The 115,343-nt window shown below is 67.0% G+C and carries 86 protein-coding genes and 1 tRNA gene (2 of these 87 only partly in view); 47 read left to right on the top strand and 40 right to left on the bottom strand.

Translation table 11 applies throughout. The annotated features are described in order from the left end of the window. Window positions 1-406, bottom strand: partial view of a hypothetical protein gene (locus tag LJ737_RS05865; RefSeq protein WP_227763663.1) — the 5' portion only. It extends 290 nt beyond the left edge of the window; 406 of the gene's 696 nt are visible here — the first part of the coding sequence; it begins with the start codon at window positions 404-406; its stop codon lies beyond the left edge, outside the window. Window positions 407-743: 337 nt separating this feature from the next. Next, window positions 744-2,654 carry a glycoside hydrolase family 13 protein gene (locus LJ737_RS05860; RefSeq protein WP_227763662.1) on the bottom strand — a complete coding sequence of 637 codons (1,911 nt, stop codon included), beginning with the start codon at window positions 2,652-2,654 and terminating at the stop codon, window positions 744-746. Between the two features lie 425 nt (window positions 2,655-3,079). Between LJ737_RS05860 and LJ737_RS05855 the strand changes: the two genes are divergently transcribed. The 3 genes from LJ737_RS05855 to LJ737_RS05845 all read left to right on the top strand — a co-directional run bounded on the left by LJ737_RS05855 (window position 3,080) and on the right by LJ737_RS05845 (window position 5,469). After that, entirely contained in the window at window positions 3,080-4,096 is a 1,017-nt protein-coding gene (locus LJ737_RS05855) for a glycosylasparaginase (RefSeq protein WP_227763661.1), read from the top strand. Further along, window positions 4,093-4,806 (top strand): copper homeostasis protein CutC, encoded by a 714-nt coding sequence (locus tag LJ737_RS05850; RefSeq protein WP_227763660.1) that lies wholly within the window; start codon window positions 4,093-4,095, stop codon window positions 4,804-4,806. The genes LJ737_RS05855 and LJ737_RS05850 overlap by 4 nt, the downstream gene beginning before the upstream one ends. Before the next feature lie 96 nt (window positions 4,807-4,902). Then, window positions 4,903-5,469 carry a GNAT family N-acetyltransferase gene (locus LJ737_RS05845; protein ID WP_227763657.1) on the top strand — a complete coding sequence of 189 codons (567 nt, stop codon included), beginning with the start codon at window positions 4,903-4,905 and terminating at the stop codon, window positions 5,467-5,469. A gap of 468 nt (window positions 5,470-5,937) precedes the next feature. Here LJ737_RS05845 and LJ737_RS05840 read toward each other — a convergent pair whose 3' ends face one another. Continuing rightward, complete coding sequence (locus LJ737_RS05840; RefSeq protein WP_227763655.1) at window positions 5,938-6,918, bottom strand: GlxA family transcriptional regulator; 981 nt, start codon at window positions 6,916-6,918, stop codon at window positions 5,938-5,940. Between the two features lie 135 nt (window positions 6,919-7,053). Between LJ737_RS05840 and LJ737_RS05835 the strand changes: the two genes are divergently transcribed. The 3 genes from LJ737_RS05835 to LJ737_RS05825 all read left to right on the top strand — a co-directional run bounded on the left by LJ737_RS05835 (window position 7,054) and on the right by LJ737_RS05825 (window position 8,997). Further along, a complete protein-coding gene (locus tag LJ737_RS05835; RefSeq protein WP_227763653.1) occupies window positions 7,054-7,482 on the top strand; it encodes a DoxX family protein in 429 nt (142 codons plus the stop codon). Between the two features lie 258 nt (window positions 7,483-7,740). Then, complete coding sequence (locus tag LJ737_RS05830; protein WP_227763652.1) at window positions 7,741-8,121, top strand: hypothetical protein; 381 nt, start codon at window positions 7,741-7,743, stop codon at window positions 8,119-8,121. Between the two features lie 177 nt (window positions 8,122-8,298). Next, on the top strand, window positions 8,299-8,997 hold the full coding sequence (locus LJ737_RS05825) for an START domain-containing protein (RefSeq protein WP_227763650.1): 699 nt from the start codon (window positions 8,299-8,301) through the stop codon (window positions 8,995-8,997). A 107-nt stretch (window positions 8,998-9,104) separates the two neighbouring features. On the opposite strand, the gene LJ737_RS05820 is transcribed toward LJ737_RS05825, so the two are convergent. After that, window positions 9,105-9,413 carry a hypothetical protein gene (locus LJ737_RS05820; RefSeq protein WP_227763648.1) on the bottom strand — a complete coding sequence of 103 codons (309 nt, stop codon included), beginning with the start codon at window positions 9,411-9,413 and terminating at the stop codon, window positions 9,105-9,107. Window positions 9,414-9,523: 110 nt separating this feature from the next. Continuing rightward, window positions 9,524-10,225: a DsbA family oxidoreductase gene (locus LJ737_RS05815; protein ID WP_227763646.1), complete on the bottom strand. Its 702-nt coding sequence runs from the start codon at window positions 10,223-10,225 to the stop codon at window positions 9,524-9,526. A 210-nt stretch (window positions 10,226-10,435) separates the two neighbouring features. On the opposite strand from LJ737_RS05815, the gene LJ737_RS05810 reads away from it, so the two are divergent. Next, window positions 10,436-11,041 (top strand): hypothetical protein, encoded by a 606-nt coding sequence (locus LJ737_RS05810; protein WP_227763645.1) that lies wholly within the window; start codon window positions 10,436-10,438, stop codon window positions 11,039-11,041. 2 nt (window positions 11,042-11,043) lie between these two features. Then, complete coding sequence (locus tag LJ737_RS05805) at window positions 11,044-11,547, top strand: YdeI/OmpD-associated family protein (RefSeq protein WP_227763644.1); 504 nt, start codon at window positions 11,044-11,046, stop codon at window positions 11,545-11,547. A 102-nt stretch (window positions 11,548-11,649) separates the two neighbouring features. Here the strand turns inward: LJ737_RS05805 and LJ737_RS05800 are convergent, their stop codons facing one another. After that, window positions 11,650-12,078: a helix-hairpin-helix domain-containing protein gene (locus LJ737_RS05800; RefSeq protein WP_227763643.1), complete on the bottom strand. Its 429-nt coding sequence runs from the start codon at window positions 12,076-12,078 to the stop codon at window positions 11,650-11,652. A 220-nt stretch (window positions 12,079-12,298) separates the two neighbouring features. Here LJ737_RS05800 and LJ737_RS05795 point away from each other — a divergent pair, with 220 nt between their 5' ends. After that, entirely contained in the window at window positions 12,299-13,099 is an 801-nt protein-coding gene (locus LJ737_RS05795; RefSeq protein ID WP_227763642.1) for an SDR family NAD(P)-dependent oxidoreductase, read from the top strand. Between the two features lie 96 nt (window positions 13,100-13,195). On the opposite strand, the gene LJ737_RS05790 is transcribed toward LJ737_RS05795, so the two are convergent. Then, on the bottom strand, window positions 13,196-13,648 hold the full coding sequence (locus LJ737_RS05790; protein ID WP_227763641.1) for a DUF2141 domain-containing protein: 453 nt from the start codon (window positions 13,646-13,648) through the stop codon (window positions 13,196-13,198). 353 nt (window positions 13,649-14,001) lie between these two features. Here LJ737_RS05790 and LJ737_RS05785 point away from each other — a divergent pair, with 353 nt between their 5' ends. After that, window positions 14,002-15,336, top strand: a complete 1,335-nt coding sequence (locus tag LJ737_RS05785) for a Gfo/Idh/MocA family protein (protein ID WP_227763640.1) — start codon at window positions 14,002-14,004, stop codon at window positions 15,334-15,336. A gap of 121 nt (window positions 15,337-15,457) precedes the next feature. Here the strand turns inward: LJ737_RS05785 and LJ737_RS05780 are convergent, their stop codons facing one another. Then, the gene (locus tag LJ737_RS05780; protein WP_227763638.1) at window positions 15,458-16,264 is read right to left on the bottom strand and encodes an alpha/beta fold hydrolase; all 807 of its coding nucleotides are present in this window, start codon (window positions 16,262-16,264) and stop codon (window positions 15,458-15,460) included. Next, entirely contained in the window at window positions 16,261-16,674 is a 414-nt protein-coding gene (locus LJ737_RS05775) for a hypothetical protein (protein WP_227763636.1), read from the bottom strand. The genes LJ737_RS05780 and LJ737_RS05775 overlap by 4 nt, the downstream gene beginning before the upstream one ends. 209 nt (window positions 16,675-16,883) lie before the next feature. Between LJ737_RS05775 and LJ737_RS05770 the strand changes: the two genes are divergently transcribed. Together LJ737_RS05770 and LJ737_RS05765 are read left to right on the top strand one after the other, a co-directional pair. Beyond that, complete coding sequence (locus LJ737_RS05770; protein ID WP_227763634.1) at window positions 16,884-17,882, top strand: aldo/keto reductase; 999 nt, start codon at window positions 16,884-16,886, stop codon at window positions 17,880-17,882. Window positions 17,883-18,099: 217 nt separating this feature from the next. Further along, window positions 18,100-19,158, top strand: a complete 1,059-nt coding sequence (locus tag LJ737_RS05765; RefSeq protein WP_227763633.1) for a ferredoxin--NADP reductase — start codon at window positions 18,100-18,102, stop codon at window positions 19,156-19,158. A gap of 78 nt (window positions 19,159-19,236) precedes the next feature. Here LJ737_RS05765 and LJ737_RS05760 read toward each other — a convergent pair whose 3' ends face one another. After that, window positions 19,237-19,470 carry a hypothetical protein gene (locus tag LJ737_RS05760; protein ID WP_227763632.1) on the bottom strand — a complete coding sequence of 78 codons (234 nt, stop codon included), beginning with the start codon at window positions 19,468-19,470 and terminating at the stop codon, window positions 19,237-19,239. 229 nt (window positions 19,471-19,699) lie between these two features. On the opposite strand from LJ737_RS05760, the gene LJ737_RS05755 reads away from it, so the two are divergent. Then, the gene (locus LJ737_RS05755) at window positions 19,700-21,019 is read left to right on the top strand and encodes an MFS transporter (protein WP_227763631.1); all 1,320 of its coding nucleotides are present in this window, start codon (window positions 19,700-19,702) and stop codon (window positions 21,017-21,019) included. 135 nt (window positions 21,020-21,154) lie between these two features. Here LJ737_RS05755 and LJ737_RS05750 read toward each other — a convergent pair whose 3' ends face one another. Both LJ737_RS05750 and LJ737_RS05745 read right to left on the bottom strand, forming a co-directional pair. Further along, on the bottom strand, window positions 21,155-21,550 hold the full coding sequence (locus LJ737_RS05750; RefSeq protein WP_227763630.1) for a hypothetical protein: 396 nt from the start codon (window positions 21,548-21,550) through the stop codon (window positions 21,155-21,157). A 131-nt stretch (window positions 21,551-21,681) separates the two neighbouring features. Beyond that, the gene (locus tag LJ737_RS05745) at window positions 21,682-22,278 is read right to left on the bottom strand and encodes a DUF4136 domain-containing protein (RefSeq protein ID WP_227763629.1); all 597 of its coding nucleotides are present in this window, start codon (window positions 22,276-22,278) and stop codon (window positions 21,682-21,684) included. Between the two features lie 157 nt (window positions 22,279-22,435). Here LJ737_RS05745 and msrA point away from each other — a divergent pair, with 157 nt between their 5' ends. Next, a complete protein-coding gene (gene msrA, locus LJ737_RS05740; protein WP_227763628.1) occupies window positions 22,436-23,104 on the top strand; it encodes a peptide-methionine (S)-S-oxide reductase MsrA in 669 nt (222 codons plus the stop codon). Window positions 23,105-23,299: 195 nt separating this feature from the next. Here msrA and LJ737_RS05735 read toward each other — a convergent pair whose 3' ends face one another. The 4 genes from LJ737_RS05735 to LJ737_RS05720 form a co-directional block, all read right to left on the bottom strand. Next, window positions 23,300-23,875 carry a fasciclin domain-containing protein gene (locus LJ737_RS05735; RefSeq protein ID WP_227763626.1) on the bottom strand — a complete coding sequence of 192 codons (576 nt, stop codon included), beginning with the start codon at window positions 23,873-23,875 and terminating at the stop codon, window positions 23,300-23,302. 173 nt (window positions 23,876-24,048) lie between these two features. Then, window positions 24,049-26,913 carry a hypothetical protein gene (locus LJ737_RS05730; protein WP_227763624.1) on the bottom strand — a complete coding sequence of 955 codons (2,865 nt, stop codon included), beginning with the start codon at window positions 26,911-26,913 and terminating at the stop codon, window positions 24,049-24,051. Window positions 26,914-27,053: 140 nt separating this feature from the next. Next, window positions 27,054-27,452, bottom strand: coding sequence for a hypothetical protein (locus LJ737_RS05725; RefSeq protein ID WP_227763623.1), 399 nt, complete (start codon window positions 27,450-27,452; stop codon window positions 27,054-27,056). Window positions 27,453-27,506: 54 nt separating this feature from the next. Next, the gene (locus tag LJ737_RS05720) at window positions 27,507-27,902 is read right to left on the bottom strand and encodes a hypothetical protein (RefSeq protein WP_227763622.1); all 396 of its coding nucleotides are present in this window, start codon (window positions 27,900-27,902) and stop codon (window positions 27,507-27,509) included. Window positions 27,903-28,076: 174 nt separating this feature from the next. Between LJ737_RS05720 and LJ737_RS05715 the strand changes: the two genes are divergently transcribed. The 4 genes from LJ737_RS05715 to LJ737_RS05700 all read left to right on the top strand — a co-directional run bounded on the left by LJ737_RS05715 (window position 28,077) and on the right by LJ737_RS05700 (window position 33,740). Continuing rightward, the gene (locus LJ737_RS05715) at window positions 28,077-31,118 is read left to right on the top strand and encodes a PAS domain S-box protein (protein WP_227763621.1); all 3,042 of its coding nucleotides are present in this window, start codon (window positions 28,077-28,079) and stop codon (window positions 31,116-31,118) included. Window positions 31,119-31,206: 88 nt separating this feature from the next. Beyond that, the gene (locus LJ737_RS05710) at window positions 31,207-31,548 is read left to right on the top strand and encodes a hypothetical protein (protein ID WP_227763620.1); all 342 of its coding nucleotides are present in this window, start codon (window positions 31,207-31,209) and stop codon (window positions 31,546-31,548) included. An 84-nt stretch (window positions 31,549-31,632) separates the two neighbouring features. Next, entirely contained in the window at window positions 31,633-32,790 is a 1,158-nt protein-coding gene (locus LJ737_RS05705) for a methionine aminotransferase (protein ID WP_227763619.1), read from the top strand. Between the two features lie 146 nt (window positions 32,791-32,936). After that, entirely contained in the window at window positions 32,937-33,740 is an 804-nt protein-coding gene (locus tag LJ737_RS05700) for an amidohydrolase (protein ID WP_227763618.1), read from the top strand. A 153-nt stretch (window positions 33,741-33,893) separates the two neighbouring features. Here the strand turns inward: LJ737_RS05700 and LJ737_RS05695 are convergent, their stop codons facing one another. Then, window positions 33,894-36,185 (bottom strand): FG-GAP-like repeat-containing protein, encoded by a 2,292-nt coding sequence (locus tag LJ737_RS05695; RefSeq protein WP_227763617.1) that lies wholly within the window; start codon window positions 36,183-36,185, stop codon window positions 33,894-33,896. Window positions 36,186-36,300: 115 nt separating this feature from the next. Here LJ737_RS05695 and LJ737_RS05690 point away from each other — a divergent pair, with 115 nt between their 5' ends. Beyond that, window positions 36,301-37,602 carry a UDP-N-acetylmuramoyl-tripeptide--D-alanyl-D-alanine ligase gene (locus LJ737_RS05690; RefSeq protein WP_227763616.1) on the top strand — a complete coding sequence of 434 codons (1,302 nt, stop codon included), beginning with the start codon at window positions 36,301-36,303 and terminating at the stop codon, window positions 37,600-37,602. A gap of 69 nt (window positions 37,603-37,671) precedes the next feature. Here LJ737_RS05690 and rfbC read toward each other — a convergent pair whose 3' ends face one another. Both rfbC and LJ737_RS05680 read right to left on the bottom strand, forming a co-directional pair. Continuing rightward, on the bottom strand, window positions 37,672-38,217 hold the full coding sequence (gene rfbC, locus LJ737_RS05685; RefSeq protein ID WP_227763614.1) for a dTDP-4-dehydrorhamnose 3,5-epimerase: 546 nt from the start codon (window positions 38,215-38,217) through the stop codon (window positions 37,672-37,674). A gap of 67 nt (window positions 38,218-38,284) precedes the next feature. After that, on the bottom strand, window positions 38,285-39,403 hold the full coding sequence (locus tag LJ737_RS05680) for a glycosyltransferase family 4 protein (RefSeq protein WP_227763613.1): 1,119 nt from the start codon (window positions 39,401-39,403) through the stop codon (window positions 38,285-38,287). 183 nt (window positions 39,404-39,586) lie between these two features. Between LJ737_RS05680 and LJ737_RS05675 the strand changes: the two genes are divergently transcribed. The 7 genes from LJ737_RS05675 (at window position 39,587) to ppk1 (ending at window position 51,025) form a co-directional block, all read left to right on the top strand. After that, on the top strand, window positions 39,587-42,178 hold the full coding sequence (locus LJ737_RS05675; RefSeq protein WP_227763612.1) for a cellulase family glycosylhydrolase: 2,592 nt from the start codon (window positions 39,587-39,589) through the stop codon (window positions 42,176-42,178). A gap of 81 nt (window positions 42,179-42,259) precedes the next feature. Beyond that, window positions 42,260-43,135, top strand: a complete 876-nt coding sequence (locus tag LJ737_RS05670) for a GNAT family N-acetyltransferase (RefSeq protein WP_227763611.1) — start codon at window positions 42,260-42,262, stop codon at window positions 43,133-43,135. 190 nt (window positions 43,136-43,325) lie between these two features. Continuing rightward, window positions 43,326-44,690, top strand: a complete 1,365-nt coding sequence (gene hflX / locus LJ737_RS05665) for a GTPase HflX (protein ID WP_227763610.1) — start codon at window positions 43,326-43,328, stop codon at window positions 44,688-44,690. Between the two features lie 222 nt (window positions 44,691-44,912). Then, window positions 44,913-46,178: a M43 family zinc metalloprotease gene (locus LJ737_RS05660; protein ID WP_227763609.1), complete on the top strand. Its 1,266-nt coding sequence runs from the start codon at window positions 44,913-44,915 to the stop codon at window positions 46,176-46,178. 284 nt (window positions 46,179-46,462) lie between these two features. Beyond that, window positions 46,463-48,175 carry a GEVED domain-containing protein gene (locus tag LJ737_RS05655; RefSeq protein WP_227763608.1) on the top strand — a complete coding sequence of 571 codons (1,713 nt, stop codon included), beginning with the start codon at window positions 46,463-46,465 and terminating at the stop codon, window positions 48,173-48,175. Between the two features lie 168 nt (window positions 48,176-48,343). After that, window positions 48,344-48,841: a SixA phosphatase family protein gene (locus LJ737_RS05650; protein ID WP_227763607.1), complete on the top strand. Its 498-nt coding sequence runs from the start codon at window positions 48,344-48,346 to the stop codon at window positions 48,839-48,841. Window positions 48,842-48,931: 90 nt separating this feature from the next. Beyond that, complete coding sequence (gene ppk1, locus LJ737_RS05645) at window positions 48,932-51,025, top strand: polyphosphate kinase 1 (RefSeq protein WP_227763606.1); 2,094 nt, start codon at window positions 48,932-48,934, stop codon at window positions 51,023-51,025. Between the two features lie 260 nt (window positions 51,026-51,285). Here the strand turns inward: ppk1 and LJ737_RS05640 are convergent, their stop codons facing one another. The 3 genes from LJ737_RS05640 to LJ737_RS05630 all read right to left on the bottom strand — a co-directional run bounded on the left by LJ737_RS05640 (window position 51,286) and on the right by LJ737_RS05630 (window position 65,878). After that, window positions 51,286-52,446, bottom strand: coding sequence for a DUF6268 family outer membrane beta-barrel protein (locus tag LJ737_RS05640; protein WP_227763605.1), 1,161 nt, complete (start codon window positions 52,444-52,446; stop codon window positions 51,286-51,288). Window positions 52,447-52,612: 166 nt separating this feature from the next. Then, the gene (locus tag LJ737_RS05635) at window positions 52,613-61,369 is read right to left on the bottom strand and encodes a T9SS type A sorting domain-containing protein (protein ID WP_227763604.1); all 8,757 of its coding nucleotides are present in this window, start codon (window positions 61,367-61,369) and stop codon (window positions 52,613-52,615) included. 585 nt (window positions 61,370-61,954) lie between these two features. Then, window positions 61,955-65,878 carry a metallophosphoesterase gene (locus tag LJ737_RS05630; protein ID WP_227763603.1) on the bottom strand — a complete coding sequence of 1,308 codons (3,924 nt, stop codon included), beginning with the start codon at window positions 65,876-65,878 and terminating at the stop codon, window positions 61,955-61,957. Between the two features lie 228 nt (window positions 65,879-66,106). Here LJ737_RS05630 and LJ737_RS05625 point away from each other — a divergent pair, with 228 nt between their 5' ends. Continuing rightward, window positions 66,107-67,330: a Pycsar system effector family protein gene (locus tag LJ737_RS05625; protein ID WP_227763602.1), complete on the top strand. Its 1,224-nt coding sequence runs from the start codon at window positions 66,107-66,109 to the stop codon at window positions 67,328-67,330. A gap of 75 nt (window positions 67,331-67,405) precedes the next feature. Here the strand turns inward: LJ737_RS05625 and LJ737_RS05620 are convergent, their stop codons facing one another. Next, window positions 67,406-68,560: a DUF2652 domain-containing protein gene (locus LJ737_RS05620; protein ID WP_227763601.1), complete on the bottom strand. Its 1,155-nt coding sequence runs from the start codon at window positions 68,558-68,560 to the stop codon at window positions 67,406-67,408. 141 nt (window positions 68,561-68,701) lie between these two features. Here LJ737_RS05620 and LJ737_RS05615 point away from each other — a divergent pair. Next, a tRNA-Arg gene (locus LJ737_RS05615) sits at window positions 68,702-68,773 on the top strand. Window positions 68,774-69,042: 269 nt separating this feature from the next. Here the strand turns inward: LJ737_RS05615 and LJ737_RS05610 are convergent. From LJ737_RS05610 to LJ737_RS05570, 9 genes are all read right to left on the bottom strand, one after another. After that, on the bottom strand, window positions 69,043-69,549 hold the full coding sequence (locus tag LJ737_RS05610) for a DinB family protein (RefSeq protein WP_227763600.1): 507 nt from the start codon (window positions 69,547-69,549) through the stop codon (window positions 69,043-69,045). A gap of 28 nt (window positions 69,550-69,577) precedes the next feature. Next, entirely contained in the window at window positions 69,578-70,126 is a 549-nt protein-coding gene (locus tag LJ737_RS05605) for a GNAT family N-acetyltransferase (RefSeq protein ID WP_227763598.1), read from the bottom strand. Between the two features lie 85 nt (window positions 70,127-70,211). Further along, window positions 70,212-70,793 (bottom strand): DUF1572 domain-containing protein, encoded by a 582-nt coding sequence (locus LJ737_RS05600; RefSeq protein WP_227763596.1) that lies wholly within the window; start codon window positions 70,791-70,793, stop codon window positions 70,212-70,214. Window positions 70,794-71,047: 254 nt separating this feature from the next. Continuing rightward, window positions 71,048-72,604, bottom strand: a complete 1,557-nt coding sequence (locus LJ737_RS05595; protein WP_227763594.1) for an amino acid permease — start codon at window positions 72,602-72,604, stop codon at window positions 71,048-71,050. Continuing rightward, window positions 72,601-73,167, bottom strand: a complete 567-nt coding sequence (locus LJ737_RS05590) for a DinB family protein (RefSeq protein WP_227763593.1) — start codon at window positions 73,165-73,167, stop codon at window positions 72,601-72,603. Before LJ737_RS05590 ends, LJ737_RS05595 begins: the two co-directional genes overlap by 4 nt. Before the next feature lie 47 nt (window positions 73,168-73,214). Continuing rightward, window positions 73,215-74,672, bottom strand: coding sequence for an aminotransferase-like domain-containing protein (locus LJ737_RS05585; RefSeq protein WP_227763591.1), 1,458 nt, complete (start codon window positions 74,670-74,672; stop codon window positions 73,215-73,217). A gap of 43 nt (window positions 74,673-74,715) precedes the next feature. Then, complete coding sequence (locus tag LJ737_RS05580; protein WP_227763589.1) at window positions 74,716-75,087, bottom strand: nuclear transport factor 2 family protein; 372 nt, start codon at window positions 75,085-75,087, stop codon at window positions 74,716-74,718. A gap of 206 nt (window positions 75,088-75,293) precedes the next feature. Next, complete coding sequence (locus tag LJ737_RS05575; protein WP_227763586.1) at window positions 75,294-75,830, bottom strand: YbhB/YbcL family Raf kinase inhibitor-like protein; 537 nt, start codon at window positions 75,828-75,830, stop codon at window positions 75,294-75,296. An 82-nt stretch (window positions 75,831-75,912) separates the two neighbouring features. After that, window positions 75,913-76,794 (bottom strand): helix-turn-helix domain-containing protein, encoded by an 882-nt coding sequence (locus LJ737_RS05570; RefSeq protein WP_227763585.1) that lies wholly within the window; start codon window positions 76,792-76,794, stop codon window positions 75,913-75,915. Between the two features lie 361 nt (window positions 76,795-77,155). On the opposite strand from LJ737_RS05570, the gene LJ737_RS05565 reads away from it, so the two are divergent. From LJ737_RS05565 to LJ737_RS05505, 13 genes are all read left to right on the top strand, one after another. Further along, window positions 77,156-80,002 (top strand): substrate-binding domain-containing protein, encoded by a 2,847-nt coding sequence (locus tag LJ737_RS05565; RefSeq protein ID WP_227763584.1) that lies wholly within the window; start codon window positions 77,156-77,158, stop codon window positions 80,000-80,002. Window positions 80,003-80,311: 309 nt separating this feature from the next. Beyond that, window positions 80,312-83,518 (top strand): SusC/RagA family TonB-linked outer membrane protein, encoded by a 3,207-nt coding sequence (locus LJ737_RS05560; protein ID WP_227763583.1) that lies wholly within the window; start codon window positions 80,312-80,314, stop codon window positions 83,516-83,518. Between the two features lie 25 nt (window positions 83,519-83,543). Next, the gene (locus LJ737_RS05555; protein WP_227763582.1) at window positions 83,544-85,034 is read left to right on the top strand and encodes a RagB/SusD family nutrient uptake outer membrane protein; all 1,491 of its coding nucleotides are present in this window, start codon (window positions 83,544-83,546) and stop codon (window positions 85,032-85,034) included. 223 nt (window positions 85,035-85,257) lie between these two features. Further along, entirely contained in the window at window positions 85,258-86,697 is a 1,440-nt protein-coding gene (locus LJ737_RS05550; RefSeq protein WP_227763581.1) for a glycoside hydrolase family 30 protein, read from the top strand. Between the two features lie 231 nt (window positions 86,698-86,928). Beyond that, window positions 86,929-88,431, top strand: coding sequence for a glycoside hydrolase family 30 protein (locus LJ737_RS05545; RefSeq protein WP_227763580.1), 1,503 nt, complete (start codon window positions 86,929-86,931; stop codon window positions 88,429-88,431). A 129-nt stretch (window positions 88,432-88,560) separates the two neighbouring features. Continuing rightward, window positions 88,561-90,036 (top strand): glycoside hydrolase family 30 protein, encoded by a 1,476-nt coding sequence (locus tag LJ737_RS05540; protein WP_227763578.1) that lies wholly within the window; start codon window positions 88,561-88,563, stop codon window positions 90,034-90,036. 299 nt (window positions 90,037-90,335) lie between these two features. After that, window positions 90,336-91,877: an MBL fold metallo-hydrolase RNA specificity domain-containing protein gene (locus tag LJ737_RS05535; protein WP_227763576.1), complete on the top strand. Its 1,542-nt coding sequence runs from the start codon at window positions 90,336-90,338 to the stop codon at window positions 91,875-91,877. A gap of 247 nt (window positions 91,878-92,124) precedes the next feature. Continuing rightward, window positions 92,125-93,141 (top strand): 2-hydroxyacid dehydrogenase, encoded by a 1,017-nt coding sequence (locus LJ737_RS05530; RefSeq protein WP_227763575.1) that lies wholly within the window; start codon window positions 92,125-92,127, stop codon window positions 93,139-93,141. A 4-nt stretch (window positions 93,142-93,145) separates the two neighbouring features. Continuing rightward, window positions 93,146-94,636 (top strand): L,D-transpeptidase scaffold domain-containing protein, encoded by a 1,491-nt coding sequence (locus LJ737_RS05525; RefSeq protein WP_227763574.1) that lies wholly within the window; start codon window positions 93,146-93,148, stop codon window positions 94,634-94,636. A gap of 99 nt (window positions 94,637-94,735) precedes the next feature. Next, the gene (locus LJ737_RS05520; protein WP_227763573.1) at window positions 94,736-95,602 is read left to right on the top strand and encodes a universal stress protein; all 867 of its coding nucleotides are present in this window, start codon (window positions 94,736-94,738) and stop codon (window positions 95,600-95,602) included. A 605-nt stretch (window positions 95,603-96,207) separates the two neighbouring features. After that, window positions 96,208-97,029, top strand: a complete 822-nt coding sequence (locus LJ737_RS05515) for a universal stress protein (RefSeq protein ID WP_227763572.1) — start codon at window positions 96,208-96,210, stop codon at window positions 97,027-97,029. 74 nt (window positions 97,030-97,103) lie between these two features. Beyond that, on the top strand, window positions 97,104-97,988 hold the full coding sequence (locus tag LJ737_RS05510; protein ID WP_227763571.1) for a universal stress protein: 885 nt from the start codon (window positions 97,104-97,106) through the stop codon (window positions 97,986-97,988). Between the two features lie 167 nt (window positions 97,989-98,155). Then, window positions 98,156-100,831 carry a cation-translocating P-type ATPase gene (locus tag LJ737_RS05505; RefSeq protein WP_227763570.1) on the top strand — a complete coding sequence of 892 codons (2,676 nt, stop codon included), beginning with the start codon at window positions 98,156-98,158 and terminating at the stop codon, window positions 100,829-100,831. A gap of 71 nt (window positions 100,832-100,902) precedes the next feature. Here LJ737_RS05505 and LJ737_RS05500 read toward each other — a convergent pair whose 3' ends face one another. Continuing rightward, entirely contained in the window at window positions 100,903-102,327 is a 1,425-nt protein-coding gene (locus LJ737_RS05500; RefSeq protein WP_227763569.1) for an amidohydrolase family protein, read from the bottom strand. Between the two features lie 53 nt (window positions 102,328-102,380). Then, on the bottom strand, window positions 102,381-103,232 hold the full coding sequence (locus LJ737_RS05495; protein WP_227763567.1) for a CPBP family intramembrane glutamic endopeptidase: 852 nt from the start codon (window positions 103,230-103,232) through the stop codon (window positions 102,381-102,383). Window positions 103,233-103,389: 157 nt separating this feature from the next. Here LJ737_RS05495 and LJ737_RS05490 point away from each other — a divergent pair, with 157 nt between their 5' ends. From LJ737_RS05490 to LJ737_RS05470, 5 genes are all read left to right on the top strand, one after another. Then, entirely contained in the window at window positions 103,390-104,445 is a 1,056-nt protein-coding gene (locus LJ737_RS05490; protein ID WP_227763566.1) for a BON domain-containing protein, read from the top strand. Between the two features lie 37 nt (window positions 104,446-104,482). Continuing rightward, complete coding sequence (locus tag LJ737_RS05485) at window positions 104,483-104,701, top strand: YgaP family membrane protein (protein WP_227763565.1); 219 nt, start codon at window positions 104,483-104,485, stop codon at window positions 104,699-104,701. A gap of 84 nt (window positions 104,702-104,785) precedes the next feature. Then, window positions 104,786-105,610, top strand: a complete 825-nt coding sequence (locus LJ737_RS05480; RefSeq protein WP_227763564.1) for a universal stress protein — start codon at window positions 104,786-104,788, stop codon at window positions 105,608-105,610. Window positions 105,611-105,766: 156 nt separating this feature from the next. Further along, on the top strand, window positions 105,767-107,161 hold the full coding sequence (locus LJ737_RS05475; protein WP_227763563.1) for a BON domain-containing protein: 1,395 nt from the start codon (window positions 105,767-105,769) through the stop codon (window positions 107,159-107,161). 102 nt (window positions 107,162-107,263) lie between these two features. Next, complete coding sequence (locus LJ737_RS05470) at window positions 107,264-108,082, top strand: universal stress protein (RefSeq protein ID WP_227763562.1); 819 nt, start codon at window positions 107,264-107,266, stop codon at window positions 108,080-108,082. 21 nt (window positions 108,083-108,103) lie between these two features. On the opposite strand, the gene LJ737_RS05465 is transcribed toward LJ737_RS05470, so the two are convergent. From LJ737_RS05465 to LJ737_RS05440, 6 genes are all read right to left on the bottom strand, one after another. After that, window positions 108,104-109,096, bottom strand: a complete 993-nt coding sequence (locus LJ737_RS05465) for an MlaD family protein (protein WP_227763561.1) — start codon at window positions 109,094-109,096, stop codon at window positions 108,104-108,106. Between the two features lie 14 nt (window positions 109,097-109,110). Next, window positions 109,111-109,824, bottom strand: coding sequence for an ABC transporter ATP-binding protein (locus tag LJ737_RS05460; RefSeq protein ID WP_227763680.1), 714 nt, complete (start codon window positions 109,822-109,824; stop codon window positions 109,111-109,113). 91 nt (window positions 109,825-109,915) lie between these two features. Then, window positions 109,916-110,674 (bottom strand): MlaE family ABC transporter permease, encoded by a 759-nt coding sequence (locus LJ737_RS05455; protein WP_227763559.1) that lies wholly within the window; start codon window positions 110,672-110,674, stop codon window positions 109,916-109,918. 60 nt (window positions 110,675-110,734) lie between these two features. Further along, a complete protein-coding gene (locus LJ737_RS05450) occupies window positions 110,735-111,619 on the bottom strand; it encodes a universal stress protein (RefSeq protein WP_227763558.1) in 885 nt (294 codons plus the stop codon). Between the two features lie 45 nt (window positions 111,620-111,664). Next, on the bottom strand, window positions 111,665-113,116 hold the full coding sequence (locus LJ737_RS05445) for a BON domain-containing protein (protein WP_227763557.1): 1,452 nt from the start codon (window positions 113,114-113,116) through the stop codon (window positions 111,665-111,667). A gap of 208 nt (window positions 113,117-113,324) precedes the next feature. Then, window positions 113,325-114,353 (bottom strand): LacI family DNA-binding transcriptional regulator, encoded by a 1,029-nt coding sequence (locus LJ737_RS05440; RefSeq protein WP_227763556.1) that lies wholly within the window; start codon window positions 114,351-114,353, stop codon window positions 113,325-113,327. Window positions 114,354-114,945: 592 nt separating this feature from the next. Between LJ737_RS05440 and LJ737_RS05435 the strand changes: the two genes are divergently transcribed. Next, a protein-coding gene (locus LJ737_RS05435; RefSeq protein ID WP_227763555.1) for a SusC/RagA family TonB-linked outer membrane protein crosses the window boundary here: on the top strand, window positions 114,946-115,343 show its beginning. 2,803 nt of this gene lie beyond the right edge of the window; 398 of the gene's 3,201 nt are visible here — the first part of the coding sequence; its start codon is at window positions 114,946-114,948; its stop codon lies off the right edge, out of view.

Below are 115,343 nucleotides of genomic sequence, written 5' to 3'. Positions count from 1 at the left end.
TACCCAGCTCGTCGATGTAGAAATCTAATCCGCCCACTCCTTGTAAGCGCCGGATTGGCTGCTGCCGGCTGCGCAAGGAGACGTTCAGCAGGGTGCTATAGGCCCGGGCCGCCGGCGCATTACCCAGCGAGTCAACTGCCCGAGATGCCAGAATATCCTGATTGTAGTAATCAGCGAGCTGGGCCACGGTAATGTCGCCCGTTACGTCCTCTACGGCCTGTTTATACCGGGTTTTGCCCTGCACGTGAAACACGTTGGGCTGCAGACTGTCGCGCTGCACCCGCGTCAGGATCAATGAGAGGCGGTAATGATCGGCCCCGTAAAAGCCCTCCATCGGCCGGATTTCGGTATTATCCGGGTAGAACTCGTACAGCAACAGCGGCGCGAGGTCCGTCTGCCGCAACATTGTCAGCACCTCGGGACTAAGCGTGACGGGCAGCGCGGACGTCGTTGGCTTAACGACTACAGCCGTTGAGGCGGCCGGCGCTTGCGGCGCCGCTGCTACGGTAGCAAGGGGTGGAGTTTGCTGCTGACAGGCGGCACCGAACAACACCAGCGTCAAGAGGTAGTACGGATTCTTCACGTCCGGAAATTACGCCGAAAATGCGGACGCTTTTAGCCGATTAATCCGGACCAGCTACGCCGCAAATAAGCAACGAGGAACCCGGGGCAGTACCCCACACCTTGATTTTCAGATTGGCTTCGCCTTTGGGTCCTCGCTCCGCTCGGAATGACAGTGCTAGCTATTTCTGCAGCTCCAGCACCACGGCGGTTTTGGCGGGCAGCTGCAGGGTTTTCAGGTCGCTCAGCGTTTCGCCGGTCAGCACGTTGCGGGCCTTTGAGAAGCCGCTCATGCGCTCCGCGAAACGGGCCGTGGGCAGGGTAGCCGGCTTGTCGGTGGTGTTGGTGGCCACCATCACCGTGCCCGCGTTGTCGTAGCGAAAGTAGGCGTAGAGGCCGTTTTCAGGCAGATACTGCATCAACTGGCCCGAGTGCAGCGCCGGGTGCGTGCGGCGGTACTGGGCCAGGGTCTTGACGAAGTTGAACGCGTCGTTTTCGGCGGCGGAGCGGCCGGCGGCGGTGAACTTGTTGTCCTGGTCGCCGGGGAAGCCGCCGGGAAAGTCGCGGCGCACCTCGGCGTCGGAAGGGTTCTTGAAGTTCTTCATCAGGATTTCCGTGCCGTAGTACATCGACGGGATGCCGCGCGTGGTCAGCAGCCAGGTCAGTCCGATTTTGTACTTGGCCACGTCTTCGCCCATTTCCGAAAGGAAGCGGTTGTGGTCGTGGTTGTCGAGGAAGGTGACGAGCTTGGTGGGGTCCTCGTAGAGCGCATCCTGGGCCAAGGCTTGGTACACGCGCTGCGGGCCGTTGTCCCAGCCGGTGGCGTCCTTGCCGCCCACTTCCTTTAGTCCGGCCAGCATGCCGCCTTCGAGCACGAAATCGAGCCCGCCCGGCTGGTTAGACTTAAAGGGGAAAGCCACCTTGTTGCGCACGTAGTAGGCCTGGTCCACCACGCTCGTCACCGCCGACTCGCCGAAGATGTGAATCTTGGGGTACTCCGTGAGCAGCGCCGCGTTGCAGCGGTTCATGAAGGGCTGGTCGTTGTACATGTAGGTGTCGATGCGCCAGGCGTCGACGCCGAACATTTCCACCGACCAGAGCGCGTGCTGAATCAGAAAATTGGCTACGTAAGGGTTCTGCTGGTTCAGGTCGGGCAGGAAGGGCACAAACCAGCCGTCGAGCATCACCTTCTTATCAATGGCCGCCGCGTGCGGGTCGGTAATGGGCTGCTGCTTGTAGCTGGTGTTGGTGTAGGTAGGCCACTGGTGCAGCCAGCTTTTCATGGGCAGATCCTTCACCGTCCAGTGGTTGATGCCCACGTGGTTGTACACCGCGTCCTGCACCACTTTCAAGCCCTGGGCGTGGGCTTTTTCCACAAAAGCCTTGTAGGCCGCGTTGCCGCCCAGGCGCCGGTCCACGTTGTAGTGGTCGGTGAAGCCGTAGCCGTGGTAGGCCGAGCGCATGGCCCCGCCCTCGTCGGTGAGCGGCTGGTCGTTTTCGATGACGGGCGTAAACCACACGGCCGTCACCCCTAGCTCCTTGAAGTAGTCGAGGTGCTGGGCGGCGCCCTGCAGGTCGCCGCCGTGGCGGTAAAAGGGGTTGGCGCGGTCCGCGTTGGGGTCGGCCATGTCGGCGAACTTGTCGTTGGCCGGGTCGCCGTTGGCAAAGCGGTCGGGCATGGCCAGGTAGATGAGGTCGGCCTGGGTGACGCCCTGGCCTTTGGGGGCGTTGTCGCGGGCGCGCAATTCCCAGTTGCGCGTGACGGTCTGGTCTCCCTTTTTGCCCACCAGCTTCACCTGCCCGGGCTTGGCCGTGGGGCTGATGCTCAGGTCGAGGAAGATGTAATTGGGGTTTTCGACGGGGTTGGCCTTCACCAGCTTCACGCCGGGGTAGTCGACGGTGTAGCTGAGCGTGCCGGCCTGCGGGCCGTAGACGAGCAGCTGCACGTCGTGGTGCTTCATGCCCACCCACCAGTTGGTCGGGTTCAGGCGCTGAATGGTGGGCGTGGTTTGGGCGGCTGCGAGCCACGGCAGCAGCAGGGTGCCGAGCACGGCCGCGCCGCGGCGGCAGCGGGCAAGCAGGGGGTGGGACATCGGGTAGCGTGCGGGGTTGGGAACGGAAAAGCGGCCGGGCCGCCGGGGCAGGCAAGTTAGAATGAATCCGGCAAGAATACTTGCGCCGTTCTTTTATGGATAAAAGCAGCCGAAAACCTCAGCGGCGTGGCCGTTTCAGCGCCGCACGTTGCCGCCGGCCCGGCACGCGGGCCGCCGCCCGGCGGCACTAGACGTGTCAGCTTGCCAGGTTGCGGGGCAGGCCGCGGGCGGCCGTTTGGCTTCGCTGGCTTCTTCGGATGGCGCGCAGAAGAAGCAAGGGCCCTGCGTACGCCTTAAGGCCTCGTCGGAGCCAGGAGCTGGAGCGTCCTGCCGCCGGGTTTCGGGTGAAAATAGCGGCGGCCGGCTCGGCCGTGCTGCCGGGCCAAAACCTTACCTTTCGTCCTCTTGCCATTTGCCCCCGCCTTATGCCAAACCGCAGAAAATTCCTGCAGACCTCGGCCGCCGGCCTGGCTGCGCTGGCCACCGGCCAGGTTGCCGCCGGCCCCGCCGCACGCCCCGCCGCCGTGGGCAAGCCCGTGGTCATTTCCACCTGGGACGCCGGCCTCAACGCCAACCTCGGCGCCTGGAAAGTGCTCAAGCCCGGCGGCCGCGCCCTCGACGCGGTGGAGGCCGGCGTGATGGTGACGGAAAACGAAATCGGCTGCTGCGTGGGCCTCGGCGGCCGCCCCGACCGCGACGGGCACGTCACGCTCGACGCCTGTATCATGGACGAGCAGTTCAACTGCGGCGGCGTGGCGGCGCTGGAGCGCATCAAGCACCCCATCAGCGTGGCCCGCCGGGTGATGGAGCGCACCCCGCACGTGTTGCTGGTGGGCGAGGGCGCCCAGCAGTTTGCCCTGGCCCAGGGCTTCCCGCTGGAGCCCGACAAGCTCAGCGCCGACGCCGAAAAAGACTACCGCGAATGGCTGAAAACCAGTCAGTACAAGCCCGTTGTCAACGTTGAAAACTCCGGCCGGCGGGTGGGGCCGGTGGGCGGCAAGCAAAACCACGACACCATTGCCATGCTGGCCCAGGACGCCCGCGGCAACCTCAGCGGCAGCTGCACCACCAGCGGCATGGCCTACAAAATGCGCGGCCGCGTGGGCGACTCCCCGCTCATCGGCTCGGGCCTGTACGTCGACAACGCAGTGGGCGCCGCCGCGGCCACCGGGCAGGGCGAAGACGTGATTCGCATTGCCGGGGCCAGCCTCATCGTGGAGCTGATGCGCCAGGGCCTAAGCCCGAAAGCGGCCTGCAAAGCGGCCATTGAGCGGGTAGCGCGCATCAAAGGCGCCAAAGCCCGCGACATTCAGGTGTGCTTCATTGCCTTGAACAACCGCGGCGAATACGGCGCCTACGCCCTGCAAAAAGGCTTCAACTACGCCGTGCAAACCGCCGACGGCAACAACACGCTGCTCGACTGCGAGTACCTGCTACCGTGAGCCGGCAACTGGAAATCTGCGCCGCTTCGCTGCACTCGGCGCGGGCGGCGCAGGCCGGCGGGGCCCACCGTATCGAGCTGTGCCAGAACCTGGCGCAGGGCGGCATCACGCCCAGCTACGGCCTGCTGCGGCAGGTAGTGCGCGAGCTGACGATTCCAGTGTTTGTGCTCATCCGCCCCCGGCCGGGCCATTTCGTGTACGACGCGGGTGAGCTGGCCATCATGCAGGCCGACATCGAGCTGAGCCGCGAGCTGGACGCCGCCGGCGTGGTGCTGGGTGCCCTCACCCCCGAGGGCCGGGTAGATGCCGCCGCCTGCCGCCCGCTCATCGAGGCCGCCGGGCCGCTGTCCGTCACCTTCCACCGCGCCTTCGACGACTGCCCCGACCCCGCCCAGGCCCTGGAAGACGTCATTGCCCTGGGCTGCGCGCGGGTGCTGACCTCGGGCGGGGCCGCCACGGCCGAAGCCGGGCAGGCCCGGCTGGCGGCGCTGGTGCGGCAAGCAGCCGGGCGCATCGTCATCATGCCCGGCGCGGGCATTACCGCGGCCAACGCGCAGGCCATTGCCGAAGCTACCGGCGCCCCGGAGCTGCACGCCAGCGCCAAACGCCGCCTGACCGCCCCGCAGCCCGCCAGCGCCTTCGCCGCGGAGCAGTGGGAAACCGACGCCGCGCTGGTGGCAGAGTTGGTGCGGCGGCTGGCCGGTGTGTAGCGCGTAGTTGCTGCACCAGCTGCTCTTATTTGCTGGTCCGCTCGGGCTGCACATCCGGCCGGTCCATGCACAACAACGCCCACGACTTGCCCTGCCATGACGCCCATTCCCGCTTTCCGCGCCCTGCACTCCGACGGCATCACCCTGCACCTCATCAGCGAGGACAACCTGGCCCACATCAGCACGGCGTTTCAAGGCTATCCGGATTCGCACGCCATGCTCGACGAGCTGTTTCGCAGTTACCTGCCGCACTACGACCGGCAGGGCCGCCGCACCAACTTCGGCTTCTACTCCACCCTCGGCGCGGAGCTAGCCGGCATGACCTTGCTCACCGTCGACAGCTGGGAGGAGCGCAGCGGTAGCACCGGCGCCGACGTGTTTGAGCACATGCGCGGCCGGGGCGTCACGCCCCGCAGCAAGCCGCACCTGTTCTACCTGGCCTTCGAGTTGCTGGGGCTCAACCGCGTGGCCACCGGCTTCCGCGTTTCCAACCACGCCTCGCGCCGCTCCATCGAAAAGACCCCGGGCTTTCAGTACGAGGGCCGCATGCGCGAGTCGGGCCTGAACGATGCGGGCGAGTTCGAGGACGAGCTGCTCTACGCCATCCTGCGCCGCGACTGGCAGCAGCTCTACGACTCCGCCGCCGTGCGGGTATTGGTCTAGGCGGCGGGTTCGATAAGCCCGGCTACCTCCGCCGACCTTGCTCCTTTTTTCCTGCCCGCCTGCTTCGCCCATTTTCCTCGCGCAACGAGAGCTGCGACCCGTCTTGCTTTGGTCTCAGGGCGTAGTTGCTTCACAGTTTTGCCTCGCCGGCTCATCAGCCGTTCGAGGCCGGCTGTCGGCTAGGGCAGCGTTCATTTCTTCCACGTTGATGCGGCCCCAGGCAAAGCGCGCCAGCAGGTGCCGCTCGTAAGAAGTGGGTGGGTACCCGCTGCTCGTCATGAAGCGCACGGCGCCAACCACGAGCCGCCGCCGCCGAGTGGGGGCAAGTGCGTAACAAACCATGCCCCAAAAAGCGCTGAAACGCGGGGGCAAGCAACCGCATTAGTACAGATTTGCGCGCCACCGCGTACGGATTTTGTGGCTCCGTATCCGTCCCTTCGCGGCTCACCCGCAGGAGCGTGCCCAGCCTCAGGCCGGTACTCGCTCCCGCCCGTACTTCTCGCGGTACTGTTTGGGCGACAGACCGGTAATGCGCTTAAACGCCACCCGAAAAGCCTTGGGGTCGGCGTAGCCCACGTGGTACATGACCTCGTTTACGTTGTCGGGCGAGGTTTCCAAGCGGTTTTTGGCCGCTTCGATTTTGACGCGCTGAATGTACTCTACCACCGAGTTGGCGGTGGCTTTCTTGAAGCGGCGCTCCAGGTTGCGCCGCCCCAGGGCCAGCCGGTCGGCCAGCTGATCCACCGTCAGCTTTTCCTGGTAATTGTCCTCGATGTACGTCTGAATGCGCTTGATGGGCTCGTCGCCGTGCTCTTTCTGCCCCTGAAAGATGATGAAAGCCGATTGGCTGACGCGCTCAATGTCAATCTGGAAGACCTTGGCGCAGGTCACGGCCATATCACGGCCCACGTATTTTTCGATCAGGTAAAGCACCAGGTTCAGGTACGAAAAGGCACCGCCGCTGGAATAGATGCCGTGCTCGTCGGTGATGAGGCGGTCCTCCACCAGCTGCACCTGCGGAAACATGGCCCGGAAGTAGTGCGCCGCCGCCCAGTGCGTGGTGCACTGCTGCCCGTCGATCAGGCCGGTGGCAGCCAGCAAAAACGCGCCCAGGCATAGGCTGGCCACTTCGGCGCCCTGCCGGTACTGCCGGATAATCCAGGGCAGAAAGTCGCGGTTCACCTCCAGCGCCCGGCCCAGGTCGCCGTCGACGGCCGGGATGATGACCAGGTCGGTGCGGTCCACGTCGCCGATGAGCTGTTCGGTGCGGATGCTGTAAAGCCCGCCGCACACCGGCGTTTCGGGCGTGAGCCCCACCAGCTGCACCCGAAACAGGGGCGGCTTGCCCAAGCGCTGCAGCAGCTGATTAACCTCCGAAAACACCAGCCGCGGCCCCTCGATGCTGCCGAGCACGGCGCCGTGCGGCACTAGAATCGTTATTTGCTTCATGGCTTTGCTTTTTGCGTAGCACAATGTCGGAATACACCCGCAACCGGACGCATTTGCCCCCGGCAACACGCGCAAATTGCTAATATTTTTGGAATACAAATCAACCCCAACTTTATTAGCAAACCACGCTGCGCCATGAAACCGAAAACCATAGCCACCCTGCACTGGAGCTTTGCTCTGCCTTTCGCCGCCTTTATGCTGTTCGGCGGCATTTCTGAAGTTATTCACCATCCTTCAGGCCAGGAAATCATGCGCCACCTGGGCTACCCCGAGCACGTGCTCACGGTGCTGGGCATCGGCAAGCTGCTGGGCGCCGCGGCGCTGCTGCAGCCCTGGCACCGCACGCTCAAGGAATGGGCGTACGCCGGCTTCACCTTCAACTTGCTCGGCGCCAGCGTGGCCCGCTCGGCCGCCCACGACGGCTTTTGGCTGGTGGCCTCACCCCTGCTGTTTCTCGGCTTCATGCTGATTTCTTACGCGCTGTGGCGGCGCTTGCTCGCCCAACAGCACCAGCAAGAAGCGGAAAATCAGTACTCTCAATGCCTTATCACCGTCTCGGCGTAGGCCTTACGGCCCCGGCGAGTGGCGGGCACTGGCCGAAATGAGCCCGCCCGCCGGGCACCAGGCTTGCGCGTAGCCATTAGTATCGAAAACAACGATAGTCAACGGCTCATCGATAGTCCTTGTGGCGGCGCCCTTACCGTCGAGCTCGAAAATTGGTCTTAACCAATTGCAATTGGACTACTGGTAAAATTCCTTATTTATGTAACTTAATATATAATTTATTTACCTATATTCATACAAACTTCCACCAAGTCAATCATGATGCACACTTCTACTTCCTCCGCCGCTGAATCGATCCGCTTTATAATGCAGGCCACCTGCGCCTCGGCCACCGCTCCGGCCCATACCGCCGGCACCACGGCTACCATTCAGCCGGCTTCGTTGGCGGCGCGCGAAGAATTCTTGTCGTTTTTGGCCCTGAATGCCCACTTCAGCGCCGACGACCTCAACGCCTTGCGCGAACTGCTGAGCCGTTATTCGGCCGCAGCCGTGTACAACGCCGTGCAGCGCGCCTGCCGCGCCTACTTCGAAGAGCACCGCAGCAACGGCTACGCCATGCGCGAAGTGCAGCTCAGCAAGTTGCTGCTCTCGCCGCTCTTTCATTTTGCCTGCCGTACGCACCTGCCGGCCGCCGCGTGAGGAGCACTGCGGGTGGCCGTTTCTAGGCCGAAGACTAGCTTGGCGGCGCGGGGAAACCGCGGAACTCACATAAAGTTGTGAGTTCCGGCATGAAAACTGTTTTATTCAGTTTCAAGGTTGTATTTTCACAATCCGTTTTGCTGCTCGTTTCCCTACTACGCCCCACCTGACCTCCTCATGCGTACCCTCCGCGCGTTGTGTATAGCCAGCCTCGCCGCGGTGCTGAGCTTGCTTGGCCCCGCCCTAACGGCGCCGCTTGCCACGCAGGCAGCGGCGCTGGAGTCGTGGCGGTTGGAAACCAACAAGAACGGCATTCAGGTGTACTCGCGGCACTCGCCCGATAGCCGCTTTAAGGAAATCCGGGTGCATTGCGAGATGCCCGGCACCCTGGCTCAGCTGGTAGCACTGTACACCGACGTGGACAACTACACGGAGGTCATCAGCAATACCAAGCGCGCGCGCCTGCTGCGCCGCGTCAGTGAAACGGAGCTGTATTACTACCTCGAAAGCCAAATGCCCCGCCCCGTGGCCAACCGCGACGTGGTGATGCACCTTCAGTTTCAGTACGCCCCGGCCGAGCGGCAGCTCATCATCCACACCAACTCGGTCAACGGCATGGTGGCTCCGCAGAACGACATCGTGCGCGTGCCCTCCTGGACGGGCCAGTGGACGGTGCGCCAGATTACCGACAGCCGCCTGCAGATTGCCTACACCTTTCGCGTCGATCCGGGCGGAGAATTGCCGACCTGGCTGATCAACATGATTGCGCCGGTGGCTCCGTACAACTCGTTTATGAAGCTCCGCAACGGCCTGCAGCTGCCGCGCTACCAAAACCGCTCGTTCGGGTTCCTAAGCCCCGAAACCGCCCAACGCTAACCACTCTCAGCCACGGCCGACGCCCGCCGCGCAAGTTCCCGCAACCGGAGCCGCGGCGGGCGTCGGCCGTAGGTGGCTGCCCCGGGTGCTGCCCCCATCGGGCGCACCTACTGTTCGCGCACGTACTGCTGCGCCGCGGCGGCCAATGCCGGCCACCGTGCCTGGTACTCGGCGGGCACCTGCACCCACTCCTTCATGGCGCGCCCCTTGCCGGCCGGGTCGAACAACAGGGAGCCGTCGAGGGCCAAGGCCTCGCGGTGGGCCTCGGCGGTGAGCTTGAACACCATGGCTTCCTGAAAGAAGCACACGAAGGCTTTGCCGTTGATTTTGTAGCACGGCTTGCCGAACAGCTGACCAGCTTCGGCCTGGGGTAAAGCGGCGCCAATGGCGCGGAATTCGGTTTCGGCAGCGGACATTACAACGGGCAAAAGCCGAAGATAACCACGCCCCGCTCCGCCGCCGGCATCAGCAAAAACGGCGCCCTTTGCAGGGCGCCGTTTCCGGATTGGTCAACTTCCAGCTGCCCTTAGCAGTCGGCGCCGTCGATGCCGCAGGCGGGGCCGTCGGCCAGGGTAACGGGCGCAGGCGCGGGGTTGAACTCGTCCCACACCTTGGTCAGCACCTCCTGGAACAGCTCGGCCGGCTGGGCGCCCGATACGGCGTACTTGTCGTTGAACACGAAGTAAGGCACGCCGCGCACGCCAATCTGCCGGGCGTGGTATTCGTCGACGCGCACTTCCTGGGCATACGCCTCGGAAGCCAGCATGTGGGGCACGGCGTCGGCGGGCAGGCCCAGGTCGGCGCCCAGCGCGGCCAAGGTGGCGTCGTCGTCGAGGTTGCGGCCCTCGGTAAAGTAGGCAGCGAACAGGCGCTCCTCGGCTGCATCTTGCTGGCCGTGGGCGGCGGCCAGGTGCGCAAAGCGGTGGGCCTTAAAGGTGTTGACCGGCTGCATGCGCTCAAAATCGAAGCGCAGGCCCACTTCTTGGGCCACGCCGGCCATGTGCTCGTTCATGCGCCGGCCCTCGGCTTCCGAGACGCCTTTGCGTTCGGCCAGCAACTGGTGAATGGTCTGGCCGGGGCGCGTCTGCATGTTCGGGTCCAGCTCGAAGCTGCGCCAAGTCACTTCCACCTTGTCGGCGTGGGCAAACTGCTGCAGCGCGGCTTCGAAGCGCCGCTTGCCGATGTAGCAGAACGGGCACATGATATCGGACCAGATTTCAACTTTCATATCGTCGGGGCAAAAGGAGTACGGCGGCTATAAGCGGCGCAGCAAGCGAAAGGTTTCCGGGCGGCGGTTCCCCGGCGGAAAGCGGCGGTGGCAAGCCTGTGCCAGCGGCGGCAAAAGGGCTTTTTCGGGCGGGGCTTGCGGCGGGCGCGGCTTTTATGCTTATCCTTACCTACCGAAAACCCCTCCGTTGGTCCTTCTCTTCCCCGTTTGATGAAACGCTACGCTCTTACCCTGCTGGCCGCCACCCTGCTGCTCGGCAGCTGCAACCAAAACCCGCCCGCCACCGAGCAGTCGGCCCCCGCCGGCGACGTGAAAGCCCCTGAAGCCGGGGCCGCCGATGCCAGCGAAGCCGCCCCGGGCGTGTCCGGCTCTACCAACGAAGAAGCCCCCGCCGCGGCCGCCAAAGCCGCCCAGCCGGTGGACATGGCCTTTCGCTTCGAGCCGATGAAGAGCACCGACGGCGGCCCAGCCCGCACCATGGCCTATCTGGTGCTGAGCGGCGGCGAGGCGCGCGAAATTGACCTGGGCCCTTTCGCCGGCAAGCCCGACCAAGTGGATGCGGCCGAAGCCAAGCGCGCCAATTTCCCCGGCAGCATGCTGCTCGGTTTCCGCAGCTACGACCCCAACTCCGGCACCAGCAACGACCTAGCCGTGCTGCCGAGCACCGGCGGCCACGTGCGCATCGTGCAGCGCCGCCTGGAGGAAGGCGCCGACAAGCAGCCCGAATTCCAGACCTCGCGCGAAATTTCGGTGCCCGCCGGCGCGGAGCTGCGCGCCGCAGCGCCCGCCAAGGCCGAGCCGGCCAAGAAAAAGTAAGCATGTCCGCCGCCGCCTCGTTCACGTTTGAAGGCCAGTTGCAGCCCAACGGCCTGGGCTTTATGCCCATGGCCATCATCATCGTGCCCGAGGACGTGGTGGAGGCGCTGGGCGGCAACAGCGTGAAGCGCGTGGTGGGCACGCTCAACGGCCACCCCATCCGCCGCGGCCTGCTGCCGATGAGCACCGGGCAACGGTTTCTGCTCGTGAGCAAAGCCCTGCGCCGGGAGCTGCGCCTCAGCGCCGATACCCCAGTAACCGTGACGCTGGCCCCCGACCCCAACCCGAATCAGGTGGACCTGCCCGAAGAACTGGCCGACGGATTGGAAGAATGGCCGGAAGCCGCTGCGGCCTTTGTGCGCCTCACGCCGGGCCGGCAGCGCAACCTCGTGCACTACATCGACGCGGCCAAGCGGCCCGAAACCCGCGCCCAGCGCGTGGTAAAGCTGCTGCACCAGCTGGCCAACGGGGCCGTCCCGTTTCGGCCGCCCAAGGACGCTTCGTAAGCCGCTCACCGAACCGCGGCCGCCCGCCACCCTCCGCACCTACCGCGGACTGGCGGGCGGCCGCGGTGTTAGCGGGCGGTGGGCCAGCAGCTAAGGCACTGGCTAGCCCAGGGCCTCGCGTACCCAGTCCTTGGCCTCGTCCAGCGTCGGCAATGAGGCGGCGTCCAGGGTGTAGTGCGTTTGGGCCACGGTGTTGGCAATGTATACCTGGGTGGCAATGCGCCCGAAGATGTTTTCGGCCGTGGCAATGCCGATGTGGCGCAGCCCGGCGGCATAGGCGCGGGCATTCCAGTCGGTTTCCAGCCAAATTTGGTCGGCCGGGGTGATGGCGCTCATCTGGCGTGCGTCCATAAGCCAGCCCAGCGGCCAGTACTGCTGCGCCTGGTCGGCAAAGGCCTCCAACGACTGGTTCATCAGGCCGCGGAACTGCTGCGAGTTGGCAAAGGCGTGCCATTGCACCACAATGCAGGGCACTTCCGGGGCAAACAGCAGGGAACCGTACGATTCAGCTTGCAGAACAACGTCAGACATGGGCGGCGGAAAACGCGGGCATCAAGGCAAAGCTACAAACCGCTGCCAATCCGCCCGAGTTTCATGCCCCAAACGGCGCAAAGCCTCTGCGGGTTACGCCCCGCCCAAGCCCGACCGTAAGCCCGCGCAAGCTCAACCGCCGCTTCAGTTTTGCGCAACGGGAAGCATAACCGGGTCGTTAGAAAGCTCTTCCGACCATCACCAACGAGTTACGCAACCAATGGCATCTACTTCCAACTACGCCCTCATCACGGGCGCCACCAGCGGCATCGGCTACGAGCTGGCCAAGCTGTTTGCTAAGGACCACTACAACCTCGTCATTGTGGCCCGCGACCAGCAGGCGCTGGACCGCGTGGCCGCCGACTTCCGCCAGCAGTTCGGCGTGGAGGTCGTCACCATCGCCAAGGACCTGTTTCAGCGCGAGGCGCCGTTTGAAGTCTACGAAACCGTGAAAGCCCAGGGCCTGCGGGTAGAAGCGCTGGTCAACGACGCCGGGCAGGGCCAGTACGGCGAGTTTATCGACACGGACATCAACCGCGAGCTGGACATCATTCAGCTCAACATCGGCGCCTACGTGGTACTTACCAAGTGCTTCCTGCAAGAAATGGTGGCCCGCGGCTCGGGCAAGATCCTGCAGGTGTCGTCCATCGGCGGGGAGCTGCCGGGGCCGCTGCAGTCGGTGTACCACGGCACCAAGGCCTTCGTGACGTCCTTTACCGAGGCCATCCGCGAGGAAACTAAAGACAAGGGCGTCACCATTACCGCGCTGCTGCCGGGCGTGACGGACACCGACTTCTTCCGCAAGGCCGACATGGAGCGCTCCAAGCTCGTGGCCGAGGGCAGCAAAGCCGACCCGGCCGACGTGGCCAAGGACGGCTACGAGGCGCTGCTGGCCGGCAAGGACAAAGTCGTGTCCGGCTTCATGAACAAAGTGCAGGTAGCCGTCAGCCACGTCATTCCCGACAACCTGGTAGCGGCCAACCTGCACCAGCAGGGCAAGCCGGTGGACGAGGGTAAATAAGGTGCGCCTTCGGCCCTTTCCACAACAAAAGAGCCCATTCCCGCGCGGGAATGGGCTCTTTTGTTGTGGAAAGGGCTGCTCGAACAGCCGCTTACCTCAGGGTTTCAGCACGATGCTCACCACCTTGCCCGGGCCGTTGACGGTGAACTTGCAGTCGTCGAATTCGGGCGGGGCGAAGCGCGGGCGCACGTTGTTGGAAAAGGCGAAGGGCTCGGTCGGGATGCCCATCATGTTCTTGTCCAGCTTGTCGTTGTTGTTGGTGTCCTGGGTAATAGCCACGGCCCAGTCGCCGTTGGGCAGTTCGATGGGCAGTGTAATGCGGTCTTGCCCACCCGGCCGCACCGCCTTCACGAAGGCGTATTGCTTGGGCTTCAAAAACGACTCGCGCAGGTTGTAGAAGTACAGTTTCACGGTCGATTCCGTCGAGGCGAGCTGCGACACCACTACCGTGACAGACGACGTGGCCACCGGATTACCGGCCAGGCAGGGCGCGGCGGCCCCGAAGAGGCTGCCGCCGAGGGCGACGAAAGCAAGCTGCAAGGACTTCATAATTGCGTTCGGCTGGTGGGGTACTGGGTAGGGAATCGTTAAGATAGGCAAAATAGTTGCCTCCCAACAAGATAATCGGACGTAACACAGCACGTTTAGGTTGTTAAGCCCGGCCGTTGGCGGCCGTCCCGCGCGGCTCGTACGCACTCCGCAGCTTGCGCGGGGCGGGCCTGGGAAAAGCGGCGTTACGACGCCCAAACAACCGTTTGGTAGCCTCGATTGGCAACGTTCCCGATAACGTTTGCGCAAAAAATCAGCCGGCAAGCGGGTGACTTTCAGAAGAATTCCCCCAACATTCAACCTCGCAACCCGCTCACCGAATCGTTCCCACCCGTTTTCCTCCCACCCACGCCATGCAACGCCGCACCTTTTTGCAGCACTCTGGCACTGTCGCCGCCGGCGCCCTGCTCGCTCCCGAGCTGCTGGCCGGAGGCTTCGCGGCGGGCAAGAAAACGCGCGTGGCCATGGTGGGCACCGGGCACCGCGGCCTGGGCATGTGGGGCGTGGACGTGCTCAAGGAGCACGGCGAGCGGGTAGAGTTTGTGGGCCTCTGCGACATCAACCCCGGCCGGGTGGAAACCGGCAAGAAAATGCTGGGCGTGAGCTGCCCCACCTTCACCGACTTCGACAAGATGATGAAGCAGGTGAAGCCGGACGTGCTCATCGTCACCACCGTCGACGCGACCCACGACCAGTTCATCGTGAAAGGGCTGGAGTACGGGGCCGACATTGTGACGGAGAAGCCCATGACCACCGACGAGAAGAAGGCCCAGGCCATCATCGACGCGGAACGGCGCACGGGCAAGAAGGTGAAAGTGACCTTCAACTACCGCTACTCCCCGCACCGCCAGAAGATTTACGAGCTGCTGCGAGCCGGCGCCATCGGGCAGGTCACCTCGGCCGATTTTCACTGGTACCTCGACGTGCACCACGGCGCCGACTACTTCCGCCGCTGGCACCGCCTGCGTCAGAACAGCGGCTCCCTGCTCGTGCACAAAGCCACGCACCACTTCGATTTGCTGAACTGGTGGCTGGAGTCGGACCCGGAGGAGGTGTTTGCCTTCGGGCAGCTGAACTTCTACGGCAAAAACAACTCGTTTCGGCACACCCACTGCCGCCCCTGCCCGCACAAGGACAAGTGCGCGTTCTACTGGGACATGACCAAGGACGAGCGGCTGATGAAAATCTACGCCGCCAACGAGCAGTACGACGGCTACCACCGCGACGGCTGCGTGTGGCGCGAGGACATCGACATCTTCGACAAGATGGCGGTGCAGATCAAGTACGCCAACCAGGTGCAGGTGAGCTACTCGCTGACCACTTACTCGCCCTACGAAGGCTACCGCATTGCCTTCAACGGCACGAAAGGGCGCCTGGAAGCCTGGATCAAGGAAAAGCAAACCTGGGACGAAGAGCCCGTCGACGAAATTCAGCTGACGACCAACTTCGGCAAGCGCGAAATCATCCGCCTGCCGAACAACGAACCCGGGCACGGCGGGGGCGACGTACGGCTGCGCAAACAAATTTTTAATCCCGATGGCCAGGACCCGTACCGCCAGGCCGCCGGTACCCGCGACGGGGCCATGTCCATCTTGGTGGGCATTGCCGCCCGCCACAGCATCGACTCGGGCAAGCCGGTGCGCATCGGGGAGTTAACTACACTGAAGCCGCAAGTCAACCGGACGTAGCCAGGGGTTGGGAGAATGCACCAAAACTACTCCGGCTGGCAAGGGCATTGGGGAATGGACCCGACGCGAGCTTCAGAAGGGGCGTGAGCAGCAGCTCGCGCCCCCTTTTTTTGCCCCTACCCTAAGCGCACGCGCGGCGCACGAAGTCCACGGCCAGGCGCAGCGTTTCGTGCGGGGCTTCCTTGTGCGGGCTGTGGGCGGCGCCGGGCAGCAGCACGGCCTCGGCCGGGCCGCCGACCTGGCGGGCAATGGCCTCGACCTGCGCTGCGGTGCCGTATTCGTCGGCTGCGCCCTGCAGCACCAGCACCGGGCACCCGATGCGCGGCAGGTGGCTTTCGATGTTCCAATCCCGGAATTCGGGCAACAGCCAGGTATCGGCCCAGGCGCGGAAGACGGCGTCGGTTTTGTCGCCGTGGTAGCGGGCGAGGCGCTCGGGCAGGTTGGTGGTGAGGTACTGCGCTTGGGCAGCGCGGATGCCGGCCAGGGTGAGGTCCTCGACGAAGACGTGGGCGCCTTCCGTCACCACGGCGGCCACGCGAGTGGGGAACCGGGCGGCGGCCAGCAAAGCGATGCTGCCGCCGTCGGAGTGCCCGAAGAGGACAGCCCGGTCGACTTGGCAGGCGTCGAGCAGCTGGTGCAGCACGGGCGCTTCGGCGGCCAGGTAATCAAGCCCGCGGGGCTCACCGCTGAAGGGAGTAGACTGCCCGTAGCCGCGGCGGTCGTAGACGAGGGCGTGGCAGCCGGTGGCCAGGGCGAGGCGGGCGGGAAAGTCGCGCCAGAGGCGGATGCAGCCCAGCGAATCGTGCAGAAACACCAGCCAGGGCCGGGCGTCGGCGGCCTTGTCGGGCACCCGGAGGGTTTGCACCCGCAGGCAGTAGCCGCCGAGGCGGACGTCGGTTTCGCGGACGGTGCACGCGGCGCTGCTCATGCCTCCACGCTGCGCAGCCACTGCTTGGCTTCTTCCAGGTCGCCGAACATGCGCAGGTCGAACACGCCTTCGATGCGCTGGTGCAGGTCTTCGATGGACAGTTGCCCGAAGAGGCCGGGCGAGAGGACGTGGGCAAAGTAGCGCAGGCCGGCCTGCAGGATGAGCGGCGTCCAGACGTTGGCAATCCACTCGTTGGCCTCGGTGAAGCGGCCGATGAGCTCGGAATGGTCGTTGAGCAGCTTGGGGCAGGGCTCTTCGCGCAGCATCTGCACGTAGGCCATGCCGCCTTCCATCACGGTTTCCTGCGTTTGCACGCCCGACCAGCGGGCGTGGATCCAGCCTTCTTCGCGGTTACGCTCGGCGGTGAGGTAAACGTGGCCGTCGGCGCGGCGAAATTTGGTAATTGACATGGGAAAAACTAGCGGCGCGGCAAGCGCAGCAAAACTACTACGGCCCGCCTCGGTATACGGCTCAAGCATAACCTTCGGCGGCCCGCGGCGGTTAATGCAGCCGACTTAAACCGAACGGCCCCCGGCCGTTTCCGGGCGAAAGTCAACGAACGGTCTTTTCATCGTCCAAGCCACTCGCCGGAGTGGCCCTGGGCATCACGTTTTCCGCTATGGAATATCAACAACTGGGCGACTCGGGCGTGACCGTGTCGCGAATTACGTTTGGCAGCTGGGCTGCGGGCGGCTGGATGTGGGGCGGCACCGAGCAAAACGACGCCGTGGGCGCCATTCGCCGCTCCTACGAGCTGGGCGTAACCAGCATCGACACGGCCCCGATCTACGGGCAGGGCCTGAGCGAGGAAATCGTGGGCGAGGCCATCAAAGGCCTGCCGCGCGACAAGGTGCAGCTGCTGACCAAGTTTGGCATGCGCTGGGATTTGCCCGCGCCCCAGGGCGACTTCGGCTTCAAAACCAAGGACAACAACGGCCAGGACCTGGACGTGTACAAGCTGGCCACGCCCGCGAGCATCGTGAAGGAGTGCGAAGATTCCTTGCGCCGCCTCGGCACCGACTACATCGACCTCTACCAGATTCACTGGCCCGACGTGACCACGCCCATTCACGACACGATGGAAGCCGTGCAGCGCCTCATCGAGCAGGGCAAAGTGCGGGCCGCGGGCGTGAGCAACTACTCGGTGGCGCAGATGCAGGAAGCCGAGCAGGTGCTCCAGCTGGCCTCGAACCAAGTGCCTTACAGCATGGTGCGCCGCGACATCGAGGCCGACGTGCTGCCCTACTGCCGGGAACACCACAAGGCTGTGCTGGCCTACAGCCCCTTGCAGCTGGGTTTGCTGACCGGCAAGATCAAGCCCGGCCAGGACTTCGGGCCCGGCGACCTGCGCGCCACGCACCGCCTCTTCACCCCCGACAACGTAACCCGCGTCAACGCCTTCTTGGACCGGCTGCGGCCGCTGGCCGACGCCAAAAACGCCACGTTGGGCCAGCTGGTGATTCGCTGGACGCTGGCGCAGCCGGGCCTGACCGTGGCCCTGGTGGGCGCCCGCAACGCCGCGCAGGCCGAGCAGAACGCCCGCGCCATCGACGTGCAGCTCTCGACCGAAGACCTGGCGTTTATCGACGGGGAGCTGGCCCGGCTGCAGCTGAGCTAGCCGCTTTTTTTCGCGGTTGCGGACAAAAAATTCACCGAAAGCCAAAACTTAATTCCGCGAAAGGCCAACTAAATGGCTTAGCCTGCGTAAGTTGGCATCCGTCCTTTTTCCGCAACCCCAACACCCGGCGCCCGGCCGCCCTGCCTTTCTGCAGGGTAGCCGGGCGCCGCCGATTGCGCGCCAGTCGCGAATTTGCTGCCGACTCCGTTTTCCGCTTATGCCCTCCGCCGACTCGCCCTACCGCCCGCTGCGCGTCCTGGCCGTGCACCCCGAAACCGCCGACACCCGCACGCTGCTGCTGGCCCCCGCCGACGAGCAGCCCCTCGCTTACCGCGCCGGCCAGTACCTCACGCTGGTGCAGCACGCCCACGGGCGGGAAACGCGGCGCTCCTACTCGCTTAGCTCCAGCCCGGCCCTGGACGAGCCGCTGGCCCTTACCGTCAAGCGCATCGACAACGGGCTGTTTTCGCGCCAGCTCGTCGACCGCGCCCGGCCCGGCGACGTGCTGCTGACTACCGGCGCGGCGGGCCTGTTTACCCTGCCCGAAGACCTGAGCGCGGTGCAGCAGGTGTGGTTCTTGGCGGCCGGCTCGGGCATCACGCCCGTTTATTCCTTGCTGAAAACGCTGCTGGCTACGCAGCCCGGGCTGCCGGTGGTGCTGGTGTACTCCAACCACGCGCCGGCTACCACCATTTTCCGGACCGAACTGGAAGCCCTGGCCGCCCGGCACCCGCAGCAGCTGCGCATCGAGTGGCTGTACAGCAACGCGCCCGATTTGGCCCGGGCCCACCTCTACAAAGAGCTGCTGGAGCAGCTGGTGCGGCAGTACGCCCCAGCCCCGCCGAGCGCACTACTAGCCTACGTGTGCGGACCGCTGAATTACATGCGCATGTGCACCTACGCCTTGCGCGAGCTGCACGTGCCCACCGACCACATTCGGCGCGAAAACTTCGTGACCGAACCGGCCTACGTGCCCCCGCTGCTCCCGCCCGACACCGACGCGCACGCCGTGACAGTGCACTGGGCTGGGCGCGCCTACACGTTCGAGGCCCAGCACCCGGCTACCATCCTGCAAGCGGCCCGTCGCCACGACCTGCGCCTGCCCTACAGCTGCGAGGCCGGCCGCTGCGGCAACTGCGTAGCCCGCTGCACCCAGGGCCGGGTGTGGATGAGCTACAACGAGGTATTGACCGAGCGCGACCTGGCCCGCGGCTTGGTGCTGACCTGCACTGGCTACGCCGTGGGCGGCCCGGTGCAGCTCGATATCGAAGGCTGAACGGCGTAGCGGTTGGGAGAAGCAGAGTTGCGCAGCTGCCGTTGGGGTGATGCTGGTAGCTGTGGGGGTTGACCGCGGTTAATCGTTCCAGTCGTCGAGGTCTTCCAGCTGCGACACGTGGCGGATTTCGTCGAGCAGCCGTTCGGCTTGGTGCAGGTCGGTGTTGGGGTCTTCGGCCCATTGGCACAGCGCCCGGCAGTACACCTTCAAAGCCGTTTCGTGGCCCGACGCTTCCTGCAGCTGGTGGTGAAAGCTCTTCACGCTTTCAACGAGCAAGGCTCTTTTCTTGAGGTAATCACGCGTGGCAGGCATAGGTGTATCGGAAACAAGGGGAATGGGGAACGGACGGTATCCGAATAATACGAGCATTATCGGAGAATTGTCGGCGTGCCTACAATTTTTGCCAGGAATAATTACAAATACCGCCGGGTGGCTGGTATTCTGACCGGCGGCAGGTAATGCCGACGTTCCGAGCGCGGCCGGTGAGCACCGCCGCGTGGTCGGCCCGCGGTTCGGCGGCGAGGTGCCATCTTGCGGTCCTATGAGTTTGCCCCCCGCTTCTGCCCCGCGCACCGCCGGCGCCCGCATCCGGTCCATCATCAGCGGCTCCATCGGCAACCTGGTGGAGTGGTACGACTGGTACGTGTACTCCGCCTTTGCCCTGTACTTCGCCCCGGTGTTCTTTCCCAGCGGCAACCTCACCCTGCAGCTGCTCAACTCGGCCGCGGTGTTTGCGGTGGGCTTTCTGATGCGGCCCCTGGGCGGCTGGCTGATGGGCACCTACGCCGACCGCCACGGACGCAAAGCGGCCCTGCTGCTCTCGGTGCTGCTGATGTGCGGCGGCTCCCTGCTCATTGCCCTCACGCCGGGGTTCGAGCAAATCGGGTGGGCGGCGCCGGTGCTGCTGGTGCTGGCGCGGCTGCTGCAGGGCCTGAGCGTGGGCGGGGAGTACGGTACCTCGGCCACGTACCTGAGCGAAATGGCCGACGAGCGGCACCGCGGCTTCTACTCCAGCTTTCAGTACGTGACCTTGCTGGCCGGGCAGCTGCTGGCCTTGCTAGTGCAGCTGGGCCTGCAGCAGGGGCTCACGCCGGCCGAGCTGCAGCGCTGGGGCTGGCGCGTGCCCTTCGTCATTGGGGCGGCGGCGGCGCTGGTGGCGCTGTACCTGCGCCGCCACATGGCCGAAACCGAGTCGTTCAGCCAGCAGGCCGCGGCACCCGAGGCGGCCCCGGAAAGCAAGCTGCGCGTGCTGTTGCGCCACCCGCGCGAGGTGCTGACGGTGGTGGGCCTCACGCTGGGCGGCACCATCGTGTTCTATACCTTCACCACCTACGCGCAGAAGTTTCTGGTCAACACCGCCGGCTTCAGCAAGGAACAAGCGGCGCAGGTGTCGTTCTGGACGCTGGCCGTGGCCCTGGTGCTGCAGCCGCTGATGGGCGCCCTCTCCGACCGGGTGGGCCGCCGGCCGCTGCTACTCTTCTTTGGCGTGGGCGCCACCCTGGGCACTGTGCCCCTGCTTACGCTGCTGGCCCGCGCCAGCAGTACCTGGGCCGCCTTTGGCCTGCTGGTGGTGGCCATCGTCATCATGAGCGGCTACACGGCCATCAACGCCGTGGTGAAGGCCGAGCTGTTTCCGACCCACATCCGCGCCCTGGGCGTGGGCCTGCCCTACGCCCTGACGGTGGCCGTTTTCGGTGGCTCGGCCGAGTACGCGGCCCTGCAAGCCAAGCAATGGGGCGTGGAGTCGGCCTACTACTGGTACGTGACGCTGTGCGCGGCCGTCTCGCTGCTGGTCTACTGGCGCATGGCCGACACCAAGCACACCTCGCGGATTGACGAGCGGCCCCTAGAAAACAGCTAAGCCGCCCGGGCGGCGGCTCCGACGGGCGTTGAAGCTAGTTGAATACAGACTGCGCAGAGCGAACCGACGGTCGGCGTAGCCCAGGTTGACAACGGGTTACGGTTCTGTGTGCTTCCGAAAACCCGTTCCGGCCCGTTACATCTGCCGCAGCCAGGCCTGGGCAATGGCCGCGTCGTTGAAGGCCAGCACCAGCGGGCGGGTGGTGTGGCTCAGCATCAGGTCGGTGCTCAGGCGGCTGTAGTGGTTGGGCGAGTACACCCAGGCGAAGTACTCCAGCCCGGCGTCGGCCATGAGCGGAAACCACACCGTGCCGCCCCACTCCGCCGCTTCCGACCACATGCTGGTGACTTCACGGTTGTCGTTGAGCACTTTGTGGCAGCGCTCCTGCTTCAGCACCTCCAGCATGTGCAGGCAGCCCGCGTGCACCGAGTCGTAGTCCTGCTCGCCGGTCCAGTTGGCGTAAAGCCAGTCGTTGGCGTAGTCGTAGGCAATGGTCAGGTAGGCGCTTGCGAAGAGGGTATTGAGGGCCATGCGGCAGCCGGGTAGCGGGTGGGAGGAGGACGTAGCGCCGGGACCAAGCGCCAAGCGGCCCGGCCCAAACTCCGCGTAGTACGGAATTCAGGCCGGGCCGTTGGCTGCCGCGTCAAAAGCAGCGCCGAAGTTTACTTGCGCTCCTTCACCGGGAATTTGTCGAGGATGTCGCGGGCCGATTCGGCAAACCGTTCCCCGGCCCGGGCGGGGTTGTTGACGGCGTCGGACACGGAGCCGCGCCAAATCATGTTGTTGGTCTTGGCGTCGATGAAATCGAGCACCAGCATGCCTTCCTGGTAGGTTTCGGTGCGGTAGCCGCTAGGGGCCTGGTACCAATAGGTGTAGTTGACGGGGACCAGAGCGCCGCGGAAGCGCACCAGGTAGGGGTAGCTCACGGGCACGGCGGGGTTGGGCGGGTTGGCCACGGTACGCTCGGCCTGCTCCACGTAGAGGTGGTAGGTCAGGTAGAGGTCGGGGCGGCCGGAGGTAGCTTGCGTCAGGCCCCGCTTGGCCAGCTCGGCGTCGATGGCGGGGCGCAGCACGCCGTCCTGCAGCTGGCTGCGCAGGGCCGGGCCCTGGGTGTTGTCGGTTTTCACCTCGGTATCGGCCCAGGCGTAGGTGCGGTACTGCGAGTAATCCACGTTGGCTTTTTCCTGCACGTTGACGGACGAGCAGGCGCTCAGCCAGCCCAGCAACAGGAGCAGCACCGTTATCGGTCGGAAGTTCATCTTGGTCGGTGTTGGTTGGGGTTGGTAGGTTTTCCTCCTACCCCGCTTGCAGCCAATTGGTTTTGCCCGAGCTTGCCAACGCCCGCCCCGCCGCGTTTTGCCGGGGCCGCATCCGAATCAATCTGCCCGCTCGTATGTTGAAGCAGATATGCTCCGAATGAAACAACTGCTTGTATTACTGCTGGCGGCGCTGGGCGCGGTCAGCTGCGAAGCCCGCTCCGGCGCGGGCGCCACGCCGCCCCAGGAAGACCACCGCTTTGCCGAGCTGCCCAAGCCCCTGCCGGGCGAGGCCGTGGCCACGTTTGCCAGCGGCTGCTACTGGTGCGCCGAGCACGTGTTCGAAAGCCTGAAGGGCGTGCGCACCGTCATTTCGGGCCACGCGGGGGGCACCGTGCCCAACCCCACCTACGAACAGGTGGGCCGCGGCGGCACCGGCCACGCCGAGGCCATTCAGGTCTACTACGACCCTAAGGTCATCAGCTTCCCGACGCTGCTGAAGGTGTTCTTCGTGCAGCACGACCCCACCACGCTCAACCGCCAGGGCCCCGACGCGGGCGAGGAGTACCGCTCCATTGCCTTCTACCGCACCCCGCAGGAAAAGCAGCAGATTGAGGCGGAAATCAAGCGCGTCACCGCTGCCAAGCTCTACTCGAACCCCATCGTGACGCAGGTGGTGCCGTTCAAGGCTTTCTACCCGGCCGAGCGTTACCACCAGGATTACTTCGTCAACCACCCCGACAACCCCTACATCCGCAACGTGTCGACGCCGCGCTACAACCACTTCGCGCAGGCCTTTCCGGAGCTGATCAAGAAGCCCGGCACCTAAGCCGCGTCTTGCTGCCCGTCTTTACTGCCCCGCCGGTTTCACCTCCCGGCGGGGCTTTTTTGTTGGCCCGGGCGGGCGGCCGGTCGGCTACTGCCGCGGCCGGAGCACAACTATCCACAGTACAATTCCTGACAAAACACCAAGCCCCGTCAACTGCGGGCAGTTGACGGGGCTGTAAGGGGTAGGGCCGGCAGCTTATTTCGGCAGCAGCACTTTGTCGATGACGTGAATCACGCCGTTGCTCTGCAGCACGTCGTAGGTCGAGATGCTGGCCACGTTGCCGCCCTCGTCGACGAGCACCACGTTGTGCGGGCCGTTCATCATGGCGGTCAGCGTGCCGCCGCTCACGGTCTTGAGCGTGGCCTTGCCCTTGCCGGCTTTGATGGCGGCCATCAGCTTGTCGGCGGTCATGTTGCCGGCCACCACATGGTAGGTCAACACCTTGGTCAGCGCGGCCTTGCTTTCGGGCTTCAACAGGCTTTCTACGGTACCAGCGGGCAGATTTTCGAAAGCGTCGTTGACCGGAGCGAAGACGGTGAAGGGGCCTTTGCCCTGCAGCGTCTCCACCAGGCCGGCGGCTTTCACGGCGGCTACCAGCGTGGTGTGGTCCTTGGAGTTCACGGCGTTTTCAACAATGTTTTTGCTCGGCAGCATGGCCATGCCGCCCACCATCACGCTGTTAGGCGAAAGTTGAGCCGACTGCGCCGAAGCCGAGTACGAAACGCCACCGAGCAGGGCAATCAGAGCCAGGGAAAACAGGTTCTTTTTCATCGAGAGGAGTGAGTGACTGAATGTGCGGCGACCTACGCCGCCCAGCCCGGCAGCGGATTTAGCAAGCCCGACATTTTTCGCTCACCCTCTCGGCACCATCCTATTTTACAGCGCGTTTATTTTTCTGTTTCGACGCGCGAACTGACTCAGGCCGCCGGCCCGCATCAAGCCCGTTAGATGCCGATATCGAGCACCAGCGGATCAAGGCGCCACTGCCCCCGGTAGGTATCGTAGGCGTAGCGCAGGCCAGTTTCGAGCGGGGTGCGCAGCCGCAGGAAGTTGAACACCACCGACACCGAGCCGCCCACGTCGCGGTAGTCGCGGCCGACGGTGGGGCCGGAGCGCCCCCGCCCCACGTCGACGAAGGCCGTGCCCTTGAAGCGCTGCACGTACAGCCAGCGGCCGGCGGCCCAGTGCGTATCGAAGAGCGGCAGGCGGTACTCGGCGCTGCCCACGGCCAGCCGGTCGAAGCCCACGTAGCTGGAGGCGCGGGGAAAGAACACGGCCGGGGCAAACTGGTACTCGCGCTGCTGCAGGCGCTGGTAGCCGGCGCGCAGGCGCAGGGAGTGGTGCTTGCCCAGCCCGGGGAAGTACAGGCTGCCGATGGCGCCCCACTGCCGCGCGTCGAGGCCGCGGCCGAAGGGCGTGAGGCGGCCGGTCAGCAGCAGGGCCTGGCCCCAGCGCGGCCCCACGTCGCGGGCGCTTTGCTTGAGCTGCCGGGCGTAGCTGAGCGTGGTTTCGACGGCGTTGAGCGGGTTGTTCGGGCCCACGTCGCGCAGGTAGCGCCGGGGCAGGTCGTAGCCGCGCACTTCCTCGTGCAGGTAGTAGGCGCCCAGCGTGAGGGCTTGCAGGTATTTCGAGCGGGTGAGCGTGAGCGGCAGGCGCAGGCCGGTGCGCAGGCGGGTGTAGCGCCACTGGTCGCGGTACTCGGTGCCGCCCACCACGATGCCCGCGTCGCGGCCGCCGTGGGTCAGGTCGAGGTCGAAGACCGGGTAGCGGCCCTGGTAGCTCAGGCCCGCAAACACGGCGCCGGTGCGCTCGGTCTGGTCGAAGGAGACGCCGGCAATGGCCTGGGTGGTGCTCAGGTAGTCCTGGGAGCGGATGCCCAGGCTCAGGCCCGTGCCCTCGGGGCTCTGCACCAGCCCGTAGCTGAACACGTGGAAAGCGTGGGCCAACGGCGAGTACCGCTGCACCGGAAAGCGCCCGGCCGAATCGGCGGCCGTGAGCTGCGGGCGCAGGCGCGGGGCGCCCGGGTCGGTGGCGGTGAGCTGGGCGGAGTACAACCGCTCGGGGTCGGCGGCCGGGGCCGGCGCGGGCGTCCAGGTGGCCGGGTCCAGGGGCATTTCCACGATGCGGCTGCCCTGGGCGCGGAAGTCGTGGAAGGCGAGGTGGCGTCCGTCGGGGGCCACGGCGGCGTGGTAGGCGCCCAGCGGCCGGCTTGTCACCTGGTAGGTATGCCCGGTGCTCAGGCTGACGGCGTGGATGTTATCGGCGCCCGACTGCGGGGAGTTGTAGAGCACGTAGTCCCGCCAGGGTTGCGGATTCGAGAGGTTCACGTTGGCCGTGGGCAGCAGAGCCCGGGCCGCGCCGGTGCCCGAGTCGAGCACTTCGATGGTTTTGCCAGCCTTGTCGAGCACCACGGCCACCACGCGCTGGCCGTCGGGCAGAAAACGAGGCTGCAGGTACAGGCGGTTCTGGGGGTTGGGCCAGGACTGGAGCACGGCGCCGGTGCGCGCGTCGAGCACGACGAGGTGGTGGCGGTAGCTGGCGTCGGTTTCGGTGGCCACCAGGCGCGTGCCGTCGGGCGAGAGGGCGGCGCTGGTGTAGCGCGTGCGGCGGGTCAGGCGGGTGAGCCGGCCGCTGGCCAGGTCGAGCACGCGCAGCTCGGAGTAGGTGCGCTGCCCCCAGCGCGCGTCGGGCTGGTACTCGGGCCACACGGCCTTGCCGGCGGCCACGCTCAGGGCCTCGGGCAGGTGCAACAGCCCCGGCACGAACACCTTCTCCTCGCGGCCGTGGCGGCCCAGTCGCACCCACTGCGCAATGTCGCCCAGGCCCGATTTCAGGGCCAGCACGGTGCTGTCGGTGAGGTACTGCGGAAACTCGTAGTTGGTGTACACCTTTTCCCCAGCCTGCCCGCTGAAGTCGCGGGCCGCGGTCAGGGCCCGCTCCGGCTGCTGCCGGCGCCACACCGAGTCGGCCTCCTGCATGGCGCGCTGGTACACCTGCTCCACCTTCAGCTCGGTGACGTGGCGGATGCCGGCCGAAAACGAGAACGGGTAGAACGGAAAGCGGTAGTAGTGGTCGAGCACCCGGTCCCAGGCGTCGGGGCCGTAGTGGCTTTTCACGTACGAAGTCAGGAAGTAGCCCAGCGTGTACCAGTTGGGCACTTGGTGGCGGTAGGAGCCGCCCACGGCCTCCTGGTAGGAGTAGCGGCGGCCGGCCAGCAGGTTGGCGCGCAGGCCCACGTCGAAATTGGGAATGCGCCCGCGGCCGCTGCGCGTCAGGGCCGTTTCGGTGCCCACGGCGTCGCCCTCGAAAAACCACGGCGGCACCCCCACCGCCATCACGCCCAGCGCTCCGTCGCCGAGCAGGGGCACCAGCACCCGGCCCAGCCCCTGCCGGGCCTTGTCGAACTGCCCCACGTGCCGAAACTCGTGCACCACCAGCTGGTCAAGCCAGTCGACGGTGCCCAGGCTCATGTCCTGCGGGGGCACCACGAAGAACTCGGCCCGGCGCGGCAAAAACGTCACGAAGCCGTTGCTGACGGTGGTTTGCGTTTGCAGCACCACCGTCAGGGGCCGCGCCCGCACGCCCAAAGACTGCGTGCCGGCGGCGTGGGCCTGCTCCAGGCGCCGGGCCGTGTGCTGGGCGGCCGAGTCGAAGCCGGCGGGGTAGAGCACCCGAAAGTGCGGGGTGCGCACGCGCTGCCAGCGCAGCTCGGGCGGGTTTTGGTCGAGGATGGGCAGGCTCTGGGCGGCCGCCGAAACGGCGCCCAAGCCCAGCACGAGCAGCGGAGCAAGCAAAGTGGGACGGAGCATCAGCGGTAAAGCTGCCCAGCCCGGCCCGCATTTCCAACCCGCTGCGGGCGGGAGGCGGGGCGGCGGGGCCGGCGTTTACGAATCCGCGTTCCGGCGGCCCGGCGGCTCCCTCCGCCAACCCGCAAACACCCCACCCAGCTTTACCCGGCGCAGCTGTCGAGCCAGGCGGCGGCGGCCTCCACGTCGTCGAAGGCGCGGATGGTGGGCTGCTGGGCGTAGGCCAGGGCTTGGTTGATGCTCAAGCGGCCGTAGATGCTTTGGGCGTACACCCAGGCAATGTACTGCACCCCGGATTCGCTTAGTTCGCGCAGAAAGTCAGTACCGACCCATTCCGCGGCGTCGGCCCACAAGCTGCACACCAAACGATTATCGTTGAGCACTTTGTGGCAGCCGTGCTCCCGGGCGTAATGCAGCAGGGTGGCGCAGCCGAGCTGCACCTTGCGCACGTCTTGGCGGGGCTGCCAGTCGGCGTAGAGCCAGCGGTGGTCGGGGTCGTAGTCGAGGCGCACGGCCTCGTCGTGGTATAGGTGGCGGAGCATGGATAGGCAGCTAACGGTGGCGCGCAGCCCCGCCGGCCGCCGCTCCGGCCGGGCTTACACCTGCCGCAGCCACGCACTGGCCGTATCGAGACTGTCAAAGGTCAGTACGACGGGCTTGCTCGTGTGTTGCAGCGTGAGGTCGGTGCTTAGGCGGCTGTACACGTTGGGCGAATACACCCAGGCGAAGTACTCCAGCCCGGCCTCGGCCATGAGCGGAAACCACACCTTGCCGCCCCATTCCGCCGCATCGGCCCAGATGGTTTGCACCCGGCGGTTGTCGTTGAGCACCTTGCGGGCCCCTTCTTGCCGCAGTAGGTCCAGCATTTTCAGCGCCCCGGCCTGCACCGAAAACGAGTCTTGCTCGGCCTGCCACTCGGCCAGCAGCCAGTCGTTGGCGGTGTCGTAGGCAATATGAATGACTGCATCCTGGTGAAGTAAGCGTAGCGCCATGCGGGTGGGAAAGAGCAATCGGCCGTAAACGGCAACCCGGGCGCCCGGGTTGCGCTTCCAGGGGCGTTTCGGGCAGAAATTTTCGGATTACCGGCTGGGGGGCGCCCGGCGGCCGGGCCCACCTACGTATCTTTGACTACGCTGCCCCACCGTTTAGCCCGCTTCCGCGCCGTCATGCTCTCGTCTCCAGCCCCCGATTTCGGGCTCCTGTTCGACGCCTTACCGACGCCTCACCTGGCCCTGACGGCCGACCACACCGTGGCGGCCGCCAACGCGGCTATGTGCCAGTGGCTCGGACGCCCGGTGGCGGCACTGGTGGGCACCGACGCCGCTACCGCCCTGCCCCTGGCCGGCCCCGGGCCCGACTGGCAGGAGCTGTTGCGCGCCCTCGGGCAGCACCGCCGGGAACTCACCGTGCAGCTGCACACCCCCGCGGGCCTGCAGGCGCTGCTGCTGCGCCCCGTGCCCGCCGAGGCCGCAGCCGAGCTGCGCTACGTCTTGGCGCTGCCCGCCCCGCCGCCCACCGCCGCCGCCGGCGTGCGCCGCCAGCAGGAGCAGTTCCGGTTTCTGAGCGAGTTTATTCCGCAGCTCGTTTGGACCACCAACGCCCAGGGCCAGCCCGACTACTTCAACCAGCGCTGGCTCGACTACACCGGCCTGCCCGGCCTGAGCGCCCCCGACCCAGCCTGGACCACCGCCCTGCACCCAACCGACGCGCCCGCCGCGGCCCAGCGCTGGCAGCTGGCCCTGGCCGGGGCCGAGCCCTACCGCGCCGAGCTGCGCCTGCGCGCCCACGACGGCCGCTACCGCTGGTTTCTGGTGCAGGCCCTGCCCCTGCGCAGCGCCCAGGGCCGCGTGAGCCAGTGGCTGGGCACCTGCACCGACATCGACGACGCCAAGCGCGTGCAGCAGCGCCTGCTGGCCAAGGACCGGCAGCTGCAGCAGATTTTGGGCGAGGTGCCGGCCTACGTGGCCACCCTGTTCGGCACCGAGCACATCTGCTCCTTTGTCACGCCCAATTTTCAGGCCCTGCTCGGCGGCCGCCTGCGGGTGGGCTGGTCGGTGCGCGAAACCGTGGCCGAGTTTCAGGAGCAGGGGTTGCTGGACCTGCTCGACGAGGCCTACCGCAGCGGCCGGACCCTTACCCAACCCGCCCGCCTGCTCGACTGGCTGAACGCCGTGACTGGCCAGCACACCCGCCGCTACTACGACCTGACACTGCAGCCCCTGCTGACCGAGCAAGGGCTGGTGCAGGGTGTGCTCTTTTTTGCCATCGACGCCACCGAGCGCGTGCAGGCCCAGCAGCGCAGCGAGCGGCTGGCCGCCGCCGGCCGCCGCCGCAACGAGCAGGTGCGGTCCATGACGGAGGCGCTGCCGCTCATCAGCTTCAGCCAAGCCCCTAGCGGCCGCATCGTGTACGTGAGCCCGCAGTGGGGCCACTACACCGGCGTGCCCACCCTGGCCGGCCGCGGCCGCGACTGGCGCAGCTTCGTGCACCCGGACGACCTGGCGCCGGTGGCCACCTCGTTTGCCCGCGCCCGCCGCGCCCGCACGCCCTGGACCACCCAGCTGCGCCTGCGCCGCCACGACGGGCACTACTGCTGGCACCTGGTCCGCTCCTTGCCCGTATTCGACGCCCAGGACCGCCTCAGCCGCTGGTACGGTTCGCTCACCGACGTGCACGAGCAGCAGGAGCTGCACGAGCGGCTGCGGCGCTCGGAGGAGCGCTTCCGCTTCCTCACCCAAAGCGTGCCGCACATCATCTGGACGGCCGACGCCGCGGGCCGGCTCGACTACCTGAGCCCGCAGTGGTTTCGCCTCACGGGCCAGAACCCGCAGGACCCGGCGGTGCTCGGGCCCGAAGCCGGCTGGCAGCTGGCCCTGCACCCCAGCGACGCGGCCGCCACCCGCGCCCGCCTGCTGACCGCCTTGCAAACGCGCCGCTCTTTCATGATGGAAGCGCGCCTGCGCCGCCGCGATGGGCAGTACCGCTGGCACCTGGTGCACGGCGTGCCCGAGCTGGGGCCCGACGGCGAGGTGCTGCGCTTTTTCGGCTCCAACACCGACATCCACGAGCAGTACGAGCTGCAGGCCGAGCTGCGCCGCTCCGAGGTGGAGTTTCGCTTCTTGGCCGACAGCATTCCGCAGCTGGTGTGGACGCTGGAGCCCGACGGCACGCCCAGCTTCCTGAACGAGGAATGGCAGAAGTACACCGGCCTGACCCTGCCCGAGGTGCAGCAGCACGGCTGGGGCACGCTGGTTCCCGAGCCCGAGCGCGCCCTGGCCGAACGCACGCTCGGCGACAACGTGCGCCTGGGCCGCGTGCACGAGCACGAAAACCGCCTGCGCCGCGCTGCCGACGGGCAGTACCGCTGGCACCTGCACCGGGCCCGCCCCATGCGCGACGCCGACGGGCGCATCGTGCGCTGGTTTGGCACCAGCACCGATATCGACGACTACAAGCGCTTTCAGCACGAGGTGGAAGCCCGCAACGCCGAGCTGGTGCGCATCAACCAGGACCTGGACAACTTCGTCTACACCGCCTCCCACGATTTACGCCAGCCCATCGACAACATGGGCGGCATCTTCCACGAGCTGGTGCGCTCGGCCCGCTTCGACGACCCCGAGGCGCCGGCCCTGGTGACAATGTTCGAACACTCGCTGGAGCAGATTTACACCACCATTCAGGAGCTGTCGGCGCTGGTGCAGGCGCAAAAGCACAACCTAACTGCGGCCCCCGAGCAGGTGCGCCTGGAGCGCCTCACCCAGGAGGTGCTGCACAGCATTGGGGAGCAGATCCGCAACACGGGCGCCGTGGTCGAAACGGACTTTGCCGAGGTGCCGGCCGTGGAGTTTATCCGACCCAACCTGCAGAGCGTGCTCTACAACCTGCTCAGCAACGCCGTGAAGTACCGCGCCCCCGACCGGCCGCCCCGCATCCGCGTCTGGACCCAGCGCCTGCCCGCCGGCGGCACCCAGCTCACCGTGCAAGACAACGGCCTGGGCATTGATTTGGCGCGCCACGGCAAGGACCTGTTCCAGCTGTTTCGCCGCTTCCACGACCACGTGCCCGGCTCGGGCACTGGCCTGTATCTGGTGCAGCGCCTGGTGCAGGCCCACGGCGGGCAGCTGGAGGTGGAAAGCCAGGTAGGCGAGGGCACCACGTTCCGGGTGAAGCTGCCCAACGCGGAAAACGGGGCGGCGCGGGCCGAATAACCACAGCCGCTCGAGCGCAGCGCAAGGCTGGATGTTGACCACACTAAACCGCCAGACTACCATCCTGCTGGAAACCGTCGGCTTGCCGATGCTGGCCTACCAGTTTCGCCAGGCCGGCTCGCCGGAATCCGTGCTGGCGCAGGTGCTGCTCCAGGGCCAGCAGATCCGTTCGGTGCACCAGCCCGGGGCCGCAGCCTACGGCTTTTGTCTTTGGCTGGACAGCCCGTTGTGGAACCATGCAAACCAAACCCAGCTGCTGCGTTTTCTGAACCTGGTTGGCGAGCGGCTGGCTGCGGATGCGGCCTTCCGCCAACGCGTTGCGCACGAGCTGCTATTGCCTCCGTTGTACCAGTCCACCTCTTTGCGGCCCGCCGGTGACGACGAAGGGCGGCTGTTCCCCTTGCTCAGCTTGGCGCTGGCGCTGCGCTGATGCCGGCGCGGGGCCGGCACCGTTTGCCGCGTTGATTGCGCCTGCGTTACTTGCCTGGAATTCCCACTATTACCTGCGCGCTCTGTGCTTACCTCCAAACTCCCCGACGTCGGCACCAGCATTTTCGCGGTGATGACCCAGCTGGCCACCGAGCACGGCGCCATCAACCTCGCCCAGGGCTTCCCCGACTTTAACCCGCCCGCGGCCCTTACCGAAGCCCTCGTGCGCCACGCCCAAGGCAGCCAGCACCAGTACGCGCCCATGCCCGGCCTGCCGCGCCTGCGCGAGCTGATTGCCGCCAAAACCGCCCGCGTCTACGGCGTGGCGGCGCCCGACCCGGCCACCGACATTACCGTGTGCAGCGGCGCCACCGAGGCCCTGTTTGCCGTCATCACGGCCGTGGTGCGCCCCGGCGACGAAGTACTGGTACTCGAGCCGGCCTACGACTCCTACGCCCCGGCCATCCGGCTGGCGGGCGGGCGGCCCGTGTACGTGCCGCTCAGCCTGCCCAGCTTCCGACCCGACTGGGACCGGGTGCAAGCTGCCCTGAGCCCGCGCACCCGCCTGGTGATGGTGAACACCCCGCATAACCCCACCGGCACGGTGTGGACCGAGGCCGACTGGCAGCAACTAGCCGAGCTGCTGCGCGGCACCGAGGCCCTGCTGCTCTCCGACGAAGTGTACGAGCACATGACCTTCGACGGGCGCCCGCACCGCTCGGCCCTGCAGCACGCGGAGCTTCGTGCGCGGGCCTTCGTGGTGTCGTCGTTTGGCAAAACCTACCACGCCACCGGCTGGAAAGTGGGCTACTGCGTGGCCCCGCCCGCACTCAGCGCCGAAGTGCGCCGCGTGCACCAGTTCGTGACCTTCGCCGTGAGCACGCCCTTTCAGCTGGCCATTGCCGACGTGCTCGGCGACGCCGGCAGCTACGACTACCTGCCCGCCTTCATGCAGCAGAAACGCGACCTGTTCGGGCAGCTCATGCAAGGCACCGGCTTCGAGCTGCTGCCCTCCGAGGGCTCCTACTTCCAACTCGCCCGCTACCAGCAGCTGGCGCCCGGCGAGGACGACGTGGCCTTTGCCCGCCGCCTCACGCAGGAGGCCGGCGTGGCGGTGGTGCCCGTGTCGCCCTTTTACCATGATGGCACCGACCCCGGTTTGGTCCGCTTCTGCTTTGCCAAGCAGGACGACACCTTACGGGCCGCCGCCGAACGGCTGAACCATTTCAGCACCCAACGATAAGTCATTGATTCGCTGACTGGTATCCCTTAGACCTTAGTAATTATTGCATAATAACAACCTATTATTAGGACTATATATATTTCAATTTGGCTTTATGAACGCAATTCAGTAACATGCTCGGGAAATACCCATAGCGCCCTTTCTCCGTGTCCGACCTCACCGTTTCCTTTGTTCAGCTCGCCCTAAAATGGCACGCGCCCGCCGCCAATCGGGCCGAGCTGGCCGCGCACGTTGCCGAAATTTCCGTTGCCACCGACTTGATTGTGTTGCCCGAAATGTTCAGCACCGGGTTCAGCATGGACGCCGAGCATTGGGCCGAACCGGCCGAAGGCCCGACGCTGACGTGGATGCGCCAGCTGGCCGCCAGCCGCGACGCCGTGGTGACGGGCAGCGTGATGACGCGCGACGAGGAGGGCCGCTTCTACAACCGCCTGCTGTGGGTGCGTCCCGACGGCTCGTACAGCCATTACGACAAGCGCCACCTCTTCCGCATGGCCGGGGAGCACGAGGTGTACGCCGCCGGGCAGCAACGTCTGATTGAGGAGTGGCGCGGCTGGCGCATCTGCCCGCTGATTTGCTACGACCTGCGCTTCCCCGTGTGGAGTCGCAACGACCTGCACCACCCCTACGACCTGCTGCTGTACGTAGCCAACTGGCCCGCCGCCCGGCGCACCGCCTGGATAACCCTGCTACGCGCCCGCGCCATCGAAAACCAGGCCTACACCATGGGCGTGAACTGCCTCGGCCTCGACCCCAGTGGCCAGCCCTACGACGGCGACTCGGCCCTGCTCGACATGAAAGGCGAATACCTGGTGGAAGTTGGCAACCAGGAAACCAGCATCACCCGCACCCTGCGCCGCGCCGACCTGGAGGCCTACCGCAGCCGCTTCCCCGCCCTGCTCGACGCCGACGAATTCGAGCTGCGCACGAGCGAAGTTGTGAAGTTGTGAAGTTGTGAAGTTGTGAAGTTGTGAAGTGTAATAATTCACTTCATCCTTCCTTGCGGTCAACCTTGAAAATGAACGGCCCCGGCAGCTGATGCTGCCGGGGCCGTTGGCGTATTGCAGGAGTGCCCGAACGGCACTCACCATTTCACCACTTCACTACTTCACCGTGAGACGGCGCACGCCGCGGCGGCCGGTGGCGTCCGTAGCTTCGAGCAGGTAGACGCCGGCGGCCAGCCCGGCCACGTTCAACTGGTGCTGGCGCTGGGGTGCGTCGGCGGGCTGTACCACGCGGCCCAGCAAGTCGCGCAGCAGCACGCGGGTGGCGGTGGGCGTTTCCACGGTCACCACGGCCTGGGCGGGGTTGGGGTACACCTGCAGCGGCAGCGCCTCGGCGGCTTGGCTGCGGGCGCTGGTCACGCGGTTGCGGGCGCCGAAGAGCAGCAGCCCGCCCGTTTCGGTGCCGGCCACCAGTTCGGGCGTGCCGTCGGCGTTGAGGTCGGCCAGGGTCAAGTGGTAGCGGCCGGTGCGGCCCAGGCGCGAGGCCTCGTACTGGTTCGTCAGGGTGTTGAGCAGCAGGTCGGTGCGGTCGAAGAACACTCCGGTTTGGGCGCGGTAGTTGGCGTAGAGGTGAATCGTACCAGTGGCGTCGATGGTCAGCAGGTCGGGCGTGCCGTCCCCGTCTACGTCGGCCACGGCGGGCGCCAGGCCCTGGGGGCGAGCCCCCGAGCCTGCCCGGATAGCGCCGTAATCGTCGCTCACCAGCGTAAAGCCATCGGCCAGGGGCTGGGCCGGGTCGCGGTGGTAGTAGTAGAGCGAGCCGCCGCTGGTGCCGGGCGAGGTGCCCAGCAGCAGGTCGAGGTTGCCGTCGCCGTCCACGTCGGTAAAGCAGGGGGTGTCCTGGCTGCGGTTGCCGAGCCCGTTGAGGTTGTTGAGCTGCGCCGTGTTGAAGGTGACGGCGGCGCCGGCCGTGGCCGTGTTCAGGTAGTAGAAGATAAACGAAGCGCCGATGTAAGTGCCGCCGAAGGCCAGGTCCAGGGCGCCGTCGCGGTTAAGGTCCACCAACGTGGGGCGCAGGTTGCTGAAGTTCTTGGCCGACAGGCCCAGGTAGTCGCTGGTGACGAGGCTGAACACCGGCTGCTGGCTCGTGCCCACGTTGCGGTAGTAGGCCAGCTGGGAACGGTAGTCGGTGCTGGTGTAGTAGGTGCCGTACTGGTCGCGGCCGTTGGCCACGAGCATGTCCACGCGTCCGTCGCCGTCGATGTCGCCGAAGGTGGCGGCGGCCGCCTCGCTCACGTCAATCATCTGGCTTTGCAGGAAGCTGCCGGTGCGGCGCACGTACACGGGGGCGGCGGCGGTGCCGGTGTTTTCAAACCACACCCCGTTGTTGCGCATGCTGGTTTTGTCGGTGTGGTCGACCTGGGCGGCGGCTACCACCAGATCCGGCGTGCCGTCCAGGGTGGCGTCGACGACAAACGGCGCCGGGTAAGTGATGACCGACACCGCCCCGGCCCCGTTCGGAATGCTGCTGAGCACGCTGCTGCCGTTGGTGTTGGCCGCGGCGGCCGTGCCCGAGTTGCGGATGGCGGCCAGCTCGGCGTAGAAGTCGCGGCCGATAAGCAGGTCCTGGTCACCGTCGTTGTCGAAATCCTGCAGCAGCAGGGCCGCCCCGCCGGTGTGGTTGATGCGGCCCGCGCCGGGGTTGGGGTCGGCCGGGCGGCACTGGGCCCCGCCCGGGGCGTAGCTGGTGCCGGAGGGGCCGCAGAACCGCACGTTGGCCCAGGCCTCGGCCGAGCGGTAGTTGAACTGCAGCCCGCCGCAGGCGCCGGTGCTGATGTTCTGGTAGTACTGCAGCGTGCCGTTGCCGATCTGGCTGGGAATCAAAATATCAATCTTCCCGTCGCCGTTCGCGTCCTGAATAGCGGGGATGTCGTAGGGGCTCACGTACACGCCGCTCAGCGACGGGCGGCCATCTACCTGCTGAAACTCGAGCTGCGCGGTGACCAGCTGAAACGAGGGGCGCCCGCCCGGGCCAACGGTATTGCGGTACACGCGCACATCGGACCCGTTGTTGGCCGCCCAGAGGTCGGGGCGGCCGTCGCAGTCGTAGTCGCGCAGCAGCGCCCAGTTGGTGAGGTCCGCCGGAAACAACGACTCGTAATCCGGGGCGTACACCCAGCGCTTGTTGGTGCCGGTGCCCGCGTTCAGGTAGGTGAGCACGCGGCCCGTCATGCGCTCGAACACAAACAAATCCTGCTGCCCGTCGCCATTCAGGTCGATGTTGGAGTACTGGGGGCTGTCGAGGCCGCCGTCCCAGGCCCGGCGCAGGGTGTCGCCGGCAGCCAGCACGGGCGCCAAGCGGGGGCGAAACTCGAACCCAAACCGGGTGGTCTGGGCGGCCAGGCTCAGCGGCAGCAGCAGGGCCAGTAAAACAGGTACACGGTGTAGCATAAAATCAGGGTTTCACCTGGGTTGATTGCCGAAAACACAATTAGGTTGGAACAAACAGCAAAATTTGCGCCGGAGCCAATTGGTTCCGTTCCCAATGTACGCCACCCCCGCCGGTATGTCACCGATTTCCATTCCTGACCTCTACGCCCGCTTTCAGCAGTGCCGCAGCGTGAGCACCGACTCGCGCCAGCCCCAGGACCAGACCCTGTTCGTGGCCCTGAACGGTCCTTCCTTCCGCGGCGCCGACTTCGCCCCGCAGGCCCTGGCCCAGGGCGCGCGCTTTGCCGTGGTCGACGACGCCGCCCTGGCCGCCACCGACCCGGCGCGCTACGGCTACGTGCCCGACACCCTGCTGGCCCTGCAAGAGCTGGCCCACCACCACCGCCGGCAGCTGCAATTGCCCGTGGTGGCCGTGACGGGCTCTAACGGCAAAACCACCACCAAGGAACTGCTCAGCGCCGTGCTCGGCCGCCGCTACCGGGTGCAGTACACCCGCGGCAACCTCAACAACCACATCGGCGTGCCGCTGACCTTGCTCACCATCGACCCCAAGGAGCACGACATGGCGGTGGTGGAAATGGGCGCCAACCACCAAGGCGAAATCGACAGCTACTGCCGCTACGCCGAGCCCACCCACGGCCTTATCACCAACATCGGCAAGGCCCACTTGGAGGGCTTCGGCGGGGCCGAGGGCGTGGCCAAAGGCAAGGGCGAGCTGTTTCGCTACCTGGCCGCCACCGGCGGCACGGCCTTCGTCAACACCCAGGACGCGCGCCTGCCCGAAATAGGCCAGCAAGTGCCCGCGCGCGTGACCTACCCGAGCGCCGGCGACACCTACCCGGCCGAGCTGCTCGCGGCCGCCCCGCAGGTGAGCATGCGCCTGTTCGACGGCACGCCGGTGGCGGCCACCATCACCGGAGCCTACAATTTCGTAAACCTGGCCGCCGCCGCCGCCGTGGGGGCGCATTTCGGCGTGCCCTCGGCCGACATTGCCGCCGCCCTGGCCGCCTACGACCCCAAAAACAACCGCTCCCAGCTAGTGCGCACCGAGCGCAACGAGCTGATTCTGGACGCCTACAACGCCAATCCTTCGTCGATGGCCGCCGCCATTGCCAGCCTGGCCGCCCGCCCCGGCGAGGCCGCCCGCAAAGTGGCCATCCTGGCCGATATGTTCGAGCTGGGCGACGAAAGCACCGCCGAGCACCACGCCCTCGGCGACCTGCTGGCCCGGCAGGAATTCGGTCTGGTGCTGCTCATTGGCACCGAAATGCAGCGGGCCCAACGCCCGGGCTTCCGCCACTTCGCCACCAAGGCCCAGGCCGCGCACTGGCTGCGCGAGCATCCGCTCGAAGGCCGCCTCATCCTGGTGAAAGGCTCCCGCGGCATGGGCCTGGAGACCCTGGTCGACACTTTGTGAAGTTGTGAAGGGTGAACTTGTGAATCGGCAGAACGTCAATTCACAAGTTCACCCTTCACAACTTCACCTTTAAAACGGGCTGTCCAGCTCGCTTAGGCGGGGCAGGATTTCGTCCTTGGGCGACACGTTGGGCGTGCCCACGCCCCAGTCGATGGCCAGGTCCAGGTCGTTCCAGAGCAGCCCGCCTTCCGAAGCCGGGTGGTAGTAGTCCGAGCACTTGTAGAGGAAGATGGTGTCGTCGTCGAGGGCGAGGAAGCCGTGGGCGAAGCCGACGGGCACGTAGAGCATGTTGGCGCGCTCGGCCGTGAGCAGGGTGCTGGTGTGCCGGCCGAAAGTGGGCGAGTCGCGGCGGATGTCCACCACCACGTCGAGGGCGCGGCCGCGGGCCACGCGCACCAGCTTGGCCTGGGCGTAGGGCGGGCGCTGAAAGTGCAGGCCGCGCAGCACGCCGGCGGCGGATATGGACTGGTTGTCCTGCACCCAGTTTTCCTCGATGCCGGCTTTGTCGGCCAGCAGCCGGGCGCTAAACGACTCGAAAAACGTACCGCGGGCGTCGCCAAACACGCGCGGCACCAACTCGATAACCCCGTTGATCGGGTGCTGAATTACTTCCATCGGGCAAGTAGGGGGAGAGGCAAGGGGAAGGGCGGCCGAAAACTACGCAGCGGCCGCCCAAGAGGCATTAGCGGCGGCCGATTTCGGCCACGGTACGCAGGTATTTGTCGAGCACCAGCCGCTCGTCGAACTTGGTTTCGGCCAGGCGGCGCGAGGCCTGGCCCATGCGCCGCAGCTCGGCGTCGGGCAGGCCGAGCACCTGCAGCATCTTGGCCGCCAAGTCGTCGGCCGAGCGCACCTGGCAGAGGTAACCGTTGTCGCCGTCGACGACGGTTTCGCGGCAGCCGGGCACGTCGGTGGTGACCAGGGGCTTGCCCAGGGCGGCGGCTTCGAGCAGGGTTTTGGGCGTGCCTTCGCGGTAAGAGGGCAGCACCACGCAGTCGGCCTGCCGGATGTGGGCGGGCACGTCGTCGGAGGTGCCGAGGTACTCCACGTTGCCGGCCTTCATCCACTCGTCGAACACCACGCGCTTCACCCCTACCCCGCCCGACTCATCGATGCCGCCGAGCAGCTGAATGCGGGTGCCGGGCACCGCGGCGCGCACCTGCCGGGCGGCCTCGAAGTATTCCTCCACGCCTTTTTCGTAGAGCACGCGGGCAATCATGAGGAAGACGAAGGGCTCGTGGCGCACGGGCGCGGCGGAGTCGGGCCGGAATTTGTCCACGTCGATGCCGGAGCCGGGCACGAGGTCGGTAATTTCTTTGCGCAGCAGCTTGTGCTGCAGAAACAGCTGCCGGTCGTCGTCGTTCTGGAAAAACACCCGCTTGGGAAACTGGAACGCGAAGCGGTACAGGCCCAGGGCAATCTTGCTCACCATATTCTGTACGATGAACACCGTGCCCAGGCCCGACACGTTGTTGGCGCACGGAATGCCCGCCAGCTTGGCCGCAATGGTGCCGTAGATATTGGGCTTGATGGTGTAGTGCAGGATGACGTCGGGCCGCTCGCGACGGTAAATCTGGTAGAAGCGGCGCGTGAGGGCGGCATCCTTTACCGGGTTGGTGCCCTTGTTTTCCATCAGGATGGGCACGTAGCGGCAGCCCAGCTCGGTTTCCAGCCGCTCGGAATAGGCATCGGGCGGGGCAATGGCCAGCACCTCGTGGCCGGCCTGCTGCAAGGCGCGCACGAGGTTGCGGCGGAAGTTCCAGATGTTCCAGCTGGTATTGATGACGATGGCAACGCGCATAAAAAAGCCGGCGCGGGTTGGGCACCGGTGGTACAAAGGTAGCACGGGCGGCGGGGCTACGCCGCATCCAGAAGGCCGCGGCCGGCCCCACGTGGCGAGTGGGCGCGCGGCCGGGCTAACCCGCGCGCCGCGTGCAGCCGTACTTTTGCCAGCCCGCGTCGGCCCTTCAGCCGGCCTCTGCTTATGAAGCTCCTGCGTTTTCTATTGCTGCCGCTGCTGTTGGGCGGCCTCACGCTGCCGGCCCAGGCCCAGCGCCGCGCCCCCGCCCCCGCGGCCGGCGTGTTTGTGGACAACCAAGGCGTGCTGCGCTGGCAGGATACCAAGCGCGAGGTGGCCCTGTTCGGGGTGAATTACACCGCGCCCTTCGCCCACGCTTACCGAGCCCACCAGGCCGTGGGGGCCGACGTGGAGCAGGCCATACGGCAGGACGTGTACCACCTGACCCGGCTGGGCGTCGACGCCTTCCGCGTGCACGTCTGGGACGTGGAAATCACCGATACGCTGGGCAACCTGCAGCCGAACGAGCACCTGCGCCTGCTCGATTTTCTGTTGGCCGAGCTCAAGCAGCGCGGCATCAAGACCATTCTGACGCCCATTGCCTACTGGAACAACGGCTACCCCGAGCCCGACACCGGCACCGGCTTTTCCAGCATCTACTCCAAGGCCGAGGCCTACGTGAACCCGCGCGCCATTGCGGCCCAGGAGCGGTACCTGACGCAGTTTCTGAACCACCAGAACCCCTACACCAAGCGGCTGCTGCGCGACGACCCGGATATCATTGCCTTCGAGGTGTGCAACGAGCCCCGCTACCACGAGCCCCAGGCGCAGGTGACGGACTTCGCCAACCGCATGGTGCGGGCCATGCGGGCCACTGGCCTGCAAAAGCCCATTTTCTACAACATCGCCGAGAATTTCGCCGTGCACGAGGCCATTCTTGACGCCAACGTGGACGGGCTCACCTTTCAGTGGTACCCGCAGGGCTTGGTGAGCGGGCACGAGCTGCGCGGCAACCTGCTGCCCTACGTCGACCAGTACCCCATTCCGTACCGCAACGACCCGCGCTTCCGGCGCCGGGCCAAGATGGTGTACGAGTTCGAGTCGGCCGACGTGCTGCAGCCCGTCATGTACCCGATGATGGCCCGCAGCTTCCGCGAGGCCGGGTTTCAGTGGGCCACGCAGTTTGCCTACGATCCGCTGGCCATTGCGCCCTTCAACACCGAGTACCAGACGCACTACCTGAACCTGGCCTACACCCCGAGCAAGGCCCTGAGCCTGCTCATTGCCGGCAAAGTGTTCCGCGAGGTGAAGCGCGGGCAGCAGTTCCGCCGCTACCCCGCCGATTCGGTGTTTGGCCCGTTCCGCGTCAGCTACCGCGAGCAGCTGAGCGAAATGAACACCGACGAGGAGTTCTACTACACCAACAACACCCGCACCGCCCCGAAGAAGCCAGCAAAGCTGCAGCACCTGGCCGGCGTGGGCTCCTCCCCGGTGGTTACCTACGCGGGCACCGGCGCCTACTTTCTCGACCGGCTGGCGCCCGGCGTCTGGCGCCTGGAAGTCATGCCCGACGCCGTGCCCCTGCGCGACCCGTTTGAAACGGCTTCGTTGCGCAAGGTGGTGACCAGCATTCAGTGGAACGAGCAGCCGCTGCGCCTGCAGCTGCCTGACTTGGGCGCCGAGTTCAGCCTGCGCGGGGTTAACAAGGGCAACAGCGCCCAACAGCAAGCCCAGGGCGGGGCGCTGGCGGTACGCCCTGGCACCTACCTGCTCACGGCCCGCGGCAAGACAACCGCAAAATGGACTGCCGAAACCCAGCTTGGCGGACTCGGGCTGGCCGAGTTTGTAGCGCCGGCGCCGACGCCCGGGCTGCCCGGCCTCCGGCCCACGCCGCCGGCGCAGGCCGCTGCCGGCCAGCCGCTCCGCCTGCCGGTGCAGGTGGCGGGCGCCGGCCCGCAGGATTCCCTGCTGCTGGTGGCCCAGCACTGGTACGGGCGCACCCGCACCCTACCGATGACGCGCCGCGGCCTCACTACCGCCGAGGCCACGGTGCCGGCCGAGCTGCTCTACCCCGGCCAGCTGCGCTACTGGGTAGTGCTGAAGCGCCCCGGTCAGCGGCCCCTGACCTTCCCCGGCGGCGTGCCGGGCCAGCCCCGCGACTGGGATTTTTACTCCCAAGAGCATTGGGAAGTCCCCATTGTGGCAGCGGGTAGCCCTTTGCCGCTTTACCGGGCCGCCCACGACCAGCGCCGCGTAGAAGTGCGCGGCACCGAAAACGCCTTCTCGGGCTGGGCCGACTACGTGACCACGCCCGCCGGCGAGCTGGCCCTACGCTTGGTGGTGCCCGTACCGAAACCGGGCGCCCGCGCGGCCGAGCCCGCCCCGGCCGTAAGCCTGCGGGCTTACTTTGCCGATCAGCTGGCGGGCAGGGCCGGGGAGCTGGCCAGTGCCAAAGAGCTGCTGGTGCGCGCCCGCACGAGCCAGCCCGGGGCGCGGGTGCAGCTACTGCTCGTCACCAAGGACGCGGCGGCCTACGCCGCCCCGCTCGCGCTGACCACGGACTGGCAAACCGTGCGCATTCCGCTCAGCGCCCTGCAGCCGGCGCCCTTACTCATCACCCCACGCCCCTACCCGGGCTTCCTGCCCCTGCACTTTCAGCCCACCACCCAGCCCGCCCAGCTGCGCCTGGCCGACGCCGAAGTGCTGCAAGTGGTGGTCGACGGGCCGGCTACGGGCAGCCCGCTGCAGGTTGATATCGAATCGGTGCAGCTGCAGTAACCGCCGCCGGCGGGCTGCGCCGGGCCGAAGCCACGGCGTTTGGCCGTACCTTGCTGCTTCGCTCCTCACCCGCCTCACCCCATGCTCACCACCCCCCACCTGCAACTGATTCCCTGCACGCCGGCCCATTTCGAGGCCGCGCTGGCGGGTCACCACGTGCTGGCCGCCGTGCTGGGCGTGGCTGCCGAAGCCGGTTGGCCCGGTTCCGCCGAAGCCCAGGCCGCCCTGGCGCCCGGCTACCAGCACCTGCGCCGCGACCCGTCGCTGCAGCCCTGGTGGATTTACTTGCTGGTGCACCGCGAGGCCCGGCAGCTCATCGGCCTGGCCGGCTTCAAAGGCCGCCCCGACGAGCAGGGCGCGGTGGAAATCGGCTACAGCGTGGCCGAAGCCTTCCGCGGGCAGGGCCTGGCCACCGAGGCCGCCCGGGCCCTGGTGCAGTACGCCTTGGCGCAGCCCGCCGTGCGCCGCGTGACGGCCCTGACCCAGCCCCGGCGCAACGCCTCCTGCCGGGTGCTGGAAAAAGCCGGCCTCGCCTACGAAGGCCCGGTGCTCGACCCGAACTGGGGCGAGGTGTGGCAATGGGGCCGCCTGCGCCCGGCCGCCGCGCCGGTGGCGGCCGGGCTGCGCGCCGCCGGCCTAGCCTTGGTGCTGGCCCTGCTGGGCAGCTGCGGCCGCGAAACCGAAAAACCCGCCGCGGCGCCACCGGCCGCCGCCCCCGAAGCCCCGGCCGTGGTGGACGCCGGGCAAGCGCTTTTCGAGCAAAACTGCGCCCTCTGCCACGGTCCCGACGGCAAGCGCGGCCTCAACGGCGCCCACGACCTGACCAAGAGCAACCTCAACCAGATGGGCCGGGCGTACATGGTCACGCACGGCATGGGCAAGATGCCCGCGTTCCAGGGCCAGCTCACGCCCGAGCAAATCGAGCAGGTGGCCGCCTACAGCCTCACGCTGAAGTAGGCACGGGCGCCGGCGGCCGCGCTTCATCCCCGCCGTAGATTTGCCGTATGTTGTCAGCGGAAGCCGGTTTCGGCGGGCTTCCGCCCGGGCGCGGCCTGCGGCCGCCGGCCACGCCGCCCGGGCCACCACTCCCACCCCATTGTATCAGCCGGCCCGTGTCGGCTGCGACCTTACTCCTGACTACTTCCTTATGGCAAACCGCCCCGCTTCCAAACGCCGCCAGAACAGCACCCGCCACCCCGGCGCCGTCGATTCGGTGAAGGGCCGCGCCGGCCGCATTCTGGCCAAGGGCAACAAAGACGCCACCTACGAAACTTCGCTGGAGCAGGAAACCGCCGTGTTGGTGGCCGTGCCCGACAAGCGCCAGGACGACGCGCTGACCACCGAATACCTCGACGAACTGGCCTTCCTGACCGAAACGGCCGGCACCGTGCCCACCAAACGCTTCATCCAGAAGCTGGAAAAGCCCGACCTGCGCACCTTCGTCGGCTCGGGTAAGCTGGAAGAAATCCGCGCCTACGTGCAGCACCACGGCAGCAGCGTGGTCATTTTCGACGACGACCTGTCGCCCTCGCAGCTGCGCAACCTGGAGGCCGAACTGAAGGTCAAAATCCTCGACCGCACCCTGCTCATCCTCGACATCTTCGCCTCGCGCGCCAAAACGGCCACTTCCCGCACCCAGGTGGAACTGGCCCAGTACCAATACCTGCTCCCGCGCCTCACCGGCCTCTGGAGTCACTTGGACAAGCAGCGCGGCGGCGTGGGCATGCGCGGTCCGGGCGAACGGGAAATCGAGACGGACCGCCGCGTGGTGCGCGACCGGATCAGCCTGCTCAAGGACCAGCTCCAGGAATTCGACAAGCAAAGCCAGACCCAGCGCAAGGCCCGCACCGGCATTTTGCGCGTGGCCTTGGTGGGCTACACCAACGTGGGCAAAAGCACGCTGATGAACCTGCTGGCCCGCACCGACGTGTTTGCCGAAAACAAGCTCTTCGCTACCCTCGACTCGACGGTGCGCAAAGTGGTGCTCGACAACGTGCCCTTCCTCTTGTCCGACACCGTCGGGTTTATCCGCAAGCTGCCCACCCGCCTGATCGAGAGCTTTAAGTCGACCCTGGACGAAATCCGCGAAGCCGACCTGCTGCTGCACGTGGTTGACATCTCGCACCCCATGTTCGAGGAACACATTCAGGTGGTCAACGACACGCTCAAGGACATCGGCGCGGCCGAAAAGCCCACGCTGCTGGTGTTCAACAAAATCGACCAGTACCAGACCGACGTGGACCCGGCCGCCCACCTGCACGCCGTGGAGCCCGACCACGCCGAGGACCTGCACCACGCCGACGACGTGCAACAGCGCCCCACGCTGGAGCAGTTGCAGGCCTCCTACATGGCCCGCCTGCACGACCCGGTCATTTTCATTTCGGCCCAGGAGCGGCAGAACATCGACGAGCTGCGCAGCATGATTTCGCGCCGCCTGCGCGCCATCTACGAGCAGCAGTACCCCGGCCACCCGCCGTTCCCGGATTTATCGGCCTACAGTGCCGAGGAATAGGCTTGCGCTTATCCGTACAAAATCCTGTTTTTATCGAGAGCCTGTCCCCTGGTCAGGCTCTTCTTTTTGCCCTATTCAGCTTCTATTGACATTTTATTTTCCTCGCTCATAAACACATAGTATTTGCCTAATTTAAAATTTAGCAACCATTTTTTTGCTTTTATGTAAAGCTATTCGTCTATTACAAGACAATTTTCGCCAACACAACCACCAAACCCCAGTATGAAGAAAACGTTCTACGCCCTAACATTTGGTCTGAGCTTTGCCGCCCTGTTGCCCGCCACGGCACAGGATGCCGGCCGCGCCGTAGTACCATCGGTGCAACCCCAGATGGAGACGCCCGGCCGTCAGTGTGCCTCGATGGAAGTGCTAGCCGCCCAGATGGCCGCCGACCCGGCCATGAGCCAGCGCATGGCCGCTATCGAAGCCCAGACCCGCAACTTCGTTGCTAACCCCACCATGAACCGCACCAACGCGGTAGTGACCATCCCGGTGGTGGTGCACGTGGTGTATAACACCAGCGCCCAAAACGTGCCCCAGTCGCAGATTGACGCGCAGATTGCTCAGCTCAACCAGGACTACGCCAAGCTGAATGCGGACGTGGCCAACACGCCCGCCCTCTACGCCGGCCTAGCCGCCAACACCAACATCCAGTTTGTGCTGGCCAAGCGCGACCCCAACGGTGCCAATACCACCGGCGTGGTGCGCAAGCAAACCAAAACCCGCTCGTTCAGCTCGAACGACTTCGTGAAGTACTCCAGCAAAGGCGGCGACGACGCGTGGCCGGCTGATAAGTATTTGAACCTGTGGCTGTGCAACCTGGGCCAGGGCCTGCTGGGCTACGCGCAGTTTCCCGGCGGCGCCGCGGCTACCGACGGCGTAGTGGTGCTTTACTCGTCGGTGCCCGGCGGCTCGGCGACCAACTACAACAAAGGCCGCACCGCGACCCACGAAATCGGCCACTGGCTGAACCTGCGCCACATCTGGGGCGACGCCACCTGCGGCAACGACCTCGTGTCGGACACGCCGACCCAGCAAACCAGCAACGGCGGCTGCCCGGCTTTCCCGCACGTGACCTGCAGCAACCAGGGCGACATGTCGATGAACTACATGGACTACACCTACGACCAGTGCATGTACATGTTCACCACCGGCCAGTCGTCGCGCATGAACGCGCTGTTCGGCGCCGGCGGCGCCCGCGCCTCGCTGCTGACCTCGACCGGCGGCACGGCTCCGCGCACCATGCTGGCTTCGTACTCGCTGTACCCCAATCCGGCTTCGACGACGCTGACCCTGACCGACGCCGTGGGCGCGCGCACCGCCAACGCCAGCGTGGAAGTGTATGACATCCACGGCCAGCTGATGAAAGCCGCCCGCTACAACGCCGCCACCGGCCAACTCGACGTGCAGGGCCTGAACAAAGGCTTGTACCGCGTGGCCATCAACGACGGCCAGCAAACGGTGCAGAAGAGCTTCATGAAGGAATAGGCTCAATGCCCCGACCAATCTTGCCAAAAGCGCCCTTCCCAGCCGGGAAGGGCGCTTTTTTGCTTTCCCGGCAAATTGTACTCATCCGATAAAACCACCGGTGCGCAACTCATACCGATACCTACATTGGTTGTGGAAATTATTCATAATAAGAACGATAACGGCGCCATTTTCAAACATTTTTTCAACAAACACTTGTTAGCAAGGTAAATATTTCAATACTTGCCGCCCCGACTTTCAAAAAGTCCTAACGCCCCTCTTTTTCCACAACCAACCCCTTTTTCATGAAAAAAACCCTTTACGCTGCATTGGCGTGCATGGGCTTGCTGACTTCCGCCGCCCAGGCGCAGTCGCTCCGCAAGTGCGCCACCGTTGACAACTTCGAAGCGCAACTCGCCGCCGACCCCACGCTGGCCGGGCGCCGCGCCGCCATCGAGTCGCAGACGCAGGCGTTCCTGGCCAACAAGGGCAACGTCGCCCAGCGCACCAACGCGGTGGTGACCATCCCGGTGGTGGTGCACGTGCTCTACAACACCACGGCGCAGAACATTTCCGACGCCCAGATTCAGTCGCAGATTGACGTGCTGAACCAGGACTACAGCAAAACCAACACCGACTACACTAAGACCCCGTCGGCGTTTGCCGGGCTGGTGGCCAACGTCGGCGTGCAATTCGTGCTGGCCAAGCAGACGCCCACCGGCGCTGCTACCACCGGCATCGAGCGGAAGCAAACCTCCACCACCTCGTGGGGCACCAACGACGCGATGAAGAAGGCTAGCACCGGCGGCCTTGACGCGTGGAATTCCAGCAAGTACCTGAACCTGTGGGTGTGCAACCTCTCGGGCGGCGTGCTGGGCTACGCGCAGTTTCCCGGCGGCGCGGCCGCTACCGATGGCGTGGTGATTCTGACCACGGCCTTCGGCAAAGGCGGTTCGGCCGTGGCGCCCTTCAACCTGGGCCGCACCGCGACCCACGAAGTAGGCCACTGGCTGAACCTGAACCACATCTGGGGCGACGACGGCACGGCTTGCACCGGCACCGACAACGTATCGGACACGCCCAACCAGGCCGACGAAAACTACGGCACGCCGACCTACCCGAACCCCTCGTGCTCGAACACCAGCGACATGTTCATGAACTACATGGACTACGTGGACGACGCGGCCATGTACATGTTCTCGACGGGCCAGTCCTCGCGCATGAACGCGCTGTTTGCCTCGGGCGGCGCCCGGGTGGGCCTGCTAACCTCGGCCGGCGGCACGGCTCCCGGCGGCGGTGGCACGCCCACTCCGGTATCGTACTGTGCCTCCAAGGGCAGCAGCGTAAGCTACGAGTGGATTGACCTGGTGCAGCTGGGCTCCATCAACCGCAGCTCGGGCGCCAACGCCGGCTACTACGACGGCACGGCCCTGGGCACCACGGTGGCGGCCGGCTCGGCCCAAACCATCTACTACTCGGCCGGCTACTCCAGCACGGCTTACACCGAGTACTGGAAGGTGTACATCGACTACAACCAAAACGGCGTGTTCACCGACGCCGGGGAGCTGGTGGCCAGCCGCAGCAGCAGCGCCAGCACCACGCTGAGCAGCGCCTTCACGGTGCCGAGCACGGCCAAAAACGGCACCACCCGCATGCGCGTAGTAATGAGCGACAACTCGGCCACGACCAGCTGCGGCTCTTACAGCTACGGCGAAACCGAGGACTACGCCATCACCATCTCGGGTGGCCTGCGCACCGCCGAATCGGCCAAGGCCGCGGTAGCCGACTACAAGCTGTTCCCGAACCCGACCAGCGACGTGCTGAACCTGGTGCTGCCGGCCGAGCACAAAGCCGCCGATGTGCAGGTGGAGGTATTCGACGCCCGCGGCGCCAGCATGAAGCAGGTGCGCTACGACGGCTCGGGCCTGCTGGAAGTGCAGCAGCTGCCGGCCGGCGTGTACACCCTGCGCCTGACCGACGGCGGCACGGTGGTGCACCAGCGCTTCGTGAAGCAATAATTCCTGCCCGGCAGGCCCGCGGCGCCCCGGCGCCGCCGTCACACTTACCACGTTCAAACCCGCTCCGCCCCTGGTGGAGCGGGTTTTATTTTGGCCCCTGCCGAGCAGATAACCATTTTTGACGGGCTTCAGTAAAGAAGCCCGCCACCCCTACTCCCCCCTCTTCCCATGAAAATCCTGTACCTGATGCGCCACGCCAAGTCGAGCTGGAACTTCGACGGGCTCAGCGACAAAGAACGCCCCCTCAACAACCGCGGCCGCGCCGACGCCCCCCAAATGGGCCAGGCCCTGGCCGAGCGCAATATTCAGCTGGATTTGCTGGTGAGCAGCCCGGCCGTGCGGGCCCTGAGCACCGCCGCCCTGGTGGCCAAGGAGCTGAACTACCCACCCGAAGGCATTCAGGTACTCGACGCCATCTACGAAGCCGACCTGGACCGCTTGGTCGGTGTGGTGCACGAGCTGCCCGAAGAGGCCGGCAGCGTACTGCTGGTGGGCCACAACCCCACCATGACCGACGCGGTGAATTACCTCTCGCCGAGCGCCGTGCACGAAATGGCCACGGCCGCCGTGGTGTGCCTGCACTTCCAGACCGACCGGTGGGCCGACGTCCAGCGCAGCAACGCCGAACTGTACTTCGTGGACTCGCCGAAAAACCACGAAGAGTAACCCAGGGCGAATTTGTGAAATTGTGAGTGGTGCATCTGCTAGCCCGGACTCCGTACACGGCTTCACATCTTCCCCGACTCCCTTTGCCCCATGCCGCACGACGCCCCCACACCGCCGCCGTCCGCCGAGCCGACGCTGCTTAACCGCGAGCAAAGCTGGCTCACCTTCAACGCCCGCGTACTGCAGGAGGCCCAGAACCCCGAGGTACCTTTGCTGGAGCGCCTAAAGTTTCTGGCCATTTTTTCCTCCAACCTCGACGAGTATTTCAAAGTGCGCGTGGCCACGCTGCGCCGCCTGCAGAACCTCAAGCGCAAAACCCGCGCAAAGCTCGGCGACGACCCGGCCGAGCAGCTGCAGCAGGTGCTGGCCGAAGTGGGCCGGCAACAGGAGGTATTCGGCGACACGTTTCGCAACCAGATCCTGCCCGAGCTGCACCGCCAGCACATTCACCTCGTCACGGAGCACGACCTGAGCGCCGAGCAGCGGCAGTGGGTGCAGGAGTATTTCCGCGCCCGGGTGCAGGATTTGCTCTCCCCCATCGTGCTCGACGACAACCTGCACCACCTGTTCCTTAAAGACCAGGTCACCTACCTGGTGGTGTACCTGACCGGGCACGTGAAGGGCAAAAAGGACGCGGACGAGGAGCGCGTGCTGGTACTGGAGCTGCCCACCAAGCGCCACGGCGGCCGGTTCGTGCAATTGCCCGACCAAGGCGCGGAGCACTACGTGATGTTTCTCGACGACGTGGTGCGCTGCTGCGCCCACGAGCTGTTTCCGAAGTACCAGACGGTGGAAGTGAGCAGCATCAAGATGTCGCGCGACGCGGAGTTGGACATCCAGGAAGAGGTGTCGGGCAACCTGCTGGCCAAAATCAAGAGCAGCCTGCAAAAGCGCGAAACCGGCTACCCCGCGCGCCTGCTCTACGACCCGACCATGCCCAAGCCGGCGCTGCGGGCCGTGATGCAGAAAACCGGTATCGGCAAGGACGAACTGGTGGAAGGCAGCCGCTACCACAACTTCCGCGACTTTTTCGGCTTTCCGGGCTTCGGGCTCAAGGAGCTGCAGTACCCGCCGCAAAACGCCCTGCCCCATCCCTCGCTGCCGCGCGCCAAGGAAGAGAGCTTGCTGGCCGCCGTGGCCCAGCACGACCACCTCATCCACTACCCCTACCAGTCGTTCGACTACGTCACGCGCCTGATCAAAGAGGCGGCCAAGGACCCGGCCGTAACCGAGGTGAGCATCACGCTCTACCGCGTGGCCGGCAAAAGCGAGGTGGCCAAAGCCTTGCTGAAAGCCGCCAAAAACGGCAAGCGCGTGACCGTGGTGGTGGAGCTAAAAGCCCGCTTCGACGAGGAATCCAACATCCGCTGGGCCGAAAAATTGGAGCGCGCCGGCGCGGTGGTCATCTACGGGGTGCCCGAGCTGAAGGTGCACGCCAAGCTGCTGCTCATCACGCGGCAGGAGGACGGCGCCCCGCGGCACTACGCCTACCTGAGCACCGGCAACTTCAACGAGGACACCTCCCACGTGTACGCCGACCACGGCCTCTTCACGGCCGACGAGCGGCTGACCACCGAGGTGGCCCGCATCTTCGACTTCTTCCGCTCCCGCGAAACGCCCGCGCCCTTCGGGCACCTGCTGGTGGCGCCGTTCGAGCTGCGCCAGCGCCTGAATCATCTCATCGACGTGGAAATCGAGCACGCCCGCGCGGGCCAGGAGGCCTACATCATCTTGAAGCTGAACGCGCTGCAGGACGAGGGCATGATCCGCAAGCTTTACGAGGCCAGCCAGGCCGGCGTGCGGGTGGAGCTGCTCATTCGCGGCATATCGTGCCTGATACCGGGCGCAGCGGGTCAGAGCGAAAACATTCAGCAGCGCGGCCTTGTCGACCGCTACCTGGAGCACGCCCGGGTGTACGTGTTCGGCAACGGCGGGCAGGAGCGCATCTACGTGGCCTCGGCCGACTGGATGTCGCGCAACCTCGACCGGCGCGTGGAAGTGGCCTTTCCCCTCTACGACCCCGACGTGCGCCGCGAGGTGCGCCACCTGCTCGATCTGCAGCGCCAGGACAACCAAAAGTCGCGCGACTGGCAAAACCAGTACCTGCGCGACGGCGCCGAGGAAAAGCCCGTGCGGGCCCAGCAGGCCACCTACGAGTACCTGCGCAAAAAGCGCCGCAAGTAGCCAAGCTCCCGCCGGCCCACCCCGCTGTCATTGCGAGGAGGCATGGCGGGTTCGGGAAGCAGTCATTGCGAGCAACGCGACGCAATCCTTCCTCCAGTAACAACGCCGCCCCAATACCTACTGCCCGAAAACCACCCCGCCCGGAACTGGCATCTGCAGTTTCGGGCGGGGTTATTTTCGCTTCTGCCGTTGGGCCGTCGTGCCGCGAGGGGAAGGATTGCGTCGCGTTGCTTGCAATGACGGCGGGGTGAGCCGGCAGCTTATTTGCTGGCGGTTTTGTTCAGGAACTTGCGCGGAGGCACCAGAAACAGTTCGAAGGCGGCGTAGGGGGCGCCACCCAGGGTGTTGTCGAGCAGCAGCGGGCGCGGGCTCTTGCGCAGCAGGCCTAGGCCTTTGTTGTTGGCTTCGTCGAGGGCGTTGAAGGACACGTTGTAGCGGTAGCCGGCCTCCAGCCCGAACCAGAGGAAATCGTAAATCTCCCGCTCCAGGCGTACCCGCGGCTTGAGCTCGGTTTCGCGCAGGATGAGGGTTTGTTGCCCGTTCTGCAGCGGTTCGCGCAGCTTGATGTTGTAGTTGTAGCCGTCGACGGTGTAGCCGGCGAAAAGCAGGGTGCTGCGGGTGGCGTTGTAGCGGAACGACACGCGGGCCGGAAACAGCGCCTCCACGCCCCAGCGCGGGTTAAACGTGCGGTTGTAAAGGATGACCGGGTAAATGCTCTGCCGCCCGAAGGTGTAGCCCAGCTGCCCGCCGATGCCCCAGGCAAAGTTGGGGGAGCGTTTCCAGCCGTAGATAAACTCGCCCGACATCTTCAGGTAGTCGTGCACGTCCAGCTCGCTGGAGGTGTAGTCGCCGTTCAGCTCGCCCTTGATGCGGGCAATGTACCAGTGCACCTGGTCCACGGGTCGGATGACAGCCAACTGCGCCCCGATGACCTTCAGCCCCTTCTCTTCTAGGTTGCGGTAGAACGTGCTGCCCTCCGGGCTCTTGAAGTTGAACTCCTCCCGGTCGTAGTTCAGGCCGAGAATCATCTTCAGGTGCGGGTGGTTGATCAACGGCGCGTACGCCTTGATGTAGGCCCGCGCATTCTTGGTGACGTTGGTGCTGGCCCGGCCTTCGGGCTCCCGGTCGCGCAGCTTGGAGTTGATGGAAAAGTTGCCGAGCCGCTCGTAGTGGGCCACCACGCCCTTGCTCGGGCCGCTGCCCAGCACCGAGGGCACGGCAAACTCCTGGCTCTGCCCGACCTGGTCGGTGCGGGCCGTGTCGGTCGACAGCGGGGCGGGGGGCGGGTACACCGGTGTGCGCACCGGCTCCCCGCCTTTGCGCGGGGGCTGGTCCTGGGCCTGCGCGACCGAAAAGCCCAGCAACAGCAGGGAAAAGCTCAAGCCAAGGCGCCACGTGAGCGACGGGGTAGTAGTATTCATTGGGGCGAGTGCGACAAAGGGTAAGACAACCGGGAACGGTGCTGGTCTAAACGCAAACGCGCCGAAAAGGCTACACCGGCCGCGGTGATGTAAATCAGGCGCCAACAAAAAGCCGCTGCCCCTTTCGGAGCAGCGGCCGTTTTGCCGTTCGCGGGTTCCATCCACCCTAGTATTTCACGAAGCGGCGGGTCAAGGGCTGGCCGTTGGCGGCCTGCACCTTCACTAGGTACGTGCCGGCGGGCAGCGTGCGCACGTCGAAAGCCGTGCTGAGCGAGCCTGCCAGTTTGCCTTGCAGCACCAGCGCGCCGGTTGCGCTGTACACCGTCACCTGGCTGGCCTCGGTGGCGCCGGCCAAGCGGATGTTCAGCGTTTCCGAAGCCGGGTTCGGGAACAACGTCAGCTCCACGGTGCCGGCTTTGTCGAAGCTCACCACGCGGGCGTCCGAAGCCGTGGTCGTGCCGTCGGTATCCACTTGCTGCAGGCGGTAGTACACCTTGCCCGCCAGGCGCGAAGCCCCGGCGTCGGTGAAGCTGTACTGCTGCTGCACCGTGCTGGTGCCGTGGCCGCTCACTTGGCCCACTTTCTCGAAGTGCAGCCCGTCGATGGAGCGCTCCACGTCGAAGTGGTCGTTGTTCTTCTCCTGGGCCGTCTTCCAGGTCAGCAGAGCCGCGTCGCCTTGGGCTTTGGCCGTAAACTCAACCAGCGTCACCGGCAGCGGGCCGAAGCCGATGCTGATGCTCACCTGCTGGGTGTTGGTGCCGCCGTTGGCGTCCAGCGTGGTGATTGTCAGCGAGTAGCTGCCGCCGCGCAGCAGGTTGCGGTCCGTCACCCGGATTTCGCCCGTGGTCGTGTTCAGGGCCAGGCCCAGGCTGCTGAGCAGCGAGGTACCCGCCGCGTCGGTCGTGGTCAAACGCACGCCGGTGTCGGCACCCGAAATCAGCGTGCCGTTGGCGACGGCCGTGTTGTAGAGCGCGCCGCTGCTGGTGTAGCGGAAGCTGTTGGCGTCGATCAGGTAGCCGATCAGGTCGCCGTTGGCGTAGTTGCTGGCCGAGCCCCCGCGGTTCGGGGCGCTGACGTAGGCCGAGTTGACGTCCTGGCCCACGGCGATGGTGTAGATAGCCGTGTTCGAGGTAGCCGGGGCGGTGGCGTTGTCGGTAGCCGTGTAGGTGAAGAAGGCGTTGCCGACAAAGTTGGTCACCGGGTCGAAGCGCAGGGTGCTGATCTGGGCGGCCGTCAGCGTCTGCCCGTTGGTGATGGGCGAGCCGGTGCCGGTGCCGAGGTACAGAATACCGGCGGCCGTAGCGGGCAGCGAGGTAATCGTGTAGGTCAGCGTGTTGTTGTCGGCATCGGTAGCCACCAGCGGCGAGATGAGCAGCGGAGCCGCCGTGTTGGCCTCGGGCGTCTGCAGGGCATTCACCACGTTGTAGGCCACCGGGGCGCGGTTGAGCGAGGTGCTCACGCTGGCGGTGTTGTTGCTGCCGTCGTCGCCGACCGCGTTGCCGGGCGTCAGGGCCGCCGATACCGTGTAAGCCGTGCTCGGAGCCGTAAACGACACGTAGTTGGTCACTTCACCCGCGGCGCCGCTCGGCTGGTTGCTGATGGCCGGGAAGGTGATGGTGATGAACCCGCCCGAAGCAGCCGACTGCGTGCTGCCGGCGGGCACCACGATGTTGGTGGCCGTATCGGGGATGCGCACCGTTTGCGTCGACGAAGCCGCCGACACGCCGTTGTTCAGGGTCGTCACGGCGTAGGTTACCGTGGCGCCGGGCTGCGTGGTGCTCGGGCCGCTAATGCCCGTGGCCACGTCGGCCGAGGGGGCCACCGTCACCGTCAGGCTGGCGGCGTTGTTGGTCAGGTTGCTTTCCGGCGTCGTCGCCGAGGAAATGAAGGACGTAGCCGTGAACGAGCTCAGGTTGGCCGGGGCGTTGAACACCACCTGGTAGCCGGGCAGCGCCGCGTTGCCGTTCAGGGTGCCGGGGCTATTCCAGGTCACCAAGCCGGTCGTGTTGTTGTAGCTGCCGCCCGTGCCGCCGCTTACCACCACGGTACCCAGGCCGGCCGGCAATTGCAGCGCCAGCGCTACGTTGGCCGCCGGGTCCGAACCCACCGCGTTGGTGAAGCCGGTAGCAATGGTCACCTGCCCGTTGGGGCTGGTTTGCGTCGTCGAAGCGGCGATGGTAGTGCCCAGGTTGGCCGTGCCGGTACCCGGCGTAGCCCCCGTCGTCACTACCGAGGCAAAGTTGTTGTCGAGGTTGGCTTCGGCCGAGGCCGCGCCGGCCTTGGCCAAGCCGTTGACGCTGCTCGCGTCGGGCATGATGAAGGTGGCCGTGTTGGTCACCGCCGCGCCGCTAGCCAGCGCCGTTACGGTGCCGAAGGTCACCAGACCCGAGGCGTTGTCGTAGCTACCGCCGGGCACGATTACCGTACCGCCCGCATTCAGGCCGGCCGGCAGTTGCAGCGTAGGCACTACCGACGTAGCCGTCGAAGGACCGTTGTTGGTGGTCGTCGTGGTGTACGTCACCGCGCTGCCCACGCCGGCCGTGCTCGGGCCGCTGATGCTCTCTACCAGGTCCGCCGTCTGCTGCACCGTCGTGGCCACCGTGGCGGCGTTGTTGGTCAGCACCGTTTCGGGCGTGGTGGTGCTCACGTTGGCTACGGCCGAGTAGTTCGTAGCGCCGGTGGGCACGGTAAAGCTGATGGAATTGGTCTGGGTGGTGCCCTTGCTCAGCGGGCTGCCGAAGCTGAAGGTCACCAGGCCGGTGGTGGCGTTGTAGGTGCCGCCGTTGCTTACCGTCACGCCCGTCAGGCCGGCCGGCAGGCTCACCGTCTGCACCACGCCCACGGCCGGAGCCTCCCCGAGGCTGCTGGTCGTCACGGTGTAGCTGGCCGTCTGGCCGGGCACTACCGTGGTCGGACCGGCCAGCGTGGTGGCCACGTTGGCCACCGGGGCCACTTCCACTTTGATCTGGGCCAGGTTGTCGGCCGGCACCAGGTCGGTGGCCGCCGTCATCACCGTGGCCGAGGCCAGCACGAAGCCTTGGGCCGGCGCCGTGAAGGTCACCGTGGCCGAGGCGCTACCGGCCGGGGCCAGGTCGCCAAACGAGGTGAAGGTCACCAGGCCGGTGGTGGCGTTGTAGGTGCCGCCGTTGCTCACCGTCACGCCCGCCAGGCCGGCCGGCAGTTGCAGGGTTTCCGTCACCGCGGTAGCCGTGGCCGGGCCGGCGTTGTTGGCCGTCACGGTCAGCGTCACCGAGGTATTCGGGGCCACGTTGGTAGCCGAGCTGCTGATGCTGGTGTACACGTTTACCTGCGAGGCGCTCGGGGCGCTGGTGGCCACCGTGGCCGTGCTGCCCAGGCCGTTCAGGTAGGCCGTGTTGTTGTTCGTGCCCACCGAGGGCGAGTTCAGGTCACCGGCGTTGTCGCTGCTGGCGCCGGCCGTTACCGTGGCCGAAGGCACGGTGAAGTTGGCCGCCGGAGCCGCGAAGCTGATGCTGTTGACCACCGTCTGGCCCACCGGCAGCGAGCTGATGGCCGGGAAGGTCACTTTGCCGTCGTTCGAGTTGTAGGTGCCGCCGTTCGAGGCGAAGACGCCCGTCAGGCCGGTCGTCAGCTGCACCACCTGCACCACGTTGGCCGCCGGCGACGCCGAGCCCGCGGTGGTGCTCAGGTTGCTGGTCGTCACCGTGTAGGTGATTTCGTTGCCGCGCACCACGCCCGTGGCCGGGCCCGTGATGGTTGTGGCCACGTCGTAGCGCGGGTTGATGGTCACCGTCGTGGCCACCGAGTTGTTGGCCGTGTTGGTTTCCGTCACGGCGCCGCTGATGGTGGCCGTAGCCGTTACCGGGCCGGTGCCGGGCATGGCCGATACGGCCACGTTGTAGGTCTGCGAGGAGCTAGCCGCCAGCGTACCCACCGGAATGGTCACCACGCCGGTCGTGTTGTCGTAGCTGGCCGCGGCGAAGTTCTGCCCGCCCGTGATGGTCACGGTGCCGCCGTTGGTCGTCAGGCCGGCCGGCAGCTGCAGGGTTTCCACCACCGTGCTGGCCGCCGTGGCGGTGCCGTTGGTAGCCACCACCGTGTAGGTCAGGGCGGCGCCGGCGTTAATGGCCGTGTTGTTGGCCGGGGCCGAAATCGTGGTCGAGAGGTCGATGCTGGGCGTACGCACTTCCACCGAGATGAACGCGGTGTTGGACGACACGCCCGAGGTGTTGTTCACCGTGTAGGGCACCGTGGCAATGCCGGTGAAGCCCGCCGTCGGCGTGAACTGCACCTGGCCGTTGCTCAGGAACTGGAACGTACCGCCCGTCACGGCTACGGCCGTGGTGCTGCCGGCCGCTAGGCCGTTCAGGGCCACCGTGGCCGCGTCGATGCTGTTCAGGTCGTTGCTGGTCACCGTCAGCGTCACGGGCGTGGCGGGAGCCGTCACGGCCGCGTCGTTAGTGGCCACCGGGGCGCTGAGCACCGGCGAGTTGCCCGAGAATTCCGAGGTGCCGTAGTTGCCGCCGGTGTTCGTGCTCAGCGTGCTCAGGGCCGTCAGCTGGGCACCCGAGGTCGTCAGGGCCGTGCGCAGGGCCGAGGAAAGCGACGACAGCGCGATGCTCACCGTGAAGCGGTTCGTGTTGTCGGTGCCTTGGTTGCGGCCGTTGATCAGGCCCGAGTAGGTGCCGGTGCCGGTATTGGTGTCGGCCGACGAGCCCTCCACGAAGGTGGTGAAGTAGGTTTGGCCTTCGCCGAAGCCGGTAGCGTCGGGGTCCGCCACGTACAACTCCACCGTCACGCCCGGGCGGGCAAAGCCTTCCACAATCAGGTTGCCGTTGCGGATGGTCGAGGAGCTGATGATCGGGAAGTTGATCAGGCCGTTGGCGGCGGCCGTGTTGGCGTCCGCGTCGCCCGAGTCATTCAGCGTCACGCCGTCCCCGTCGTTGTTGGTAGTCGTCGTCAGGTCGATGCCCAGGTTGCCGTTGGCCGAGAAGCTGTTTTGCGAGAAAACGTTGTTGCTGCCGTTGTTGGCCGAAATACCGTCGCCGATGTTGCCGGTAAAGGTGTTGCCCGAGATGTTGTTGTTCGAGCTGCCGTCGCGCAGGCCGATGCCGGCCGTCTGGCCGTTGCTGGAGCTTTGGCCGTTGCGGGCAAACACGTTGCCCGTAATGGTGTTGCCGTTGCTCTGGCCGCTGATGAAGTCGATGCCGTAGCCGGCGTTGTTCAGGAACTGGTTGCCGGTGATGGTGTTGTTCGACGAAGCCGTCATCTCAATACCATCCGAGTTACTGGCCAGGGCGTTGCGCGAGATGTTGCCGGTCACGGTGGCCCCGCCCACGTTGTTGAGGCGGAAGTTGGCCCCGTTCGCGTAGAACGTGTTGTTCTGAATGATGGCGTTGGTAGCGCCGGCATCGACGCGCAGCGCCGCCGTGCCCGAACCACCGCTCGTGTTGGCGTTGGTGAAGCCCAGGCTGATGACGCGGGTGCTGGCGCCGGTCGTGGCGAAGCCGTCGGTGCCGCCGAAGTTGATAACCACTTCCGGCCCGGTCGACTCGCTGCCGGTCGTCGTAACGGCGGCGTTGGAGTCGCTCACGTTGCTGGTTTGCGTCGTGCCGTTCAGCGCGGTGCTGGCGTCGGTGATGGTGGTCAGCGCCGTGCTCAGGGTGATGGTGGCCGCGCCGTTGGTCAGTTGGTTGGTCAGGCCGCTGCGCAGGCCGTTGTGGACCGCGCCGTCCGAAATCATGAAGAGGCTGGTTTCCACGCCCGCCGTCAGGCCGGCTTGGGCCAGGCTGGTGTTGGCCAGGGCGTTGCTGTTCTGGATGAACTGGCGCAGCGAGCCTTGCCCGGCGTCGTTGGTGTTAACCACGACGTCGAAGTTGAAGCCGAAGTCAATGCCCGTCAGGCCAGCGGCCGGCACGGTCACCGCTTTGATGGATTGCGCCGTGGTAGCCGTAGCACCCGAGCCCGCCGTCAGCGAGGTCAGGGTGGCCGAGGTCGTGTTGGCGCCGGCGTCGATGCGGGTCGGGTTTTCGCCGCCCACGCGGTTCACGTCGCCGTTCACGAAGGTCTGCACGGCCGAGGTGTTGGCAGCCGTGAAGCCCGAGTTCAGGGTACGAGCGGGCGTCACCGTGCCGTTCACCACGCGCACCGTGTAAGTCGCCGCCGCCGGCACGTTGAAGGAGTACTGGCCCGAGGCGTTGCTGGTGGTCGAGGCCACGTAGTTGCCGCTGGCGTCGTAGAGTTCCACGGTGGCGTTGGGGCGCAGGATGGCGCCGCTGGCGAAGCCCGAGGCCGTAGCCGCCGAGTTGGCCGTGGCGTAGTCGCGGCCGGCGCCGCCGCCGTAGTTCACGTCGTCGAAGATGTTACCGCTCAGCACGATGGGCGTCACGTTCAGCGTCCGCGTCTGCGAATCGTTGCTGGTCGCGCCGTTCTGGCTGGTCGTGGTCGTGGTCAACGCCGTCAGCTGGGGCGAGCCGCTGGCCGGGGCCACGATGCTGAAGTTGTAGCTCGCCGAGGTGCCGGTGGCAAACGTGCCGCCGGGGTAGGTAATCGTCCAGCCCGCGGCTTGCGAGCCAGTGACCGTAGCGCCCGTGGCCGATACGCTCGGCACGCCGGCCGGCACGGTTACCACGCGGGTTACGCCGTCGGCCGACGACGGCCCGTTGTTGCCAAACTGCACCGTGTAGTTGACGGTGGTGCCGGCCGTAGCCGTGGTCGACGTCGTGGCGGGCGTCGTAAACTGCGCGTACACGTCGGCAATCGGCGTCACGTTCAGCGTTACCGTCGAAGCGTCAGCGGCCGTGTTCAGGCCCTGGCTGGTCGTGGTGCTCGTGGCGCTGCTCGCCGATACACTGGTTACGGCCAGCGGCGTCAGGGTAAAGTTGTAGCTCACGGAGTTACCCGAAACCACGTTGCTGCCGGCCGGGAAGGTGATGGTCCAGCCCGTGGCCTGGCTGCCCGACACCGACGTGGCGCTGGGCGCCGACACGGCCGAAACCGTGTTGGCCGGAATCGTCACCGTGCGCGTGGTGCTGGCCGCCGTAGAGGGGCCGTTGTTGGTGTAGGTAGCCGTGTAGTTGCCGGATACCACGCCGGCCAAGAGGCTACCGGGGCCCGTCAGGGTCGTGGTCACGTCGGCCACGGCGCCCACCGTGTAGCTCACCGCCGAGGTGTTGGGCGCGGTGTTGGTGCCTTCGCTGGTGGTGGTGCTGGTGGCGCTGGTGATGTTGATGCTGGTGCCGCTGGTTAGCAGGCCGGGCGTTACCTTGAAGGTGTAGCTCACCGCGCCGCTGGCGCCGGCCGCTACGTTGCTGCCGGCCGGGAAGGTGATGGTCCAGCCCGTGGCCTGGCTGCCCGACACCGACGTGGCGCTGGGCGCCGACACGGCCGAAACCGTGTTGGCCGGAATGGTTACCGTGCGCGTGGTGCTGGCCGCCGTCGAGGGGCCGTTGTTGGTGTAGGTAGCCGTGTAGTCGCCCGACTGCAGGCCGGCCGAAAGGCTGCCCGGGCCCGTCAGGGTCGTGGTCACGTCCGCAATCTGCGTAACGTTCAGCGCCACCGAAGCCGCATCGGCTCCGGTGTTGGCTCCTTGGTCGGTCGTGGTCGACGTTGCGCTGCTGACCGTAATGCTGCTCACGTTGGGCAGCGGCGTCAGGTTGAAGGTGTAGGAGGAAGCCGCGGCGCTGGCAAGAATCGTTCCGCCGGGGTAGGTAATCGTCCAGCCCGCGGCTTGCGAGCCGGATACCGTGCCGCCGCTTACCGGCGTCACCGCCGAAGCCACGTTGGCCGGAATCGTCACCGTACGCGTCACGGACGAGGCATCGTCCGGGCCGTTGTTGTCGAAGGTCACGGTGTAGTTGCCCGACGCCTGGCCCGCCGTCAGCGAGGCCGGCCCCGCCAGCGTGGTCACCACGTCTGCCTCGGCGCACCAGCTCATGGCCGGAATGGTCAGCACCTGCTTGGACGGGTCGTTGCCGCTGGCTGCGGTGGTCGTGTTGCGGTACGTCAGTACTACTTTTTGAACCGCCTGCGAAAACGTAATGATCAGGTTGGCGCCGGCCAGGTCGTCGCTGGTGGCGGCGTTTTCCCCGGTGCCGGTAAACACGTTGCTGCCGCTGTACACGTTGTCCCCGTTCGGGCCCAAGGCGTAGTCGGAGCTGGTGAGCGTGATGGGGGTCGTGGCAGCGGTGGTGGAGTAGCCATTCACCGTGAGCTGGTCAATCCAGCCGTTGGTGGTGGTGATGGAGCCGACGTCCAAGTCGCCCACCGTCATGGAGAAGTTCTTAACCGGCCGGCTGAAGGTCAGCGTAATGCTAGAGGCATTGGCGGTGGTGCTTTCGGAGCTGTAGTCAGCCGACCAGGTCAGGGCCTTGCCGGGCATCGTCAGGTCGTCGGTAACGCTGAGCGACGTGGTGCCGTTCGCGCTGGTGGCCTGGGTGAAGGCGGAAGCCGTGAGGGTCGTTCCGCCAACGGTGATGCTGGGATACGTCGGCCCCTGCCAGCTTTCGTTGGCGCGGTCGAACAGGTTCAGCGGGGAAGTAACATTGCAGGCCGTTTTCGCCACGGAAATGCCGTACGAAGCCGCGGTGCTGGTGCCGCCGGTACCCGTGGCGGTGTACTTGAAAAAGTACGTGCCAAAAAAGGTGGTTGCCGGGTTGAATTGGATGCTACCGGCATCGGCTAGTGCTACGGTGCGCGGTACCGCCGTTACCTGGGTCCCGTTCACCCACAGCGTGCCTTGCGCCGCGGTGGGCAGGGGCCCGGTGATGGTGTAGGAGGTAACCGTCCCGGAGCTAACTGCCAAGGGCAGACCCAACGTCACGCGGCCGCTGTTGGGATTGAGTATCTGCGCCGACTGGTCTTTGGGGGCAGGTTGCGCCCAAGCCCCAGTCGCTAAAAGTACCCAACCCAGCAGCAGAAATGCTACTCGTAAGGTTGTTCTCATGAAGGTATGATTGATGGATGGAAAAGCGCTTAAAAGCTTGTTCTCACAGCTTTGGAGCAACAAAACTATTTGGAGCCCCAGGCAGAGTCTGGCGGTTTTCGGTCAACAGCAGGTTTTGCTGGCTGGATAACTCGGTCCTCTCGCTGAACGGTAGCAGGCCCACACGTGCGCTTCCCTAAATGGGAATTTTTCTATACTGCTGGTTATTGCGCAGCGCAGCTTCCTATAAATCCGACAGTTCTCACCTGACTGGGCAGGCAAAGATAATTACTCAAAACCTCTATCCAGCAGGTTTTTATGCTTTATAAATACAAATTATATCGAAATAATTCTAATACAAATAACTCAAATTGCTTACGTACGAAGCAAAAAACTGATCGGATTGCCTAAGCTAAAAATATAATATTTTTTATATACAAAGTAAAATCCGTCGCTTTGTAAGTACCCTTTCCCAAATTGACGATGCCATTAAATCATTTCGACCAGTCAGCAGCAGAGCACGTTCAGCCTGCTCATTCCGCAAAAAGCAAAGGCCGTGGCTAGAACAGCCACGGCCTTTGCCGCTGATACGCGCAGGAAGAAACGCTAGAACAGGAAGTCGAACCCGACGTTGACCAAGCTCTCCTCCCCCACCGAGTAGGTAGCGTTGATGACGGCCTGCTTGAGCACGTCGATCCAGATGCCACCGCCCAGGCCGGTGTGGTAGGCGTCGAAGCCTTTCTCGATGTCGTAGCTGCTGTACACGCGGCCGGCATCGGCCAGGCCCATGATGCCGAACTTGCCGGGCACCAGGTAGGCGTTGAAGGTGAAAAGCTGCACGCGCACCTCGGCGTTGGCGTAGGTCATGCTGCGGCCGGCGTAGCGGGTGCGGCGGTAGCCGCGCAGGTTGGTGGTACCGCCCAGCGTGTTGGCTTGGTAAAAGCGGTAGTCGCCGATGTTGCGGGCAGCCCCGATGCGGCCCGCCCAGGTGAGCTGGAAGGGGAAGTTGGGCGAGACGTAGAAACGCACTTCCGACGACAGACGGCCGTACTTGAGCTTCTCGCCGTTGAGCTGCGAGTTATACTCGGCCGAGTTGTACCAGCGCAGACCGATGCGCGGGTTGATGGGCGAGGAACTGGCGTCGAGGTTCAGGTAGGCCCGGCCGCCGAGGTAGCGGTTCATGCCGAAGTCCGACTCGCGGATGCCGGTGGCCGCGCCGGTAAAGCCGTTGTCGATGCCGGCCTGGATTTCGCGGCCGATCTGGGCCCGGTCGATGCGCCACTGGTCGTACTGCGGCCCGATGCCGAACTTCAGGAAGCTGAACACGTCGGTTTCCAGCGTGGGCGAAAAGTTGAAGCGCGAGAAGCGGATGCGGTAGGTGTCGTTGATGGCGCGGTTGCCGAGCGGGTTGCCGGTGCCGTCGGCCTGGGCCACGTTGCGCGTGTCGTTGCCGGCGCCGAAGTAGTTGTAGAGCAGCTGCGGGCCGTAGAGGCGCGAGTCGATGCGCAGGTCGTACTTGCCGAGCACGTCGGTGAAGACGCCGGTGTAACGCACGTTGTAGGCCTGGCGCGAGGGGGCGTAGTTGGCCACCAGCGTCTGCTCGGTGGCAAACGGCTCGCGGCGGAAGCCGTAGGTGCGCAGCGTGCCGCCGCCGCCGATGAACACGCCGTCGTCGACGTTGTAGCCGAAGAACACGGCCGGGCCGAAGTAGGGCAGCTTGTAGTCGCGCTTGTTGGTGCGCGAGGGGTAGTCGTACTCGCTCACCTCGCTGCCCGGCGCCAGGCGCAGGCGGGTTTCCTTGCCCGGCACGATGACATTGCCCGAATCCGCGTCGTAGACCTGCACCGAGTGGGGCCGCAAGAAGGAGCCGCCCTTGGTCGATTCGTCCACGATGGTGTCGCGGTTGATGCCGCCGATGATGCGCAGGCGGATGCTGGTGGGCTCCGAGCCGCGCACGCGGTACGAATCGTTGCCGGCAAAGCCGTAGAGACGGATTTCTTTGGTGATGTCGCCGTTGTAGGTCTGGTCCCAGAGGGTCTTGGTGGTTTTGCCCTCCTTGTTGACCTTCTTCACCAGCACGCGGGTTTTGTTGTCGGGCAGGCGCTCCACCACGAAGCGTTCCTGCTTTTCGCTGCCCTTCACTTCCACTTTTTCGCTGAGCAGCTCGAAGTAGTCGTTGGCCAGTTGGGGCAGCAGGTCGCGGCGGCTCTTGAGCTTGGCGGCAATTTCGGCGCCGTGCAGCTTGTAGATCTGTTCGGGCCAGCGCGTGCGCAGGGCCGAGTCGATGGCCGCGTCGGTGAGGCGGCGCTTCATGTCCTCGGCGGTTTCCACCCAGTCCTTGCGCGACATTTCGCCCAAAAACACGCGGTCGTTGCTCAGGGCGGTCAGGTTCAAGCCTTTCCAGTCGGCGTAGTCCTCACCGAAGTTCTGGAAGTTGCGCACGGCCCACTTGCGGCGGGCCAGCCAGGGGAAGAACCCGTCGCCCTTGAAGAAGGCAATGTCGCGGTCTTCGGGCACGGCCGTGAAGGTCCGGTCACCGTCCTCGTTCTTGCTCTCGGCCCAGCGCCACTGGTCCTCGTGCCGGTCCCAGTCGCCAATCCACATATCGAACAGGCGCGAGCGGACGAAGGCCTTGCCTTTGATGTGGTTGTCGTTGTCTTGGCGCATGCGCTCCAGCACGCGGTCGGTACCCACCAGGTTGGTGGCGAAGTTCAGCGAGGCCACGTTGCTCTGGTCGTCCTTGGCGTCTTCCTCCAGCGCGGCGGGCGTATCTTGGAAGCGGGCCAGGTACTGGCCCAGCAGCGGGTCGCGCGGGATGTAGCGCAGCTCGGGGTTGGTGTGCAGGATGCCGGCGCGCGAGGCCAGCGGCGGCAACACCACGGAGCCGTACGGGTGCTGGGCCGAAATCTGGTCCTGCAGAATGTCCTTGGCGGCCGACTCACGCAGGGCCTCCGGCAGCACGGCCGAGGGGTCCTTGTCGAGCCCGCGGATGGTGTAGTTGCGGCCTTCCTCGTTGCGCACTTTCAGCGAAGCCGTCTGCTTGCCCCCGCCGATTTTATACGGTTCCAAGCCGCCCTTCTCGGTGGCCAGGTCGAGCACCGGGAATTTCACCGGCGTGGCCCACTCGGCGCGGTAGTGCTTGCCGAACAGGGCCTGGTGGAAGCCGCTGCGCTGGGCGTAGCGCGGGTTCACGGCCACGGTCACCGTCGAGTCCTTGTAGTTGGGGCGGCCTTTGATGTCCACGTTGAACGGGTCGGGGCCGGTGGGCGCGTCGCCGGCCACGGCCTGCTTGGCGTACAGCGCCTGCCGGTACACGATGCGGCCCGACTCGCCGCGGTCGTTCGGAATCCAGTACTCCAGCCACACCTCGCCGTTGTTGTAGTAGTTCACGCGGGCCCAGCCTTTTTCCTTGTCGGAGAAGAGGGCGTCGCCGTCGCGGCCGGTGCGTACGTGCTGGGTTTTGCAGCCCGAGCCCGACACAATCTGGTGCAGGTCGCCGACTTTGAAGTACTGCAGGTTATGCTCGTGGCCAGCGGCGTAGATGGTGTTCGGGTACTTGGCAAAAATATCCATCAGGCCCTTCTTGTACTGCTGGTACAAGGGGTGCGGAATGTCCTGCGAAATGCCGCCGTACTTGCGCGCAAACGGGTACACCGAGCCGATAATCGGGAACGGGATGAAGGCGTACTTGTAGACGATGCTGAGCGGGAACAGGTGGTCGGCCAGGGTGAAGTAGCCGCCGTGGATGCCGTCGGAGAAGATGGGGTGGTGAGCAATGACCACCACGTTCTTGTTGCGGTGCTTGGCCATCAAATCCTCTAGCTGGGTGAAGAAGTCGGCCTCGTTGGCCACGCCGCAGCCGCTGTTGGCGCCGTAGGGCCGCTCGGAGGTCTGCAAAAACCACTGCGAGTTGATGGCAATGATGGCCAGGTTGTCCTGCACCAGGATTTCGTAGGGCCCGGGGCAGCCGTTGGCCGGCACGTAAAAGGCCCCGGTGCGCGTGAAGGCGGCCGAGTCCTTGTTCATGTAGTCCTCGATGAAGTTCTGGGCCCGGATAACCTGGTCGAGGGAGCCTTTCTGGCCCTGCTTCCAGTCGTGGTTGCCCGGAATCATGTACTTCTCGCCCTTGTAGTTGCGCAGCACGTTGATCTGCTCGATCAGGCGCTGCTCCGACACCTTGCGGTCCAGGGCGCCGGTGGGCGGCAGGCCGTATTCGTAGATGTTGTCGCCCAGGTAGATGGTGGTGCTCCGCTCGCCTTCCTTCATGATCTGGCGGCGCAGGAAGTTCAACGACGGCTCGCCGCCGGCTTCGGGCAGGGCGGGCTTGCCCACGTCGCCGATGAGGAAGACGGTGTAGGTGAGTTTGGAGCTGTCGGGCGGGGTGGTTTTTTCCCAGTCCTTGCCGATGCCGCGGTAATTCGGGCGTTCGGGGTGAGCGGTCTGGGTTTTGGTACCCTGGGCGTGGGCCGTAAGCCACGGCCCGAGGCTGCCGACCAGCAGTAGAAAGCTAGTCAGGAGAAGTCGGCTCATAAGCGAGAGTTGGAGAGAGAAGGTGCGGTAAGAGGAGCGGCTGCGCGGGCCGGCCGCCAGGGGCGGCGGGCTCGTCACTTGCCCGATACGCAGGCCGGCCGCTTGGCGTTGGGCGCCGATACGCACCGCCCGGTAACGGGGTTGGTGGCGGGCGGCCAAACCTGGCGGGCGTACTTGCGTTGAAATGCCGTTGGCGCGGCGCTGCCGCCGCCCTGCGCCCTTCTCTCAATGGAACCTACCCCGACCCTGAAACCGGCCAAGGCCGAAATCATCAAGCAAGCCAAAGCCTACGTCGAGCAACTGTTCGACGAGCGGCTGCCCCGGCAGCTGGTGTACCACTCCTTCAAGCATACCAACACCGTGGCCAAAGAGGCCGCCGCCCTGGGCCAGGCCGCCAAGCTCGACGCGGCCGACCAGGAGGCGCTGATGCTGGCCGCCTGGTTTCACGACACGGGCTACATCGAGCGCTACGACGGCCACGAGTACCGCAGCATGGAGCTGGCCGAGCAGTGGCTTACTGAGAAAAACTACCCCGCCGAGCGCATTGCCCTCATCAAGGACCTAATCCGGGCCACCCACCGCGACGAACCGCGCGACACGGAGATGCAGAAGCTGCTGGTGGACGCGGACATGAGCAACCTCGGCCGCGAGGACTGCTTGGCCGACGCCGAGCTGCTGCGCACCGAGTGGGAAGCCACCCAGGGCAAAGTGTATTCCAACCCCGAGTGGGCCGAGTTTCAGCTGGATTTTCTGCTGCAGCACAAGTACCTGAGCGACGCGGGCAAAGCGCGCTACAAAGACCAGCTCAAGGACAACATCAAGGAGCAGCGCAAGGCCCTGAAGAAACAGGAGAAGAAAGCCAAGAAAAAAGAGGAGGAGGCCGAAGGCTTCGCCGAGGGCAAGCGCGGCGTCGAGACGATGTTCCGCTCGACCTACAGCCAGCACCAGCGCCTCTCGCAGATGGCCGACCAGAAGGCCAACATGATGATCAGCCTGAACTCGGTGCTGCTCTCCATCATCATCACCTACCTGGGCGCCAAAACCTCCACCCTGGGCCCGGCTTTCACCAAAAACCCGGTGCTGGCCGTGCCCATGGGCCTGCTGGTGGCTACGGCCCTGGGCTCGGTGGTGACGGCCATTCTCTCGGCCCAGCCCGACGTGACGGCTTTTAAGTGGCTGCGCCGCTCCCCGCAGATTGCCACCAACCGCCGGGTGAACCTGCTGTTCTTCGGCAACTTCACCAAGCTCAGCCTCGACCACTTCCAAGACGGCATGCACGAGCTGATGCGCAACCGGGAACTGCTCTACAACAACATGATAACCGACATCTACTACCTCGGCGAAGTGTTGTCGCGCAAGTACCGCCTGCTGCGCGTGAGCTACACCATCTTCATGGTCGGCCTCATCCTGACGGCCCTGACGTTCATCATCGTCCTGCTGTACAAGGCTTAGGGAAAGTAGTGAAGTTGTAAAAGGAGAAATTGTGAATTGAGGTTATGCTTCTTCACCATTTCACTTTTCACAACTTCACCCTTGAAACAGCGCCGCCAGTTGCCGCACCGATTGGCCCAGCCAGCGGTGCAGGCGCTGGAGCTGGCCTTTGCGGATGAGGCGGTGCCCGCTGGCCACGTGGCCGTAGCGAAACTCCATCGTGACGAGGCAGTGCCGGTCGTCGACGGCTTCGAGGCGGAAAAAGAGCAGGGCGTTGGGAAACAGGCGCCAATGGGCCACTTTCTCCACGTACTCGGTGTGGCCGTCGTGGTCGAGCCGCTGCACCACCTGCAGATCGATCTGACCCGCGTAGAGGTCCAGCTTGTAGTTGGCGCCGGGGCGGTGGGCCTTGGTGGCATCGTAGTGCACGGCGGTGGTGCCGGCCAGCCAACGGGGCCGCAGGCGCAGGTTGCTCACCACGCGCAGCACTTTGCCGAGCGGCGCGGCCACGGTGTGCCGCGCCAGCACCCGGCAGGTCACCGGCAGCTTGCCCTGGTCGATTTCGGCCTGCACCAGCAGGCGCAGCGGCGTGAGGTAGGCATAGAAATACCGGATTTCGCCGAGGTACTCGTAGACGGTGGCGCTACGCTGCAGGCGCGTCCAGGCAAAGCAGCGGGCCACTTCGGCGGGCTGCTGGGTGCTGAGGTAGCCCTCGGTGAGCAGCACGTACTCCGAGCCGGCCACGGTGTTTTTGAGCAGGCGGTGGGCCACTATCACGTCGCGCCCAAGCAGCTTGCGAAACTCGCGGATGTCGGCCACGCTCACCCGCCCGTAGTGCCCGATGATTTTGAGCGTGAGGCCGGCTTCCTGCAGAGCAGCGGCCAATTCGGAGGACGTGTCGCGCGCGACCAGCTGCAGGTAGTTCTGAAAATCGAGGAAGATGCGGCGGCACTGCTGCACCAGTTCGGCTACGGGCGGCGGCTCGCCCAGGCGGTAAAACAAAATGGCGTCGCCCTGAATTTCGGCCACTTCCAGTTCCAGGCAGTTGGCTTCGATGAGAATTTCCAGCAGGTCGGCCACCAAGTGCGGGGCCTGCGGGTGGTTGGCCTCTTCGATAAAGCGCGTGAAGCCGCTGATGTCCGGAATCAGCAGCAGCGCGGGCTGGGTGTCGTCGGCAGCACCGGCTCCGGGAGCCGGGTGGCGCCGCCCGGCCGCCCGGCGGGCGGCGCGCAGGTCATCGAGCAGGCCCATGCAAGGATAGGTAGGAGAAACGGCAGGCCATCCGGACTATACGCGGCGGCGGCGGCGGCGGATATCAACTTTGCGTGCCCCGCCGGGCCAGCATTTGGGCCGGGCGGGCTTTCGGTGTATTTTTGTTGCTACCGCTGATTTGGCTGCGTAGTTCAACGGATAGAATAGGCGTTTCCTAAACGCTTGATATGGGTTCGATTCCCGTCGCGGCTACTAACTATCTTGTAAATACCGGTTTACAAGACCTTATAGGCAAGCTAACGGTAACCTGCAGAGCAGCGGGCAAGCCAAAAAGTCTAGCAAAAAAACACCGGCCGTTCCGTCGAGCCCTGCGAGCTGACGCTGGGTAACTAGTTCTTAGCCGACGATAAGAGCAACCCACTGAGCAAGAAACCTCGACGGGGCAACCCGCGTTGGTCGTGTAACGACGACGTCCGCAGGCCGCCTTAGCTGGTACCAAAGCGTTGACATTGTGCGGTGCATTACCGGGCAGAGGTGCTCAGCCCAATTACTTCTTCGGAAGTAAGGCCCAACAGCGGCGGAGCCGGCACGCCTAGCAGGCCCAGGTACACGTACAGCTGCCCCCGGTGGTGAATTTCATGATCGAGCAAAGCCCGGAGCCATTTCCACAGAGCAATCTGTCCGTTGCCGGGCGTCCGGCAGTTCCGGTGCAGGTCCGCATCCGCAAGGCCGCTGAAGATGGCCGTCGACTCGGCGCGCAGGCGTCGGTAGAAGTTCAGTACCTGCGCGGGCCCGTCGGCCAAATCCCGGCCGCAACCCGCATAAGCCGCGGGCCTACCGGCCGCAATTTCGGCGTACAGATACCGCTCGATGGCGGCCAGGTGGCGAATCGTGTCGCCGATGGTGAAGCCGCCGGGGCGGCAGCGCCACTCCAGCTGGGCCGGGGGCACCAGCGTCACCAGGCGGATGGTGCGCTGGCCGAGTTTCTCCCGGTAGTCCAGAAACGAGGCAATGGTTGGAATTTCCATTTGCGGAGCCGGTTGTTCGCGCGGGGCGCTACCCTTCGGCCAGGAGCAGCTCCATGTGGATGTTGACCCGCTCGTAGGGCGAGGGACGGTCCGGTTCAATTTTGCGGAAGCCAAGTTTGTAATACAGCCCGATGGCCGCCGTGAGGGCGGTGTTGCTTTCCAGATACACCCGCCGCGCGCCCATGCGCCGGGCCGTAGCCAGGGCTTCCTCCGCGAGCAGCTGGCCAATGCCTAAGCCCTGCGCCGCCGGCGACACGGCCATTTTCGCTAGCTCCAGCGTGTCGGCGCTCATGCGCACCAGCGCGCAGGCCCCTACTATCTGCCCCTGGTACTCGGCTAGCAGAATCTGGCCGCCCGGCCGCAGCACGTAATCCTCCGGGTGGTCCAGCATCTTCAGGTCGGCGGCTTCCAGCACGAAATACTGCTCGATCCAGGCAACGTTCAGGCGCTTGAAATCCGGGGCGTACTGCGGCTGGTAGGCGAGGATGCGCACCGGCTGCGCCGCGGCGCTGGTGGCGCCCCCGGCCTCGGGGCGGACAGTGGGTTCTGTGTGGCCTATTGAATCAGAAGCGGACATACCATTAAGGGGAATGCGTCTACGAGAAGTGTGTTCTGGCCGGCGGGGTGGACTTACGCGCGGTGGTTGCTTTTCAGTGCTCGGCTTAGGACGCTGTCGGGGCCGCGCCTTGCAGGTACTCGTCGGTGAAATGGGCCGTGCGCTTGGGCTGGGCAAACTTTTCCGCGTTGTAGCCCTGCGAGTTGCCCCGCGGAATGGACAGGGACTTCCACTGCCCGTCGAGGGCCATCTTACCGAGGAAGACAATCTGGCCCACGTGGTAGGGGTAGTGCGCCAGCTGCCGGTTCACGGCCTCGGTCACGGAGTGGCCCTGGTTGCGGATGTAGACGATGGTGTCCGCGTTGGCTTCCGTAACGGAATCCAGGGCCGTGAACAAGCACGCCCAGCCCGCTTCCCACTTGGCCAGCAGCTCCTGCCGGGTCTGAATGCCGGCTTCAAATTCCGCGTCGCGGTTGCGCCAGTCCTTCTCGCCGTCGGAGGTCAGAAAATCAGTCCAGCGGGAGAGCATGTTGCCCCACAGGTGCTGCACGAGGATGGCAATGCTGTTGCTTTCGGCGTTGTACTGCCAGAATAAGGCCTCGTCCGGGAGTTGCGCGAAGGTTTTGTCGCCAAGCAGCTTGTAGTACTCGAACTGTTTTCTTACGCTGGTGAGGTAGTCCGGAGCCATGACGAAAGGGGGTGTAAGGTGATGAAAAAGAGTAGCGGGAATTGTGCCTGCAACCGGTCAAGAGCCAGTCCGACAACGCTAGGCCGTCATGTCGAGCTGGTCGAGACATCTCGCTGGATAGTATTCTTCTCGTTGTACATGATTCTACTATCCGGCATCAGCACGCGAGATGTCTCGACAAGCTCGACATGACGTTTTTCTAGCAGCGGGCAGTAGTCTTGTGAGGCTCGGCAGGACGTTCCTAAACAGCCGCCCTACTTGCCTACCGGCTCGGCCAGCTCCTCGGGCAGCACCACAATGCCTTGCTGCAGCTTGGAGTTTTTGCGGCCGTAGAGAAAGTACACCGCGAAGCCCAACAGCATCCAGATGGCGGCTACCTGCAGCGTAAAGGCATCCAGGGCCGCAATCAGCGCGGCGCAGAGCATGGCGCCCAGCAGCGGTATCAGCGGAAAGCGCGGCGAGGAGAGCGGGGCCCGGAACGGGCGGGGCTGCGCGGGGTGCGAACGGCGCATCAGCCACACGCCGATAGACACCAGCACGAAGGCCAGCAGGGTGCCGAAGGAGGTCAGGTCGCCGGCCAGGGAGCCGGGCACGAAGGCGGCAAACACGCCCACGAAGCCCATGAGCACGAGGTTGGACTTGTAGGGCGTGCGGTAGCGCGGGTGCAGCTCGGCAAAGGCCCGGGGCATCAGCCCGTCCTGGGCCATGGAGAAGAACACCCGGCTCTGGCCCATAAGCATCACCAGCACCACCGACGAGAAGCCCAGCAGAATGGCCAGCGTGACGGCCGTGGCCAGCCAGCCGTAACCGGGCATGTGCGCCCGGATGGCGTAAGCCACCGAGGCCTCCGCCCCGAGCGAGGGGTCGGCAAACTCGCGCCAGTGGGCCACGCCCGTCAGCACGTGGCCAAACAGCACGTAGAGCACGGTGCAAATGGCCAAGGAGCCCAGGATGCTGATGGGCATGTCGCGCCGGGGGTTGCGGGCTTCCTGCGCGGCCGTGCTCACGGCATCAAACCCGATGAAGGCAAAGAACACAATGGCCGCCCCGCCCAGGATGCCGCCCAGCCCGTGCTTGTTCCAGGCCGAGTACTCGCGCACGATTTGCCCGGCGGCGTTGCGCACCGGCGCGGCGTCGTCCGGAATCAGGTAGGGCGTGTGGTTGGCGGGGTTGATGAACTGCCAGCCCACCCCGATGAAGAGCAGCACGACGGTTACTTTCACCACCACCATTACGGAGTTGAACACGGCCGATTCCTGGGTGCCCTTGATCAGCAGCAGGCTCAGGGCCACCACCACCAGCACCGCCGGCAGGTTGACAAGGCCGTGCTCGGTCACGCCGCCCAGCACGGCGCTTTCCAGGGGCGAGTGCGTGAGCCCGTAGGGCAGGTGCACGCCGAAGGCGTCCAGGAGCTTGCTCAGGTACTCGCTCCAGCCGATGCTCACGGTGGCCGCGCCCAGGGCGTATTCCATGATCAGCGCCCAGCCAATCACCCAGGCCACAAACTCGCCCATGGTGGTGTAGGCGTAGGTGTAGGCCGAGCCGGCAATGGGAATCATGGCGGCGAATTCGGCGTAGCACAGCCCGGCAAACACGCAGCCCAGGGCGGCCAGCACGAAGGCCAGCGTCACGGCCGGGCCCGAGGCCTGCGAAACGGCGTTGGCGGTGCGGATAAACAGGCCCGAGCCGATGATGGCCCCGACGCCCAGGGCCGTCAGGTGCCCCGCGCCGAGGGTGCGCTTCAGGGCGCCGGCCGCGTTGGCCTCGCCCAGCAGCACGGCCAGGGGTTTGGTGGCGAAGAGGCGGCTCATGCGGGCAAGGGAGTAGCAGCGGGCGAAATCATATCCGCGGCCTGGGCGCCGGCCAGCTGGCGGGCCAGGGCACTGATGCGGGCCAAGTGATGGTCGTCGTGCTCGGCCACAAACGCGAACAGGTCCACCGGCCGCATGGGGGTGCGCAGGCGCGGGTGCAGCGCCGCGCGGTCCAGCACGTCGTCGCTCAGCGCCTGCAGGCGGTGCACCGTGCGCAGGCGCTGCTGCCGGAAGCTCTGCAGTAGCGCGGCCAGCGGCACGGCGTTGTGCCCGGCCCGGGTGGTGGCCTCGTTGTTCAGGTCGGTAGAGCGCAGCTCGGCCGCCCCGTCGACGATGTCTTCCAGCCGGCCCAGCCACAGGGGCTCCAGATCGGCCAGGTGGCCCACGTTTTCCTGAATGGTCCACGTCCCATCTACCCGCGTCGTCAACCATTCGGGGGCTATGCCGGCCAGCTTTTCTTCGAGCCGGGCCGGGGTGCCCAGCAGCCGCTCCAGCAGCGCGGGCAGCAGGCGCGGGTCGACGGGACGGGAAAAGTCGCGCTCAAACCAGTTCGGTTGTTTCATGCAGTTCTAAGGTTAGGTGGAAGTAAAAGCAAGTAGCCCGGCGCCAATTAGCCGGCCGCGCGAATGGCGTCGCGAATGAGCCCGCCCAGGCGCACCAGGCCGGCTTCCACCTCCGGCGTAAAGGGCAGGCCGTAGCTGAGGCGGAAGCAGTTGTGGTACTGCTCGTGCAGGGTGAACATGCGGCCGGGCGCCAAACTGATGCCGGCCGCCGCCGCTTGCCGAAACAGCTCCGTGGCGCTGACCTGGGCCGGCAACTCCACCCACAGCAGGAAGCCTCCCTGGGGCCGGCTCACTTTCGTGCCCGTGAATTCCGCCTCGATAACCTGGGCGTAGCGCCGGTAATTATCGAGCAGAAAGCGCCGCAGCCGCCGCAGGTGCAGCTCGTAGCGGCCGGTGGCCAGCAAGTGGCCGATGGCCTGGTGGGTAAGGCCGGGCGAAGCCACTTGCTGGTAGAGCTTCAGGCGCTTGAGCTGCTCGAGGTAGCGGCCTGGTGCCACCCAGCCCACGCGGTAGCCCGGGGCCAGCGTTTTGCTCACCGAGCCGCACCAGAGCACCAGCCCGCTGCGGTCGAAGGACTTGCAGGGCTTGGGGCGCTGCGCCCCAAAGTATAGGTCGCCGTACAGGTCGTCCTCGATGAGCGGTACCTGGTAGTGCTCCAGCAGCTGCACCAGCCGGCGCTTGTGCGCCTCGGGCATGCAGCTGCCCATGGGGTTGTTGAAGTTGGGCGTGAGCAGGCAGGCCTGCACGCGGCCCGCCGCCAGGTGGTCGGCCAGCGCGTCCAGTTCCACGCCCGTTTCGGGGTGGGTGGGCAGCTCCAGCACCCGCCGGCCCAGGGCCCGGGCCAGCTGCAGCACGCCCAGGTAGGTGGGGCTTTCCACGGCCAGCGTATCGCCGGGCTTGGTAATGGCCAGCAGGCACAGGGATATGGCCGCCATGCAGCCCTCGGTGGTGAGCAGCTCGTGCTCGGTGAGCTGCCCGCCCCACAGCACGCTGTAGCGGGCAATCTGCTGGCGCAGCAGTTGGTTGCCCTGCGCGGGCTCGTAGCGGGTGCCGGCCTGCCCGAGCTGCTGCTGGGCCTGCCGGACGGCCGCGGCCAGCCGGGCAATGGGCAGCACCGAGGGGTCGGGCACCGACACCGAAAGCGGCAGCAGCTCCGGCCGGTGCATGTGCGCGGCGTACTCGGCAATCAGGTCCTCGGCTTCGCTGAAGCCCGAGGCTTCCGGCGGCTGCGCCGAGGGCCGCGTGGGCGTGGGCAGGGCCGCCGGCCGCCCGAGCCGCACGTAGTAGCCCGACTGGGGCCGGACCTCCACCAAACCGCCGGCTTCCAGCGCGTAGTAGGCCTGCAGAATGGTACTCACGCTCAGGCCCTGCTCCCGACTCAGCACCCGCACCGAGGGCAGCTTGTCGCCCGGGCGCAGCGCGCCACCCCGGATCTGGGCCGCCAGGTGGTCGGCCACCACCTGGTATTTGTGGGGAGCAATAGCGAGGGTCAGGGCAGGATGCATGGCAGGAACGAATAAGCGGGAGCGGGTTGCTGACTTGCCGGGCTTAGCCGCCGGCCGCGGGGGCGGCGTAGTGGGCCCGCACCCGCCGCACGCGGGCCTGGGCGTCCAGCTCCATGTACTCGGCGGCGGGCCAGTCGTTGATGCTCCGGTAATAGAGCACCACCGACTGCACGCCGGGCAGTACCTGCCGCAGCTCAAACTGCAGGTCCGGGTAGCGGGCCAGCCCGGTGGCAAAGTAGGCGCGCAAGGCGGTTTTCGTGCGGAGCACGCCGCTGGCGTCCGCCCCGAGCTGCTGAATCAGCGGGGAGCTGAAATCCAGCTCCTCGGCGTAGTGGGCCATGATGCGTTCCAGGTCGTGGGCGTTCCAGCTGTCCACCCAGTCGCGGGCAAAGGCGGTGGCTTGTTCTTGGGTCATATGCAGAACATAAAAGGATGCCGTCGATGAACCCACCAAAAGTGCGGGTCTTCGTACCGGCAAAACAGAGGCACTTTTCGGCTTATTGAACCGGTACAGTTGCCGGGCGCACCGGCCGTTCGGGGCCATTTGAGCACGTCAGCAGCAAGCGTATAGAAAACACCATCCTGCTGCGACTGCGCTCAGCAGGACGTTTACCTGCCGCTTCAGCGCTGCCCGTACACTACCAGCGAAGCCCGGGCCAGCGCCGCTTGCCCCAGGTAAAAGCCCACCAAGGCCGGCGAAGCCGTTTGGTCTAGGGGCAGACGGGAGCCCAGGGCGTAGACGGTAATGAGGTACTGATGCGGCGCCCCCGGCGGCGGGCAGGGGCCGCCGTAGCCGGGGCGGCCGAAGTCGGTCAGGCTTTGCACGCTGCCGGCCGGGGCCAGAGCCTTGCTCACGTCGCCGACGCCGGCCTTTAGCTCGGTGGCCGAAGCCGGAATATTGAACACCACCCAGTGCCACCAGCCGCTGCCGGTGGGCGCGTCCTTGTCGTACATGGTCACGGCGAAGCTTTGGGTGCCCTTGGGCGCGTTTTCCCAGGTTAGCTGCGGCGAGACGTTGCCGCCCGAGCAGCCGTTGCCGTTAAAAAACTGACGGGCCGTGGCTTGCCCGCCCAACTCGTTGCTTTTCAGGGTAAATGTTTGGGCGTGGCTGCCCGCGGCCAACAGGCCAGCACCGAGCAGGAGAAAGAGGTGTTTCATGATCTGATGAGGCTAAACGAACCGCCCAAAAGTATCCGCCGCCCGGCCCGTGCGGATGTCGCAAAACGCTCAAAAAGTGTGGCTAAACGCTCATTTCGGCGCTGAGCCGTTCTTGCTGGTACTGGGTGGGCGTGTAGCCAAAGGCTTGTTTGAACGCGTGGCTGAAGCTCGACAGGCTTTCGTAGCCCACGGCCTCGAACACGTCGCTGGGGCGGGTGCCGGGCCGCTCCAGCAGCTGGGCGGCCTGCTGCAAGCGCCGCTGCTGCCGCCAGCGTTCCGGACTGCAGCCGTACGTCGCCTGAAACCGCCGTTTGAACGTGGCCAGGCTCATGTGGCACAGAAAGGCCAGCTCCGGCAGCGACAGGCTCTGCGTGGCCGGACTCTCCACCACTTGGTGAAAAACCGCCGCCGGCCCCCAGGCCACGCCGGCCACGAACTGGCCAAATGCTTCGGGGTGCACCGTGGCGAGGTACAACAGCAACTCATCGATTTTCAACCGCAGCATCAGCTCGCCGCCCAGCTTCCCACCGGCCGCCCAGGCACTCAAGGCCGCGAAGTAATGCTGCAAAAACGCGCTGCCGGCGAAGCAGAAGGCTGGGTGCCGCGGCCCGTTCCCTGCCGCCCGCCGGAAAGGCAACCGGGTGGCGTAGCGGCTCAGAAAGCCCTGCAGGTGCGCATCGTCGAAGAACAGCAGGGTGCTGCGGTAGGCGTCGGTGGCCGGCCGCCGCTCGCTCATCAGGCAGCGCCCGGCCGCCAGCAGCAGCAGGCTACCGGCCGGGCAGCACAGGGACTGGTGGGGCAGGTACACGCGCTTTTCGCCCGCTTCCACCAAGCTCAGGACGTGGCGGGTGAGGGTAACCGGGTTGCGGTCGGGCACCCCGGCGAGGGGGTTGGCATAGGCAACTAGCCGCACATCGTCCGGCTCGCCCGCTGCCCGCGGCAGCTCGTCTGGAATAGTGTACATAGGACGTGGGGGAAAGCCGTTTGCTGCCGCCGTTGGAGCTTCGCGCAGTTCCTAAGGTAAAGCGGCGACTTCACTATTGAAACTGCGCTAGGCTAGGCTGCCAGCCGCACCAGCAAGGAACAGTGGCCGAACTGCATCTACCGACTCTACGACTACATGCGTCGTGACAGCCGATTGCGGTAGACATGCCCAGCAGTCCGCCCCAAGCACTCCCAGGTGGCGCTCGGGCCCACGCGCTCCGGTGGCACTACGCCGCGGGCCGCCGGCGCCGCTGAATTGAGGTGTACGTTTCCAGGAACCGGAATTGCTATATTTGGTGATGCGGCGCCTCCCACCTCGCCCACCCGCCGCCCGGTTCCCCTTGACTACCCTCTACCTCTTGGTTCGCCGCTGGCGGCTGCTGGCGGCATCCGTACTGGGGCTGCTGGCCGGCTGCGCGCCGGCCACCAAAGCCCCCGCCTACCGCATCGGCTTCGCGCAGTGCAGCACCGACGGCCCGTGGCGCCAGGCCATGATGGCCGGCATGCGGCGGGAGCTGAGCTTCCACCCCGAAGTGTCGCTGCACGTGCTGGACGCGCAAGACAACAGCGCCCGCCAGGCCCGCCAGATTCGGGAGCTGGTCCGGGAGGGCATCGACCTGCTGATCGTGTCGCCCTACGAGTCGGGGCCGGTGACGCCGGCGGTGGAGGAGGCCTATTTTAAAGGTGTACCGGTGGTGCTGCTCGACCGGCGCACCACCTCCCCGCAGTACACCGCGTTTGTCGGCGGCGACAACGTGGAAGTCGGGCAGACGGCGGCCCGCTACGCGGCGCAGCTGCTGCACCAGCGCGGCCACCTGATCGAGGTAACGGGCACACCCGGCTCGTCGGCCACCGAGGGCCGGCACCAGGGCTTTGCGCAGGGTTTGCAGGCCTACCCCAACCTGCAGGTGGTAAGCCAAGTGACCGGCGACTGGCGGGAAGGCGCCCTGCAACCGGCCCTCACGGCCGCGCTCAAAGCCCACCCGGAAGTGCGCCTCATCTTTACCCACAACGACGGCATGGGCCGGAGCGCCTACACCGTTTGCCAGCGCCTGGGCCTGGCCGACCGCATGCAAATCATCGGGGTGGACGGGCTGGGCGGCAGCCGGACGATGATTCAGCAGGGCATCCTGCAGGCTTCCATTCTGTACTCGCCGGGGGGCGAGGAGGCCATTCGCACTGCCCTGCAGATCTTGCAACACAAGCCCTTCCGCCGCGAAAACATCCTGGGCACGATGGTCATCGACTCGACCAACGCGCAGACCATGCTGCAGCAAAGCGAGCAAATGGCCAACCAGCAGCAGGAAATTGAGCACCAGCAAAGCCTGCTGCATCACCTGCAGGTCACCTACGCCAGCCAGCGCACCATGCTCTACACGCTGCTGGCCACCCTGCTCGGGGCGCTGGCGCTGGGCGCGGTGACTTGGCGCTCGGCCCGGCGCAACGGGCAGATCAACCGGCAGCTGGCCGCGCAAAACGTGGAAATTGACCAGATCAACCAGCAGCTGGTGCAGCGCAACGCGGAAAACGACCGGATCAACCAGCAGCTGCTCCGCCAAAACGAGGAAATCCGGCAGCAGCGCAACCAACTGGAGGAGCTGGCAGCCCAGGCCCGCGCCGACACCGAGGCCAAGCTGCGCTTCTTCACCAACTTCTCCCACGAGCTGCGCACCCCGCTCACGCTCATCATGGGGCCGGTGGAAGAGCTGCTCACCAACGGGCAGGCGCTGGACGGCTCGCAGCGCCACGAGCTGACGCTGGTGCGCCGCAACGCCCAGCGCCTGCTGCAGCTGGTGAATCAGCTGCTCGACTTCCGCAAGATTGAAGTGGGCAAGATGCCGGTGCGCGCCACCGAGGGCAACCTGGTCGATTTCGTGCGCGACATCGTGGACGCCTTCGCCCAGCCCGCCCGCCTGCGCGGCGTGGAGCTGCGCTTCGAGGCCGCCGCGCCGGTGCTGCCCATCTGGTTCGACGCCAACGTGCTCGACAAGGTGTTCTTCAACCTGCTCAGCAACGCTCTCAAATTCACCCCCGACGGCGGCCGCATCACCATCAGCCTGCAGCCCGCCGACCAGGGCCGCCGCCTGCGCGTGAGCTTCGCCGACACCGGCTGCGGCATTGCCGAGCGCGACCGGGCCCACATCTTCGAGTGGTTTTACCAGGGCGAGTCGGAGGCCGGGACCAAGGGCTCGGGCATGGGCCTGGCCCTGGCCCAAGGCTTGGTGCGCCTGCACCTGGGCGAGCTGACGTTTACCAGCCAGCCGGGCCAGGGCAGCACCTTCGTGGTGACGCTGCCCTGCGAGCTGCCCGCCGAGCTGCGCGCCTCCGCCGATGCGCCCGCGGCGTTTGTGGCCCGCGAGGCGCAGCTCAGCCTGCCCGCCGCCGAGGCCCCACCCGCCGCCCCTGCGCCCGAAGGCCCCGACACCCTGGTATTGGTCATCGAGGACAACCCCGAGGTCAACGACTTTCTGGTGCGCCGGCTGAGCACGGCCTTCCAGGTGCGCGCCGCCACCGACGGCCACAGCGGCTTCCGCCTCGCCACCGAGCTGATACCCGACCTGGTGGTGTGCGACGTGATGATGCCGGGCCTGAGCGGGCTGGAGGTGGTGCAGCAGCTGCGGGCCGACTGGCGCACCTCGCACGTCCCGGTCATCCTGCTCACGGCGCGCACCGCCGCCGAGCAGCAGGTGGAAGGCGTGCAGGCCGGCGCCGACGTGTACCTGACCAAGCCCTTCAACCCCGCCTTCCTGCTCGAAAGCGTGCGCACCTTGCTGGCCAACCGCGCCCGGCAACGGGAGCATTTCCGCCGGGAGCTGGCCGTGGACGCGGCCACGGTAGCGCCCAACAGCCCCGACCAAAAATTCCTGACCGACCTGACGGCCGTGGTGGAAACCAGCCTGACCAAAACCGACCTGGCGGTGGAGGACATTGCCCGCAGCCTGGGCATCTCGCGCATGCAGCTTTACCGCAAAGTGAAGGCGCTGCTGGGTACCGGCGTCACCGACTTCATCCTGAACCTGCGCCTGACCAAAGCCCGCGAGCTGCTGCTCAACGACGCCCTCACCATTGCCGACGTGGCCTACGAGCTGGGCTTCTCCTCGCCCTCCTATTTCTCCAGCAGCTTCAAAGCGCGCTACCAGATTTCACCGTCCGAGTTCCGGGCGCTTCACGTCGCGCGTCCGCACTGAAATAATATCGAAAGCCCTGCAAGAAAAGCAACAGGCCGCTCCTTTTCGGGGCGGCCTGTTGCTTTTTATACCTGCTGATTATCTGTCTGTTAAGGCAAAATCACTACGTGAACGGCTTTTGAAAGAAATGAGCAAGTGCGGGCGTCATGCCCCGGGGACATTTGCACAGCAGGACCACCTAGGCCACAACGCCGCAAACGATTGCAGCACGCCTGCCGGCTCGCGGCCAGGCCCGCCTGGCCCTTCCGGCGGCGCCTGCTCTTCGCCCCCACTGCTCGTCACTCAATTCCCACTTCACTCCTTTCCTACATGTCGTCACGTCTACGCTTCCCACACGGGCGGCCTTTCGCCCAAAGACTCCTGACCCCAACGCTGAGCGGGGTGCTGCTCACCGGCCTGGTCCTGGCTCACCCGATGACCCTCCGCGCGGCTGCACCCCTTACGGTCGCAGCACCGACCGCGGCGGCCGTCAACGGGCCGGTTTCGGGCCGGGTGGTGGACGACCGGGGCCAGCCGCTGCCGGGCGTCACGGTGCTGGTGGAAGGCACCACGCTGGGCAGCGCCACCGGGGCCGATGGCGTCTACTTCATCCAGAGCGTGCCGGCCGGGCCGCACGTGCTCATCATCTCGTCGGTGGGCTTCAGCTCGGCGCGCGTATCCATCACCGTCGTCGACGGGCAAACCACGCAGGTGCCGCAGGCCACGCTGTCGGAAAGCACGCAGGGCCTGGGCGAAGTGGTGGTGGTTGGTTACGGCACCCAGTCGCGCCAGAACCTGACCACGGCCGTTTCGTCGGTCAACGGGAAGGAGCTGGCCAAGCAGACGGTGGCCGGCTTCGACCAGGCGCTGCAGGGCCAGGTGGCCGGTGTGCAGGTGACGGCGCCTTCCGGGGCCCCCGGCGCGGGCATCAACGTGCGCATCCGCGGCAACAACTCCTTTAGCCTGACCAACTCCCCGCTCTACGTCATCGACGGGGTGCCGGTGCTGCCGACCTACGAGCAGGAAGTGGGCGTGGGCAACCAGAAGCCCAACCCGCTGAACGCCATCAACCCGGCCGACATCGAGAGCATCGACGTGCTGAAAGATGCCGCGGCGGCCGCCATTTACGGTTTGCGCGCCTCCAACGGGGTGGTTGTCATCACCACCAAGCGCGGCAAGGCCGGCAAGCCCGAAATCAGCTTCAATGCCTACGCCGGCGTGCAGCAGGTGCGCAAAAAGCTCGACCTGCTCAACGCCCGCGAGTTTGCCCAGTACTTCAACGAGGCCCAGCAGGCCGGCGGCCGCGACATCACCAACCCCGCCCAGGGCTTCCCCGACCTGAACAACCTGCCGCCCTACGACACCGACTGGCAGGACGCCATCTTCCGCACCGGCCACATGCAGAACTACCAGGTGGCCGTGCGCGGGGGCTCCGACAAGACGAAGTACTACCTCTCGGGCGGCTACTTCAAGCAGGACGGCATCATCCTGAACTCGGGCTTCGACCGCTACACCGTGAAGCTGAACCTGGACCAGCAGCTGACTTCGCGCTTCCGGGCGGGTACTAGTCTGAACCTGAGCCGCACGCTGAACAACAACAGCGTCCGCTCGGAGCTGGCGCTGGGCAACTCGGGCGTGGTGGCCGGCGCGCTGGCCTATATCCCGACGGTGCCCGTGCGCACCGCCGACGGCCGCTACAGCACCAACCCCTTTACCCTGCTCGACAACCCGGTGGGCAACCTGCTGGAGACGCGCAACAAGTCGATGATTTACCAGGTCATCGGCAACGTGTACGGGGAGCTGGACGTGCTCAAGAACCTCACGCTGCGCAGCCAGGCCAGCATCGACTACCGCTCCCAGCTCGAAAACCAGTTTATCACCCGCGACTACCCCGGCACCTCGCAGTCGGCCAACCGCGGCAGCGCCCGCACCGGCACCAACCAGCAGACCATCTGGCTGGTGGAAAACACGCTGACCTACAACCCGGAGCTGGGCGAGCGGCACAACCTGACCCTGCTGGCCGGCCAAGCCGCGCAGTCGTCGGACCGCTTCACCTCGGGCGCGTCGGTGAGCAATTTCGCCTCCAACGCGGTGCCCTACCTCTCGGCCGGCACGGTGTTTACGGCGCCCTACAGCTACGAGGACCAGTGGGGCCTGATGTCGTTTTTCGGCCGGGCCACCTACAACTACGACCAGCGCTACCTGCTCTCGGCCAGCGTGCGGGCCGACGGCTCCTCGCGCTTCGGCGGCGACAACAAATTCGGCTACTTCCCGGCCGCCAGCGTCGGCTGGCGCATTGCCAAGGAATCGTTCTTTCCGCAGAGCGGGGTGATGTCGGACCTGAAAGCGCGCCTGAGCTACGGGCTGGTGGGCAACTCCGAAATCGGGGCCTACGACCGGTTTTCGGTGTACAACGTGGGCTCGAACTACGCCGGCGCGGGCGGCATTGCGGGCGGCATCTCGCCGGGCCGTGTGGGCAACCCCGACGTGAAGTGGGAAACCACCAAGCAGCTCGACGCCGGCCTGGACATCGGCCTGGTGCAGGACCGCCTGCTGCTCACCATCGACGCCTACCGCAAGCGCACCACGGGCCTGCTCCAGAGCGTGCCGCTGCCCACCAGCACGGGCTTGCAGCCGCTCACTTACATCGGCAACGTGGGCGACATCGAGAACAAGGGCGTGGAGCTGCAGCTGAACACGGTGAACGTGCGCGGCGACAACAACGGCTTCAGCTGGACGACCAACGTCAACGTGTCGGCCAACCGCAACAAGGTCATCGAGCTGGGCAAGCTGCGCAACGACCAGGGCCAGGACGTGGAGCGCGACATCATCAACAGCTACTCGGTGACGCGCCAAAACCAGCCGCTGGGCGCCTTCTTCGGCTTCAAGGTGCAGAGCATCTTCCAGAGCCAGGACGAAATCAACGCGGCCCCGACCCAGCCCAACAACCCCAAGCCCGGCGACATCCGCTTCGTGGACGTGAACGGCGACAACAAGATTGACAACAACGACCGCACCATCATCGGCAACCCCAACCCGAAGTTCATCGGCGGCGTGACTAACACCCTGTCGTGGAAGGGCCTGGAGCTGAGCTTCTTCTTCCAGGGCAGCTTCGGCAACGACATCTACAACCAGAACCGGCAAACCATCGAGGGCATGAACGGGCCCTACAACCAGACCAAGGCCGTGCTGAACCGATGGACGCCGACCAACACCAACACCGACATTCCGCGGGCCATTACCGGCGACCCGAACCAGAACAACCGGTTTTCGGACCGCTTCGTCGAGGACGGCACCTACGTGCGGCTCAAGAACCTGCAGCTGGCGTACGCCTTCCCCACCGGCCTGCTGCAACCGGCCCACATCAGCAACCTGCGCCTCTACGTGACGGCCCAGAACCTGGTGACCTGGACCAACTACTCCGGCTTCGACCCGGAAGTATCGGCCGACCCCTTCTCGGCCACCGGCTTCGGCCGCGACCTGGGCGTGTACCCGCAAGCCCGCACTTACACCGTGGGCCTGAACGCCTCCTTCTAATTCCCACCCCCTGCCCTTCCCGACCGTGAAAAAAATTGTCATTCCCGCAGCGGCCCTGCTGCTGCTGGCCGCCAGCTGCAACGTGCTGGACAAAGAGCCGCTGACCACCATTGCGCCCACCAACTTCTTTAAGTCGGCCGACGACGCCGAATCGGGCATTACGGCCGTCTACGACGTGCTGCAGTTTACCGGCGCCTACGGCCAGGACCTGAACGTGGTGGGCGAAATGCCCTCCGACAACTGCACCTCGCTCAACGGCGACGTCAACGCCATGGAGCGCATCACCTGGACGCCGACCACCTCGCAGGTAGGCAACGTGTTCCGCGACATGTACATCGGCATCAACCGCGCCAACGCCGTGCTCAAGTACGTGCCCACCGTGGAGATGCCCGCCGCCCGCCGTGACCAAATTCTGGGCGAGGCCCGCTTTCTGCGCGCCCTGTTCTACTTCAACCTGGTACGCCTCTACGGCGGCGTCTCCCTGCACACCGAGCCGGTGGAAAGCAGCTCCCAGGACGTGGTGGCCCTGCCCCGCGCCTCGGCCGATGAGGTGTACAACCAGATTGTGCAGGACCTGACCGCCGCCGAGGGCCTAGTGGCCGCCGACCAGGGCGCGCTCAACCGCACCCGCGTCAACAAGCCCACCGTCAACGCCCTGCAGGCCCGGGTGTACCTGACCATGCGCCGCTGGAGCGACGCGCAAGCGGCCGCCGGCAAGGTGCTGGGCACCACCGTGGCGTCGCTGGTGGCCACGCCCAAGGCCCTGTACCCGGCCGAAAACAAGGCCGAATCCATCTTCGAGGTGCAGTTTGCCGGCTCCACCGACGGCGGCTTCCTGCTGCCCGACCTGGTGCTGCCCACGCCGCCGGCCACCTATTCCTTCGCCAAGTTCAACATCCCGACCTTGTACCAGTCGGCGGCCAGCAGCAAGCCCACCGACCTGACCTTCGCCGTCGACACCCTCACCGACCTGCGCTGGAAGTACGTGGGCACCACCAACGCCGGCCGGGACCACGTGAGCTGGGTGGACGGCCCGCGCAGCCGCGGCGCCAACGACCGGGGCCCGTTCGTGTACAAGTGGACGAGCACCTCGGTGGCAGCTTTCAACTCGGCCGACAACTACTACCTGCTGCGCCTGGCCGACGTGTATTTGATGTACACCGAGGCCAGCAACGAGCAAAACGGCCCCAACGCGGACGCGCTGACCCGCCTGAACGCCATCCGGCAGCGCGCCGGCCTGCCCGCCGCCACGCTGGCCACGCTCGGCACCAAGCAGCTGTTCCGCGCCGAAGTGGACAAGCAGCGCCGCCTGGAGCTGGCTTTCGAGGGGGAGCGGTGGTTTGACCTGCTGCGCTACGCCCGCCACAACCAGGCCGAAGCCGGCGCCCACGCCATTACCGCGCTGGACATCATTCAGCAGCAGAAGGGCTCGGCCGACGCCAACTACCTGCTCTTCCCGCTGCCGCAGTCGGAAATCAACAACAACGCCAAGACCCAGCAAAACCCCGGGTTCTGACCCCGCTGGGTGGGCGTTTCGGGGCGGGCCACGGAAGTGAGTGAGCTGGGGCCCGCCTCGAAACCCCGCCCGGCGCCGGGCTGCCCGGTGTGGCCGCTGCGGCGACCTGGGCGGCCCCGCAGGGCCCGCGCGCTGCTAGCGCCGCCTCACCCGGTACGGCCCGCGAAGCTGCTTACCGCCGCGGGCGTACCCGCCCGCATTTCTCCTGCTTTCCTTTTTCCGCATGCTTTTTTCCCTTTTCAAGCGACTGTTGCTGGTTGGCGGCTGCCTGGCCGCGCTGAGCGGGCCGACGGCCTGCCAGTCGCAAAAGACGCCCGGCACCCGCGGCGACGCCGCCCGCGACGCCGAAGTGTGGCTGAGCACCCCCGACAAAACGGTGCTGTTTCAGCGGCAGCCGGCCCGCCTGCCCTTCACGGCGGCCCCCAACGCCAACCCCAACATCGACGTCGACGCGCAGCAGCAGTTTCAGAGCATCGACGGCTTCGGCTACTGCCTGACGGGCGGCTCGGCCGAGCTGCTGCACCGCATGGGCGCGGCGGAGCGGGCGCGGCTGCTGCGCGAGCTGTTTGCCACCGACGGAACCAGCATCGGCGTGAGCTACCTGCGCCTGAGCATCGGCGCCTCGGACCTGGACGCGCAGGTGTTCAGCTACGACGACCTGCCTGCCGGCCAGACCGACCCGGAGCTCAAGCAGTTCAGCCTGGCGCCCGACCGGGCGCACCTGCTGCCGGTGCTCAAGGAAATTCTGGCCATCAATCCGCAGCTCAAGCTGCTTGGCTCGCCCTGGTCGCCGCCCGTGTGGATGAAGACCAACGGCGAGTCGAAGGGAGGCTCCTTGAAGCCGGAGTTCTACGACGCGTACGCCCGCTACTTCGTCAAGTACATCCAGGGCATGGCCCAGGAGGGCGTACGCATCGACGCCATTACCATTCAGAACGAGCCGCTGCACCCGGGCAACAACCCCAGCCTGCTCATGCCCGCCGAGCAGCAGGCCGCGTTTATCAAGCAGGCGCTGGGGCCGGCATTTAAAGCCGCCAAGCTCGCCACCAAAATCATCGTCTACGACCACAACTGCGACAAGCCCGAGTACCCGCTCACCATCCTGCGCGACCCGGAAGCGGCCCAATACGTCGACGGCTCGGCGTTTCACCTGTACGCCGGCAAGATCGAGGCCATGGGCCAGGTGCACGACGCGTTTCCGCAAAAGCACGTGTATTTCACCGAGCAGTGGGTCGGCTCGCGCAGCCAGTTTGCCGACAACCTGACCTGGCACGCGCGCACGCTGCTCATCGGGGCCACCCGCAACTGGGCCCGCACCGTGCTGGAGTGGAACCTCGCGGCCGACCCGCAGCAGAACCCGCACACGCCCGGCGGCTGCACCCAGTGCCGCGGCGCCCTCACCCTCGACGGCAACGCCGTGACCCGCGAGGACGCTTACTACATCATTGCCCACGCCAGCAAGTTTGTGCGGCCCGGCTCGGTGCGCATTGCCTCCACCCTGTCCGACCAGCTGCCCAATGTGGCCTTCCGCACCCCCGACGGCCACCACGTGGTGCTGGTGCAGAACCATTCGCCGGCGGCCCAGGCCTTCAACATCCGCGCGCGCGGGCAGCAGCTGGCGGCCACGCTGCCGGCGGGCGCCGTGGGCACCTACGTGTGGTAGCGGGCCGCCCGTTCACCTACGGCGGCGGGTTGTAGCTCACCGGCCGCCGGGCCCGCCACGCGGCGGGCCACCACCGAAGCGGGGCCTGGGAACCTCGCTTCGGCCGATCCGCTGCTCGTGGGAAAGCGGCGGACCGGCTTTGCAGGGGAGGCCGGCGGCGCCACAGCCGCCGGCTTTTTCCCGCTCTTCCCGTCCGATTCACGCGCGGTCCTCCACCGCATTCCGCTCCCGATGATGAACCCGTTTACGCCCGCTATTCTTCGCGGCGCCCGGCCCTGGCTGGCGGCCGGCCTGCTCGCCGCCCTGGCGCTGGCCAGCTGCCGGAAAGACCCCGGCAACGGCCCGGGACCGGCCCCGCAGCCGCCCGCGCCGCCCACTACCAGCGAGGTGGACGCCTGGCTGACCACGCCCGAGCAGAGCGGCGCCCGCCTCACCAAGCAGCCCGACGCGCTCAGCTTCGCCACGGCGCCCGGCGACGCCAACGTGCCCGTGCTGGAGGTGAGCACCGCGCAGCAGTACCAGACCATCGACGGGTTTGGGGCGGCCTTGACGGGTTCCGCGGCGTACCTGCTGCAACGCAAGCTCAACGCCGCCCAGCGCGAGGCGCTGCTGCAGGACTTGTTCACCACCACCGGCAACGGCATCGGGCTGAGCTATTTGCGCATGAGCATCGGGTCGTCGGATTTTTCGCTGGGCAACTACTCCTACGACGACCCGCCCGCGGGCCAGCCCGACCCCACGCTGGCCTACTTCAGCATTGCCCCGGACCAAGCCGACCTGCTGCCCACGCTGCAGCAGATTTGGGCGCTCAATGCCGGCGTGAAGCTGCTGGGCTCGCCCTGGAGCGCGCCGGCCTGGATGAAAAGCTCGCAGAGCATGATCCGGGGCCGGCTGAACCCGAGTGCCTACCCGGCCTTTGCGCAGTACTTCGTAAAGTACGTGCAGGCCTTCGGGGCCGCCGGCGTGCCCGTCGACGCCATTACGGTGCAGAACGAGCCGCTGTACGAGCCCGCGGGCTACCCGGGCATGCTCATGTCGGCCGCCGAGCAGACGGACTTCATCAAGAACCATCTCGGCCCGGCTTTCAGCGCCCACAACATCACGGCCAAAATCATTGCCTACGACCACAACTGGGACCACCCGGAGTACCCCATTACGGTGCTCAACGACGCGGCGGCCCGGCGCTACGTGGCCGGCTCGGCCTTCCACGGCTACGGCGGCTCGGTGCCGGCCATGACCACGGTGCACGACGCCCACCCCGACAAAGACCTGTACTTCACCGAGCAGTCGGGCGGGCAGTGGGCGCCCAGCTTTGCCGACAACCTGCGCGGCATGACCCGCGACCTGATCATCGGCACGACTCGGAACTGGTCGCGCAACGTGCTGCTCTGGAACCTGGCCCTCGACGAAAACTACGGCCCCATCAACGGGGGCTGCGCCAACTGCCGCGGGGTGGTGACCATTGCCCAGACCAGCGGCACCGTGACGCGCAACGTGGAATACTACGTGCTGGGCCACGCCAGCCGCTTTGTGCGCCCCGGCGCGGTGCGCGTGGCTTCCACCGCTTCGTCGGCCTTTCCCAACGTGGCCTTCCTGAACCCGGACGGCTCAAAGGTGCTGTTGGTGCTCAACGACCAGAGCCAGACCCAGAGCTTCCGCCTGAAATACAACGGCAAGTACCTGGGCTTCACCCTGCCCGCCGGCGCGGTGGTCACGTTCAAGTGGAGCGTGTAAGCCGGGCCGGCCCTGGCTTCCTCTTCGGAGCTGGGCCGGCCAGCCGCTCAATTACTCATTCTCCCGAGCCGACACCTCCCACTTCGGCCCGGCGGGGCCTCCCGCTGCGTACCTCCTCTACCCCTGTTTATGCTACACAAATTCCTACCGGCGGCGCTGCTGGCCGCTCTGAGCGCCGGCCCGCTGCCGGCCCAACGCCCGGCCGCCGCCCCGCCCACCCCGAAGCAGTACTCCGCGGCGGGCCGCACCACGCAGGTGTACGTGACGGCGGCGGGCACCACCCAGCGCCTGGCGCCGGGGCCGGTGCTAACCTTTCAGCCCACGCCCCAGCCGCTCGAAACCCAGGTCTGCGTGTTTCTGGACCCCACGCGCACGTTTCAGACCCTGCTGGGCATCGGCGGGGCGCTGACCGACGCCTCGGCCGAAACCTACGCCAAGCTGCCCCCGGCCCAGCAGCAGGAGTTTATGCGCGCCTACTACAGCCCCACCCAGGGCATCGGCTACTCCCTGGCCCGCACCAACATTGCCAGCTGCGACTTCAGCAGCGCGCCCTACAGCTACGTGCAGGACGGCGACAAGCACCTCAAGAGCTTCAGCGTGAAGCACGACGAGCAGTACCGCATTCCCATGCTGAAGCAGGCCGTGGCAGCGGCGGGCGGCAAGTTGCCCTTGTTTGTGAGCCCCTGGAGCCCGCCGGCCTGGATGAAAGACAACCAGAGCCTGCTGAAGGGCGGCAAGCTGCTGCCCGAGTACCGCCAGGCCTGGGCCGACCATTACGTGAAGTTCATCCGGGAGTACGAGCGGCAGGGGCTGCCCATCTGGGGCTTGTCGGTGCAAAACGAGCCCATGGCCAAACAGCGCTGGGAGTCGTGCATTTTCACCGCCGAGGAGGAGCGTGACTTTATCCGCGACTACCTCGGCCCGACGCTGAAAAAGAGCGGCCTGGCCACCCGCAAGCTCATTGCCTGGGACCACAACCGCGACCAGGTGTTTCAGCGCGCCAGCACCATTCTCAACGACCCGCAGACGGCCCAGTACGTGTGGGGCATTGGCTACCACTGGTACGAGACCTGGACCGGCTCCGGCATGCTCTTCGACAACCTGCGCCGCGTGCACGAGGCTTACCCCGCAACCAACCTTATTTTCACCGAGGGCTGCATCGAAAAGTTCGACCTGAGCAAGGTCAGCGACTGGCAGCTGGGCGAGAAATACGGCTACTCGATGATCAACGACTTCAACGCCGGCACCGTGGGCTGGACCGACTGGAACGTGCTGCTGGATGAAAAAGGCGGCCCCAACCACGTGGGCAACTTCTGTTTCGCCCCGGTCATTGCCGACACCCGCAGCGGCCAACTCATCTACACCAACATCTACTACTACATCGGGCACTTCTCCAAGTTTATCCGGCCCGGCGCCAAGCGCATCAGCAGTTCGTCGAACCGCGACTTTCTGAGCACCACAGCCTTCCTGAACCCCGACGGCAAAGTGGCCGTGGTGGTGATGAACAACAGCGACAAGGCCCAGGACTTTCAGCTGTGGATGCAGGGCCAGGCAGTGCCCGTCGCCAGCCAGGCGCACTCCATTATGACGTTTGTAATCAACTAAGCGGCGCAAGGCCGGGCGCGGCGGCAACGGCCCGGAATACCACGCTGGCCGGCTGCCCGTAGTTCGATAATTCTCCGCTTGGGCGTGGGCCCGCCCCAACACCGCGTTTCCTTTCCGGAAGCGCGGTGTTGTTGTTTGAACCGGTTTGGCCTGTGCAGGCCCGGGCACGCTTGCGGGCCGCGGGCAAGAAGCAAACTTTCTTCCCGTCAGTGATTTATGTCATCTTTTTCCCGCCACCACCCCGGTATACTTGCCCCGTCGTCGCGCACATTCTTCGTTGACCTTCACTGCCTGCGCTTATGCCTACTGCCCAGCCCTTTTCCAGTGTTACCGATCCGGCCGCGGGGTGGCCGGGGCGCTTTGCAGCCGCCCCCCTGACGGCCGCCGCGGCTACGCCCGCCGCGTCGCAGGTTGAGCTCGGAGCCGCGGCCGCCGCGGCGGGTCTCGACGTACGCCTCACGTTTCTGGGCGCCGCCCAGACGGTGACCGGCTCCAAGTACCTGCTGACCCTGACCCAAGGCCCGCGCCAACAGCAATTGCTGGTCGACTGCGGGCTGTTTCAGGGCCTGAAAGAGCTACGCCTGCGCAACTGGACCGAACCGCCCGTGGACGCGGCCGACCTGGACGCAGTGGTGCTCACCCACGCCCACATCGACCACAGCGGCTACCTGCCCCGGCTCGTGAAGGACGGCTTTCAGGGCCCTATCTACTGCACCGAGGCCACGGCCGATCTGCTGCGCATCATGCTGCTGGACTCGGCCCGGCTGCAGGAAGAAGAAGCGGCGTATGCCAACGCGGAAGGCTACTCCAAGCACCACCCGGCCCAGCCGCTCTACTCAGTGACCGACGCCGAGCGGGTGCTGCTGCTGCTGCGCGCCGTGCCCTACGGCACCCCGGTGCCCGTGGCCGAACACGTGCAGGTCACCTTCCGCGACGCGGGCCACATTTTGGGCTCGGCCATCGTGGAAATGCAGGTGCAGGGCGCCCGCCAAGCAAAAAAACTGGTGTTTTCCGGCGACTTGGGCCGCTACGACAACCCCGTGCTGTACGACCCGACCACCATTTCCGAGGCCGACGTGCTGCTGGTCGAGTCTACCTACGGCGACCGGGACACGCGCCTGGCCGACCCCGAAGCCGAGCTGGCGCGGGTGGTCAACGCGGCGCTGGACCGGGGTGGGGTGCTGCTCATTGCCGCCTTTGCCGTGGGCCGCACCCAAACGCTGCTGTACTACCTGCGCAAGCTGCGCCGCGAAGGCCGCGTGCCCCTGGTGCCGGTATACGTGGACAGCCCCATGGGCATCCGGGTCACCCACTTGTTTGGCCACCATCCCACGGCCCACCGCCTGGGCCCCGACAACCCCTTCCATTTCGACGGGCTCACGTTTGTGACGGATCAGCAGCAGTCGAAAGCCCTGAACCGCCTGCCGGGGCCGGCCATCATCCTGTCGGCCAGTGGCATGTGCACGGGCGGGCGCATCGTGCACCACCTGCACCACCGCCTGCCCCACCCGCAGGACACCTTGCTACTGGTGGGCTACCAGGCCGAGGGCACCCGCGGCCGGCGCCTGCAGGACGGGGAGCAGCAAATCAAAATGTTCGGCGACTGGGTGCCGGTGCGCTGCCACGTGGCCGAGCTCGACGGCTTCTCGGCCCACGCTGACCGCACCGAGCTGCTGCGCTGGCTGCAGGGCTTCCAGCACCCGCCCAAGCGCACGTTTGTGGTGCACGGCGAGCCGGCCGCCGCGGCCAGTCTGGCCCTGGCCCTGCGCGAGGGCGCGCACTGGCCCAACGTGGTGGTGCCCGACTACGGCGACTCCGCGGTCCTTTTCACCGGCGTGTAGCAGCTGCCCGGACCGCGGGTTTTCAGCTCCGCAATGCTTCAACGCCTGCGCACGGCATCGGCAACCACCCTGCGGAAATGAGTGCCGCCAGTGGCAAACTGCTGCGCGAAGCCGGCTCCCTTGCACTTGCCAACGCTTGCGCGCCAGCACCCCGGCGCTTGGGGCTGGCAGTAGAGCCCACTCAAGCAACTACAACTCACTCCTTGCCGTCGGGGCCACGCCCGGCGCTTCTTCCATCCTCCGTCGTATGCACGTCACCGTTTATAGCGCCCATGCCTTTGAGCAGCCATTTCTCGCCGCTGCGGCTGGGCGGCAGCACGAGCTGCACTTCGTGGCCGACCGCCTCGGCCCCGAAACCGTTGCGCTGGCCCACGGCAGCCCGGCCGTGGCCCTGTTTACCAGCGACGACGCTTCGGCGCCCGTGCTGGAGCGCCTGGCCGCCCTCGGGGTGCGCTACGTGGCCGTGCGGGCCGCGGGCCACGACAACGTGGACCTGGCGGCGGCGGCCCGCCTGGGCCTGCGCGTGGCCCACGTGCCGGAATATTCGCCCTACGCCATTGCCGAGCACACCGTGGCCTTGCTGCTGGCCCTCAACCGCCGCCTGCGCCAGGCCGATCAGCAACTGCGCGACTACAACTTCTGCCTCGACAACCTGGTGGGCTTCGACCTGCATGGCAAGACGGTGGGCATCGTGGGCTGCGGGCGCATCGGCGGGGTGCTGGCGGGCATTCTGCACGGCTTCGGCTGCCACCTGCTGGGCTACGACGTGCAGCCCAACCCCCAACTGGTGCGGCGCTACGGGCTGCGCTACGTCGGGCTTGACGAGCTGTGTGCCCAGGCCGACATCGTGACGGTGCACGCGCCGCTCACCCCGCAGACGCGCTACTTGTTCGACGCAGCGCGGCTGGCCCGCCTCAAGCCCGGGGCCATGCTCCTCAACACCGGCCGCGGCGGCGTGCTCGATACCGCCGCCGCCCTGGCGGCGCTGCGCTCGGGTTACCTGGCCTACCTGGGCCTAGACGTGTACGAGCACGAAAAGGGCCTGTTCTTCCAAGACCACTCCCACGAACCGGCGGCCGACCCGCTGCTCGACGAGCTGCTGGCCCAGCCCAATGTGCTGGTGACCGGCCACCAGGCTTTCCTGACCCGGGAAGCCCTGACCAACATTGCCGACGCAACCGTGGCCAACCTCAGCGCCTGGGCCCAGGGACGGGCCGCGGCGCACGAGCTGCGCCCGGTCCCGCCGGCGCTCCAACCGGCGTAGCGCCGTGTCGTACCCCGCGCTCCTGCTGACCGCGGCCCTGCTGCTGCTGGCGCGGCCCTGTGCCGAGCGGCAGCGGTCGGCTTCGGCACGGCCGCGCGCAACCGATCCGGTCAGCCGCCACATCCGCCGGCTGCTGCGCGGCAACCCGGCCGATACGGCTAGCTGGCAAAGCCCGGCGGCGGTGCGGGCGCTCTACGATACGGCCGCCGCCCCGCTCTGGACGCAGGCCGCTGGGCTGACGCCGGCGGCCGAAGACCTGCTCGACCTGCTGGCGCGCGCCCCGGCCTACGGGCTGCAACCGGCCTACTACGCCCTGGCCGACTTGCGCGCCGCCGCCGACTCGCTCGCGCCCCGCCCCGACAGCGCCCAGGCACAGCGCCGGGCCCGGTTCGACGTGGCCCTGAGCGACGCCGTACTCACGTTGATGCGCGACCTGCACCGCGGGCGGCTGCACCCGGCCGTGCCCTCGCCCCTGGAGCACGGCCCGGGCGGCGCATTTCTCCCGGCCGAGCGGCTGCGCGCGGGGTTGGCCGCCGGCCGCGTGGCCGCGGCCGTGCTGGCCTGCCAGCCTCCGCACCGCGCCTACCGGCAACTGCAGCGGGCCCTGGCCCGCTGGCTGCAGGATTCGGCGGCGGCCGTCAGCGGCGGGCCGGGGCAGCGCCGCTACCAGCAGGTAGCGCTGACGCTGGAACGCTGGCGCTGGCAGGCCCCGGCCGATTCGGAGTACGCGCTGATCAACCTGCCCACCTTTGAGCTGCAAGTGGTGCGGGGCGACACCGTGCTCCGGCGCCACCGCGTGATTATCGGCAAACCCCAGACGCCCACGCCCACGCTGCGCAGCCGCATCACGTCCTTCACGCTGGCCCCCGACTGGCACGTGCCCCGCTCCATTGCCACCAAGGAAATTTTGCCCCGGCTGCGGGGCGATGCGGGGTACTTGGCCCGCAACAACTATACGCTGTACTCCGCGCAGGGACAGGTACTCGACCCCGGGCAGGTGAACTGGCAGCGGGTCACGGCGCAGAACTTTGCCTACTCAATCCGGCAATCGGCGGGCTGCGACAACGCCTTGGGCAACATCGTATTCCGGTTTCCGAACCCCTACAACGTGTACTTGCACGACACGCCCATGCGGCAGTTTTTCGAGCAGCCGCAGCGCGCCTTTAGCCACGGCTGCATCCGCCTCGAGCAGCCCCTGCAACTGGCCGCTTACCTGCTGCGCCGCGACGGCCGCCCGGTGCGCCTACCCGACGAAGCCGCCTGCGCCCGGCAGTCCCGGCCGCGCAATGTGGCGCTGCGCCGCCCGCTGCCGCTGCACATCTGCTACGCCACCTGCGGGGTGGAGCAGGGCCAGCTGCGTTTTTACGCCGACCTCTACCACCGCGACGAGGCCTTGCGCCAGGCTTTGTTCGGCCGAGCGCGCCCCGGCTGCCCAGCGGATCATCACGCTAACAGTCAGGCCACTACCGCTGTCTTTCATGACATCCGTCATTGACTACGGCCCCGGGCCGCGGCGTACTTTACCTGGCAGCATCCGCCAAGGCCCGGCAGGTCGCCGGCCCGGCTGCTGCCCCGGCTCAACCTTGTTTCACTCATGACAACTCTCCAACCCCAGGCTACCCCCTCCGCCGTGCCCGCCGCCGACACGCCCACGTTGTCGTTGATTGTGCTGACGAACTTCCTCCCCGCCGCCCGCCGCGCCATCCGCTACGCGGCCGAGCTGGCCGCGCCGCTGGGCGCGCAGCTGGTGCTGCTGCACGTGCGCGAGGTGTCGGTGCTCGAGGGAGAGCTGCTCTACCCCGATACCGAGGAGCGCGCCGGGGAGCTGCTGGTGGCCGTGCAGGCCCTGGCCGACGAAACCTACGTGCCCACCACGGTGGAGCTGGTGGCGGATTTGCAGCTGAGCACGGCCGCCGCCCTGGCCCAGCGCTACGCCCCGGCCGTGTTCGTGCTCGGGCAGGCCGCCGAGCCGGCGGAGGAAGGCGAAGTGGCCGCCGCCGTGCGGGAAGTGCTGCGCAGCGGCGAGTTTCCGCTGCTCATCGTGCCCGAGGCTTACCGCGGCGCCGTGCCCCCGCGCCAGGTGCTGGTGGCCGCCGACGGGGAGCCGTTTGCCCTCAGCCGCCCCGAGGCCGCCCGGCAGCTACTGGCGCAGGTCGAACCCGCGCTGACGGTGGTGAAGGTATCGGCCATTGAAGACGACCAGGCCTGCGCGGCGGCGCTGCACCAGGTGCAGGCCAGTGGACTAGCGGCCGCGGCCGGCCGCCTCACCGTGGAGGCCATGCACCACGTGTCGCCGGTGGCCGGGCTGCTGCGCGCTATCGAGCAGACGGAGGCTAATCTGCTGGTCGTTATTGCCCGGCGGCGCAGCTTCCTGGGCGCCATGTTTCACCGCAGCGTCACCAGCCGCCTGCTGCACGCCAGCCCGGTGCCCCTGCTGCTGCTGCCCGCCTCCGACGAATAACTGCCGCCGCGTACCTCATCTGCAGGGGCCGGGCGGTGCGCCCGGTATTGGAAGCGTCAACCCATCCTGTGCGGGCGCCGCTCCTCCGACCGGGGCGGCTGCAGGTGCCGGAAGCAAGCTACTGGCACCTGCGCTGCGGCCAAAGCGCCGGCGGCCAACAGGCGCCGCTGGCTTAGTCAAATGATGACCAATGTCACCCGCCGGCGTGATGGTTGTCAGCGCCTTACCCGCCCTCCGCCGCCATCTTTGGAGAAGAAGGCCGCGCGCCACCCTGGCTACCGCCTGCTCAGCGGACGACTCCCGAACCGGACCCATGCCCGGGTCCGGGCGGCACCTGAGGCCCGCCTAGGCGGTTCGACGCGGCCGGCGGCTCTTTGTCTACATCCCATCACCTTTTCCTCTACGGTCATGGTTACGCCCACTTTCTGGTTTTCCGTGCTGATGCTGACCCTGGCGGCGGCCGCCTGGCACGCCCTGCGCCCCGCGTCGGTGGCCCCGCTCCGCTAACCCAGCGCCCGGCTTACGCCCTCGCTTGATTCGGCCCCTGCAGCATTGCGGCCCCGATTCGGCCGCTGGTTTCTCCTTACCCATTCGCCCCTACCGCCATGCCCTCGCGCCCCATCGTCGTCCTCACCGATTTCTACGCCGTGTCGAACCGGGCCCTTTCCTACGCGGCCGGGCTGGCCGTGCCGCTGCAGGCCCACTTGGTGCTGCTGCACGTGCCCCACGACGAGCTGCTGGCCCCGCCCGAGCTGGCGGAAGCCGCGCGGCGCAGTCCGGGCCAGTTGCGGCAGGCCCTCAACGCCCTGGCCGACGCGCAGCCGGTGCCCACGCAAGTGGACGTGGAGGAAGGCTACCTGCCGGCGGCGGTGGCCGAAGCCGTGCACCAGCACCAGCCGCAGCTGCTGGTGCTCAGCCGCCCCGCCGACGAGGTCACGCCCACGGCCGTGGTGGTGGGCGCGGCCCAGGATGTGCTGCGCCACGTGCCGTGCCCGCTGCTCGTGGTGCCCCACGTGGGCTGGGGCGCGTTTCCGCCGCGCCGCTTCGCCCTGGCCGTCGACGGGGAGCCGTTTTCGCTTTATGAAAACGAACACCTGGTGCCGGAACTGCTGGGGGCCCTCGGAGGCTCGTTGAGCATTCTGCACGTGGTGCCCGAGCCGGCGGGCGCCTCGGCCGAGCAGCGCGTGCGGCGCGAAGTGGAGCGCAGCGGGGTGGCCCCGCTGTCCGCCGACTGCCACCCCCACTGCGTTACCCACACCGACGCGGCCGAGGGCATTTTGCAGGGCGCGGCCGAAGTAGGCGCCGACCTGCTGGTGCTCGTAGCCCGGCGGCACACCTCGCTCAGCCGCCTGTTTCACCGCAGCGTCGTGGCCCAGCTCATCGGCCAGAGCCCGCTGCCGCTGCTGCTGCTGCCCGCCCTGGATTAGCCGCCGGCCGCGCAGCCGGCTGAGGTTGTTGCGCCGTTTTCTGGCACCCGCCTTCACCTTTTATCACCCGTATCATGGCCCCTACCCTGCTGGTCCTCGCTGGCTTTTACCCGCCCGAGCAACGCGCCATTCGCTACGCCGACGCACTGGCCAGCGCCCAGGGGGGCCGCTTGGTGCTGCTGCACGCCCGCCGCGCCTCCCTCTACGATCCGTACATCTTCGCCGGCGAGGCCATGCGGCGGCAGGAGCTGGCCGACGACGCTGACACGGCCGCCCTGCTGGCCGAGCTCGGCGGCCAGCTGCACGCCCCGACCTCGGTGGAGCTGCTGACGGATTTGCTGCCCCAGGGCCTGGCGGAGCTGACGCAGCGCTACGCGCCGGCCCTGTTCGTGCTCGGCCTGCCCGCCGCCCCCGACGCCTCGCCCGAGCAGCTCAGCCACACGACGCTGGAGCTGCTGCGGGCCGCGCAGTTTCCCGTGCTGCTGGTGCCCGAAACCACCACCGCCACCGAACCACCGCAGCGCGTGCTCATCGCCGCCGACCGGGAGGGCTTCGTGCTGACGCCGGCCAGCGCCCCGGCCGCCGGGTGGCTGCGCGAGCTGGGGGCCGAGGTAACCGTCGCGCACGTGTCGGCGGTGGAAGACGACGCCGGCTGCGCCCGGGCCCTGCGTGCCGTGCAGGGCAGCGGGCTGATCGGCGCCGGCGCCCCGACCGAGCTGCGCGGCAGCCTGCACGCCCAGCCGGCGGCCGGCCTGCTCAGCGCCGCCGCCGATGCCCAGGCCGATTTGCTGGTGCTGCTGGCGCGCCCGCGCAGCTACCTCGGCGAACTATTTCACCGCAGCGTCACGGCTCAGGTGCTGCACCGCAGCGCCCTGCCCGTGCTGCTGCTGCCGGTAGCCGAACCAGCGGAGGCCGCGGCCCCGCAGCCGGCCGCCGCGCAATCGTCGGCGCTGCGGTAGCCCGCGCCCAGTCGCTGAGCGCCTTTCCTCCGCCTCCCCGGCGGCCGTCCTGCCGAAGCCTGCCGCTGCTTCGGCGGAGCGGCCGCCGCGTGGTTGCCGTCTTTTTGCCTATACTTCCCCATTGCCAGTCCGCTTCGGCCGGCCGCCGTACCATCTCCCTAGCTCCCGTGGAAGCCTTGCCGCCCGCCGCCCCCCCCGCTACGGCCCCGGCCGCCGGGGGCTTGAGCTCGACCGAAGCCCGGCAGCGCCTGCTGCAATACGGCCCCAACGCCCTGGAAACCGTAGTCGACGCCGGGTGGCTGCGCGTGCTGTTGCGGCAGTTCCGCAGCCTGATTGTGGCGGTGCTGGCCGCCGCGGCCGTCTTTTCCTTCGCCTTCCGCGACTGGGCCGAAGGCTACGCCATCCTGGCCGTCGTGCTGCTCAACGCGCTGATGGGGTTTTGGCTGGAGTGGCGCGCGCAGGCCTCCATGGCGGCCCTGCGCCGGCTCGGGGCCAGCACCGCCCGCGTGCTGCGCGACGGGCAGGTGTGCGCCGTGCCGGCCGAGCAGGTGACCGTGGGCGACGTGCTGCTGGTGGAGGCCGGCGAAGTCGTGGCCGCCGACGCCGAGTTACTGGCCGCCCAGCAGCTGCAAGTCAACGAATCGGCGCTGACGGGGGAGTCGATGCCGGTGCTGAAGGAACTGACCCCGGCGCCGCCCGAAGCGCCCCTGGCCGAGCAAACCAACCGCCTGTTTAAGGGCACGGCCGTGGTGGGCGGCACCGGCCGCGCCTTGGTGCTGGGCGTGGGCGCCCACACCCAGCTCGGCGGCATTGCGCAGCTGGTGCAGCAGGCCCGGCACGCGGCCACGCCCCTGGAGGCCAAACTCAACCACCTGGCCCGGCAACTGGTGCTGCTCACGCTGGGCTTGGCCGCGGTGTTTGTGGCCGTGGGGCTGTGGCAGGGCCAATCGGCGTACCAGCTGCTCAAAACGGCCATCGTGCTGGCCGTAGCAGCCATTCCCGAGGGCATGAGCATCGTGGCCACCCTGGCGCTGGCCCACGGCATGCTGCGCCTGGCCCGGCGCCACGTGCTGGTGAAGCGCCTCGCGGCGGTGGAAACCTTGGGCGGCACCGACGTCATCTTCACCGACAAAACCGGCACGCTGACGCAAAACCAAATGGCCGTGCACACCGTCTGGCTGCCCGAGGGCCGGGTGGAGTTTGCGCCCGGCCGCATCGAAATCGAGGCCACGCCCCTGCTGCGCACCGAGGCCTACCAGCACCTGCTGCGCGCGGCCGTGCTCTGCAACAACGCCACCTACTCGCCCGCCGACGCGGCCGCCGCCCTGGGCGACCCGCTGGAGGTGGCCCTGCTGGCCCTGGCCCACCGCAGCGGCTACGACGCGGCCGCCGCCCAGGCCGGCGCCCACCGCCTGGCCGAGCAGCCCTTCGACTCCGACACCCGCCTGATGGCTACCCTGCACCGGCACGACCACGCCCGGGCGTGGGCCGCCGTGAAAGGGGCCGCCGAGGAAGTGCTCGGGCACTGCACCCAGGTGCAAACGGCCGACGGCGCCCTGCCCCTCACCCCCGCCGAGCGGGCTCAGTGGCTGGCCCGCGCCGAGGAGCTGGCCCAACGCGGGCTGCGCACCCTGGCCCTGGCCTACCGCGTGCTGCCCGACGCGGCGGCGCCCGCCTGGGCCCACGAGCTGACCTGGCTGGGCTTGGTGGCCTTTCTCGACCCGCCCCGCCCGGAAATCATCCCCGCCCTCGACGCCTGCCGGCAGGCCGGCATCCGCGTCATCATGGTCACCGGCGACCATCCGGCCACGGCCCTCACCGTGGCCCGCCAAGTGCACCTGACCATCGATGCCGACGCCACGGCCGTCACCGGCGCCGAACTGCCCGCCCTGGTGCAGCACCCCAACGGCGCGGGCCGGCGCCGGCTGCTGCGCGCGGCCGTGTTTGCCCGCGTGAGCCCGGCGCAGAAGCTGGACCTGATTAGCCTCTACCAGCAGCAGGGCCACGTGGTAGCCATGACCGGCGACGGGGTGAACGACGCGCCCGCGCTGAAAAAAGCCGACATCGGCGTGGCCATGGGCCTGCGCGGCACCCAAGTAGCCGCCGAAGCCGCCGCCCTGGTCTTGCGCGACGACTCCTTTGCCTCCATCGTGGCGGCCGTCGAGCAGGGGCGCGTCATCTTCACCAACATCCGCCGCTTCGTGCTCTACCTCGTTTCCTGCAACCTGAGCGAAATCCTGGTGGTGACGGCGGTGGGGCTACTCGGGCACGGCACCGGCCTGCTGCCCCTGCAGATCCTGTTTCTGAACCTGCTCACCGACGTGTTTCCGGCGCTGGCGCTGGGCGTGGGCCGGGGCAGCGCCCGCGTGATGCAGCACCCGCCGCGCCACCCACAGGCCCCCATCATGCGCCCCGGCGACTGGCGCCTGGCTGTGGCCTACGCGGCCCTGATGACCGCGGCGCTGCTGGCGGCCCACTACACCGGCCGGCAGTACGTGGGCTTGCCGGCGGCGGTCAGCAACAACGTGCTGTTCTACGGCCTGGCCACCGCCCAGCTGCTGCACGTGTTCAACATGGCTGGCGTGGGCACGCCCCTGCTCCACAACGACGTGCTGCGCAACGGGTACGTGTGGCTGGCCCTCGGGCTTTGCACGGGCCTGCTGCTGCTGTCGTATTTGCTGCCCTTGCTGCGGCACCTGCTCGAGGTGCAGCCGCTGTCCGGGCCGGCGCTGCTACTGATCGGGGCGCCGGCGCTGGCCGTGCTGGTACTGGGCCAGCTGCTGGGCTGGCTGCTGAGCCACTGGCCGGTCCGGGCCTCAACTGCACCACTACACCAGGCCTGATTGTCGGCACGCGGATGCCTGCCGCACAGTAGCCCTGCGGCGGCAGTAGCGCGGGGCCGCCCGCGCAGGCTTCAGCGGCCTTTGACGGCGGCTTGGGGCACGGGCTGCGCCGCTTCGGCCGCCAGCGCGTCGAGGGCGGCCCGGTCGTACACGCGGCCGCGTACGATGACCGTCCGTACGCGACGCAGGTTGCGGATGTCGTCGAGCGGATTGGCGTCAAGCAGCACCAAATCGGCCTGCTGGTTGGGCGCCACCTCCCCCTGCTGCGTCTGCCGGCCGAGCAACGCGGCGGGCGTCAGCGTAGCGGCCAGCAGGGCGTCGGCCGGGGGCAGCCCCGCGGCGACCAGGCGCTCCAGCTCTTCGAGCAGGCCGCGGCCGTAGGCCGGAGCGTCGCTGCTGGCCTCGGAACCGGCCAGCAGCCGCACGCCTTCGTGGTGCAGCATAGCCACCAGCTCCCGGTGCAGGGCGCGGGTGGTGCTGTCGGCGGCGCCGTGCCAGCGGGCGCAGGAGAGCGGGCCCGCCGGCACGGCGCCGGCCGCATCGGCCCCCAGCAGCGGCACCACAAAGCTGCCGCGGCGCACCAGCTCTTCGGCCAGCAGAGCGCAGCGGCCGGGGCTGAAGGCGGCGTCGACGGCGGCCTGCTGTTGGGCGCGGCGCTGCTGCAGGCGCTCCACCGGGCGGCGCTCCCCCAGGCCCCCCCCCGCGCGACCGGCCTGCAGCAGCGCCGCGCGCTCGGCTACCAGCTCCGCCTCGCGGGGCGAGCAGGCCAGCAGCAGCTTGTCGAGGTGTTCGAGGCAGCGCTGCCCGGCCTGCAGGGCTTCGGCCAGCGTCACAGCTTCCGGCACGTGGCCCGTTAGCGGCACGCGACGCTCGGCGGCCCCGGCGGCCAGGCCGGCGTAGGCCGGCGCCGGCAGCAGAGCTTGCGCGCTGATGCTAGCCCAGCCTTCGGCCGCCAGTTGCACGGCCTGCTCGCGGGCTTGCGCCGCGGTTTGGGCGAGCCGGGCGCCGGCCACGGCGCCGGCCATGCCGTCCACGTTGGCCCCGGATAGCACGAGGTGCGGACCGGGCTGGGCGCCGGTTTCCACGGCCTGCGCCGTGGCGGCCAGCTCGGCGTAGGGCCGGGTGCTGCTCACGTCGCGCACACTGGTCACACCGCTCAGCAAGTACTGCGGCAGGGCCAAGCTGGCTTGCTGGGCCGAGGCCAGGGCGTGGCTGTGCGCGTCGCAGAGGCCCGGAATCAGGTATTTACCGCGGCCGTCGATTACCCGCACAGCCCCGCCGGCGGGCGCGCGCCGGCCCACCGCGTCGATGCACTCGCCGCGGATGACGACCAGCTGCCCGCTGATAACCTGCCCGGCCCGCACGTCGACCACATTGACGTTGCGGATAACCACCGGCACCGTCGGCGCCGCAGGCGCCTGGGCCTGCCCGGCCAGGGGCGCCACCGCCAGCCAGCTGCCTACCAGCAGCCGCTGCGCACACAATCGAGGATCCATAACCAGCTAGGTAAAAGGTGAATGAACACTATTCGGCCGCCCGAAGTCCGCCGCTAACGTCGGACTCGGGAAGCGGCCGACGCCAAGACCGCAGCGGGGTGGCGCAGGTAGTTGCCGATGCGGGCGCCGGGCGCCAGCGCGGCCGGACCGTAGCGCCCCAGCAGGCCCGCCGCCAGCAGCACGTAGCCGGCCCCGACAACCACGACCACGTATTCTTGGTCGAAGGCCGAGGCCGCGTTGTTGGCCAGGTGAAAGGCGGCGCAGGCCAGCACGCTGCCCCCGGAGGCGTTGAACACGGCCGTGAGCAGCAGCGCGCCCACCAGCAGGCTCAGAAAAAAGCCCACCGTCATCCACGGGCTGAACTGCAGCCGGTACAGAAACATGGGCGCGTGCCAGCAGCCCCAAATACCGGTGAGCAGCACGGTGCTCGTCAGGGCCGAGTGGTGCTGCTGCAAGTGCGGCAGCAGAAACCCGCGCCAGCCAATTTCTTCCAGCACGGCGTAGCTCAGCAAGGGCAGGGCCCACAGCAGGTAGCTCAGGGGCGTGCCCAGGTGAAACTGCGCCTGCGTAACGGCGAAGCGGAACACCTGTCCCGTCGCCAGTGGGTAGCTCAACAACCCCGCGCCGAGCAGTACCAGGGGCGCCAGCACCAGCCCGCGCACCACCCCCGACCAGGGCATCGGGCCGAGGCGGCGGCCCAGCGCCCGCAGGCCCGCCGCGCCGTAGTGGCGGCGGGCGGCCAGCACCGCGCCCAGGGCCGGCCCCGCCGCGCCGAGGTTGTAGCCCAGCTGCAGACTGGCGTAGCTCAACCAGCCAAGGCGGTGGGCGGTGTAGAGCGTCAGCAGTACCAGCCAACTCCAGCCAAACGTCTGCAGCAGATAGGTTCGTACGGGGTGCAGGCGCATGGCGAACGAAGGAAAAAGCCTGGGAGCATCAAGTCCTAAACATGCCCGCTAATTACTGCCCAATCAATGACATATATCACCCCGTCAGCTAACGTGCATCATCGCACCGGCGCGGTGTTTGGCCGATTTTGGGACTGTCTTTTTAGTTGCTCACCCCATGCTTCCCGCTTCCGAAATTCAGCCGCCGCGGCCGGCCTCCGATGCCGAACTGGCGCACGCCGTTCGGCGCTTGTATGCCCAGTTTCCCACCCGCACCGGCGCCGCGCCCATCCGGGTGGCCGTTGCGCGGGGCATTGTGCACCTGACGGGCTTTACCCGGCACTTGCTCGGCCTGGAGTGCGCCGTAGCCCTGGCCCAGTCGGTGGCCGGCGTGCGCGGCGTGGTCAGCGAGCTGCGCCTGCGCGAAACCACCGTGCCCGATGCCATCCTGCACCGCCGCCTGACCGCCCTGCTCACCGATACCCGGCTGCCGTACGTGCGCGTAGCCGTGCAGCAAGCCACGGTTACTTTCACCGGCACGGTCGATTCCTGGGCGGCCAAGCAGGCGCTGCTGCGCCAAGCCAAGCGGCTGCCGGGCGTGTGGCAGGTGCAGGATCAACTGGCTTGCCCGTTTCGGCTGTCCGATGCCGACGCGGCCTGGGCCGGTCACCTGCCCGCGCCGTTGACCCCAGACGGCCCCGGCGCTATGCGGCGCCGGCCCACCGCTACGGGCGCTGCCGCCGAAGTTTCGCCGGCATTCAGCAACGCCCAGCGTGTGCCCGACGAAGACGGCGAGCAGGCCATTCTCGACGCGTGGCAGCTCGACTCGCGGCTGGGCCCCGAGCGGCCCGCCCTGCGCGTGCAACACGGCGTGGCTACGCTCACCGGCGCCGTCGGGACGGTGCAGGCCCGGCAGGCCGCCGAGCAGGACGCCCGCAACGCCGTCGGCATCTGGCACGTCAACAACCACCTGCGGGTGTGGCCCCGGCAGCTGCCCGGCGACGAGCCGCTGCGGCGGGCCCTGCAGGCGGCGCAGGCCGCCGACGCCACCGTAGCAGCGCTGCCCGTGCACTGGCTGCTCGACCACGGCCGGGCCATTGTGCGCGGCGTGGTGCCCACCCCGTTTGCCAAGACCCGCCTCGCCGAACTGGCCGGCAGCATTCCGGGCGTGCTCAGCGTGGTCAACCACCTGCGCGTGCAGGCCCCCGAGCGGCCCCTGCTGGCCGCGGCCTGAGCCTTCCCCCGTTTCACCTTTTTCTCCCTCCCACCCCATGACCCAGAACGTTGGCTCTTACGACCGCGTGATTCGCATTGCCCTGGCCGTGGTGCTGGCCGCGGGCCTGCTCACGCTCGGCGGCCGCAGCCTTAGCGGCGCCCAAATGCTGGCTTGGCTGCTCGTGCCGCTGCTGTTGCTGCTCACCGGCGCCACCGGTTACTGCCCCCTCTACGGCCTGCTGGGCATCAGCACCCACCGTCCCTGGCAACGCTGACGCTCAGGCCCCGCCTGCGCCGGGCGGGGCCTGAGTCCCTGGCTTGTCGGCCCCGTTTCCCTCCCCCTTTCACTTCGTCTGCCCATGCTACCCGCTCTCGTTGTTCTCACTGATTTTTCCCCCGCTGCCGCCCGGGCCCTCCGGTACTCCACGCAGCTGGCGCAGCAGGTCGGCGGCCGCTTGGTGCTGCTGCACGTGTACCAAGACCCGGTGCTGGAGCCCGAATCCGCCATGGCCACCGTGCCGCTGGTGCTGCAAAGCCGCCAGGAAGCCCTGGCCGAGCTGACGGCCCGCGCCCGCCAGCTGACCCTGCCCGCCGACGCCGAGCTGTCGGTCGATACGCTGGCGGCCACCGTGGCCGACGCCGTGCAGCGCCACCACCCGCTGCTGCTGGTGCTTGGCCGCGCGCACGACGACAGCTTGCTCGAGCGGCTGGTGCGCCAGCAGGTGACGCCCGTGCTGCAGGAAGCCCGCTACCCCCTGCTGCTCGTGCCCGAAGCCTGGGCCGCCGACCAGCCCCCGCGCCGCCTCGTGGTGGCCGCCGACGACCACGGGTTCTGGCTGACGCCGGCCGCGCTGGCGCTGCAAGGCCTGCTGGCCGGCTGGCACGCCCCCACCACCGTGGTGCACGTGGGCCCGGCCCACGGCCCGTCGCGGGCGGCGGTGGGGTTTGAGGCGGTGCGCCGCAGCGGCCTGTTCGGTCCGCTGTCCGACAACGACCTCTACGAAGTGCGCGAAGAAGCCCCGGCCGACGGCATTCTGCACGCCGCCGCCGAGCTGCAAGCCGAGCTGCTGGTGGTGCTGGCGCGCCCGCACACCTTCCTCGACGGGCTGTTTCACCGCAGCGTCACGGCCCAGCTGCTGCGCCGCAGCCCCGTGCCGGTGCTGGTGCTGCCCACCACCCGCTGAGCGGCCGGTACTCCGGCCGCTGTTGCGGGCCCACGGCCGGCGGCGTGAACGGCCGCGGCCAGGGGCGTGCGTTTTGCCACAACTCTCCGAGCTGCCGGCCGCCGGCCTTGCGCCGGGCGCCGGGGCTGTTTTCACCCGTCATTCCGTCCCCATGTCATGCTGCGCTCCGACTTAGCGCCTCCCGAAGAGCGGGTGGCCGACCAGAATATTACCCGGGCCGTTGAGCTGCTGTTTCTGACCTGCAAGGGCGTAACGTCGCAGCAGCTCGACGTGGAAACCCACGAGGGCATCGTGCAGCTAGCGGGCTGCACCGACAACCTGCTGGCCCGCGAACGGGCCGAGGCCATTGCCAAGGAAGTGCGCGGGGTGCGCGGGGTGGTCAACGCCATCGAGGTGCGCACCCAGCCCGTGCCCGACGCCGTTCTGTTGCGCAGCGTTCAGCAGGCCCTGCACGACAACGCCGCCACGGCCGATTACCCCGTGCACTGCCGGGTGCAGCAGGGCGAAGTAACGGTGGAAGGCACGGTGCACTCCTGGGCCGAGCAGCAACTGGTGCTGCAGGTGCTCCGGGGCGTGCGCGGCGTGCGGCAGATCCACCCCCGCCTGCAGCTGCACCCTCAGCCCGAAGCCGCGCCGGTGCACCTGGTGGCCCGCCTGCGCACCTTGCTGGCCTGGGACCTGCGCCTGAAAAGCGACCTGGTGAGCATCGAGCCCGTGGGCCACGGCGTGCGGGTGTCTGGCCAGGTCGGCTCCCTGGCCGAGCGGGAGCAGCTGCTGCACCTGGCTTACGCCGCCGGGGCCGCCCACATCGACGCCAGCGGGCTGACGGTGGCCGCCTGGGCGCTGGACCCGCACCTGCGCCCGCCGCGGGCGGTGCCCCAGGCCGACGGCGCCATCGAGCAGGCCGTGCGCGACGCGCTGCGCCTCGACCCGCGGGTGGCGCCCTTCGTCGCCACGCTGCAGGTCAACGTGCGCCAGGGTCAGGTGACGCTGTTTGGCACCGTGGGCCACCTGCAGGCCCACCACGCCGCCGCCCAGGACGCGGGCAACGTGGTGGGCGTCGTCGGCGTCGAGAATCACTTGCTGGTTCGCTCGCACTACCTGGCTTCCGACGATGAGACGCGCCAGCGGGTGGCCGCCGCGCTGGCCCGCGACGCTTACGTGGGCCGGTGCGCCTTTGCCGTGAGCGTGCACGATGGCCACGTGCGCCTGGCGGGCGAAGTGGCCTCGCCCGCCGACCAGATCCGCGCCGGCGAAGTGGCCGCGGGCATCCGGGGCGTGGCCGCCGTGGACAACCGGGTGCAGGTGGCGCCGGCCGCCCCAGCTGCGCCCCCCGAGCCCGATGCCGAGCTGGCCCAGCGCCTGCACACCCACTTCTACTGGTCGGCCCCGCTGCACGACCAGGACATCGACGTGCAGGTCCGCCACGGCTGCGTGACGCTCAGCGGCACCGTCGACACCCGCCTGACCCGGGAGCGGGCCACCGAAGAGGCGCTGCTCTGCGGCGCCCGCGAAGTGCACAATCACCTGCGCCTAGCTGGCGCACCCTAATGCCGCACAGGCCCGCCCGGTGCCGCTGCCTTTTGCGACTCGGGCGGGCTTGTGCGGCACCGGTCTGCCAGCCTGATTCTTCACCCTTTTCTGCTTACCGCCATGCCCTCGCCCGCCATTGTTGTCCTAACCGATTTTTTGGCCGTGTCCAACCGGGCCCTGGCCTACGCGGCGGCCCTGGCCGTACCGCTGCAGGCCCACCTGGTGCTGCTGCACGTGCGCCACGACGGCCTGTTGGCCCCCGACGGGTACCACCACCGCCCCGGCGAGCGGCAGGCCCGGCAGGCCTTGCAGCAACTGGCCGCCAGCCAGCCCGTGCCCGCCCAGGTCGAAACCTCCGAAGAGTTTCTGCCCGAAGCCGTGGCCGAGGCTGTGCGTCACCACCACCCGCTGCTGCTGGTGCTCGGCCGGCCGGGCACGGCCTCGGCGCCCGCCGAAGTAGTAACTAGCGCCGCCCTCGACCTGCTGCGCCACGCGCCGTACCCGCTGCTCATCGTGCCCACGGTGGGCTGGCAATGCACCCTGCCCCAGCGGCTGTTGCTCGCCGTCGACGGGGAGCCGTTTGCCCTGCGCAGCGCGCCGCAGCTGCTGCCGGCCCTGCAGGCCCAGCTGCCGGCCGAGCTGCTGGTGCTGCACGTGACCGACCAGCCGGACCCCGGCGCGGCCACCAGCCACCGCGTGGTGCAGTCGGTGCGGCGCAGCGGGGTGGCCACCTTGCCCGCCCACAGCCAGCCGCACGTGGTGTACCACGCGCACGCCGCCGAAGGCATTCTGGAAGGGGCAGCCGAAACCGACGCGGACCTGGTAGTGCTCGTGGCCCGGCGCCACAGCCTGCTCGGCAGCCTGTTTCACCGCAGCGTCACGGCCCAGCTCATCAGCCAAAGCACGCTGCCGCTGCTGCTGCTGCCGGCCCTGGACTGAGCGGTCTGGTCCCGGCGGCGTTTAGGGCTGCGCGCCCGGCCGGGCGCTGAGGGCGGCGCGTGCCTGCTTTTTCTGCTGCCGCTTGAGGTAGCCGCGCACCAGCACGTTGTGCTGCAGCGCCTCCATGCTCCGGCTGAAGCCGGCCGTGCCCTGCTCCACGTGCTGCATGCTCTGGCGCAGTTGCCGGCTGAAGGCGGTGTCGGCCAGCAGGGTGTTGAGCGGGCCTTGCTTGGTTTGCACCTGCCGCTTCAGCCCGGCCAGGGTGGCGGCCAGCGTATCGGAGGTGCCGGCCAGCTGCCGGGTGGCGTGGCCCAGCTGGCCGGCGAAGGCCGTGTCGGTGAGCAGGTAGCCGGCCACGCCCCGGCCCCGGCGCACGCCGCCGGTGAGCTGCTGCACGTCGCGGGCGGCGGCGTCGAGGCGGGCGGTGGCGGTGGCCATGCTGCGCAGGCTGCGGCGGGCATCGGCGGCCAGGCCCTGGTCGCCAAGCAGCTGCCAGAGGGCGTCGCTGCCGTTGAGCTTGCGCGTTATCTGGCGCAGGTCCTGGGTGATGCCGATGAGGTTGCGGTTCGACACGTTCAGCGTGCTCAGCATCTCGTCGATGCCCACGGGGTTGCTGCCGGGCAGCCGGTCGCCGGGCTGCACGGGCGGGGCCGCGCCGGGCTGGGCCGCCAGGTTGATGATGGTGTTGCCCACCAGCCCGTCGGTGCCGATGGTGGCCACCGTGTTGCGGCGCACGAAGGGCTGCACGTCGCGGTTCAGGTTCATCGTCACCCGCACGGTGCTGTCGTTGACGAGCTGGATGCGGCGCACCGTGCCCACCGGGATGCCGCCCAGGCGCACGTTGTTGCCGGTGAGCAGGCCCGACACGTTGCGGAAGTCGGCCTGCACCGTCATGCTGCGGCTGAACAGGTTTTGCTGGCGGCCGAGCAAAAACAGCGTGACGACCAGGCAGGCCAAGCCGGCCAGCACAAACAGGCCGAGGCGGACGTGGTTGGCGGCGGTGCGTTGGGACATAACGAACGGGCTATCTAGGCGAAGAATTCGTGGATGCGCGGGTCGGCGCTGGCGGCCAGCTCCTCGTAGCGGCCGTCGGCGTAGCAGCGGCCGTCGAGTAGCAGGGCCACGCGGTCGGCGGTGAGGCGCACGCAGCTCATGTCGTGCGAAATGATCAGGGCCGAGGCGTTGTATTTCTGCTGTACCGCCCGGATCAGGTGGCTGATTTCGCGCGAAGTCACCGGGTCGAGGCCGGTGGTGGGCTCGTCGTAGAGGATGATGTCGGGGCGCAGGATAAGCGTGCGGGCCAGGGCAATGCGCTTGCGCATGCCCCCCGACAGCTCGGCCGGCATCAGCGTGGCCGTGTGGGCCAGGCCCACGTCGTCGAGTACCTCGCGCACCAGCGCGTCTTCCTCGGCGCGGCGGTGGCGGAGCCAGTGGCGGCGCAGCGGAAACAACAGGTTTTCGCGCACGGTCATCGAATCGTAGAGCGCGTTGCTCTGAAACAGAAAGCCCACGCGGGCGCGCAGCTCGTCCATTTGCTGGTGCCCCAGCCCCGTCACGTCCTGCCCGAGCACCGTGATGCGGCCCGCGTCGGGCAGCAGCAGGCCGATGATGCACTTGATGAGCACCGACTTGCCCGAGCCCGACTTGCCGAGCACCACCACGTTTTCGCCCCGGTGCAGCGCGAGCGAAAAGTCGCGCAGCACGTGGTTGTCGCCGAAGGACTTGTCGACGTGCTCCACCATCAGCACCGGCTCGGCCGGCGCCACGGGCAGGCGGGCCGGCGGCGCGGCGGGTGTGGGAGCGAGGGATGGGTCGGGCTGCATTAGGGCGCGCTTAGTTGAGGCCCAGCAGGCCGGTGAGTTGCACGGCCACCAGGTCGAGAATGAAGATGACCAGCGAGGACACCACCACGGCCGAGTTGGCTGCCTGCCCCACGCCCTCGGTGCCCTTGTCGGCGTAGAAGCCCTTGTAGCAACCGATCAGCCCCACCGCGAAGCCGAAGAAGAACGTCTTGATGAAGGCCGGGAGCACGTCGCCGAACGCCAAGCGCGACAGCACGTTGTTGACGAACAGCGCCAGCGTGGTCACCCCGCGCATGTTCAGCCCGATGTAGGAGGCGTAGAGGGCAATAGCGTCGGCCAGCAGCGTGAGCACCGGTAGCATCAGCGTGGTAGCCAGCACCCGCGTCACAACCAGGTACTTGAACGGGTTGGTGCCCGACACTTCCATGGCGTCGATTTGCTCCGTGACGCGCATGGAGCCCAGCTCGGCCCCGATGCTGGAGCCGATTTTGCCGGCAAAAATCAAGGCGGTGATGATGGGTCCCATCTCGCGGATAATGGTCAGCCCCACCATGGCCGGTATCCACGACTCGGCGCCGAACTGCGCCATGGTCGGCCGACTCTGCAGCGTAAGCACAATGCCCATGATGAAGCCTGTCACGCCCACCAGCGGCAGCGACTGGTAGCCGATGACGTAGCACTGGTAAAGCCACTCGCTCACCTCGTAGCGGGGGCGAAACCCGTCGCGAAAAAAGCGGCCGGCAAAGTGGGCCATGCCGCCGGCTTCGGCCAAAATGGGGTAGTTGGGCACTGGGGAGGGCGAAAAAGGATGACGAAAACCGCCGGGTACGGGCGGGCCATTGCCGGGGGCTCAGTACCGCAGGCCGTCGTAGGCCGGGTAGGCCGCCGTCGGCACGGGCACGGCCACGGCGGGCAGCAGCAGCACGGGCACCGGGCAGTGACGCGCCACGGTGGCGGCCAGGGTGCAGGGCAGCAGCTCGGCCAGCAGGCTGCGCGGCCGGCTCACCAGTACCAGTAGGTCGGCCTGGGTGTCTGTGGCAGCCTGCGCCAAGCCCCCGCCGCGCGAGTCGTGGCGGAGCAGGTAGGTGCTGTCGGGGGCGTCGGCGGGCAGCAGCCCGCCGCTGCGGGCGGTGCGGAGGGCACTACGCATGTCGAGGGCCGGGCCGCTGGGCTCGGCCACGTGCACCACGGTGTACTCAGGCTGGCACTGCTGGAGCAGGGCGGCGGTGCGGCAGGCTTCGGGGCTGAGTCGGAAGTACTCTCCGTCGACGGCCAGCGCCACCCGGCGCGGCGGGGCGGGGTCCTGGGCGGCATCTTCGGGCACCAGCAGCAGCGGCAGGTGGGTGTCGCGCAGGGCTGGCAGGGCGTAGTTGTGGAGCAGCTGGTCGAATAGGTCGTAGCCGGCGGCGTAGCTGAGCACCAGCAGCGCGGGCGGCTCGTGGCGCACCAACTCTTGCAGCGTGTCGGCGAGGGCGCCGCGGCGGGGTTGCACCTGCGCCGGGGCCGGCAGCAGCCGCACCAGTTCGGCCAAGGCCGTCGTGGCGTCGCGCTGCTGCTGGTCGAGGTAGTCGGCGGGCAGCGGCAGCATGCCGAATTCCGGCTCGATAACCGCCTCGGCTTCGAGGTGGAGCAGCCGCAGCTCGGCGCCCACCGCCGCGGCCAGCACCGCCGCAAAATAGGCCGCCCGAAAAGCGCGGGGCGACAAATCCGTCAGCACGACAAACGTGGGTTTCATGGTGTTTCGGGGAATGACGGCGGGGGCCACCAATGGGATTGGGAACTAGTCGTGGGCGTCGGTGCGCACGTGTAGCTGGTTGTCGACGACCTGCGCCCCGCCCTCGTAGGCGCACAACGTGGCCAGCTGCCGCTGCAGGGGCGTGTCCACGGTGCCGGCGAGGATGGCGCGTCCCCGCTTCAGGCCCACGCGGATGGCCTGCTCGTGCAGGCCCGGCGTCCAGTACAGCTGCTGCCGGATGCGCTGCTTGGTTTCGGCGTCGCCGAGGGGGCGGCCGGGCAACGGCTCGGCGTAGGCCACCTGGCAGGCCGCGTGGTCCGCCTCGGCGAAGGCGGCTCCGGCCGGCACCGTCAGCCGGTTGTCGATGGCCACCACGCCCTGCAGGCTGGCCACGACCTGCTCGGCGTGCTGCCGTTCAAACACCGAGTCCACCGCGCCGCTCAGGCCCACGCGGCCGTTGCTGACCACCACCTCCAGCGCGTGGCGGTGCAGGTAGGCGTCGCGTTGCAGGGCGGCTTGGCCGCAGCGCTGCAGCTCCGCGTCGGCGGTGCAATGGGCGGGGCGCACGCGCAAGTAGTTATCGACCCGCCGCACGCCCACCACAGCGCTGGCGACCTGCTCGGCGGCGTGCCGGGCCCGCAGGCTGCCCACGGCGCCCCGCAGGGCCACGCGGCCGCGGCGCACCTCCACGTCCGGCTGGCTGGCCCCGATGCGCGCGTCGTGGCGGCAGCACGTGCGAATGGCCTGCTCCAGCGCCTCGTCGGATTTCGGGAGGTATTTGTCGCCCTCCACCTCGGCGCTGGCCGCCGCCGGATCCACGCGCAGCGCGGCGGCCTCCACGCGGGTGGCCCCGGCCAGCCAGGCCGCGCGCAGGGCGAGATGGTGTTCGGCGGCGCTGGCCACCGCGCCGCTGAGCTCCACGGCGCCGTTGTCATGGGCCAGCACCTGCACTTGGGCACCGTTGATGTGTACGTCCCAGGCCAGCCGCTCCTCGATGTCAGCAGCCAGCGCCGCGGCCGGTCGGTCTGCGGGCGCGGGGCGGCAGCGCAGGTGGTCTTCGAGGCCGCGCACGCCCCGCACGCCCCGGGCCAGGCGCAGGGCCAGCTCTTTTTCGGACCAGCAGGCCACCTCGCCCAGCAGCATTACCACGCCTTCGCGCGCTGTGCAGCTGAGGTCGAAGGCGCCCGCCACCGCGTCTTGCCGCAGCGCTTCTTCCACGTCGTGGCGCAGCGTGGCATCGGGCAGGCCGCTGGCGCGCACGTCCACGGCGTTGACGACGCCGCGCACCCCGCGCACGGCCCGGGCTATTTCCTCGGCCCGGTCGCGGGCCAGCAGGGAGTCGGTACAGCCGCTGAGCGTGGTGATGCCCGCCGCGGTGCTTACGTCGATGAGGTGGGCGGCCACCCCTTGTTTGCACGCCAGCAGGCGCTCCACGGCGGCCGTGATGTCGCGGTCAGCCAGCACATCGGTTTCTTGGCGAAGATCGAGCGAATCCATGGCAGTTTCGGCGTTAGCCCGGCGCCCCGCGAATGGGCCGCCAGCAAGCCAAAGATGCCCCGCGCCGGCGCGGCCGGCCATGACGCTCGTTATGCCCGGCCATGACTTTTGTCACCGCCCGCTCCCCCGGCCCCGGGCGGGCGCCGCCGGGCCGCGCCTCCAGCCGCTCTTTCGTTGCTCTGTAGGCGGCACCGCTGGGCCCACCCGCTTAGCCGCCCGTGGAGCGGCGCGGCACCAGCGTCGACTGCAGCTCGGCGCTCTGGCTAGGCAGCACCGGGCGGTTTTTGCTGATGGCGCGGAACAGAATTTCGGCGGCCTTCTTGCCCATCTCGTAGGCGGGCTGCCGGATGGTGGTCAGCGGCGGGTTGAGGTAAGCAGCGGTAGCCAGGTTGGAGAAGCTGATGATTTTGACTTGCTCGGGCACGCGCCGCCGCAGCTCCTGGCAGGCCTCGTAGCTGCTGATGGCCAGCGTCTCGACGGAAGCAAAGATGCCGTCGATGGCCGGGTCCGCCTGCAGCAGCTCGCGGATGCGCACCGTGTTCTGGTCGCGGTCGAGGGTACCGGGCAGGATGAGGGTGTCGTCGTCGGGCAGGCCGTGGGCGCGCAGGGCGGCGCGGTAGCCGTCCATGCGCTTCTGCCCGATGGACAGCGTATCGGAGATGAGCAGGTGGGCAATGCGGCGGCAGCCCTGCTCGACGAGGTGCTCGGTGGCGCGGTAGCCGCTGGCGAAGTCGTCGGTGGTGACGCGGGCCGTGGCAATGTCCTCGCACACGCGGTCGAAAAACACCAGCGGCACGTTGCTCTCCAGCAGCGGCACCAGGTGGCGGGAGTCGCGGCTTTCGCTGGCCACCGACATCAGAATGCCGTCGACGCGCCCGCCCGCGAGGTGCTGCACGATGGTGGCTTCCCGCTCGTGGCTTTCGTGGGTGAGGTAGATGAGCACGTGGTAGTCGTTGGCCCGCGCAATTTCCTCCACCCCGTCGATGGCCAGGGAAAAGAAGTTGTTGGCCACTTCCGGGATGACCAGGCCGATGGTTTTGCTTTTGCGGCTGCGCAGGCCGCTGGCGTAGGGGTTGGGCTCGTAGCCGAGCTCCTGGGCTTTTTGCCGCACGCGCTCTTTGGTGTCGGCGGCTATTTCGTAGCTGTCGTTGAGGGCCCGCGAAACGGTGGAAATCGAGAGGTTAAGCTCGTGCGCCAGCTGTTTAAGGTTGGTGCGTTTGATGGGCGAGGAGGGCATCCGCGGAGCAGAGGGCAAGAAGAGAAACCGCCCGGCGGCAGCGGCGTAGCCGCACGGTGGGCCGGTGAAGATAGCGGTTAGCGCGCAGTTTCCCGCGTTTTGGCCCAAACGCGCCGCCGGCGTAGGAACTTGCCCCTGATGCAGTTAGCCCAGGGGCCGTAGCCGGTGCCGCCGCCAAGCGTTTGGAGTAACTGCTTACTTACAGCTCCCGGCCAACCCTGCAAACGGCACATTCTGGGCCTTGCAGCGGGCCAGTTGCGGCGTTTTTTTCGAAAACGTTTCCGTAAATAAACCCAACAGCCCGAGGGTCAGCGGCCTGCAAGTTTGCTGTACTTAGTTCTGTCAAATGCGCTCAGACGCCCCAAAACGACGGAAACGCCCCCCTTGCCCACCCCACCGCCGGCCCGCCGCTGCCCGTCGCCCAGACGCTGGCCGGAACCGCGTTGAGTACGCACTCACCCTGCCGGCCCCGCCGGCCTGCACCTGCCGGTAGAGCTACGCCCGGCATCGGTGCCGGCCCGCCCCGCAAGCCGGTCTTGGAGGCCTTCCCCGGCCTTTTCCCCTGCACACACCTTTATTCCCACTCACTCGCATGCCCCGTTCTCTACTCCAAGCTCCCCTGCGCTGGCTCGTGAAGCCGCTGGTGCTGCTGCCGGTGCCCGCGGCCCTGGCCACCACCAGCCCGGCCGCCACGCCCAGCGCCGACCCCACCACCATTCTGGCCGACGGCACCGTGACCGGCCGCGTCGTCGACGAAAAAGGCCAGGGCATCCCCGGCGTGAACGTGGTGGTGAAGGGCACCAGCAACGGCACCCAGACCGACCCCGACGGCCGCTACAAAATCACGGCGCCGGAGGGTGCGACGCTGGTATTCAGCTTTATCGGCTACCTGGCGCAGGAAGTACCGGTGAGCGGCCGCAGCACCGTGGGCGTGACCTTGCAGCCCGACAACAAGACGCTGAGCGAAGTGGTGGTGGTGGGCTACGGCGT

This window comes from Hymenobacter sp. 15J16-1T3B, assembly GCF_020711235.1.
GTDB lineage: Bacteria > Bacteroidota > Bacteroidia > Cytophagales > Hymenobacteraceae > Solirubrum.
The sequence above is the reverse complement of the archived record's forward strand: the minus strand, read 5'-3'. Positions and strand labels throughout refer to the sequence as shown.

What these genes read in the sequence shown, in the direction of transcription:
- LJ737_RS05860 (WP_227763662.1), bottom strand. Translation starts at nt 2,654, where the DNA reads ATGTCCCACCCCCTGCTTGCCCGCTGCCGCCGCGGCGCGGCCGTGCTC.
- LJ737_RS05855 (WP_227763661.1), top strand. Translation starts at nt 3,080, where the DNA reads ATGCCAAACCGCAGAAAATTCCTGCAGACCTCGGCCGCCGGCCTGGCT.
- LJ737_RS05845 (WP_227763657.1), top strand. Translation starts at nt 4,903, where the DNA reads ATGACGCCCATTCCCGCTTTCCGCGCCCTGCACTCCGACGGCATCACC.
- LJ737_RS05840 (WP_227763655.1), bottom strand. Translation starts at nt 6,918, where the DNA reads ATGAAGCAAATAACGATTCTAGTGCCGCACGGCGCCGTGCTCGGCAGC.
- LJ737_RS05835 (WP_227763653.1), top strand. Translation starts at nt 7,054, where the DNA reads ATGAAACCGAAAACCATAGCCACCCTGCACTGGAGCTTTGCTCTGCCT.
- LJ737_RS05830 (WP_227763652.1), top strand. Translation starts at nt 7,741, where the DNA reads ATGATGCACACTTCTACTTCCTCCGCCGCTGAATCGATCCGCTTTATA.
- LJ737_RS05825 (WP_227763650.1), top strand. Translation starts at nt 8,299, where the DNA reads ATGCGTACCCTCCGCGCGTTGTGTATAGCCAGCCTCGCCGCGGTGCTG.
- LJ737_RS05820 (WP_227763648.1), bottom strand. Translation starts at nt 9,413, where the DNA reads ATGTCCGCTGCCGAAACCGAATTCCGCGCCATTGGCGCCGCTTTACCC.
- LJ737_RS05815 (WP_227763646.1), bottom strand. Translation starts at nt 10,225, where the DNA reads ATGAAAGTTGAAATCTGGTCCGATATCATGTGCCCGTTCTGCTACATC.
- LJ737_RS05810 (WP_227763645.1), top strand. Translation starts at nt 10,436, where the DNA reads ATGAAACGCTACGCTCTTACCCTGCTGGCCGCCACCCTGCTGCTCGGC.
- LJ737_RS05805 (WP_227763644.1), top strand. Translation starts at nt 11,044, where the DNA reads ATGTCCGCCGCCGCCTCGTTCACGTTTGAAGGCCAGTTGCAGCCCAAC.
- LJ737_RS05800 (WP_227763643.1), bottom strand. Translation starts at nt 12,078, where the DNA reads ATGTCTGACGTTGTTCTGCAAGCTGAATCGTACGGTTCCCTGCTGTTT.
- LJ737_RS05795 (WP_227763642.1), top strand. Translation starts at nt 12,299, where the DNA reads ATGGCATCTACTTCCAACTACGCCCTCATCACGGGCGCCACCAGCGGC.
- LJ737_RS05790 (WP_227763641.1), bottom strand. Translation starts at nt 13,648, where the DNA reads ATGAAGTCCTTGCAGCTTGCTTTCGTCGCCCTCGGCGGCAGCCTCTTC.
- LJ737_RS05785 (WP_227763640.1), top strand. Translation starts at nt 14,002, where the DNA reads ATGCAACGCCGCACCTTTTTGCAGCACTCTGGCACTGTCGCCGCCGGC.
- LJ737_RS05780 (WP_227763638.1), bottom strand. Translation starts at nt 16,264, where the DNA reads ATGAGCAGCGCCGCGTGCACCGTCCGCGAAACCGACGTCCGCCTCGGC.
- LJ737_RS05775 (WP_227763636.1), bottom strand. Translation starts at nt 16,674, where the DNA reads ATGTCAATTACCAAATTTCGCCGCGCCGACGGCCACGTTTACCTCACC.
- LJ737_RS05770 (WP_227763634.1), top strand. Translation starts at nt 16,884, where the DNA reads ATGGAATATCAACAACTGGGCGACTCGGGCGTGACCGTGTCGCGAATT.
- LJ737_RS05765 (WP_227763633.1), top strand. Translation starts at nt 18,100, where the DNA reads ATGCCCTCCGCCGACTCGCCCTACCGCCCGCTGCGCGTCCTGGCCGTG.
- LJ737_RS05760 (WP_227763632.1), bottom strand. Translation starts at nt 19,470, where the DNA reads ATGCCTGCCACGCGTGATTACCTCAAGAAAAGAGCCTTGCTCGTTGAA.
- LJ737_RS05755 (WP_227763631.1), top strand. Translation starts at nt 19,700, where the DNA reads ATGAGTTTGCCCCCCGCTTCTGCCCCGCGCACCGCCGGCGCCCGCATC.
- LJ737_RS05750 (WP_227763630.1), bottom strand. Translation starts at nt 21,550, where the DNA reads ATGGCCCTCAATACCCTCTTCGCAAGCGCCTACCTGACCATTGCCTAC.
- LJ737_RS05745 (WP_227763629.1), bottom strand. Translation starts at nt 22,278, where the DNA reads ATGAACTTCCGACCGATAACGGTGCTGCTCCTGTTGCTGGGCTGGCTG.
- msrA (WP_227763628.1), top strand. Translation starts at nt 22,436, where the DNA reads ATGAAACAACTGCTTGTATTACTGCTGGCGGCGCTGGGCGCGGTCAGC.
- LJ737_RS05735 (WP_227763626.1), bottom strand. Translation starts at nt 23,875, where the DNA reads ATGAAAAAGAACCTGTTTTCCCTGGCTCTGATTGCCCTGCTCGGTGGC.
- LJ737_RS05730 (WP_227763624.1), bottom strand. Translation starts at nt 26,913, where the DNA reads ATGCTCCGTCCCACTTTGCTTGCTCCGCTGCTCGTGCTGGGCTTGGGC.
- LJ737_RS05725 (WP_227763623.1), bottom strand. Translation starts at nt 27,452, where the DNA reads ATGCTCCGCCACCTATACCACGACGAGGCCGTGCGCCTCGACTACGAC.
- LJ737_RS05720 (WP_227763622.1), bottom strand. Translation starts at nt 27,902, where the DNA reads ATGGCGCTACGCTTACTTCACCAGGATGCAGTCATTCATATTGCCTAC.
- LJ737_RS05715 (WP_227763621.1), top strand. Translation starts at nt 28,077, where the DNA reads ATGCTCTCGTCTCCAGCCCCCGATTTCGGGCTCCTGTTCGACGCCTTA.
- LJ737_RS05710 (WP_227763620.1), top strand. Translation starts at nt 31,207, where the DNA reads ATGCTGGCCTACCAGTTTCGCCAGGCCGGCTCGCCGGAATCCGTGCTG.
- LJ737_RS05695 (WP_227763617.1), bottom strand. Translation starts at nt 36,185, where the DNA reads ATGCTACACCGTGTACCTGTTTTACTGGCCCTGCTGCTGCCGCTGAGC.
- LJ737_RS05690 (WP_227763616.1), top strand. Translation starts at nt 36,301, where the DNA reads ATGTCACCGATTTCCATTCCTGACCTCTACGCCCGCTTTCAGCAGTGC.
- rfbC (WP_227763614.1), bottom strand. Translation starts at nt 38,217, where the DNA reads ATGGAAGTAATTCAGCACCCGATCAACGGGGTTATCGAGTTGGTGCCG.
- LJ737_RS05680 (WP_227763613.1), bottom strand. Translation starts at nt 39,403, where the DNA reads ATGCGCGTTGCCATCGTCATCAATACCAGCTGGAACATCTGGAACTTC.
- LJ737_RS05675 (WP_227763612.1), top strand. Translation starts at nt 39,587, where the DNA reads ATGAAGCTCCTGCGTTTTCTATTGCTGCCGCTGCTGTTGGGCGGCCTC.
- LJ737_RS05670 (WP_227763611.1), top strand. Translation starts at nt 42,260, where the DNA reads ATGCTCACCACCCCCCACCTGCAACTGATTCCCTGCACGCCGGCCCAT.
- hflX (WP_227763610.1), top strand. Translation starts at nt 43,326, where the DNA reads ATGGCAAACCGCCCCGCTTCCAAACGCCGCCAGAACAGCACCCGCCAC.
- LJ737_RS05660 (WP_227763609.1), top strand. Translation starts at nt 44,913, where the DNA reads ATGAAGAAAACGTTCTACGCCCTAACATTTGGTCTGAGCTTTGCCGCC.
- LJ737_RS05655 (WP_227763608.1), top strand. Translation starts at nt 46,463, where the DNA reads ATGAAAAAAACCCTTTACGCTGCATTGGCGTGCATGGGCTTGCTGACT.
- LJ737_RS05650 (WP_227763607.1), top strand. Translation starts at nt 48,344, where the DNA reads ATGAAAATCCTGTACCTGATGCGCCACGCCAAGTCGAGCTGGAACTTC.
- ppk1 (WP_227763606.1), top strand. Translation starts at nt 48,932, where the DNA reads ATGCCGCACGACGCCCCCACACCGCCGCCGTCCGCCGAGCCGACGCTG.
- LJ737_RS05640 (WP_227763605.1), bottom strand. Translation starts at nt 52,446, where the DNA reads ATGAATACTACTACCCCGTCGCTCACGTGGCGCCTTGGCTTGAGCTTT.
- LJ737_RS05635 (WP_227763604.1), bottom strand. Translation starts at nt 61,369, where the DNA reads ATGAGAACAACCTTACGAGTAGCATTTCTGCTGCTGGGTTGGGTACTT.
- LJ737_RS05630 (WP_227763603.1), bottom strand. Translation starts at nt 65,878, where the DNA reads ATGAGCCGACTTCTCCTGACTAGCTTTCTACTGCTGGTCGGCAGCCTC.
- LJ737_RS05625 (WP_227763602.1), top strand. Translation starts at nt 66,107, where the DNA reads ATGGAACCTACCCCGACCCTGAAACCGGCCAAGGCCGAAATCATCAAG.
- LJ737_RS05620 (WP_227763601.1), bottom strand. Translation starts at nt 68,560, where the DNA reads ATGGGCCTGCTCGATGACCTGCGCGCCGCCCGCCGGGCGGCCGGGCGG.
- LJ737_RS05610 (WP_227763600.1), bottom strand. Translation starts at nt 69,549, where the DNA reads ATGGAAATTCCAACCATTGCCTCGTTTCTGGACTACCGGGAGAAACTC.
- LJ737_RS05605 (WP_227763598.1), bottom strand. Translation starts at nt 70,126, where the DNA reads ATGTCCGCTTCTGATTCAATAGGCCACACAGAACCCACTGTCCGCCCC.
- LJ737_RS05600 (WP_227763596.1), bottom strand. Translation starts at nt 70,793, where the DNA reads ATGGCTCCGGACTACCTCACCAGCGTAAGAAAACAGTTCGAGTACTAC.
- LJ737_RS05595 (WP_227763594.1), bottom strand. Translation starts at nt 72,604, where the DNA reads ATGAGCCGCCTCTTCGCCACCAAACCCCTGGCCGTGCTGCTGGGCGAG.
- LJ737_RS05590 (WP_227763593.1), bottom strand. Translation starts at nt 73,167, where the DNA reads ATGAAACAACCGAACTGGTTTGAGCGCGACTTTTCCCGTCCCGTCGAC.
- LJ737_RS05585 (WP_227763591.1), bottom strand. Translation starts at nt 74,672, where the DNA reads ATGCATCCTGCCCTGACCCTCGCTATTGCTCCCCACAAATACCAGGTG.
- LJ737_RS05580 (WP_227763589.1), bottom strand. Translation starts at nt 75,087, where the DNA reads ATGACCCAAGAACAAGCCACCGCCTTTGCCCGCGACTGGGTGGACAGC.
- LJ737_RS05575 (WP_227763586.1), bottom strand. Translation starts at nt 75,830, where the DNA reads ATGAAACACCTCTTTCTCCTGCTCGGTGCTGGCCTGTTGGCCGCGGGC.
- LJ737_RS05570 (WP_227763585.1), bottom strand. Translation starts at nt 76,794, where the DNA reads ATGTACACTATTCCAGACGAGCTGCCGCGGGCAGCGGGCGAGCCGGAC.
- LJ737_RS05560 (WP_227763583.1), top strand. Translation starts at nt 80,312, where the DNA reads ATGTCGTCACGTCTACGCTTCCCACACGGGCGGCCTTTCGCCCAAAGA.
- LJ737_RS05550 (WP_227763581.1), top strand. Translation starts at nt 85,258, where the DNA reads ATGCTTTTTTCCCTTTTCAAGCGACTGTTGCTGGTTGGCGGCTGCCTG.
- LJ737_RS05545 (WP_227763580.1), top strand. Translation starts at nt 86,929, where the DNA reads ATGATGAACCCGTTTACGCCCGCTATTCTTCGCGGCGCCCGGCCCTGG.
- LJ737_RS05540 (WP_227763578.1), top strand. Translation starts at nt 88,561, where the DNA reads ATGCTACACAAATTCCTACCGGCGGCGCTGCTGGCCGCTCTGAGCGCC.
- LJ737_RS05535 (WP_227763576.1), top strand. Translation starts at nt 90,336, where the DNA reads ATGCCTACTGCCCAGCCCTTTTCCAGTGTTACCGATCCGGCCGCGGGG.
- LJ737_RS05530 (WP_227763575.1), top strand. Translation starts at nt 92,125, where the DNA reads ATGCACGTCACCGTTTATAGCGCCCATGCCTTTGAGCAGCCATTTCTC.
- LJ737_RS05520 (WP_227763573.1), top strand. Translation starts at nt 94,736, where the DNA reads ATGACAACTCTCCAACCCCAGGCTACCCCCTCCGCCGTGCCCGCCGCC.
- LJ737_RS05515 (WP_227763572.1), top strand. Translation starts at nt 96,208, where the DNA reads ATGCCCTCGCGCCCCATCGTCGTCCTCACCGATTTCTACGCCGTGTCG.
- LJ737_RS05510 (WP_227763571.1), top strand. Translation starts at nt 97,104, where the DNA reads ATGGCCCCTACCCTGCTGGTCCTCGCTGGCTTTTACCCGCCCGAGCAA.
- LJ737_RS05500 (WP_227763569.1), bottom strand. Translation starts at nt 102,327, where the DNA reads ATGGATCCTCGATTGTGTGCGCAGCGGCTGCTGGTAGGCAGCTGGCTG.
- LJ737_RS05495 (WP_227763567.1), bottom strand. Translation starts at nt 103,232, where the DNA reads ATGCGCCTGCACCCCGTACGAACCTATCTGCTGCAGACGTTTGGCTGG.
- LJ737_RS05490 (WP_227763566.1), top strand. Translation starts at nt 103,390, where the DNA reads ATGCTTCCCGCTTCCGAAATTCAGCCGCCGCGGCCGGCCTCCGATGCC.
- LJ737_RS05485 (WP_227763565.1), top strand. Translation starts at nt 104,483, where the DNA reads ATGACCCAGAACGTTGGCTCTTACGACCGCGTGATTCGCATTGCCCTG.
- LJ737_RS05480 (WP_227763564.1), top strand. Translation starts at nt 104,786, where the DNA reads ATGCTACCCGCTCTCGTTGTTCTCACTGATTTTTCCCCCGCTGCCGCC.
- LJ737_RS05475 (WP_227763563.1), top strand. Translation starts at nt 105,767, where the DNA reads ATGCTGCGCTCCGACTTAGCGCCTCCCGAAGAGCGGGTGGCCGACCAG.
- LJ737_RS05470 (WP_227763562.1), top strand. Translation starts at nt 107,264, where the DNA reads ATGCCCTCGCCCGCCATTGTTGTCCTAACCGATTTTTTGGCCGTGTCC.
- LJ737_RS05465 (WP_227763561.1), bottom strand. Translation starts at nt 109,096, where the DNA reads ATGTCCCAACGCACCGCCGCCAACCACGTCCGCCTCGGCCTGTTTGTG.
- LJ737_RS05460 (WP_227763680.1), bottom strand. Translation starts at nt 109,824, where the DNA reads ATGGTGGAGCACGTCGACAAGTCCTTCGGCGACAACCACGTGCTGCGC.
- LJ737_RS05450 (WP_227763558.1), bottom strand. Translation starts at nt 111,619, where the DNA reads ATGAAACCCACGTTTGTCGTGCTGACGGATTTGTCGCCCCGCGCTTTT.
- LJ737_RS05445 (WP_227763557.1), bottom strand. Translation starts at nt 113,116, where the DNA reads ATGGATTCGCTCGATCTTCGCCAAGAAACCGATGTGCTGGCTGACCGC.
- LJ737_RS05440 (WP_227763556.1), bottom strand. Translation starts at nt 114,353, where the DNA reads ATGCCCTCCTCGCCCATCAAACGCACCAACCTTAAACAGCTGGCGCAC.